A 107553-nucleotide genomic window follows, 5' to 3' on the forward strand; every position below is an offset into this window, starting at 1 on the left:
TCCAATAACAGCACCTTATCGTCAAAACACAAAGCGTCTTCGGTTAAAACGTGGGGCCACAAACCATAGTGTAACGTTAGGCCCAATTAATGAAGGGAGTAAGTTCGATTTTAGTAAGACAACTGCGCTATTAAGTTGGGATACACAAGCATTCTCCCCGAAGGATGCAAGTAATACCAAGATAACTTATATTTTCTCTAAAACAAGAACAAATCAGAAGGATCCTCGAAACCTTCTTCAAGTAATTGATAATCCAATGAATGTAAAAGATCGAGCGATTAAGTTCTCCCCTCAACCATATTTCTTAACTGTAGAAATGACACGTTCTTCAGCAAGGGGAACACCTGTAGTTGATCTTATAGATGTTTACCAAAATATTTTATACAAAGAGGTAGTCAATATAATTAATAAAGATGTATCTGCTGTAGATGGTTTAAGTACAGGTAGAAAATCACTTCAGAAAATTAGTGACTATCCATTCAAATATCCTAGTATCTCAAATCAAATTCCATTTAATCAGCAACAAATTACTGCTGCTCAGCAAAAATATGAGCTTACAGACCAAACAAGAAGACCTTCGGATGTTATGCTGTACCTTAAATCAGAGGAGAATAAAGGGGCTAGAACTGGTAAATCTACATCTGCATCTGATGAAGTAATCGCAAAAGCTATACAAAGGAAATTGGAATTTGGAGATAAAACAGGAGTCCTTATGCATTATCAATATGGTGCAGGGAAGGTTCAATATCTAAGACCTTACGAAAGAGAGTTAGATTCTACATTTACACCATTTTTATTGCCGAATCTCAAGTACCGTTATTACATTAAAAATGGATGGCCAAACGAAGTACACAAAGTCGTTAATGGACAAACATTAAATGATGTAGCTGAAATGTATAACACGACGGTAAATGCAATTAAAGGAAGCAATAAGGACATTCTGCTGAATGAAGATACAACATTGGTGAAGGATCAGCTTATCACAATTCCGAACACATCCAAGAACGACGATGTTTCTTTATTATTTAAGAACGGTACAGTTTATACACAGAAATCTAGTCATAACTCAGTTTATGATAAAGATCATGGCTTAAACGTTACAGACCTTTCAAGTGAACCAATAAGTATCAAGGTTCCGAACACTCCTCCAAAAGGGTATGTAGATTGGGCATCAGAAGAAAAGATTTATACAGGTGTAATTAATGCGAATGATATCCGCGGGGAGTTTGTTCGTACACAATTTAATCTTTCAACTCTTTCAGATTTTGATCGTGAATATGTAGTAGCAAATGGTGACACATGGGAAAGTATTGCTTCTAAATATGATATCTACGTACAGGATTTAAGGGCAACTAATAATTCAATTGAGGAATTAAAAGTAGGTAATACAATTATTATACCTCCAAATATTATTCTTCCAGCATTAGCTCCTGAAGCAGAATTTGAAGATGCGATGCCTTATAAGATTTCTATTATTGAAGATTCTGTTCATAAGAAGGATGGAGTTAGAATTGATGAATCCTTTGTTCCTATCGATTGGAATGGAAAACATCTTCCCCTTGAAGTTACATACAGAACATCTGAACTTCTTACAGCTGAAATGGTAAGAGGTTCAGATGCTAATGGAATGGATCCACTGCCTTTAAGTGATGTTATCGAGATTGTCTCTTGTAAGAAAAAAACGGAAGTGTGACATATCACATTTGGAACGACACTTTAAAAACAGGTGACTTCAAATTAAAGAGTAATTATATTGATTGGTCTCCATCTCAGGCAGGAGTATTAGAGCCTGCACCAGGGGAAGAGTATGTTGTTGTATATAAACGTCGTGAAGTAGATAGTGTGAAAGTTCATCTAGATACAACTTATTTTGAAAAGGTGGGGACAGACATTGTATGGCGTTCACCTGAAGTGAAAGTATTTGATGGGGTCTGTACACCAACGGAAGACTTTAAGCTAGAGCTTCCTACACCTCAAACTTTTGAAGGATATGATGGGATTTATAAGAATATTAGTTACATTATAGAGGATAATGACTTGTGGGTAGAAACAAGTGTCCAAGATATTGACGGTAAGAAGTTCTTGGTAGGTACTTTGAATGGAAAAGATCCAAGCAAAAATTGGCATCCAGAAATTCAGAAAGGTTACTACTATCTAAAAGAACAAGAGCATTACCTATATTCTGAGCCATTAAAAACAGTATTAGCTGAAAAAGAATTGCCGACAGCTGATGGTATTGAATATGTTAAGGGTCCAACTGGAATGGGGGCAATGTTATTACCTGCTAGTAGCAACATAGTTAGAGATTCTGTATTTGAGAACGATGATTGGCAAAGGTCTAAAGTCTTTAATGCCACATCATTCTAAATGAGTTAGGGAGAGGAGAGATTCCTCTCCTTTTCTTATGGACATTAATAAGAAGTAAAGGTTAGATTGTCAAAAGAAATCAATAAAAAGGTGGTGCAGAAATGTTCACTAATCCGGGAACAATTATTAAACACGCTACAATTCCAAACGCGATTACGTTCCAAAGTGCAGGGTATGTTTCTATTTCAAATGAACTCTATGAAGATAGTAAAGTAATATTCTCGTTTTCCAAGCCGACGGAAAAGGTAGCATTAATCCCTAAATATTTAAGTGATGGAAACTATTTATTTACTTCTTTAGATAAAGAAAACAAGTTACATATAGGCGGAATTGTAAAAGATTCTGAGAAGATTTATGGAGTCGTAGATGTAAAGGATAATATTTTGAATTCTAACATTTTAACAATCTCTTCTAATGGATCTCATTTTACAGTTGACCTAAACAATAAAACGGTATTTAAATTTGAATCTGCTTTATTTGTAAATGGCCAAGTTCGTGTATGTGGTGAAGTAGGAGAAATCTTTTATTCTTGTGAAATACAAGAACTACAATCTACTGCATGGAAAAGTAATGCAGACAGTGGGGGAGTAGAGGTTAAAACGATTAAAATAGGAGATCACGAGTACATAAAGCTCTTAGGCTCTACTACTAAGAAAGCCACGTTCTCTCAATCTATTTCTTTACTTGCAAAAGACCATACACTTTCATTCAATGCTCAAGGAAATGGTGAGTGCTTAATTAAATCCGGGGAGACAATTTTAAAACAGATTGACATCTCACAAGGAGATTTGTCTTATATCTCGCAATCTTTTAATTTATTAACCCCGCAAGCAATTACCCTAGTATTCCAAACAGACGAAATTCTTATTGTAGGAAAACATCAATTAGAAGACCGAGTTGATTCTACACCGTATATACCGAATTCTAGTATTACTGATTCAGTAGTTCGTAAGGGGTCATCATTAAAGTTCCCAGTAAAGAGCTTGTTTGATAAAAAAGCAGGGAGTATCTATTTAAAATTAACTACAAAAAACCGTATCGATAGAGACCAAACTCTTTTCCGCTCAGATACAAATGAACTATCTCTTGCAGTGCGTGGAACTAATTTATCCTATACTGTTGGTGCAAGTTCAATTACTATCCCTAAAACACTCGAAAGAAGTACGTCATATGAATTCCTTTGTAGTTGGAATGATGAAGGTATTGAGTTAACTATTAATGGTGAAAATGCGAAAGCTTTAAATACAGGGCTTTTACTTACAACTCCTCAAGAATTGATTTTTGCAAATGAAGAAACACCTATTCAGGAAGAAGTTATCTTAGAAGAGTGGGCACTGTTCAATAACAAATTACCAGATGCTTCTAATATTAAAACGCAGCTACCTTTTGCAGTTATGCAATCTTTATTTGATGGAGGAATTAGTGGCCAGAATATTACTTGGTCTGAAATCCCTGTAGCACCAATTGATCATTCACCGATTCTGGTTCAAAAAGAAAATGGAGACACGTTGCAAAAAGTTTCATTCTTTAATCATGAAACAGGAGCATATCAAACGTGGAATCAAGAACCATTCAAGTATGACGGCAAAAGTGATTACGTTGAGGTTGCGTACAATAACCTTGATGAGAAATTTAGAGATATTGCTATCCGTACAGAGGATGGAGAAAAAATAGGTGAGCCTTACAGAATAGATGGTAAGAGGTTTTATTTCTCCTTCCACACAAATAGAAAGGCAGTATTAAAAAACAAAACCCTCTATGCAACGTATCAAGTAAACGATACCTACACAGTTGATTACAATATCAAAGCTGTTGATGGTTATCGAATTGATTTCGCTAAACACGATGGTGGGAAAAGAATTGTGTATCAAGAAGGAAACCGTTATGGTGAACCGAGGAAACTAGCAACAATGATTGATATGAATCCAATTCAAAATCAAAATCATGAAGGGTTCTTATATATTACGAACACAATAAATAAGACAGATAGCTTTAGAATCACAGCTACACCAGATCGATTACATGCAGATGGAGCAAGTTTCTCAACACTTATTATTGAACCGCTTGATTATGAAGGAAACTTTTTATCTCACTCTAATCTAGAAATTATTGCTTCTAAAGGATTCATTTCTAGACATATCTCAAGGGATGCAGTTGAGGCACAAAAACGTTCGGGACAGTATCTATATCAATACCATGCTCCATATATCCAAGCAAAGCGTATAGGTGAGATTATAGAGGATTATATTTGGATTACAGACAAAGATAACAATATTGGTGTTTGCTATAAGATGCTGTTGAGTCCTGTTTCAAAGCCAGATAAAGTTCAATTAACTCAAGATGAAAAGAACTTATTAACTACAAAAACAAAAATCATTAACTACCTCCTTATGTATGAAGGAGTAGAGAGATATGAAGATGAGGAGCTTTTCACTATTTTAGATTTTAACCAAGACGGTCGCGTTACAATGGACGAGATTTTAGTCCTAGAAACGAATCAGAAAGATAATGAATTGATTGTTATCTTAAACAAGTTAAAAGAATGGGAGGATACAAAACATGCAGATGCAACCTCATAAAGATCTTGTTCGCAGTGGTCATAGAAACCGAGGGTACGCTATTCGTATTGGTAATAAGGTTCCTAAGAATAGTGCAAACCTTGCATATGTACAATCAAAATCTGTATCACCCGAGGAGAACATCTTATTAGAGGATGTTTCTTCTCAAATTCAAGAAAACGGATTATCTAATTTCATAGAAAGAGATTATATGGTTTATCCAAATCATAATTTCTTATTAGAAACTGAATCCGGACAAGCTATTTTTCCTACTGATGCAGTCTATGTAACGGATGAATTTACTATTCGTAAAAATCGTCAAGATACTCCAAAACCGGTATTCTATCAAATGGAGTTGAAAGGACGTTTTGATGCAAGAACTGCTCAAGTTATTCCTTATCTAGGCGGCTTCTCTTCTGAGACTGAACAAGAGGCTATACCCTTAGAAGAAGTTGTGACAGACAAAAGAAATGACTTAATTTATGTAGGTAATAGTATACGCATAGAAGCAAACGGTGGACCGTTACAGGACAGTGATGTGTTTAAGGTTCAATTAATTCGTGAAGACAACTTTGTATACCGTATTGTTGTATTTACAAATTTCCGTAACAACAAAGATGTTACATACAAAGTAGTCTATCCTAATTACAAAAATGACGGTAAAGAGAGCGAATTAAAGGAAGAAGTCCTAAACGCATATCCATTCTTCGAACAAGTAACAATGGACAAATTTAAAGATACTGTTTCTGAAATGGAATCAAATCCGGATAAATACAAACATTTGAAAGTCTATGCAATTGAGGAGAAGGGGAATGATTTTTCTTTCTATGCAACATCTGATGTTATGATTGCAAACTATCAAACTCGAACACCTCAACTATTTAAACATCGCGTCGAAGCAAAATTGAAAACCAAATTAAGTGAAACAAACCCAGGTAAGATGAACATTGGATTTAGTTTTGTTCAATCGGTAGTTAATGTTGAAAATTTATCTTCTATTGGTAAAACAATCAATGAGCACCTGTCGCTTCCAAAATATATAGAATTACAAAATCCGCATCCAACAGAAGTAGATCTTTTGAAAAAAGATGTTCGATATTGGGCAGTTAACCTTGATATGCCAGATCACCATTATGAGGATTATGATCTACTCGTTATAACTGGTTACGGTAAAGCCGACTTATCTATGTTTAAAGACAAGTTTGAGCATTACTTAAAAAATGGCGGTACGATTTGGATAGATAATGCTGGCAGTGGAATTAATATTCTTGATTTCAAAACGAGCAAAGGGAATACATTTATTTCTGATATCGGGTTTTCGTCAAGTAGCAATGAATTTGGAGTTAAGGAAATTAAAAAAGACTCTCCATACATTAGTCGCTTGCTACCAATTCAAAACGTTGGAGCTTTAGGCTATGCGGACATTTCTCCGGCTATCCTATTTGGACAAGATGAGGAAAGTACCCAGTGGGATACAATTGTAAAACATTTAAATGGTGGCCCTTCAATTATTAAGAAAACACTGTTTGATAAAGGTACTGTTCTTGTTTCTAACTGTGGAATATTCAGAGCATTTTACCACAACCAAAAAGAAAGTGTAAACCTTGTTTTAAACTCGATCCTTTATCATTCAGAAGAACAATGGGTGTTTACTCCTTGGAGAAATGACTTCGTATATCACCGAGATAATTTATTTGCTCAGGAATACAAAGTGAACAATACGGATGTTTATATTAATGACAGAAGTGATTACAATGCAAATCAAATTGTCGCAAAAAAAATCCTTTATAAGAACTGTAAAGAATACGTGAAAATCTACTGCAAACCTTGGTTCTATAATGCTACAGGAGTGTATGAACATGCTGTAGATGGTGATAAATCAATTCCAATTAACAACAGTGGATTTGAAAGTGGTCAAGTAGATTCAGGTGGACAGCCTATTACTTCTTGGACAACTGATACAGTAAATGCAATCCCTTCATGGAATACAAAGAAGTTAGCTGGTCAAACAGTTACATTCACACATGATTCCACAAAAAGCTTATTCGGTGTTCGTCAGGTATCCTTAGACTCATCAAACGGAACAACAGGAGCTCATGTCTTTTGGGAAAGTGAAGATATCTATTTATCTATTGATGATTACAAGGTGAATGCATGGGCAAAAATTGATCAAGTACGAGGGATTACAACAGATGGTGTGAAAATCGGTATTTATAACTTACAGGGTGAAAAAATTTCTTCTTCTATTTCTATTACAGGGAAAAAAGATTGGGTTAAGTTAGAAACGAATTTCCACATCGATAAACCCCAAAAAATTAAGATTCGTTTAGGCTTTGTAGATGGAAATGGTTTTGGTAAAGCAAGCTTTGATGATGTTACATTAGATACAATCGGAGCAGTTAGAGGTGTTGCACAGAATGAAGGAGAGAAAACTCTCTATGCATTCAGTATTAAACCGAATGCTACAACGATTGATATTGAAGCAGAAGGCTTTGAAAATGCAGACATCACTAGAGCTACACCGGAAATTCCATTCACATATACGATTATGCCATTTATTCATCAGTGGATTTCCTTCGGAGTAGACCCAGGAACAGGACTAGAGTTTGGTCGTTATGAGCGAATGTATGGACCACCAGTTGCTTATTCTAAATCAATTCGTAAAACAGAAGGATTAAAGAATCTAGGCTACTTACATACGCTACTTCCTCCAGTACCAAGTGGGAAAGAGTGGTATGACAAGAACAAAATTTTCTACAAGATTTCACTTGGTTCAGAAAACTTAGAGGAAAACAATTTAGTTAACCTAAAACTGTTTGATCGTAAAACAGGCGTGGAATGGTTCTACAGTGGAGATCTTGTTATTGGCCATAAAGATATTTTTTGGGCAACAGACAAACCAAGTTTTGTTCTTCATGCTGAAACTGGATTTGAAACAATAAGAGCTTCTAAGCGAAACTTTGGATTGAAGTTAATTGATGACCGTCGTATCTATAGTGAACTTCCCCAAACAAAGGATGCTAAAGAGAACTGGTATTTAAGAATTCATAACGGACAATTCATTAAGGATGACCTTGGATATAAAGAGTGGTCAGAGATGCATGCTAGTAATAATTTTGCTGTAATGAATCAATACAAAGAACGAGTTATGAAAAAAGAGAAGTATCAAGTCAACGAATACGCTTCTCAAATTTTTAATCCTTCTATCGGAATTATGACAGTAGAGAACGAGATGGAGTACATTACTCCTTCTACAGTAAAAGTACCTCACAATAATCTGTATGTAAGCCAAGGCTCTGTAAAAAAAGAACAGCTTTTAGTTGAGGGCTTAGCGAATTCTGCAGGAACATTGTTCCGAGCTAAACAAAAAAACTGGATTCGTAACGATAAGGTTCACATCTTTATAGATGCTGCAAACAATGGAAACATCGTGGAGATTTTCGAAGAGTATCCATTCGAGATTAATCATGACGAGGGTACTGTTTTCTTCCCAGGTAGAAATATAACTGGTAAAGTGTACGCTACTTATGAACATCGTAACTTCCGCCTTTATAAGCGAATCTACAAAAATACAAAAATGTCTAACGACTTATTGGAAAATAAACGTATCGATCCGGTTACGAAAGAAGTAATCATGTATGGTTCAAAAGAAAATTGGTTAATCCAACCAGTGCCAGTTCTAAAAACTACTAAAGGTAAGGCAACATCAGCTAATACAATTCCTGCTACAAATTATCGAATCGATTATGAAAAAGGGAAAGTGGTCTTTAAATTTGAACCAGTTGGGCCTGTTTATGCAGACTATGGTTATTTTGAAAACAAAGAGCTAGCAGCAAATGATTATGATATCCAAAACGGAATCTTCTTCTTAAGGGAAAACATTTCGTTTAAAGATAATTTGTTTGCTAAGTATTCTTATTTTGATAACTTCTACGAATACAAGGGCTTCTATAGTGAAACACTTCGAACATTCCTTCATTTAGACCTCAACCCATCAGTAGGACATTACTCAACTCTTCCGATGACTACTTATGTGAATGGTGTTCAAAAGGTAGAGTACAAGAAAGTTCCATCTTCAAAGCTTCTCAATAAGCTTATCCATATTTACATTGTTCCTGATTCTGAAAACGGAGACTCAATTCGTCACTGTTTCAGTAGGGAAGAGTGGAGAAGCATTCAGCAGTCAAACCCTATGTATCTTCTACTTGCTAAAGTCCAAGTAAGAGAGCATACGAGTGTTAAAGATGTAGTTGTTATGGATGCACGTACTCGTGGTGGTGGCATTTCTGAATCGCTATCAACTAAGACAATTGATGAGAGAGTGCAAGGAAGACAGCGTTATTGGGACATTGGTAATTGGGATGGAAAAGCCTTCTACCGAAATGGCGTCCTAATTGTCACCCTTCCTAAATCCATATTAACCGAATACGGTGGTAACTTATCAGAAGAATATGCCAAAGAAGTTATTGATAAGTATGTTGCTTTTGGAACGCACTGCATTATTGAATGGGAGTGATTGGTTTGAATTATCCATTAGGAGTATTCCAGTATTACGACAAGGATACTAATACAACCCACGTACAGTGGAGTTATGTTGATGATCCAAATCTTATCCATTTCGAAGTTGAAATCTATGATCAAAACTTACGCAAATGGGTGAAGTGTGATGGGCGAAATGGAATTATAGAAAAGCAACCGAAAATAGGAAGTAATTATTAATCAATGGGGCGGATAATTCCGTCCCGTTTTTATGGCAAAAGTAATTTGTAATGGTTATAAAAGAAACATACTAAAGACAAAGTAGGTGAATGTATGAAAAAGGAATTAATTTTCCCAGTGCCTTATTCTGAGTTTGTCCGTAAGAAGGATGCACAGTATGACGGAGATCCCAATGGAGATTACGTCATGTCTGAAGATGTTAATGAACTTCAGGAATCTATTGAACGAATAGAACGTGTCATTAACTTTAAGGAACTAGGAAGCACAGTTTCAAATGAGCTTAATAAAAAAGTAGATAAGGCAACCATATCTGATTTTGGTAGCCCGTTATTCGTTGGTTATAGAGGTGCATCTATTAACACGTATGATTCTATCGAAAAACGAATCAATGCCTTTAGTTACATTCCCCATGTCATGATTAATAAAGAAGAATCTACTAACTTTAATTTCTTTGTAGATGAAATTAAGAAGAGTGGAACGATGCTATATGGTATTATCAACTATCCTAATGTTGTTTTAAATAACATTGAGGCTGATATAACATGGTTCGAATCTAAAGGTTTTCATGGAGTGTTACTATCTAGTTTTGGATTTGAAAGTGGATGGAACAGATCGCAACAAAACCAAATTCTTCAATATATTCATGAAAGAGGAATGGCAGCAGTTATCACTGGTGAAATAGAAACCACATTATTTAATAAGCCTCATAAAAACAACCCTCAACAAGTAGACCTTAAAACATTAAAAGACGACATCTATCTGGCGCAGGATGTTTTTGTTTTAAATGGTGCTAAAAATAATTCCACGGTAATTCCTTCCGTTGTTTTCAATTTAAACAAAGCTCAAAAAGAAAGAGGAATTCAGATTTTCGTTGAAGATACAGCAGATGCAAGTAACGATAACAACAAGCTTTATCTATACGGGAAAATGTTATCTACACTGTACAACTTAGATGGATACAGTCTCGTTCCTCAGAGTCGATATGCTTTAAATGAAAAGGTAGAAAGATATCTTCATGGATTTGAGTTAGGGAAATGGAAAGCGCAGAATCCAGTCTACGTAGAAGAAGCAACTGCTACATCACGTTCTTTCTCTAAAGGAAGTCTTGTATTCGATAAAGTAAAAAACGAATGCTACATAAAAGGGGTAGGGTTAAATCCTTCAATCTACACATGGCAAGATAAACAAATCCCTGGTAGTGCAATTGATTTCGCAAGTGCCATTTATGGTTCTGAAGGTATTGAAACTCTTGTTGATGCAATTAATGACAATAATCATCTAATTCACTATTCTAAAATTGCTGGATTAACTGGAAGCGGTGCAACTCCGGATTCAATCAAGGATACTGTTATTAGGGCAATCAACAACTCACCTGCTGCTGTATCTAAGGATGGTCCTGGTGGTTATGATGCAATAGCAGGAAACAACTTTTTACATGGTGGCGTTATTGACTACATTGACGCAGGATCTATTAAATCAGGGGTACTGAACATTGAAGCAATCAAGACCAATATCATTGAAGCAATTAATGCTTATATTGGTACAGCTAAAATCAATACAGCTGTTATTGGTGAGTTATCTGCAGAGCACATTGCAGCAAATGTTATCGATGCAATCAATATTTATGCTTCAAACATTTCTGCTGGACAAGCAAAAATTAATAATGCAGTTATTGGTGAACTATCAGCAGATAAAATCAAGGGGGCAGTTATTGAAGCTGTTAACTTGTATGCAGGGGAAGCTGTAATTGATTCAGCAAAGATCGGACAACTTGATGCAGACCATATTAAGGCAGCTGTAATTGAAGCAATTAACGCGTCCATTGAAACTGCTGTAATTGACTCTGCAAAGATTGGTACGTTAACTGCAAGTCATATTAAAGGTATGGTTGTTGAAGCTATTAACCTTTATGCAGGACAAGCTAAAATCGATGCTGCACAAATTGGTGCTTTAAAAGCTGAAAACATTTCAGCCGGATTAATTGAAGCTTTAGAAATCTCAGCAGGTAGTGCGGACTTCGATAGATTACAAGCTTCTGTAATTGAAGCAATTAACGCAAGTATCAAACATGCTTTTATTGATGGGGCGATTATTGGTGAAGGTACAGTTGACTCTGCTCAAATTGCTGACGGTAGTATCACAGATGCAAAGATTGTTAGCTTAGTAGCTAATAAGATTGTTGCAGGTACTATTGATACTGGGCAAGTTACCCTACAAGGAACAAATGGTCATTTAAGAATTACAGGTAATAGATTACAAGTTTTTGATAATCAAGAAACACCTGTTGAGCGTGTATCTATTGGTGATGTTAATGCTGATGGATCCCTTTATGGGTTACGTGTTCGTGGTGCTGATGGAGTAACTGTTCTGTACGATGAAAAGGGTGTTTACTCAGAAGGTATTACAGACGGGGCCATTACGAATCCGAAAATCCAAAAAGGAGCAGTTGATGGTGGAAAACACATTGCAGCCAATACAGTAACCGCTGATAAGTTGGTAGCGGAATCTATTACAGCAAGAGAGTTAGCAGCGAAATCTGTTAATGCTAATCACTTACAAGCAAACTCTATTGTTGCAGGTAGTGGAGTTATTGGGAAAGGTGCTATTGGTGAAGCTGAAATCGCACAAGCTAGTATCACAGATGCTCATATCAAAACATTAAGTGCCAACAAAGTAACTGCTGGTTCTATTCAGATGACGAGTAGAAACTTAGTATCCAATGCAACATTTAGAAAAGGAAAAATAGATTGGACTCTCGATTCAAACTTTAGCACTTCTGAAGTAAGTGAAATTGTTCGTTTAAATACCACAAATAGCCTTCACTTATTTACCACTGGAAAACCTCTGCAAAATTCAAGTGCATATTCTAAGTTTATTCCCGCAAGTGTAGGAGAAAACTACTCTGCTTCTGTATATGTCCTCACAAAAAACCTCTCCGCTTATGATGGTGGACATCCTAGAGTCGAAATCGAATACTACAATGAATCCGCTCGTATCACATCAAAAATAACCACTTCTATATTAACAGGAAATAATATATGGCAACGTATTAGTGTTACAGAAACTGCTCCTGCAGGAACGACAAGAGTTCGTTTACGAATCTATCATCCTAAAAACGGAGATTCTTATTTCTGTAGACCAATGCTCCAAAAAGGAAACATCGTAACTGAGTGGACTGGTGACGGTTCATTTATGACTGAAGATGGTTTCTATACAGGAGAATTACATGCGGAACAGATAACTACTGGAAGGATTAAAGCTGGTATGGTTCAGATTGGACCAGGTACACAGTTTGAACCAGGTTATAGCCCTGGTGAGCTTCTTCAAGAAATAGAAAAACGAACTCCTTATCGTGTAGAAATAATAAGTACAAATGGAATGTTCTTTAAACAAGGTGTTGTTTCAACGACATTAAAGGCTCAGGTGTACAAAGGTTCTACTGACGTAACAAGCCAATTACAAAACAATCAGTTTCTATGGAGAAGAGTAGATAAAGATGGTAATGAGGATATTCCTTGGAATCAAGCACATGCAGGATTAAAAGAAGTGCCAATTACCAGACAGGATTTAAAACAAAGAGCAACATTTCTATGTGAGATTATTAATAATTAGGTGTTGCGATTCCATAAAGTAATAGATTACTTTGATTGGGTAAAACAAAGTAGTCTATTACTTTTTTTAATAAAACATAAAACAGAAAGAAGGGAAGAATATGGAAGTATTAGCAACTGGGCACATATCACTGGTTGATATTAACGATGCGATTGTATCAGATGTACCGCCCGCTGACCCTTCATTAGGAGCACTTTGGATTGACACAACTAAAGATCCTAATACATTAAGTAGTTGGGACGGGACTAATTGGGTTGAACAATCATTATCTATTTCCTCATTAGATCCATCATTTTATCAAGACGTAGAAAAACTAAAAGATTTTGCTGATAAAGCAGGAAGTGACGGTATCATTTCTTCAGGCGAAAAAGCAAATATTAAATTAATTCTAATGGAAATCACAGGTGATGTTCTTTCTGGACAAACTCTTCCTACTCTTGAAACGATTGATAAGGCAAAAGGCGGACAAGTTTATTTAGCAAGAGCAGAAGCTAGAGCTTCAGGTATTCCAATAACTCATGTGGATTATACAGCTTTTGAAACAGCCTACAGTGATTTAAAAACATATTTAGAGTCATTAACTCCGAGACCTTGGTTAACAGGGGATACAACAATTGATCCTGTTACATGGACAGCTAAATGGGACGCTTATTATGAAAAGCTTTCAAGATTAGCAGTTGCAACATCTACATATCTAGCAAATAGTATTAGACCAGGAGAAGACTACAACGGTGTTACTATCAATACTGATAAAGGTATTGTCGTTGTAAGAGGTGATGGTCTTTTTAGAACAATCCTGAATGCAACTGAAGGTATTTCTATTGAGAAGAACAATGCAGGTACATGGAACAAGATGTTCTATACAAACCTAGACGGTAAAATCTATGCAAACGGATTAGTTATTAGTTCTGATTCTAAAATAGCCGGAACAGATGCAAGCACAATCAAAGATAATGCTGCAGCTGGTAAAGCAGGTATTGATGATCTAACAAATGACTTAAAGGTTACTCCGTCAGAGAAAACAACACTAAGTAGAGAATGGGAAGCCATTAAAGCAGAATACGCACAAGTTTTAGCACAAGCAACTGCTCTTGGTGTTACAACTTCTACTTATACGACATCTTATACAAACCTAGATGGCGTTACTCCGAAAATAGCAGCCGAAGTATTAGCTACTATGACAACCACTTATACATTCGCTTCCGCATCTGCGAGAGATGCATTTAGAACAAAGATAAGCTCTTATTTTGCCGAGTCTGAAAAGATTAAGAAAGCAATCAATGACTCAATCAATAAATCAGCAAGCGATGCAAATAGCAAGTTTACTAATCTTCAAATTGGTGGTCGAAATTTAATTATCGAAAATAGTGATATAAGAACGTTGCCTCCAAGAAATAATGGAGATGCAGCCGACAACTACAACTACGAAAGATTTTATGTTGATATGGAATTAAATAAAGAGTACACAGTATCAGCTAAAGTTGAATTTACTACTCAAGAACCGGATACTGATACTCATATTTCCATATACCCTTATCCTGAAGGTAGCGACACGTTCGTTCCAATTATTGATGGTAAAGTTGTCTTTACATTCACTAAGAAATCTGCAAATACAAATAGTGTATTAATGTATGCAGGTAAGGCAGGGAGTACAAGAAGTAAGGGAGTTATCTTTAGGGAGATCCAAATCGAACAGGGAAATAAAGCTACGGCTTATCGATTGGCTCCAGAAGCTGTAGACAAAATGATTAACAGTATTTCATTCGGCGTCAGAAATCTAATAGACAACAGTCAGCTTTTTGGCATGCAATCAAACCATGCTACGAATTACCCAATAGATGTGACAGAGACATTAGAAGGAAATACTAAGTTTTTAAGAGTAAAAAATTCTAAAAAAGGAACAGATACTGTCACGTTTAGTGTATACAATTCAATTCTATTCACAGATATTCCAGAAAATCTTGCAGGTAAAGAGATTACGGTATCTCATAAAGTAAGGGCATCTAAGAATGTCGATATGACTTTGATGGCACTAGTCTTTAAAACTACTGGAACGCCTGACTTCAAATTCCTAGACTATGGGAAAATATATAATATCACAACTGAATGGCAAACAGTTTACTCAACTGTAACTCTACCAAGTGATTTATCTCAGTATGGTGGAATTAGATATATTATTTCCAGTCCAACAACACCACAACCTGATTTATATGTTGATTATAGAGAGTGGAAATTAGAATATGGAAATAGAGCTACCGACTGGACTCCAAGTACAGGAGATATTGACAAGTTAATTACTGATGTTGACAAGAAAGCCGAAGCGAGTAAGAGTGCTATTGCTGATATGACAAGTGATATGAAGATCACTCCTCTAGAAAAAAGTCAATTAAGTCGTGATTGGGAAGCTATCAAGGCAGAATACCCTCAAGTTTTAGCCTTAGCTCAATCCGCTGGTGTTTCTACATCTGCATATACAACCGCTTATACAAATTTAGATGGGACATCTCCAAAAATTGCTTCAGAAATTTTAGCAAAAATGAGCACAACATATTCATTTGCTTCAGCTGCTGCTAGGGACTTATTCAAAACACAGATGAACGTTTACTTTAGTGAATCTGAAAAAATCAAGAAAGCGATTAGTGATGTAATTAATAACTCAGCAAATACAGCTAATGATAAAATCGACAATTTAAAAGTCGGTGGACAAAACATCGTTAGAAAAAAACAAATAGTTCCTATTAATGCAGCATCTTCATCATTTGATGATTCTACAAATACATGGACTCTTACAATTAATGATGGTGCTGGTGGAACATGGGGAGCAGGCGTGCGAATCACTGAAAAATTTTCTGTTATCCCTATTGGGAGTTGGTACACAGTTAGCTTCGACGTGTATTCACCTGTTGATATCACATGGAATAATGACACTAACAACTTCCCTGTTGGTACAACATCTGGAACGAATGACAACGATGAAGTTGCATTAAGAAAGAATTCAGGTAGAAACATAAAAGCAAATACATGGACAAAATGTTGGTTCTCTTATAAAAACAAAGATAGTTCAACTACAGAGTTATATGACCAATCTAATATTGGGATAGTTAATAACACTGGTGCTCCCCTTACATTTAAAATCAGAAATGTAAAAGGGGAGTTGGGTAGTGTCGCTACTGATTTCTCTATATCCCAAGCTGACATTGATGATTCAATTGCTAAGGTACAGGATAATCTTGATAAGCTTTCTGTAGGTGGTAAAAACCTGCTATTAGAATCTAATACGGATTACTCAACAACAGATTATCTTATTAAGATGTATAACTTATCAGAGGATTGGATTGTGGGACAAGAGTACACATTTGTTATTAAAGGTACTGTTCCGGCTGGTCAAAAGTTCGGTATTTGGATGAATGGTGGTTCCGATATTATTGGACATATCACAACAACATATGTAAGTGGCGTAACTTACCTAACATTTAAAGCAATAGCCCCCAAAACCGGACACGTAAGAACATTGAGTTTATATAATTATCCTCAAAACACAACACTATCTACTGTAGATTGGGTTGCTCTATACAAAGGGAATAAACCAATGGACTGGTCTCCTGCTCCGGAAGATATTGAAAATACAATTCTCGGACAACTTAACAGTGGTAATAATTTACTTAGAAACTCTGGAGACTTTAGAAATCTAAATGGTTGGGTATTAAATGGTGGTACATCCCTAAACATTGTCCAAAAGGATGGTTTCTCTGTATTAGAAGCAGTCGGTTCTATTGCTTCTACTAATACAGTTAATGTCCCTGTAATTAAAGCAGGAACAGAGTATGTATACACTACAGAAATTATGTTTAGTGAAGATACAACAATAGCTAGTACAACTCCAATGCACTTTTGGTTCTTTGATACAGGCGGAAATAACAATGCAATAGAAAGAAATGCATTGATTTCTAGTGAGACTGTTGCTAAGGCAAACACTTGGACACGAATCTCGATACTCTTCAAGACGAAACCTACTATCAGTTCAGCAGCTTATTTCAAAGTCTTTATCTATGGTGCTCAATTAACAGCTACTAACAAGTACTGGGTTAAAAATGTTATGTTTTCTGAGGCTAACCGAATTGTTAACTGGTCTCCATCGACTCTTGATGTTTCAGATATGATCACAGACATACAAGTTGGTGGAAACAATATAATTCCAAACTCTTTATTCAAAACAATGGGTAAATGGAGAGGCTTCGGTACTGCTGGTGGAACAAAAACGGCAGGTGTAGATGTTGACCTAGCAGGATTCGGAACTGGTTTTCAATTTGAATCAGTCGTAAATGGTGAATATGGTCTTGCATTAGACAGTGTTAAAGTAACTATAGGAGAAACCTACACACTTTCAGCTTGGTTTAAATTAACTAAAACTGGTGTCATTAAGATGCAAGAAGGTAACTCGAATGTAAAATGGACATATACAAAATCCCAACCGGAAGTAGGTAAGTGGGTTCGTGTAGTTCATACATTCGTTGCAAAAGACAGTACATTAAGTGTCTATGCTGGGGCAGATTCATCATCAGTAGCAACTGCAGGATTCGTTACTGGATTCCAATTAGAAAGAGGGAATAAGGTAACAGACTGGAGCTTAGCTACTCAAGACATTAATGATTTAATCGATGCAGCAAATAAAAGATACGATGATATGAAGATCGGCGGCACTCAAATGCTGACTGGAACAGACTTTAAAGATGCTTCTGGTTGGAGCCGTTGGGGAAGTATTGGATCTGTTGGTCATTATGTGCAAACGCAATTGCCGACAGGAAAAGCATTATTTATGGAAACGAGAAACGGAACTACTCAGTTACCTGTTCCTTTAGATACTAAAATCGGGATGGCAAGTGATGGAAGAAAGTTTGCAGTTAAAAGCGGACGAGAGTATACACTTTCTATGAACGTTGCAACAAGCGAATTGGGTGACTTACTAGATTACATGTATTTAATGTATACGGTAGAAGGAGGTAACCGTCGTTTAGGTGATATCAAAACAACTGATTTCCCTAAGTTTGCTCCAATCGCAACAGGAAGTGCCACAAATTATTATAGTGTTAAGCTAACATTTAAAGCCGATCGTGACGACGACAATGCGTATATCTTAATTGGTGGTAGTACAAAACGAGAAATGACAGGTTCTAATGGTTATGCATGGATTCGTGTTAACTCATTAAAAATCGAAGAGGGGAACGTTGCTACATCTTGGGAGTTAGCTCCAGCAGATATCGATAAAGCTATTTCTGATACGGATAAAAAAGCTCAAGACGCAGCAAATAATGCAAACAATGCATTGAAACAGGGACAAGTAGTTGTAAACTCAACATTCTCCAACTGGACTCAGGCCTTCCCTGCTGGACTTGGTTCATGGACTAGTTCAAGCGTTTCAAAGGAGACAACTCTAACAAGAACTGGAAGCGCAATGAGATTTGATGTTCCAACAGATACTGCACAAATAGGAGCACAAATTACAACAGGATACTTTATCCCAAACCTTCCAAATAACAAGTACTATGTAGTTGAGTTAGACTTTATGTTAGTTAGTGGTTCAATAACAGGAGCGTGTGTCTTATTAGATTGGAATGGAATGAGTCCTTCTAGGGCATCAATTCATCTTTCAGATGTAGTATCTGCTCCAACATTAGGTAAGTGGTATACGGTTCGAGCAGTTATGAAAAGACCAACAGACAATCTATCTGGCTATTCAGCTATGGCTGGTTATTTACTTGCTAACTACTCTGGTTCTACAACAAACAAAGTTAAGAACATTGTCTTTGACAGACTTGTGTTTAGAGAACCTACACAACAAGAAATAGATGCTTATGAAATCACTACTATTGAAAACGGAGTAACTGTTATTGATGGTGGCAAACTTAAAACTAACTCTGTAAAAGCGGAATCAGTCGATGCAAGACGTTTAAGAGTAACAAACAATAGTGGTACTGTTACTTTAGAAATTACCAACACAGGGGAAGTAACTGTTAATGGTACAGTTTATATTAATAGTAGCTCAATGTTTGCCGATGGTTATGACCCATCAAAAACAGATGGTGGACGTAATATTGTTTTAAACTCTCGCTTCTCTACTGCAGATGCAACAAGTTGGACAACCTGGGGATCTCCTTCTGTAAAACAGGTAGAAGATATTACAGACTTGCCTGGTTTTGATAAAGCAGTTAAATTTACAACAACAGGAGCAAACCAAGGATTATACCAAACGCTTTCTGTTGAAAGTGGTAAAAAATATACTGCTTCTTGCTATGTGAAATCTTCATCTGGGCAAGGAATTATCCAAGTGAATGATGGTGCATCAGGTTATCCAGGCGCAACTATGGATCCAGGTGATGCGGGTAAAAATAAATGGGTCAAGTTGTACTTTACCTTTACCGCAAAAGGAAACACCGCACAGGTATACATCGGTAGAAGTGGTGGAGGTACAAATGGAACCTATTGGTTTACTGGTGTTAAGTTAGAAGAAGGATCAAAGTTGACAGCTTGGAATCCTGCTAATGAAGATACTGATGGATTAATAGGAAAAGTAGTAACTCCAAATGGAGACATTAAAGCACTTGATATTGCTTCTTCTATGTCTGTCACACCAGGAGCTATTGATGTAGTAAGTAAAAATATCAACTTAAAAGGTAAAGTAACCTTCTCTGATTTTGCTTCTGGATGGGCACTTGATTCAAAAGGAAACAAGATTAGTAACTCTGACCAACCGGGTTATGACCCTGCAAAGCCGCTTTATCTAGATATGGATGGGAACTACAGACCTTTATCAGATGAAAAGAATTTTATGTCGAACCTATTTACTAAAGACGACACAAATGGAGTTACGGTTATTGACGGTAACTACATTAAAACAGGAACAATTCAAGCAAAATACGCCAACTTTAGAGATGTCCAAGTATACAATGATTCAGGTCAACAGACCTTCCATATTGATACAAATGGTAACCTATCTACATCTGGTACCTCTCAATCTATTGGATATGAAAGACAGAAAAAAGGTTGGAAGATTGATGCCGATGGTTCTGCTGAATTCAATGCTGCTACTTTCCGTGGAGATATTGAATTAGGGTACTACAATGCACCAACAGATTCTTTTATTGTTACTGGTGGATTATTAAGTAGTATTGGCGGAACTGGTAAAGATTTAAGGTTCTGGGCAGGCCCCAATAAATCTACTGCTCCATTCAAAGTATTCTCAGATGGTACTTTAGAAGCGACTAAAGGATACTTCACAGGAACATTCTCTGGTGAAGTAGTGGTAGGAAATATCTCAATTCAAGATAGTAATTTAATAAAAGGTGATGCAAAAATCATCCTTACTGATGATTCAAAGATTCAGAAAGTTGTTCTTGGAGAATCAGCAGTAGAATTAAATACAAAAACGACTTTCGGTAACTTCTTAACGATAGATATCACTAATCAAAAACTCGATTTCGGAGCGAACGATTTCGGAATTGATTACAAAAACAATACAATCAGAATGAAAAGCTTCTCATTAAAGGGAACGACAGCTTTAGAATTTGTATCAGATGGTTCATCTGGTGATGATTTCATATTTAAAAACGTAACTGGTGATACATCGGTTAGAGTAGATGGTAGTTTTATTGCTAGGGACGATATTGAGATTACGAACGTCTTACGTATGAAAAAGTCTACAGATTCCGGCAATAAGGGTATAGACTATGTATTCATTTAGTAGATAAATAAATTAAGAGAGGAGTAAAACATATGGAGTTATTTTCAGCATTGGCGTCGGGTTCATACCCGACCATGCTTTATACAGTTTATGCAGAACAGACAAGTCGTTCTGCAAATTCAGTTACATATAGCGTTACATGTTGGGCTAGGTTAGATAACCAAACTTACGATTATTTTAACGCACTTGTTTATCCTAAGATTAATATAGGTGGTACTACTGCTTCTTTTGCTGCTTTAGGTAAATTCCCAAAAGGGGCAGGAGCTAAATTTAGCACAATCAGCGTAACTGTATCTGGAATATCAGCGGCAACATCTAGCTTGTCATACACATTCTCAGCAACGTCACAACTTGGTGGAACATCAAGTAGTACAACAGGTTATGTCGGAGGTAAATCAGGAACCGTACCTGTTTCCGTTTATGCTACGACTCCCTCATTAGGTGGCTCTGTTACCATTAGGGATGGTTCAACAGTGGTTTCTTCTTATTATAGAGAAAATCTTGGGACAGGCTCCTTTAATATTAGCTGGCCAAGCGCATCAGGTGCAAACGGAACTCTTGTTTATGAGCTACAAAGAAGTATTAATGGTCAAAACTGGACCATCGTAAATAGTGCTATAAGTGGTACGTCTATTAATGATGCTCCAGGAGCAGGTGCAAACTCGGTTCGATATGCTGTGCTGGCAAAGAACCGTGTAGGAACAGACGAAATGATGTCTGGGTTTATTTACTCTCCAACAGTAAATAAAAATGAATTAAAATCACCGTCATTAACTTCTAGTGCTAATGTTACTTACAATACAAGAACTTTTGTTGTAACACTTGGAGCTGCTTCTGACAATTTGGGTTCTTCAATAAGTTACACCATTAGTGGGATATCAAGTAAATACACAACTATTAATGGAACAACTAGTGTTTCTCCAGGGAACATTACAATCAATGCAAACAATGGTACGGGCGGTACTTATATGACGCTAGACAATCTAAAGGCTGCAGCACTAAATGGGGCTGCCCATTCAGATACAAACCCCTACAAAGGAACCATTGATTTACAGGTAACTGCTACAAATGGTAAAGGCTCATCGAGAACTGAAACAGTAGCTATTCCACTCAATTTAGGAATAGACGCTCCTGTAAATGGAACTCCTAGTGTATCTATAGCAGCCACTTCTTACTACTCAATAAATTCAGTAAACTATATCTTCCCTGAATATAAACCACTTTCACTTTCGATTGCCGGCTCAATCAAGGACATGCTTGGCCGAAATTGTAGCTATGACATAATAATGGAAGAAGGAGAAGCATTATGGGTTCTTAAAAATACAGGTATTGTTACTGCCGCAACTACAGCAACTCTCAACCACACTGAAGTCGGTTTATTAACTAGTAAGAAAAATGTTTCCTTCTTTATAGAAGCTAAAACAATAGGTAACGCATCGAAACTTTCTGCAAAAACCCAAAAAGTAGATCTTCACTACTACAAAAAGCCAAGTGTTACTTCAAGTGAACTATCTCGTATAGTTGGTAAAGCAACCTTCAAAGTTAGTATTACTCCTAATACTTCATTAGCAGGAGCTACAAATACCTCAACAATGCCATCAGGATATACAAAAGGAACTTCAACTATAACTTCCGGAACAGAGTCTTACACAGTAACAAGTAGTACAACTCTTGCTGATTCGTATACTGCGACAATTTCTGTTGTAGTTCGTGATTCAATAGGTTACATATTAAATGGTTCAAATGATGTTACCCTAAAAGTTACTATTCCTACATTTACACCTGCATTATCTATCCGTCAAAGAGGGGTAGGTATTAATGGTTTTGCAGGAACTACGGAAAAACTTTATGTTGGTGGTAATGTAAAAATTACTGGAAACTTAATTGTTGGTGGAATAATTGACATGGGTAATACGAACATCGAAAACGTAAACCATATTACAATCACTGATCCAGGTGGTGGAGAAGGGCTAGAATGGAAAGACCCTACAAACAATTGGAAGATTGTAGTTTCACCAGATAATCTTTCAAACGCTACAGGGGATTTACAGTTCGCTCGAAATGGTGCAAGAAGAGCTACGGTAAGAGCAAACGGTGAAGTTGCTGCAACAGGTGGTTTTGCTGCAACTAACCCTGGTAATACCGCAGCATCAATCTCATTAAACTTCCTTAATAATATCGCAAGACTTCGTACTGGTGGAACAGGTGCTGGCGCAGATAATGGATTGGAAATTCACGGGACTGGTGATGTTGTTAGGTGGAAAGTAGACGGTGCTGGTAACGTAACAAACTATGGAAACCTTAATATTGCTGGAGGTAGAGGAATTTACTTCTTAAACGCATCAGGAATGATGATGGATTCATTTGGGAACATCAAGGTTAGAGATGCAGCTACACATTCAACCGATGCTTCCTGGAGTGTGAGCGATAAAAATGGTTCTATTCCTTTAATAGTTTGGACTGGTGCGAATGGTGGTGGATACACGGAAGCAACAAGTAGGCCATTTACACAAGTTACAGCATTCACGAATGGTTGGCAGGATTACGGTGCCTTTGGTCCGGTTGCTTATACAAAAGACGCTGCAGGATTTGTTGTGTTACAGGGATTGTTAAGAGGTAATAGCGGTACTACTGGGTCTGCATTTCAATTGCCTGCTGGATTTAGACCAAAAACAACACTTATCTTTAATGCTATTAATGGTGTTAATGGTAACTCCCGTCTTGATATAAATGCAGATGGAACTGTTGTAATGCAGGGTGGCGCTCATGAGTTCTGTTCTCTAAATGGAGTTAGGTTTCTAGCTCGACAATAAAAGGGGGGTTGTTTATGGGAAGTTTAGAAAATATTGAAGTCGTAGGTGAAGTAGGAATTATAGGGGAGCCTATTATAGAAGAACCTGTTAATGATTTTCCACTTACCTCTATAGATATGGGATTACCATGTTGGGAAGTAGATGAGGAAGGTTATGTGATTGAGCACTACTTAATGTCAGAGGACAAAATAGAAAAAGCTTTATCTGCAGGACGAAGAATTATTAAGTTTTGCTGGAAAGAAAGTTATTACAAACCCCGATTTGATGAAACTTTAAATGAGTGGGTTGAGGGTGCAGATATGGAAGTTGTTTTAAAAGATGTTAAGGCAGTTAAATTCAATCAACTAAATGATGCATGCAATAAAGATATTTTAGGCTACTTTGATGCTTCTGTTGGTTCAGAGACATATACATTCTCTTTTGATACAGAAGCACAGTCTAATTTCATTGGTAGTTTAGCATTATTTAATGAAGGTCTTATGACAGAAGTTGAGTGGACTGCATGGAAAGGTGATACACCCCATAGAGTTACTTTAAATAGAGAGCAGTTTATGAGTGTTGCATTTGTAGCGTACCAAGAAAAGGATGCGAAAATATCTAAACTAAGAAATGTACTTCAGCCACGAATAGAGGCATGTACAACTATTGAAGAAGTAAATGCTATTCAGTGGGACGAAAAACCAACACAACTAGCTTGATATTTTAATAAGTAGTCCTTATGATTTGTTCAGAAAATAATATGTTCCAAATATTCAATAGGAGGAAAGACAAAATGAATCAACAAGGGAATACAACAAATTTAGATGTAAATCTACTAATCAAAGAATATGAAGCAACAATTACTACGTTAATCAGTGAAAATGTTAAATACAAAACACTTCTAAAACAAAAAGCTATCGAAGAGCAGCAGCTTCAGGAAGAAATGATGCGACATGCAGCACCCCCTGCGCCACCTGCGGTTCCGACAAAAGAAATAGTAGAAGCTGAAGTCGTAGCATAACAATAACTTATATATTGACTGGTCATATACGAATGGTTACGTTCATGAGGGAGCAATAGCTCCCTCTTATTATATTTTGGAGGTGTTTCTGAATGACACAGGTACGAATCCGAATTCGTTCAATTACAACAGACGAAAAATCCCCTTGGGTTTATATTCAAGAAGAGACCAGACAGGAAACTCCAAAAGCAAATGCATTCCAAGTGAAAGCGGAACCTGTTATGAAACGAAACACTAAGACAAATCAATATGGCCATTTTCATTACAGCGAAATGCAATATGGAAGAATTGAAGAAATCTTAGCTTCTGCTTTAGAGATAGGTAAATCTCCTATGAGAATAAGAAACGAAAAAGGAGAATGGATTTATATTCAACAAACAACCATCGATAGTGCTTGTCCTGCTATTCGGATACGAAATCGATATAGTGAACAGGCAGGTCCTTGGGTTTATATCCAACATAAGGAGGTGTAGGTATGGAATATTTGAATAATTATTTATCTGTTCTACCTAATTATGATCGTAAAGAAGTAGAGCAGCTATTACAAGAAAATATGGATTTGTTTGATGTAAAAGTCATAACAAAAGAAGAGTTCGAAGCACTTATTCAACAACTTGCAAATAGAAAAGAAAAGGTTACGATTCTTACGACAACGGGTGAAAAAGTAGATGCCGAACATTTTAACCAAATTCACTCGAATGTAGCTCTGGATTTAAAGAGACTTTATAACTCACATCTTATTATTGAGAAAGTAATTGCGAATTACGACAGAATTCTTCGAGGAACATTAGATGATGTAAAAAGAGAAGTAGACTCACTTTCTACTCGTGTTGAGGAATTAAACCTAAAAGCAAAAGGAGAAGATGGTTTAGTCGTAAAGACATACGGTTTTGAAGAAAAAGAAAAGAGTTTGTACATGGAAACAGATCATGATCAATATGCACATTTATTCTTAGACCGCGACGGTAAATCTTTACAAAGCGCATCATTGAATCGTAGTTTTCATCAACACTATTTATCACTACCTATCAGAGAAGTGGAGAACACAATGCAAAATTCAAATGGGGCGACAACTGCAAAGATTGAAGTTATGTATCAAGCACCAAATAGCATTTCAGATAAAAACCATCCATTGGAACATGCAATAGATGATTCACTTGAAACGTATTGGGCGCAAGCAGTTAAAACGAATGCACCTGCTTATACGGAAATAAAAAAACTATAGAAAGGAGGAAAGAGAATGCCTACTCCCATTTATATTGAACAACATTATTCATTATCCATATCTGAATTTGAAGGACTATGGGAAATGACATTTATGCACCCATACAATCGACAAGAGCATTTTAGTATCTATCTAGTTGCTCCTAATAGTGATTATGAACATGCTGAGCTTGATGATCGCCCGATTGTAGAAGCTGGACCAAGATTAACGGAAGTATTAAAACGATTACTTTATAAAATCGAATACTATCCTTATTCTTGGGAATTCGCGGGAAAGAAAATTGTTTCATATGGGTATGATTTTGAAACAGACTTTACAGGTACTAGTTTGACCTATATTGATTTAACGGAAATCGCCCTTAAAGAAGTAAATGAGTTTTATAATTTCTTCTCCGCGTTAGAAACAGATGTAGTAGATGAAACAGAAAAGGTCAGCGGAAAAGGTGTTATGGCCAAGCTAAAAATCACGTTAGACAAGCCTAAAACCGTAAATCATTTGTTAATTGATTTCTTTACAGAGTATCCAATCGAGTTACTTTCATTGATGTATCAAGTTGACCAGAATGAAGAATCGACTACTTACGAAATTCCTCTTTCAAGAGCAGTTCAAACAAATGGATCGATCTATCTCCATTTCTCTCCTGTATTTGCAAAGACATTCTATTTAATCATTAAGCAAGAGTCTTACACATTACTAGACCAAACAATGAAGGAAGAAGAAGTAATGAAAGCAGAGCTATGGGATCAAGCTTCAACAAGAAGCCAATCTATTTATGAGTCTGCAGTTGGAGAATATGTAGACCAATTATTCTCTTCTAAATCTGGTATTCAGCTGCATCAAGAAATCTTAGATAGTTACCAAAACATTAATGTAAGTCACTCATCTATTTCATCGGACCCTATGAATTTATACCGTAGTGATTTTGAACAAGCAAAAAAATCTTTAGATAGCCAGCAACGATAGAAAGGAGGATTTAGATGGTTAACAGTTTTGAAAGTGCAAGTAAACCAAAAACAACTTTACTACAAAGTCAAAGTACTACAAGTAGCACAACACCTGGACCGCTTCCTCCAATCGTAGAAGGAATTGGTTCAAGTAATCGTACAAATAGTTCAACAGAATATGTTTACCAGTATGGAATAAAGAACATTCAATTAAATCATTCTCTGTATGAACAAGCTGGAATTTTTGTTACAAAACCAATTGAAGTAGAGGGGAATATTGTAGAGGTTTCATTATCTACCTTTGAAGACCATCCGCTGTTTAATGAGCTAAATGGGATGGCAACAGATCGAGTCACTTCTATTGAATACTACATCTCATTAGAAGAAAATCCTTCACTTAATGATTGGGTTTCAATCCTTCCTGAAGGTACAAGGAATGTGAAGTGTGAAAAGCTATTCTTCCGTGGCTCAAGTGCGGGACTTCGATTCCATGCAGACATTAGTGATGAAGATAATACAAGAGTATACCGCAATAATATTTTAATGAATAGGAGTGACTGGTACTTTACAGAAAGAGGAGCTGCTATTCAGTTGGCTGTGCCTCATGATAATAGTTCAATTTACACTATTGATTATGTACCAAACGCAAACTTATTTGACCCTTGGACAGTTAAGGTAGGAGATCGATTTTCTAAAAGGGTTCGTAAAGTGGAGTCTTTCCCAAATGGAACTGATTATAACAATACAATTAAGCTGTCTAAGTATCCATATGTTGATTATCAACAAGTGAACAGTGAAGAGAATTATGATCCGAATACAAGTGATTACAGACCAATTGATGTATTTCTAACGAATGGTTCAATTGTAGTAGAAGGGGGAAAGACACAAAAAGAGTTCTTCCCAATCTCTTATTCAAGCAAAAATGAATTTACAACAAAAAACCGTACAGATTATAAAACTAACAAAGATGTGTTTTTAAATAAGTACAGCATTGTTCCGGATTCTGTTTACAATACATTTGAGTATAAGCAAGAGAAGAATAAACTTATTTTCACAGAAAGCTTTAATCGATCGGACCTTTATTATAATGAAGCAACAAATCATGGTAATGCTACAGTGGTTGTACACTACGATTACTTAGTGACAAACTTTCGATTAAAAGTTATTTTGCGTAAAAACGTTGGTGATGAACTAGTAGTAACGCCAATGGTCGATAGTTACCAATTAAAATTTAAAGTCATGAAGTAGGGAGGTGCAAGAATGAATGCCCCTGTTATTGAATCTAAAATATTAGAGAAACAAAGAGAATATCTTTTGGAGCAAGCGAAAATACGATTAAGTAGTTCTGCTACAAAAGAAGAAGTATCTCAATTAGCAGATGAAATCTTTTACAGGTATCAATCTTGTATAGGTAAGCCTTTATTCCAGGCACGTAAAGTTGTGTATGGAGAACTACCTTTTCTTGAGGATTACTATGATAACAACAAGGAAATGGAGAAAGACTTAGGTATCTTATTCTCAGAACTAAATACCATTGCTACATACCTGGTAGATTATTTTAATTATTCTCAGAGTGAGAAAGATAGAATCTTATCTATCGTGCGCAGTATTAATGGAGTCGTATCAGACCTTCAAATGTTAACTGAAGAAACAACCCCTAACACGGTTTATTTAAAAGAATCGTTTACGAATTACGATAATGTGGATTCTGCTTTAACTCCAGTAGAGAACAGAAGCATGATTCATACACAAGAAGGCGTATTAACACTGCGTCGTACAAATGCTTTAAATAGAAGCATAGGAAGTAAAGTTCGAGCTATTCAAGGTAATGGAATTGCAGGAACTTATTTTCTATCTCGTAAAGTTCAATCAGATTCAGATTTCGAAAATTACCAGTATGTTTCTTCTCAAATTAAGAATGATGATCCAAAAGCATTAATCGACGGAAACCCGGATACTGTATTTGAATATGAAATGGTAAATATCCCAGAAAGTTATAAGAAACAATCATTCTATTACGACGTTGAATGGGCAAAGGGAAAGGAACATGGTGACTTACTACGTGTAAAGATTGTTGTTCAATTACCTAAGAACGAGACAATCAACTGGATTAATTTAAATCCTTATCATGCTGCAGGTAGCCCAGGTACAGTTAATGTATATTCTATTCGAACGTCTAATGACGGTATTGAATACCAAGGTCTTTTCGAAAAAGACCAATTTGTATTAAACCAAGAAATCAATAAAACACCTCAAAGCTATCGAGCTGAGGATTTATTCGATGGTAGTGAAAACTTTGCTAAAACAAAATTTTCTGGCCAAGGTGTTTGGAGCTTCCCATCAAGAGAAGCAAAATATATTGAATTCGTACTAGAACAACCAAATTCTTATAAAGAATTATTAGGACAAGAAGCATTCTATAGAAGAAAAAAAGATTCTACTTCATTTACACGTATTCGCAAACAGGAGGTGCCTAGTAATATTGTTGATGAAAAATACGGCATCCATACTATTAATAGCGACTATGAGATTAAAAAGGTATTAGAAGCTGTTGAAGGTTGGCGTTACGCTATAGGAGTTCGAGACATCGACATTATGAGTTTCGAATTCGCTGAAACGAGTGAATATATTAGCAAACCATTTCTATTTGAAGATGGTATTAAGAAAGTACTTCTATATGCAAATGAAAAAGTTCCTGCTATATACAAAGAGAAGGTAAGTGAATCCAATGATTGGATTCAATACTTTGTTTCTTTCGATGATATAGACTGGCATAGAATCTCCCCACAACATCAGCAACCAGTAAACGATAAGTTCCCTGCAAAGGTGCTTTCAGTTAATGATAACGAATCTGATATTGAAAATGCGTTTGCTCTTTACAAACAAAACCTTCAATTAAAAGAACTTCCAAAGCAAGTAAGGTTAAAAATCATTATGAAGAGACCGGAGAAAACAACAGAAGATGAAATACCTCTTCTTCATACAACACCACTCGTTGAAGACTTCGCTTTAAAAATTCTTACCGAACAGAAAGGGGTGTAGGGGATGTCTATCAATATTCGTCAAAAACGTTTTACTGTAGCGGTAAACCAAATCCTTCAAGAAGAACTGAGAAAGGGAAATCTTCCTACATCCAAGGAATTCGCTTCTCGTTTAAATAAACTATTAAGAGATCAAGAATTAAGTGCTCCTGAGTATACATTTAAGCGTATTCGTAATGGTGAATTAGCTGAGTCTGATTTTTTTAATGAAGTTGTTGAAAAAATTCAAAAAGATTTGATGATTCTTTACGAAAATACAATTGCTGTTCATAACCAGCTAAAGGGAAAGTTTCATTGGTTTGAAGTAGAAAAGAATCGATTAGAGTATGAAGCTAGAAGATTAGAATCGGAATTAAAAGAGAAAATTTTGCTATATGGAAAGACAGGTTACTTAGCTAGTATCTTTGATACATTGGATGACCTATCTAAAATTGATTCAGAAGACAATGTATCTATCGATATAAAAAATCATCAAATAACACTTAAAAAACAGGAGAATACCTCATTTTTAATTAATCCTGCTAGTGAAATTAAGTTCGTTATGCCAAAGAGTTCTGTAAGTACATTTAAGAAGATTCCCATTTCAGGGAAGATTGAACAAGCATTAAATGTAAATACAAATGAAACATTCCAAGAAGTATGGTTGTCTAAAACGGAAGGGCCAGCTGATGGATATATAGATATCAAATTTAATGATAAACAGGTATTGAATCGAATTGATTTAAGCCTACATACAATTAAAAGTGCTACTGTGTATATTGAATTCACGCTAGATGAACTGAATTATTTCCACTTACCATATTATCCAGATGGTAAGCAGACGGGGAATAATGTATCTTTTTATTTCCCGACAACAGAAATGAAGAATATGCGAATTTGGATTCGCAAACAGGAAAGTGATAAAGAAATTGTCCATCCTGAAGGTTATTCATATCAGTACTTGTTTGGAGTTAAAAAAATTCAATTTTTCCAATTAAGTTATCCAGAAAGAGGAGAGGTTGTTACAAAATTTCTTACGCCAAAAACAGATGAGACATTCTCTATTGGGAAAGTATCATTGGTTACAGAAGAAGAGATTCCGGACGGTACGGATATCGAGTACTTTGTACGAGTAGATGATAGGGAAGAGAGCTGGAAACAGATTTCTCCTGTTAACAGGGATACTGCACAAGCACCTAACCTAATTGATTTTAAATATGTTGTTCATGCTAGTCCAACAAACTTGGGCATTAGAAAGAATATCGGTGGCCAAGAATCTGAGATTATTGAACTGCAAGCAAATGGAGTTGCATTCTACTCATTAGGTTCTATTGAGAAGCGTAAAATCGTTCCGCGAACAGAGCGTTTATATATGGGTAAAGATGCTTGGAGTGTTCAGAAGACAGTCGAGAATTTTGGTGAAACCCATATCCCTTCTCTCGATGATTGGAAGAAGCCATCAAATGATATCGTTCGAAATGTAATACCAATCAAGGAAGGGAATCGAGGACTGATTTTACAAGATGAACAATTCACACAACATACGCAACTGTATTATGGAATGGGTATTTTCTATGAAGGAAAAGAACAAGTGCTTTCTACAATCCCATCATCTACAGAACCGATTGCCATCTTCTTAAATGGAGAAAAGTTATTTGAAGGAATCCCTTCTTCTCAAACTAATGTAAACTACAAATTTAAACAGGGATGGAATGATCTAACTGTGTTGGTGTATGTACAGAATTTGAATAAGGACTGTACGATTGATTTAGGATTTGATCCGATTCGTGTAAGTACTCATTGTTATTCTTCAAGTCAGTTCCTGGAAAAGGTATCTGTATTCGACTTACGATATAACACAAAGAACAACGATTGGTCTAAGTACGCCCTTTATGAGAAAGATGGAAAGGTTTATATTGTGGTTAATCATTCACTACCGGGTGTAACATATGATTTTTACTATGACTATGTGGATGAAGTAGATCACCGAAATATTCAATTAAAAATCGTTATGAAACAATTCTCAGTAGGGCAGTATACAACACCTGTATTACGTCGATATACATTACAATTTAGTTAGTGAAGAGTTATCAATGGGTAAAGAAATGGTAAGACATACTTGTTACAAGTCTTAGAATAAAATAGGTAAGTACTGTCCCAATTAGAAATGACAAAACGTATGTGTTGGTAATTTACACAACTGTATTAAAGAGAAATACCTATCTAAAGCTTAAATAAATGAAAGGGATGGCAAAGAGATGAAAATAGAAAAGAAATATAAACCTTCTTTCCATAAAGCCAATGCTCGTTACCGTGGTGTTACTGAGCTTTCCCAATATACGAATTTTGTTCTTGAATCTGCCCACGACCTTTTATTATTAGGAAACATTACAGAAGGAAATGAAGCAACACATAAAGATGGACACAAAAAAGAAATGTACAATAATTTCATTTCTATCATGACAGGTGATCGGGAAGTAGGGAAGTCGAGTTTATTTACGGCTTCCACACTTCAAAAAATTGATTACTCACGAACAGTTCCTATTCCTGAATTAGATAGTTGGAGCCCTTTAAATGGCTGTACAAAAACAGCAGTGAGTGACGCAATTAAGCTCTCTTCAAATGGATTGCTAGATCCAGTAGGAATGTTTAGTACTCTTTATGTAGAACCAGGAGACAAGCTTTATATTCGAATGAAGGTAAGAAGTACAGGTGGTGCTTCAGACTTTTCCTTTGGTTCGAACAATATGCGTATGGGACCAGATAAGAATGGTGACACAAGGAAGGTTCCTTTAGCGAAAAGTAATGAATTTATCACTATCGATTACGTGTTACGTTTCCAATATGCTGAATCGGTATCAATTAATATAAACGTTCATGAAAAACCGAAAGAGTTAAAGGCGGAAAATGTTGAAATAAAAGATCTTGAGATATATTACTTTAATGAAACACCAATTCAAGCTTCATCTATCGACATGGTTATTAAACCAAATGTTGATGAACTAGAAGAAAAAATTAATTCGATACGATAGGGAAGGTGAGTACATGCGCCCGATTACATTAAGAAATCCGAATCTAAACAAGGGGCCTAGCTCTTCTGAAGAGTTTAATAAACTACGTAATGACATCCAGACTGATATTACAAATTTGTTTGATATTGTTAATAGTCATGATGGCACAATCTCTGAAAATATGGATCATATTTTACGTGAAAATTACTTCTTACAAAACCGTCTAAAGAAGTTAGAAGGACGGGTATATGAGCTAGAAAAGGATTACCAAAATAACAGTGTAGACGGGGAGAGTATCCTAACTCGGTCCTTCTATCATGCAAGCAATATTATTTCCTCAAATGCAAATAATCCCATTAATATAGATACACTTCACGGGATTGTTACCCCAGTTGTTGTTAGATCTCATGATAAGATTGCTTATAAGAACGACTTAGGGGAATACATATTACCTAGGAACCTAGAAGTAAGTGTATTTGAGTCCTCAGATGTAGAGCCAATTGATGAAGAAACAAAACAACGCAAGTTCTATGCAGTAGATTCTAGTGGTATTACTAAAGCATTTGATGGAGACAAGAACTCATTTTGGGTTCGTCAATCTGAATTAAACGAAAACAAATGCGTAACAGAAGTGTATGGATTAATTCATGTGAAAATTCCACAAAATATTTCTAATAACATTTATACAAACACAATTACTATCCATCCATCTCCGGAGTACTCTATGAGTATTCTTGATATTCAATATAAGAATCAAAATGGAGAGTGGAGGCGTATTGAAACCTACCCAATTAAAAAGGTAAACAATACAGAAATTCCAGAAGAGATTGTTGAATCTGGTAAGTTAGTATTCTCATTCCCAAGAAGACAAGTAACAGAATTACAAATTAAAGTAAAACAACCTTACTGGTTTAAGCATGATAACAAACGGATTTTTATGTATGGATTCCAAGATATCGTTGTTGAATACCGTGAATATTCCCAAGATACTGCGGAATTCACAACAAAGTTCTCTTTAGAAGGGACAGATCGTCGTTTTACAAATGTAAACACGCCAAAGGTAACAGTACCCGTTGGATGTCCATCATTTAATGATTACACTGTAAAACATGAATTGTACTTTGATGAAGGACTAACGGAGAAGTTTGATTTTTCAACAGATATTTTCCAACCAATTCAAACTGTATATGTAAAAACGCTTTTAAAAACAGCAGGGAATCAGGTACCAATCTTACGTGAGATTGAATTACCCTACCGACATGAAGAATTAGAAGTGCTTTAAAAAGAGAAGGGAGCATAACCAAAATGGTGTGCTCCCTTCTCTTTTAATTTATCAAATGGTTCAACGTTTTTATCAACAAAAACAAATTTGTGATTTTTCCAGACATCATCATAATACTTACATTCCCCAGTGATAAAAGGAGGGATATAATTACTGTATTCTTAATTTTATGTAATGGAATACTATTTATTTAGTAAGTAATATACTAAAAATAATATTCCTATAACTAATAGGGTTCCAAAAAAGCCTACCAACATTTTCCCTTCAGGACCATTAATAATTTCTTTTAGAACTTCTTTTGCTACTTGCTGAGCTTTGCCGCTTAAAACTAATGAAAGAAATAAAAAAATTATAAATAGGAATAATGATGAAATTATAAGTTCCATTACTCTTGTACCTCCTTACTTTAAGTCATTCTATAAATTATACCAGTTAAGATACTTTATAGTAAGAGAATTTTATTTTTATAGTAAAATGTTCTTAAATTAAGATTTAAAATTTTACGAGAGTTAGTATCTTTTCTATTGTATTTTTATTTACGATAGTTGCATAATTATAATAATTAAACCATACGACTGTTCGTTATTTCACCAAAATTTTTGGCGTTATTTTGTTTTTTTACGAATTCCCTCTTCTGTTATATTTTATAAAAGAAAAAGACAGCCTGGGGTGGCTGCCTTTTTCTTTTAGGGAGGAATTTAAATAATTAGGTAAGATAGATAGGATGAAACAAGTTCAAATTCACGGGAGATGTGAAAATACAAACTTGCGAGGTAACTTACATTTTTAATAAAACCTTTTCACCGTGAAAATGCAAACTTATATTGTAAAAAAAATAGGAAGAAAGGGATTAAAGTTAATTCCTATGTATTTTAATGTAATGTGAATTTAGTTGAAAGATTGCCGGGAAAATAAAACTATGAGAAAACTCATAAGTAAAAAATAATAACTTTATTTAGTAATCTTTCCGAAATCGTTAATATATAGTTGCAAATTTCTTATATGTTGTAGTTGGTGAATGGGCACCAAAAATACTTGCGATTCAAAAGGATGAGAAGGTTCCATTATTGCTTTCGGCTCTGCTTATCTGGTCTTGTAAAATCTTATATTCTTTATATAATGATAATGAACTATCTGAAGAATTCGAGAAAGCAAATAATATAATTATAGACGTACTGAGTACATGGAAACCAATTTTTGATGAAATAGACAAAGATTTCCCTGATGCGAAACGTAAAGCAGAGAAGAAAGTAGAAAGGAATTTAAGTGATGATGCAGAAGGTAGATTTCGTATTCATAAATTAAATCCTAAAAAGGTAAGTAGAGAAGAAAATAAAAACGATTATTAAAGGGGGACGACGTATGAAGTCAAAGAAACTAATCACATTAGCGATTCCGGTTATATTATTAGGTGGTTGTGCTACGACTCAAGGTTCACCAAAGATAGAAGCAAAGCGAAAGCTACTGAACAAGATAAAAAGTCTACTAGTTTAAAAGATAACGAGAAAGATATTCAAAGGATTCGAGTTTTAGAAGAGGATTACCCACAATATATGTTAGACATGGAGAAAGATTTAGTGAAGCGGTTAATTTTTTATAAAGATTCAATAAAATACTACCAAAAAGGTAATAAATCAAGGGAAGAAGTCTTAGTTTCCATTAAAGACTATATGAAAGTACTGGATAAGATAGAGTCTATAGATGCCCCTTCTAAATACAAGGTAGATTACAAAGAAGTCCTTAAAGCAGTCAGTAAGTATAGGGAATCTTTTGAAGAAGTAGAAAAGGTATTCAAAAAACCAGACTTCTCAAGGGAAGCTGATAAGGAAGTACTTGAAAAGGCAGACAGTAAGCTATCAGAAGGTAATCGTATTTGGATACCAGTGTTTGAAAAACTAAAGAATGAAACAAAAAAAGTAGAAAGTTCTTCTGATTCGTCTAGTGAAGACGTTTCATCAAATATTGTTCCAAAATCATCTTCACCTAACTCAAGTCAATCAGACAAGAGCCAAGCCCAAACAGGTATGTTCAAAGGTATAGTTGGTACTTAATGAAGAGTTAGAAATAAACGATTCTAATACATCTAGGTATATTAAGAATGAAAGGTCTATTGTAGGTAAGCATGGTATTGATTTAGGAGAAGGAGTCAAAACAATAATCGATTTAAAAGGTGATATGACATTTGTTTTTTATAAGTATGGGGATTTCCCAAGTAGAGATAGTCTAATGAAAGGAACATACGAGTTAGACGTACCTTCTTTACAATTAACATTAAAATTAACAAGCGTAACTGAGAATGGTCATAAGACTCAAAGAACTGAGAGTTTTAGATATCAGGTATAAAATTATGATTTAAATATGTTACAACTCTATAGTGCAGACGAAGATGTACGTATGAGATTGGTTAAACACGGGTAAATATATTAGTAGGGTTAGGTGAAAAAAACTAGCCCTTATTTTAGGGGGATATTGCATAAATGGAGCAGGTTATACAAGAGTTTTTTTCTCCAAGTAAAAACTATAAGGTTCAAATCATTAAAAGAAAGGATGGCCTATACACAACAGAAGCGTATAGATGGATGGAAGATTGTGGATATGAATTTTGGAGTTATATATCACAAGGATTGACTTTGATAGATAGTGAGGAACATGCGCAAAAGATTGCTATGGAACAACTAAAGGAATATTCAAGGGATGAGTATTAAAAATATGCTATTTTATCTGTAAAATTATAAGGAATTATGATGTTTTATGAAAATATAGAAGTGAATTTCAATTAATCTTATTTATCTTATGTGAATTATAGGTTATAATAAAATTGGGTGCAAAGATGCACTATTTGAAAAAGAGTGCAAGGCAAAAAGGAATCCGTAAAGGATTCCTTTTTTGTTTATTAGACAATGAAACAACTTTGTAATTATCTCCCTCTATTTTAGTATAAATAAATTTCTACTTTATAAACATAAAAGTTTTTTTGGGGGAATTGCCATATTCCTGTAACAAAACAAAGGTATGCTATGTGTGTAAAATATAAAGAGAAAGAAGGAAAAGTTGTGAAGAAAATTTTGCTAATTGTCGCGTTATTAGGCATGATGAGTTTTGGAGTACAGGAAATGAATGTAAGAGCTGATACCTATCATAAGAGCGATTCAAAAATTAGTTTTTGGGATTCGAAAAGAAAGGGTACTAATTTCATGAATAGTACGTCATTACCTGAAAACTATAAAAGTACAAAAGAAGCTAATATTGAATATGTTCGTTTAGCGCCTGATAAATGGGCGAAAGATAAAGATTTTCTATTTGAAGATAAACCAGATACTTCTGGAAAGGATTTTCTGATAGGTAATGCAGATAACTACCAGGGATTAGTAAAGGAAGATCTAGAAAAATTAAAGACGGATTTAGATGCCGCACAATCACAAGGAATGAAAGTTGTTCTTACAATGTTATCCTTACCTGGTGATCGATGGCGCCAATTTAATAATAATAAGAATGACGACAGAATATGGGAAGAAGAGAAGTATCAAGAACAAGCAAGTCAATTTTGGAAGGACCTCGCTCTGGAACTAAAAGATCACCCCGCGGTGGTTGGTTATAATATTATAAATGAACCACATCCAGAAACAGCTAAAAATAATAGATATAATGATTTTTGGACGGAAGATTACGAGAAATGGTATGCAAAAGTGGAGGGAACCACAGCGGATTTAAACAGATTTTATCAAAAGGTAATCAATTCCATTCGTGAAGTAGATCAAGAAACACCGGTTATTTTAGATTCAGGTTTATATGCTACTCCATGGGCCTTTAAATACTTAAAGCCAGTAAAAGATAAAAAAACGCTTTACGCATTTCATATGTATGAACCATATGAATTAACGAGTCAAGGTGAAAAGAAAAATAAAGAATATCAATATCCAGGATTAGTAAAAGTAGGAGACTTAGAGAAACCTGTAATGTGGAATAAGCAGGGATTAGAGAAGTTTTTGAAGCCAATCCAACAATGGTCTAAGAAAAATCATGTACCATCTAATCGAATTATTGCAGAGGAGTTTGGAATTAACCGTACTGTTCCAGGTGCTACCCAATACATGCAAGATCTTATTTCTATCTTTAACCAAAAAGGGTGGCATAAATCATTCTATGCATTCCGTGAAGACACATGGACAGGGATGAATTATGAATTGGGAACAGGAAAAATAAAATGGGATGAAGAGGGTAAACCGATGCGTCAAGATAATTCACTCTGGGATGTAATAAAAAAAGATTTACAAACGCGTAAATAGTTTAGAATATTAGGCCTAAGGACTAAATGTAAGCATCTAATTCAAATAGAATTAGATGCTTTTTATTTCGAAAAAAGGTGGAGTTGAATAGAAGATTCCATCTTTTCTTTTGCATAAAGAGTACCAATCAGGTTTATTTACAACGAAAAATAAGATTTTTAGAGAATAGCTTAGAAAAAAATGTGGAGGTTCAAACAAATGTGGTCACAATTGTTTAAACCTTTAAAGTAAAATGGAAGTTGGACAGTTGCTATACAGGCAGCAAATTTACAATATGTTTCGGCTGAGCCTTCGGGAAATATAATAGCAAATCGTAATGCAGTTAATGAATGGGAGAAATTCGAATTAATTCCGACTGGGGAATTATATACGTACGCTTTAAAAGCTAAAAGTAATGGGAAGTATGTTTCGTTTGAGCCAAATGGTAGAGTAGTAGCAGATCGTACATCAATTGGTGCATGGGAAAAGTTTATTTTATATAATGGTGGAGACAATAGGATATATGTATTACAAGCACTAAGTAATGGTAGATATATATCAGCAAATGGTGGTAGAGAATTAACAGCTACTAGTTATGTAGCTGGAAGCTGGGAAAGATTTGTTATTGTATACTTCTAAACTTTGAAGTGTTATATATCTAAATGATAATGGCATGTTTAGTTGGTATAAATACCTAATACAATAAAGTTTTAAGCATGTAATACAAGTGTATATTAACGTGTAAAAGGGCTGCAAATAATTAGCAGTCCTTTTTGCATGTTAAATAAGGACTTACTGAGGTTATAATGAGAAGAAAAAGAACCCTATAGGGTTCTTTTTCAAGGCATATTAACAGTAAGGAGAATCATGAAATGCTACTTCAAATCTTTATTAGGGGAAAGATTTTGAAAAAGCTTAACATGTATTTATTTTTACATAAATGTAAGATGTAGTAAATTGATAATATTTATACTTACTATTACTAATATTCAATTAAGATAGTTAATACTATTTATATAGTGTTAACTGGTGTATAGTACAGTATAGATTTAGAAATTTAATATTAGATTACATTTGTTAAAAAAGTTAATAGATATATTTTTTCAAATCCTAACTAACATTTAAACGGTTTTAATTGAAATTGGTTGTGTATTAACCCTTATAAGCCAATAAAAGTAAATAAAATAAACAAAGACCCTGTAATAAATACAGGGCCGGATACAGGGTTAAGGGAACGCATAGTTTCTTAATATCATAGTAGCATATATTCTTTGTATAGCTACATGAGGATTTTGACAGAATTAAGAACAAGACAGAAAATCTGTAGGAAAGCAAATATAGTGCTGGAAATGTGATTTTAAATTAAGCTATAGGTATATTGAAATGGATGAAAACTCTTGAGTACCATGATTAAATTGCCTTTAATTATGAGGTTTAGGTTAGAGGGATAATTGGATCTTACTGAAAAGAAAAAATGTTTTTTAGATTAAAAGAAGAAAAGACACCTTTTGGGTGTCTTTTCTTTAGGTAAACAGTTCACATATTGCTGAATTAGATACGAAACCATAATTCGACTACGAAGTAAATCCTAACATAATCTGAACAGAAAAAATATGTAATATTACATTTTTAGTTTTTAATTATTTTATTCAATATAGAGAAGCAACGTAAATAAAAGGGCATGCAGTCGTATCTGCAGCCCTTTTTAGGAGGAATTCAAGATACCATTAGGACACGTATTGGTAAACAGGTTCAAAAATAGTATGTGTGAAAAGAAAAAGTCCTATACCAAAAGTAGACAGGACCTTATCTTTTTTACATTTTAAAAAATGAAATTCTGTCCTTTTGAAATCAGTACAGCACACACTTGGTTTGAAATGAAATTAGAAAAAGTATACATGAAAATGGCAGACAACTATTTTGTTGCCTGCCGGTGCCAGTGGGTTGAATGAGTTAGTCAATTCAATAAATTGTGCTATCCCATTACCAGAAGAGTGAAGCCGTTAGTCCAAACGGCTTAGACATAGTTTGTCTAATAAAGAAAAAATTATGAGTAGAAATTTTGTTTGCTCTATATGAAAAGATAAATAGATATTCATCAGACAAGGATAATTTAGCATATCTTGAATAGGGTGTAGGAACGAATTAAAGAAAGGGATATTTGTTTAGGAAGGGACTGACTCAGGAGTGGGACTTTTGGACAGGGTTTGGGGAGCGGTGATTGCCTTTGGCATTGCGACTAATATCGTTGCTTGTATAATGGCAGTATACATTCAAAAATATGAGCTAATGATAAATCATCTTACAAATATTTTATTTTTAATAATTATCTCTTTAACGTTTATAAAGATGAAAATTAACAGATGGGTGGCTTTAGGATTTACATTAGTTGTAATAGAGAAAGGTATTAAAGCGGGCTATGACTTCTACACACATAATTATTATAGTGTCAGTTGGAGTTTAGCTATCATTGTCTATTGCATATACGAGATGGAAAAGTATCATATTGAAATAAACGAATAGGCGCAACAAAAAGGTGTTAGTAGGTGGAATTCTTTTTAAAATACTATAAAAAAGACACTACAAGAGTGTCTTTTTTTTGAAAATACTCTATAATTAACTTTGGGGAAGGTAATGTTAGAGTATTCGTTTAGCATTATCTTTATATTTGATAAACCATGAAATCGAAAGATTTTGTGGTTTATTTTATGAACAATAGATATTACAGTATTGGCAGTGAGTTATTAATCATTTTAAGCATTAGGGGAGAATGGATTAAAAGTCTAACATCGAATAACGGTTCCGGAATATAGTGTTGCGAAATGATCTCCCATATCCCAAACGGTACTTGCCTGTATATAGCCCTTAAAGCCTTCTGAAGAATAATAAATCTCTTTTGGTATACTTTCTTTAGTTTGGAAATGTGCTTTAGAGTACTTTACATAATGGTTTTTAACAACTTTTGCTTCTGGAACAATAGTGTTTTTTTGTTCCAATTTTGGCCTAGCACTAGAAGGTGGTATGAATTTTACATTGTCTTGGTAATTAGGATCTAAGGTGTCAGCTTGTACACTGTGTGACGAAACAAAGGTGCTTAGACTACTTCCCGCAATTAAAGTTGCAAATACTAACTTTGAGAATTTTGTTAATCTACTCATTCTATAATCTCCTTTTTATTATTTTGTAAGGTATCTCCTTACACCTCACAGTCTATATCCACTACAAAAGGGTGTACATACATATTGATAGACAAAATTCTACAAAATACCGCATGTTTTTGGGATTTATGTATAATAATCCAATGTCTAATAATCTATTAAAAGTAAAAAGGTAGGTCTTATATAAAAGAAAATGAATAATTTATACAGGTAATGTATATGGAATTATTGTTTAAATATTCTAAAATGAGTTGATAAAGATGTTGGTAGGTTTTTTGGAAAACAAATAATTCCCTAGGTGAAATTTGGAAGGAAGATTCTCTGTTAGAGTTTTTATAAGGGAATTCATTTTCGTAGATTCAAAATGTAAAAATAACTAAAAGAGCAAGTGTTTCAATGGGTAAAAAGCTATGTTGAGTCTTTTTTCTCTGTCGGTGGTCGTCTAATCAATGAAATGACGGATGCTTATGATAGTTTGTGTCTAGCAACATTCGTGTATAAACGAATGAATTAAGAAAAGGGTGAAATATTGGATAACTCGAAATGGATGCCTTTAAGTAATGTTGATGATGATGAGGAAATTTGGGTAGGAGCAAGAGTTAGGTTGTACAATGTTGGTATGAATAGAGAAGATAAAGAAAATAATTTCTATGAATATATTATTTCTTATATCTACGACAACACTAACTACTTACAACTAACTAATTTAACAACAGGAAAAGCAGGTTATATTATTTGTGTCATTGAAAAAGAATTACCAAATAATTATGCTTTGGGCAGAACATTAAAGCAAAGAATAGGTTTAGAAAATACCTATTTTAGATTTGAATAATCAACAAATAAGGGAAGCACCAACTCTAAGGTGTCTTCCCTTATTTAATACTTTTTATCAATAATCAATATTAACAGAGCCTAAATAAAAAAGTGAGAAAAATGATAAACACTCTTCTCACTTTCATCAATTAGGGTGGCATATATATAAATATGCGTTTGGGTGGATTTTGGATGAAAAATCCACATGCATAGTATAACAAAAAAATTATGGCTTTTCGCATGTAATATTGCATATGAAAAATAGTAAAGTTTTAAATTTTAATATTAACAACTTATATATATGTGTTACAATGTAATTCTCTAATTTATTTTATTCTCCTATTTAGAATTTATAGTTTAGTGATTCAATAATACAAAAGTGGTTTTAATAAATAGATAAAACGATGAAATAATACAGTTAGAATGGTTAAAAGGCAGCTAAATATAAGTATTAAAAAAAAAATTACTTATTTATGTTTAGTGAATGTATTATGGTAAGAATTTCATCCGATTGGATTAGCGCTAAACTAGATTTTTATCCAAACAAATCCAATAATTATTTTTTAAATGAAGTATATGTTGCATCAAGTTTATTTGGAATAATTCGTAGTCTAATAATTGCTGAATCTAGAAAAATAACATATTCGAAAGGAGGACAGATAAAACTCTGTCTGTGAAAATTAAATCTCTAAATTATAAAGTATGGATAATAGGATGTGATTGTGGTTTCATTTCGAATGGTACCATAAATGAATGTGGAAAAGTAAAGGAGAAAAATTTAAATAAACTATATAAGTAGTAAAAATGAAAAGGAGAAGTAGCTAGTGTTTAATATAAAAGAAAGATTGGGGCAAATAAAGCTTAAAACGAAGTTGTCTATGGCATTTATAGCAATATTAATTATACCAAGCCTTATCGTAGGAGTATCATCTTATAATAAAGCAAAAACAGATCTTAATGAAACAATTCTACAATCAGCAAAAGATAATATAAGTATTTTAGATAAGATTGTTGATGATGAATTAGAAAATAAGCATACAGATATCACTCATTTTGCAAAGGTACTCACACAAGGGGATTATAATCCTGAACAATCGCAAAATGTACAGAATAAATTTGATCAATATATACAGTTACATCCAGAGATAGAAACAATTTATACGGCATCCAGTAACAATCAATTTATTCATGCACCTGTTGGAAAAATACCAGAAGGGTTTAATCCGCTAGAAAGCAGTTGGTATAAGGATGCAGTAAAAGCAGATGGAGAGATTATTGTTTCATCTCCATATAAATCAAAGTCTACAGGAAATATGGTAATTGCAATTGCAAAGCAGAATGCAGATAAAAGTGGTGTCATTGGCGTAGATTTGAATATTAAAGATATCGTAAAAACATCCAAAATGATAAAAATTGGGAAGCAAGGATTTGTATCTATAGTTAGTCAAGATAAAACTATAGTTGTTCATCCATCACTAAAACCTGGAGAGAAATTAGATAAAACTTTAGTGGATGAATTGTACAAGACAGAAGATGGAGTAATTACTTATAGCCTCAATGGTGAAGATCGAAATATAAGCTTTAAGACAAATAAAAAAACAGGTTGGAAAATAGCTGGCGTAATGCCTACGAAAGAAATTGAAGAAGCTACCAATCCTATTTTTTATAAAACGCTCACTATAATAGGTGCTTCATTATTGTTAGGTGGAATTGTAATTCTATTCATACTCAAATCTATAATTACTCCACTAAGACAATTAGTCATTTCAGCTCAAAGAATTAGTCAAGGAGATTTAACCGAGAAAATAGATATTCGTTCAAAGGATGAACTTGGTCAATTAGGTGGTAGTTTCAATACAATGGCAGAGTCGTTACGTAATATTATTTCTCAAATTAACACATCTGCAGGACATGTAGCTGCGTCTTCTGAGGAACTAACTGCTAGTGTAGAGCAAGCAAGTGTTGCGACAGAACAAATTACAAAAGAGATGGAAGAAATCTCGAACAGTGCAGAGGTTCAAAATAATGAAGTTGAGTCTGGAGCTGAATTAATTGGTGAGGTAACACGAAATATTCAATACGTAGCTGAGAATGCTTCTGAAGTATCGGCTTCATCCATATACACTAAACAAAAAGCAAATGAAGGTGAACAATTAGTAGAACAAACTGTAACACAAATGCAGTCTATCCATCACTCTGTTTCTCAATCCGATAATGTCATAAAATTATTAGATAAGAAATCACAGCAAATTGGCAGTATATTAGAAGCGATTCAAAATATTGCGGAACAAACAAATTTATTAGCATTAAATGCAGCGATTGAAGCAGCTAGAGCTGGGGAACAGGGGAGAGGATTTGCAATTGTTGCCGATGAAGTTAGAAAGTTGGCGGAGCAATCATCCGGATCTTCAATGGAAATTGGAAGTTTAATTAAAGAAATACAAGCAGACGTACATGAGACTGTAAAAGCTATGAATGAAGTAGGCGTAGAAGTACAGTCGGGAATTAAGGTTGCGAATGATACAAAACAAAGTTTTTATGAGATTTCAAAATCTGCAAATGATATTGTGTCAAAAGTGCATGATATGGTGGAACTATCTAATACAATGACTACTGATGCAATGAAAGTCGATACATCGATTGATCAAATAGCTATGGCTGTAAAAGAAAATTCTTCAAGTATGCAAACGATAGCTGGTTCATCTGAGGAACAACATGCTTCTATGGAAGAGATAAATTCTTCAGCAATACAATTAGCACAGATGGCGGAAGAACTTCAAGAGTTAATTGGTGGATTTAAGATTTAAGTTGAGATTCTAGGAGAGAATGCTAGAATCTTGTTACAGAGTGGAAATGAAAAATCTTATAACATAGTAAATAAGTATAATATGTACTCTCTATGCGTATTGAACAGGCAGATAAGCCATTTAAAAACCCTCCAAATGGAGGGTTTTTAAATACATTTACATTAAATTTGTGGTGGTGCACCACCATAATCGCCAACACTATATGAAGGAGCAGGATAATGCCCATGAGTAGCAAGCTGATCTGTTTTAGAAAACTGAAAAATTCCCACCGTTAATACCCCAATAAAAGCAATGCTTGATAATAATAAGCTAATTTTTTTCATTATTTTAACACTCCTTTTGCGATTGATTTTTGTCTTGCTTGATAACAAATATGGAAATAGTCACTTACTTTTTGGTGGTTCTCTAATTGTCTACATTTTGTGGCAAATAATTCGGCGTATTCGACAACATATTCCCATAATTCTTCTTCCTCAAAGTATAAGATTCCTTCTTGAATGATTTTTTCTAATTCTTCCAATGGAATATTTTCATTTAATTTTTTTAAAATAGAGAAGTGGTGTGTATATTCTTCGTTATGAATCTCTCTGCAAATCTGTAGTCCCTTATCAATGAGTTGGCTGGCCGTTGATTGTTCTCCTAACTTATAATGTTCCTTAGCTTGTAGGAAGATGGCCTTGAAGTGTGTAGGGATTTTCTCTGTTACTTCTGAAAGGTGACGAATAGCTAAAGTAGACATACTTTGATCAGAATACAGCCACCCCATAGTATTTTTTACGTATAACAAGGAATCTTCTTCCCTATTTTTTTGTAGTAAATCAATTGCACAATGTAGATATTCTTCTGCTTGTTCGTACTGTTTTAAATAGATGCAGCAACCACCTAGCAAACTATTACAAAAGGCTGTTTTTACTTCATAACCTTCGTACTTTGAAAAGATTGCTCTCGATTTATTTGCGTATTCGATAGAAGCGAGATTGTTATAGGTATGGTGATAGAAAGTAGCAATTCTATAGTAAAATTCGGCGTGTTCAATTTCATCTGGTATAGCTACCAATATTTTTTCTGCTAGTTTATAATGTTCCTCTGCCTCAGTATAATTTGATATAAAAGTGGAATGAATGGATTTGAAAAAATGATAATAGAATTGTAGAAATTGATCTGTAGGCATATCATAATCGCTAATAGTATCAAAACTATTTTGTTGAATACCAAGGCTATCTGTTAAGACCTTGTAACGAAATTCGAGTAGTGAATAGTATAGTAACAAATTTTGATCCTGATGCTCTTGATTCGGTTCAATGCTTAACTTACTAATTTTTTCATCAATTTTCTTTTTTAGATTAGTAGCTTTTATAACTTGCTGAGATAGCATAGATCGATACCAGTCGTTCAATAGAGAGGTTAATTGCTCATTTCCTTTTACTGAGACACTCATAATATACGCCCCCATTTTCTAAAAAAATCCTAATCCAATTTAATTATAAACATCATAACAAAATAGAAGAAAAAATGGAGTGATATTACAATATTTTTCAAGAAAATTCATAAAAAACAATCAATTCGTGTCGAATATACGTAGAATAAAACATCCAAAAATAATCAAAAGATGATATGAGTCTTTATACGTTCTATTAGGTGAACTAAGAAACTGTGTTTGAAGATTTATGAAATTTCTTTTTCCTAAAACGATCAATTATGTGTTAATTTTTAGATTATTTTATCGGATAAATATAGTATGTATCCCACCAAATGTATAAATCTTGCGTATGTAAATAAGAAGAGAATAAAGGAAATAAAAAAGAACTTGTAAGAATTCCTACAGGTTCTTTTTTAGATAATGTAAAAGGTGAAACAGACTATGTCATTATTTGTAATGGTAAAATTATCTTACGTATGGTTTTGTTTTATTTTATCATTTTAGCCAAGAAGACTCCCTCCATAAGGAACTCACAGCAAGTATGGGTAAGTGGGAGTAGTTCAAAGCATGCAATATTGTTTGATTTGGCTAATACATAGATTTCTCATCTCAGAACTGGTGTAAGAATTATAATGTTTATACCATTCTATTGTATTTTCTAAAGTCTGTTGTAGGGACCATTTTGGCTGCCAATTAAGATTGAATTTTGCTTTGCTAATGTCAAGGTTTAGTAAATTTGCTTCATGAAAATTTATTGGACCTATATTTTCTGCTGTCCAATCCCCGCAGCCCCAAATATCTAGTAAACTGGTCACTAATTTTTCTACTGAAACAATATTGCTTAGGGATGGCCCGAAGTTCCATGCTCCTGAAAAAAGGATACCATTATTTATAATTTTTTCTGTAAGGAGTAAATACCCGCTTAAAGGTTCTAGTACATGTTGCCAGGGTCTAATAGCAGTAGGATTTCTAATAATAATCTTTTTGTTTGATTCTAATGCTCGTATACAATCGGGAATAATTCTATCTATTGACCAATCACCACCACCAATTACATTACCAGCTCGAACACTTGCAATTATTTTCTTGTGTTGAGAAAATTTTTCTTCTGAAAAGTAAGAATTACGATAGGAAGAAATTAAAAGTTCGCAGCATCCTTTGCTTGAGCTATATATGTCATGGCCGCCCATAGGGTCAATTTCACGATAACCCCAAGGCCATTCTTTATTTTCATAGCACTTGTCACTTGTCACCATAATTCCTATTTTAGCTGATTCATGTAATCGAATTGCCTCTAGTACATTTATAGTTCCTACAACGTTTACCTCGTATGTTTCTCTAGGATATTCATATGAATACTTAACTAGAGGTTGGGCAGCTAAATGGAATACAATTTCAGGTTTATAATCTGTAAAAACCTTATTTAATTTATTAAAATCTCTAATGTCTCCACGAATATCAATTATATTATTTTGAAGGTTAGTAATGTTAAAGTTATCATTTTTATTTTTAGGATCTAATGAATATCCGATTACAGCAGCACCTAATTCATTCAACCATAGGGATAACCAAGAACCTTTAAAACCAGTATGTCCAGTAATTAAAATTCTTTTTCCGTAAAAAGCATTATTAAAGTTTTGGTTTAACAATTAGTCCACCTCCTTTAGTACCCTATTTTTAGGGAGTTAGGTATAAATGTTTATTATTTTTATACCAATTAACAGTTTTTATAATTCCTTCTTCAATATTAATTCTAGGTTCCCAGGAAAGAGAGTTTTTTATTTTTTGCACATCCGCTTCAGGAACCCATCTTTCATTTGTTCTAGAGGAAATTGCACCGTAATTTGGTCTGGAATTGGTTTTCAAATGTTTGAATAATAATTCTACATAATGTTTCAAGGGGTGAATAGTGCCGCTCCCAATATTAAAGATTTCATTTTGTACAGTAGTATTTTCTACTGCTAGGATACAGGCATCTATTACATTTTCTATATAACAATAATCTCTTAATTGATTACATAAAGTTAAATTTACATCTTTGTTTTGTAATACTCGCAAGATTATATAGCTAAAAATTTTATGCGGCTCTTCGCCTTCTCCGAATATGCCAAAAGGTCTTAATGTTATAAGATTAGTATTGTTTTCGCTAGCAATTTGATGGGCGAGTATAGTAGCAGCAGCTTTGGTACTTCCATAGATGTCCACAGGAGTTAGTAACATATTTTCATGAATAGGTTCCATCTTGTTACCGTATTCAGAACTACTCCCAAAATTGATGATTTTTTTACAATTCACCAATTTTGCTGCTTGAATAATGTTACAAGTCCCTATAACATTTGTTTCTATAGCATGGATGTAATCTGTATGGGCAGAATTTACACCATAGGCTGCCAGGTGAAAGATATAATCGGGATTAATTTTCTTTATTGCATCTTGTACTTGTTTTTTATCTCGTATATCTATTTCATAGGTTTCAATATATTTTAGAATATCCTCTAGTCTCCAAGAGTTTGATGGTGTTCTTATGAAAAGAACAATTTTTGCTTGTAAATTTAAAAGTCTTCGTGCCAAGTGAGAACCAATAAAACCGTATCCACCAGTAATAAGGAAAGTTTTATTTTTAAATGAAGCAATCATAGTGATAATCTATCCTTTATTAAGATGTATTTTTAGTTGCTGAAATAAATAGATTTATTTTTAAATAAGGAAAGTATCAGTCTTAATTGTGATGAGGGGAGGGGTATTTAAAATAATTTTTTATTGTTGTTGTATCAATTTGGTCAGCAAATAAAGAGGAGGGAGATTTTTGAAAAGTATTATGAAGGGTATGACATGTCTTGTTCAATTGTTCAATATAAGGAATGTATATATAATTTAAAACTGCTGGAGGTAATTCTAAAGTTTCTTGTTTCCATAAATCAAACTCATTTGGATTAATAATTTGCATACTTCCAAAATGAAAAGCTATTAATTCATCTTGATCAATAAAAACTTTATTATCTGTTTTGGATATAGAACTGCTATTTAAAATGACATTCCAAGGTGCTGCATCAATACCTTTATGAGTCATGATTTTTATATTAGAAAAGATGTTAGGAATGTGATTTAAATATTTTTGGTCACCCCATCTATTCATTTCAACATCATATTGATTATTGCAATATTCTAGGCATTTATCTTTCCACCATGTTAAAATTTCTTTACTATTTTGATCATTTTTGAAGCCTACTAAACCAGCTTGGTATATACCGTGTATGCTTTCAATTTCAGTAGAGCTTCTTTGAGGGCAAAGGAATACAGAGTACTTCCACCATTCATCAAGAATGATATTCGGTGCTGTAAAGAAATACATATCAGCATCACAATATATAATGTGATCAACTTCCGGATAAAGACTAAGGACATGTAGACATAGGGGCGCTTTTAATGTCCAACAATATTCTTGTAAACTTCTATCATTTTTTATACTGAGGAGCTCATGATTTTCAATTTCTTTTACCGGAATTAGTATGGCGTGCTTTAATTTTAATTTCTCTAATATTTGATAAGTTAAATCATCCATACAACAAATCCATACAGTAAATTTAGCGTTGAAATTTTCTAAGGAATAATAAGAGGTCAATCCTTGAATTAATCGTTCTTTACTTATAATCATGGAAAAGTTCATAAAATGATTGGATTGATTCATTTTTCTTCTTAATTGTGAATCTTTATATAAAGTTTGAGCTTTATTTATATCTTTTTTACTTAAAAATTGTTTAGTATCTTTATTGAATTTATCCTTTAATTGCTTTAAAACAAATTGAATTCTCTCTAAATACGGAGTGTAAATATGGTTTAATATATTATTGGGTATTGAAATTTCTCCCAAAGACCAAAGATCAAAATCATTTTCAGTAAAGATAGTAATACATGCAAAATGGTAAACAACTAGTTTGTCGTTTTCAATAAATATATCGTTTTTAGTCTTGTCAATTTTATAATCGTTATTATATATACAGTTCCAAGGCGCAGCATTTATACCTAAGTTATTTGAAATTTTTACTTTTGGAAAATATATAGGGATATAATCTAAATACTTTTGGTCTCCAAATTTCCCTTCCTCAGCCTCGGCACTGCACCAATCTATACATTTATTTTTCCACCATCTTACACTTTTTAGTCCATAGAGATCATTCTTAAATCCAATTAGACCAGCCTGATATTTTCCATACATTTTTTCTACCCAATCACGATCTCTTTGGGGGGTTAGGAAAATAGAATGGTCACCCCATTCCTCAAAAATAATATTAGGGTCAGAGAAAAAGCATAAATCACCATCACAATATAGAATAGATGGTAAATCATAATTGACCAATAAATATTCTATCAAGACAGATTTTAAAGTCCAACAATATTCATTTACTTTTCTTTTTCTCTTAATTGCTTTTAGTTCACGATCTTCCAATTCTTCAACTTGTAAAAGGTTTACATTAATTAAACTCATTTCTTTTAATAGTGAATATGCAAAAGGATCTATACAACAAATCCACAATGTGAATTTTTCTGAGTACTGCATTAATGATTGCTGTAAAGCAATAATTTTCAAGACATACTCACTACCTACAATGACGCAGAAATGATTATTTAGATCATGTTGTTGATTATAGAATTGGGGATCAATTCTTTTTTGAGTATTTTTTTTGGAGAGATTTGAAGCTTTAATTCCTGTTGAAAGTGGGTTAACTATTTTCTCATTAGAGGGGATATACAATCGAGGTAAACTTATTTTTTTATCATTAGAGTTCAATGCTTATTCAGTCCTCTCCACTAAAATTTATTTGGATTCCAACTTTCATTTACAGTTTTTAAATCTTTAGGTGTATCGACACTAGCCCAAAAGTCATTGTGTTCATAGACTGCGAGCTCATTGTCTTTTATTAAATTTCGAAGAGGATCTTCTTCTAGAACACAATCATCATTATTACTTAAATAATCGAATATTTCTTTGTTAAATACAAAAAAACCGCCATTAATTACTTCATCAAGTAATGGTTTTTCTTTAAAATCAATAGCAATTCCATCTTCGACCGCCAATAGGCCGTATTGACTATTTTTTTTAATTCCAGTTAATGTAGCAATTTTTCCTTTTTCTTTATGGAATGCTATTAGTTGATCAATATCTATATTGGCTAATCCGTCACCATAAGTTAATAAAAAGGTTTCACCCTGTACAAAGGATTCAAGTTTTTTTAGTCTTGCCCCGGTCATTGTATCAATTCCTGTATCTATAAAGTGTATATTCCAATTTTCTAATTTCTGAAGTAGCGTATATTGACTGGTTTTAAAATTCAAACTAAAGTCATTCTCTTTCCAGCTAAAGTCCATAAAATATTCCTTAATTTTCTCACCTTTATATCCTAAGGGCAAAATGAAATCAGAATGTCCATATTTTCTATACCAATTCATTATATGCAAGAGGAGAGGCTTTCCTTGAACTCGAACTAATGGTTTGGGAATGTCCTCTAAAATTCCTTGCATCCGAAGCCCTTTTCCGCCACACAAAATTATGACTTTCATAGATTTATTTCCTTCCTCTCAATATATTTTACTAATTTAAACTATGTAGTTTGTTTGGTAAATGTATACACGGTTGTACCATAATGACAATCAACTAAAAAAAATATGTTAGATTTATAATTCAGATGTTGATTAAACGTGGAGAATACACATTGTAGTTTATCATTAATTATATGTAAATTAGGTTCTTTTAAAATCTATGCTTTAGTTTATTTAATATTAATGAAAGAAATTGCTTGTTCTTAAGATAAAAGAAGGGGAAGGAAATCAAGGGAATTGAAGAAGCTTATAATGAAATATCCAAGAAGACAAAATATAAGATAAAGTATGGAAGTAAGTAGTCGTGAATGCACTACATAAGCAGAATATGCTGATCGCATAAATGATTATACAGAAATCAACAGAAGAATAACAAAGAGAATTAGCCATTTGAAGGAAAATGGAACAACTATTTTTACATTTTATAAATTCAAAAAAGAGCACCACATAAAGGTGCTCTAGTGATAGAACTAATTTTGTAAAGAACTATTTATTCAATAAAGAAGGACTTACGAATTATTATATGAACGTTTTGTTAATTAAGTGTGTATCAATTAGACAGGAATTTTATTTCTCTACACCTATTTGATTTTACGGGCCAAATCATGTTAAAAGTAAGAAGAAAATTATTAAGTTAATGTTATTTTGTTTAAAATAACATCCCAATCGGAATCATCACCTTCCCATCTATCCTGATAACGTGGGAGTTCAATTGAACAAACCCGCGATATTCCCCAATTTTGTTCAACAATATTAGATATACCCTCCTTGAAATTAACAATAAGGATATTAAAATTCTTATTTGTAATTTTAGATAATACGTTTTGTAATTCAACCGCTTCATCTCGATTTCCCCAAATTCTAATGAATAAAATGGATTCACTACTATTTATTTTTTCAAGGAATTGATTAATTCTAGTGTCTAATTTAGCTTTAAAAGAAGGATAGGTTGATTTCAAATCATTTTCTGAATTAATAGGAAAATCATGCATTGAAAAACAATTATAATAAGTGTCCTTTATACAGTAGGTAATTCGTTCTGCCCATTTAATTTGATTATCAAATTCTGATTCAATAAGACCGTAACTTTCTGAACCTTCTATAATCATATTTTCCAACTTCATAAATTTTTTAAATCGATTTTGAAGTAATCTGTTTACATCTGAAAGTGATGGATAATAAAACCAATCTAAAGGTCCAGAAAATGTTCTTAAATTGTGTCTTTTGATTTGGTTGGTGACTTGACACAATCCTCCTAAACTTACAATTACGCCATAGGATTTTTGTATATCTTCTAGGTTCATCCTCATCATCCTTTATAAAAGTAATTTAAATTATCTGTTCAGTATATGATGCAATAACATATTGATGTGGACCTATATATCACAGTACATAGAGCTAAGACATTTGTATAAATTTAAAAAGTCAAATACCTAAGTTGAGGGATTTCATCTTTGATGTTATATCATGGAGTTACTATTGGAATGAAAGCTGGTAGGGATATTGCGCCAGAGTTATATTTTCTGCAGTAACTTAATTTAGAAACCTGTGCTTGTTTACTATAGGAAAATTGTAATCCTAAAAAAATACTTAGATAAAAAGAAAGATCTAGTAGTTAGCATTTAACCATTAGATCTTTCTTTGAATTAGTATCTTTTACATAATAATTATTGAAGAGGGAAAATTCTATTAAGAAATGCTATTAAATATTAGACTAATTTCTAATGGTCCCAGTATCTTTTATTTTGACGTGTGTCTTTACATTTATTTTAGCCTCTGCTAACGCTTGCAACCAATCTCCTTTTACTTTTTTCCACTCTTTATATTGAAATGCTCTAGCATATAGGGATAATCCGATTGGATCAATTTTATTCTGCTGTATTTCATACAACATATTTTGTAAATTATTATTAATTTCTTTTTGAATGGCACTTTTTAAATTATTTATATTTTTTTTATTATCATAGTGCCCCTTAATTAAATTCGCATTGGTTTTTTCTATTAAAGCTACATTAGCATATATATCGAGATTAAATACAAACTTTCCGTTTTGAAAATTAACAAATACCTTCCTTGTCGCGTTCTGTACGAAGATAGAAGTGTTTATTTTTTTGTTGGACTTTTTAGGAGGAAGCGCAAGGTGTAGTATCATTCGCCCGCTACTTTTTTGCTTATTTATAAGATTGAAAAATTTAACATCTTTTTTAGGGATATGAGTTAAATATTTCCCTTTTCGATTTAAAAATGCAATTCCTACTGTGTCGATTTCATTCTTTGTTTTTTTGATAATTGGAACAGCTTGCGTCATTCCTTCTTCATTTTGTTCTCTCATTAATTGTTGAATTGTAGAAGAGACGGATTGGTTATTTTGAATTGACGATTCAATTACACCATTTATATAAGATGAAAGTGATGGTTTACTAGGCTTATGAATTTTAAAAATTTCTTCTGCAGGTCCATCTACAAGTACTACTTTAGCATTAATGGTAGCGTAAGGATCACGGTAAGAAGAATCAAGCTCCTGCAACCAATTTGCTTCTTGCGCTAATTTTTTCCCAATTAAAATGATTTCAGCTTTGGAAGCTGTCATAAAGCCTGTTAACTTTGTATCTATCTTACTGAATCCAGTATATACAGTTGATGCTTGTGTCCAATGTTCTATAGTACTTTTTGGTTGTTTATGATGAAAGAGTGGTATGCTTGTTCCAACTTTTATGTCTCCATTAGGGGTTCTATCCAAGCCAATTAACAGGATTAATGAAACCTTCTCAAGAGGAATTCTCTGACTACAACCAATTATATATACACAACAAATTACAATCCATATCCATTTTCGAATCAAAGTTGTTTCCTCCTAGTAATCCAAGTAAAAAGAATACTGTAAGCGAAAAATAAGATTGGTAATAGAATAAAGAAAACGACATTTAAGATATCCATAAGAGAATATATAAACAAATATTGATCCACATCGGGATTTAGGAAAATAAATAGGCCAACTATAAGTAACATAAAAGCAAGTAGCGCCCAATTGCGGGCGTTTTTTTGAAGTGAAATGGTCACAGATTCAAAACTGAAAAATAAATACGGATATATTGTAGTGGAAAATACAATTAAATAGTAAGCGATATATATAATTTCTAATCGTTCCATGAAAGAAAAACGAACCCCTTTTAACAGATGAAATACTGGCCAGATTACATCTTTTATCCCTTCTGGACTAAAGTATATATAAGAAAGGATAGTAACATATAGATAGAAAAACATGGTTCCAGTATTCGCTATTAGTAGTCCTTTTATGGCTTTTTGTTTTTTTTGTAAGAATGGGTATATATAATATGCAATTTCTAGGCCAGCATAAGGAGTAATGGTTTCTTTTGTTGCCTTTACAATAGGGTATAATCCTTCTTTAAATATAGGTAGTAGGTGTAAAGGATTGTAGTTAGTCTTTAGTGAAAAAAGAAGAAATAGCGGCATCCAAGTAGTGAAGAAGAAAACAAGCATAGAATAACTAGTAAGAGCCCTTAACCCACTCAGGGCTAAAATAATAAAAGGTAATAGTAATAATATGGTGATTTGATAAGCAGGAGTGGAAGGGAATATCCACACTTTTACAATATCAGTTGCCTTTAATAAAGTATTAAATCCAGCAAAAAATAGATAAAAGGCATATGCAAGAAAAAGAATTGTCCCTATCCATTTACCAAAGTATGTTTTTAAGATTTGTGAGAAATTTTTGTTAGGATTTTTTTGTAACATTAATATAATAAATACACCGATTATAGAAGTAACTATCCATCCGAGAATGATCGAAATCCAGCCATCTGTACCAGCAGTAGTAGCAAGTGGGCTTGGCATAATTAACATACCAGATGCGAGTTGCAGCGAATGAATGAAAATAATAAATTCGAATAAAGTTACTTTTTGGAACTTAAGATTCCCCATGTTAACCACCTTCTTTTTTCTTTCTTTGTTTCGGCTGTCCTGTACTCGAGCGGGTGGTAATCATCGAAATAGGAAATCTTACAAAAGAATCTTTTAACTCTTGGAGACGAAATGGTGCGATTGGCATTCCGTATGGTGAACCATAGGAAGTTAGTGAAACAAAATGAGCAAATAAGAGCATTAATCCACTAACAATACCTACAATCCCATAAAAGTAAGCCAATAACATCATTGGAAAACGGATAAGGCGTATAGAACTTGATAAATCATAATTAGAAACAATAAATGAAGCAATGGCTGTAATAGATACGATAATAACCATAACGTTACTAACAAGACCAGCTTGAACAGCTGCCTGTCCAATTACAATCCCTCCAACGATTCCAATAGTTTGTCCAATTGGTTGTGGTAAGCGAATGCCAGCTTCACGTAGCATTTCTAGTGTAATTTCCATTATAAAAGCTTCCAATAAGGGGGAGAAAGGGACTTTGACTCTTGATGTTGCAATAGAAGTGTATAAGTCTATAGGAATAATTTCAAAGTGAAAAGAGACTATAGCAATATAAAATGCGGGTAAAAAAATAGCTATAATAAATCCTGCAAATCGTAATAAGCGAAAAAATGATGCGATGAGCCAATGAATATTATAGTCATCTGGGGTTTGAAAAAATCCAATCAAATTCATCGGAACAACCATTGCACCAGGGGATCTATCCATTAATACTGCTACTTTCCCATCAAGTATATGATTTGAAATGGCGTCTGGGCGCTCGCTTAAATACGCCTGTGGAAAAGGAGTCCAATTTTGATCTTTTGTATAATTAGATAGCTCTCCAATACTTAATACCGCATCTGTTTTGATTTTACAGATTCTGGTTTCAATTTCTTGGACTACATCTGCGTTTGCTACATCACCTAAGTAAATTAAATAGACTAAAGAAGTGGCTCTTTCTCCAATCGTCAGCTTTTTGATTTTTAACTCTGTAGAAGGAATATATCGACGGATAAGACCTATATTTTTTGTGGCATTTTCAATAAATCCATCATGGGATCCTTTTATAGTAACTTCTGAAATTGGCTCTTGAATTGCTCTCTCTGCCCAGCCTTTTGTATTTATTAGAAGTGAACGCTTTTCTCCCTCCATAAACAGTACACATTGCCCCTCAAGTAATCCTTCTTTAATTTCATTCCATGTATATACTATTTTGGTATGAGTAGCAATAATATTAGAATTAAATATTTGACTGTCTTCATTTACTTCTTGTAATAATGGTGTAACAACATTGGTTTTTAATGCAACACCATCTGTAAGGCCTTCGAAATAATATAGTAAAATATTCGTGTTTGTTTTTAATTGCAAAGGATGTTCAATTAAATCTGCACTAATATCAAAGATGTTATCTAATGTATTTTTAAGTTCTTTTAAGTTACTTGTTTGGATCTTTTCAATGGTTTTATCTGTCTTAGTTTCTAAGGTCTCTTCATTTAAGGACAAAATTGACACCTCTTTAATATATAACGATTAGTTGTATTTATTATTTTTATATGATTGAATTTTATTCACTAATTTAAACTAATTGGAGATAAGAATTAATAAATTTGATGTGCTATATTATTAATTCAATAATTGGGAGCAAAAAGCAGATGTAATTTGTGTGGAAATTTCAGTATTAAGATAGAATTGAAATTTGAATGATTATAATAAAAAGAGCCCTTGATAGGTTCTTTTTTTAGTTGGTAAATATGATGTCAACAATAGATGGCGATAAAGGTAGTAATTTAGATGTCTTTATGTTAATCTGCTAAATTTTGTAAGGAGAATTCTTTTTTTCATACCTTCATACTCAATGAAAAAGGATATTTCATTTATTTGGGTGTTATAGTGTATTTTAATTTTGCGCACCAACAAATTTTGTTTAGGGACAAAATGCGTTTTCTTAATTATCAGAAAAAACAGTGCGACAAAATTCCTATTAATTATTTTGGTAGGTATCAAATATTTCTTTGACCTTATTTTCTTGATATTACCGTACGTTTATATGTTTCTAAGGGAAAGAAATACTTTCATTTTTATTACCATCTATTGTTTGATTAAGATGGTAACATGAAAGTGAAACGTTTACAACCAGAAAATAAAGAAAAAATATTAAAATACGACTTTTTTCGACAATCATTCTATGTTTATATTTCATTTTATTATAGGAAAAGGCGGGGGAAAGCGGACCTTTTCCTATAAAATGTTTTGTTGGAATTAGAAATAACTAAAAAAGTAATATTATCTTAAAATTAAAATGAAATTCAATGATAAGGTTATAATTGAATTTTTAAACCTCATGTGTATTGAAAGTATGGTCAAATCTTAATCCACGTTGCGTTTCTTCCTTTTGTAACTAGCTTAATATGGCCAAACACTTGCAAGGAATTTAAAGCCTTACTGATTGTACTTTCTGCAATGTCTGGATAAGTGTTACGAATACTTTCCTTAGTAAAGGGTTGTTTTTGTTTAAGTATAAAATCCTGAATTCTCTCAATTTTAGTATGTTTACATATAGAATCTAGAACTGTGTTATGTAGATCTTTGTAAGCCTCTAATATAATGGTTAAAAACGTTTTTAACCAAAAGCTATTATTATGTTCCTCGCAGTACCAATTCACCGAAGATTTATAAATCGAATTGTAATAATCAGATTCGTTTTTCTTAATATATTTATCCAAACATACATATTTTACAAATGTATGTCCACTCTTAATTAACAGCAATTGCATTAACATAAATGCCAGCCTGTTATTACCTTGATTGAAAGGGACTATGCAATAAAAATTTAATATAAAACGAGCTATTAATAAAAGTGAATGTAGCCCCTTACTAGTATTTAATGAGTTGTATTGATCACATAATTGCTCCATAAACCGTGGGATAAGTTCATGCGGAAGAATGCGGTAACTATTCAAGTGCATTCCATGTTCTGGAACTCCTGGAATAATAAAAGGTTTTTCACGCCATTTGGCACTGTCAGAGGTAATATAATGTATTAGTTGAAAATGTAATTCCTGTATAGTTGCTGGATTAATTAATAAAGTACAGGAGTTTTTATGTACAAAAGAAAGTGTTTGATAATAGCAGAAAATAGCATCTTCAGAAATATTTTGAGGTACTATATCATCTAAAATAAGTTCTTTTAATCTTTTATTAGGAACTTTTATATCCTCATAAATAGTTGTGAAATTTTTTATGTAATGTAGTGGTATAGTTTTTTCTAAACTATTAAATATGTCAGGGTTTTGTTCCTGATAAGCAGCTAATTTTCCTTTGAATTCGCTAATTTCACTTATTAAATTGATTAACCTCCTTTTTAATTCAATATTTTTGTACTTATCATCAAAAAAGTCTCTCATTTTTGTTCCTCCTGTAACCCCTTAACACGTTGTTGCATATATCTTTCCATTCTAAAGGTATGCCACGAAATCATTGTAAAATAAAGATATTGTAGGTCTGATTTTGAATATATATATCAGAATCTATATTTTTATTTAACAATTAAAATGTGGAAATTATAAAGAAGAATCGTTACGATTCAATTTTAATAGGCATAATCCTAACATCAAATGCAAAAATGTACAATAAAAAAATATAAAATATAAAACTATCAAATCTTTTGAAAGATTATCTAAAAGAGTTTTAAGAAGTTGTAGGTATAGATGTTCTTTGGTTTAGGAGTAAATAATAAAGCGATAATAAAGTTTTCATAGGTAATTAAAAAGTAGATAGACTATTAATTTGTGACAATTACGTGCCTAATCTATCATATGCTTTTATGAGAATTCTAAAATTAAATCCTAACGAGCTGAATTTTCTATATTTAGCATAAATATTAGGGAGGCGTGCTGATGAAATGTATCATTTTATATAGAAATATGTAACGTTTAACACTCGTATTGTAAAATATTTTGACATACGTTAATTTAAATATTAGGTACAGGAACATTTAATAAAAACTCAGTACTAAAATACCCTTTAAACGTTTCACCCTAAGAACTTTTCTCAAGCACACTGAAGTTCATCCTTTGTTTCTGTGCCTTATTAGATAAAAATAACACAATAAATTATTAGAATGTGATAGTTAAAATTGTATTTTTAAATCTTTTCTATTTTTAAACCTTTTCTCTTTTCTTAAACATTAACAATTTCTTGATAATCTGTTTAAAGTAAGGAAATACAGGATAGAAAATAGCTATTAATAAAGAAAATACAGTTAAGCTAGATACCTTAAGTTATTTTATAAGTAATTAAGCGTTAGTTTGAATTAGTAGGGGTATTATATGTGTTTTAACCTCAAGTGTATATGTTTAAGGTTAAAGAATTTGTGAGTGGTATAAAAGTAGCGGAAGTCTGGAAGAAACGGATATAATCGGTTTCTTCTAGACTTTTTTGCTTTTTGTAATATAAAAAATTTATTTTTCCTACATGAGGTAATTTTTTTGTTTTAATATTTGAATTTTTTGTGAAATTAAATGAAGTTTTTATTCTTCTTTTAATACATAATGTTACAAAATTGCTTAATTGTATTTACTTTATTTTTATAGGAGATTAAAAATAATAATAAATGTACCAATTTATGAGAGATATTAATATATTAATTGACGATTTGTTCGTTTATCCCTATATTGCTATTATATTAGCGAAAGCAATATATTGGGGGGACAAAAATGAAATTGAAATTAACATCTAAATTGGAAAGATTAAGAACAAGTAAAAAGGGGATTGGTGCTTGTGTTTTGGCTGCAGGCATGACAGCAATCACAATGACTCCTCAAAGTGCGTATGCACACGGGTTTGTTGAAAAGCCGAGTAGTCGTGCTGCTTTATGTAGTCAGAATTATGGGGCATTAAATTTAAATTGTGGAAATGTAATGTATGAACCTCAAAGTCTAGAAGCACCTAAAGGGTTTCCCGATGGTGGACCGATTGATGGTAAAATCGCTTCGGCAGGAGGACTATTTGGAGGAACTCTTGACCAACAAACAACAAATCGTTGGTTCAAAAACACAATTAAGGGTGGAGAAAATACATTTACATGGAAATATACAGCAGCACATTCTACAAGTAAATGGCATTATTACATTACAAAAAAAGGATGGGATCCTAATAAACCATTAACACGTGCGGAATTAGAACCAATTGGAACTGTAAAACATGACGGTTCGGCCGCATCAAATAATTTAACACATACAATTAATGTACCAACTGATCGTAATGGTTATCATGTTATTTTAGCTGTATGGGATGTAGCAGATACGTCAAATGCCTTTTATAATGTAATTGATGTAAATTTAGTAAATAATGAAACACCTGATACAGTAGCTCCAAGTCAACCAACTGAATTAAATGCCTCTAAAGTTTCTGCCAATAGTGTTGAAATAACATGGAAGGCCTCTACTGATAATATAGGTGTAAAAGAATATCAAGTGTTACGTAATGGAGAAGTAATTAATACGGTACCAGGTACAACTTTTATTGATAAAAAACTAAAAGCAGATACGGAATATACTTATACAATAAAGGCATTAGACTCTGCTGGAAACATATCAAAAGAAAGTGAAAAACTAAAGGTTAAGACAACACATGCAATCCCAGATATAGAGGCTCCAGCTCAACCAAAAGGATTACATAGTATGGGTACAACGGCGACAACTGTTGATTTGATGTGGAGTCCGTCAGAAGATAATGTAGGTGTTGACCATTATATTGTATATAGAGAAAGCGCTGGGGTTATGAATAAAATTGGGACGGCGACTAATACATCCTTTATGGATAAAGATTTGAAGGCTAATACATCGTATAAATATGTAGTGACGGCGGTTGATTTAGCTGGAAATGAATCTAGTAGAAGTGATGTTTTGAATGTAACAACAAAGTTAGAGGATTCCGCATATGAAAAATGGGATGCAAGAAAAGCATATACTAAAGGTGATAGAGTAATACATGAGGGGAAAGTGTACGAAGCGGTTCAAAATCATCAAGGAAATGGCGACTCAAATTGGATTTTTGCTTTATCGCTTTGGAAGCCAGTTTTGAATAAATGATAAGCTGAAAAAGGTAGTTAACAAATTTGGATTGCTCTTTAAAAATTAAGGGCTGTTTCAAATATAATTATCTAATGGATTAAATAATATGTTAATAAAGTGAAATTTTAATCAGTGAAGGTTTTGTTCATCCCCCACTGATTATCATCCCTCACCAATCGGGCTTTTACGGGCGCCCGTTAATGCGGGATAAAATTTAAACGCCATCCTAATGTTTACGAAATGAAATTAAAAAAGAATCCCAATGGAATTCCATTGGGATTCTTTTTTTTTAATTTGTAATAGCGTATATTTTCACTGTGAATTTTCTAGTGGCACCAATTGGACTTGCAATATAATATTTAGTATTTGTGTAAGCTTCAGTCCTAGATTCATGTGAAATATTTTTCCAACGAGTAGAATCTATTCCTAGGGAAACATCAATCATTACATTGAAAGAAATAGTAGAAGGATAATCTTTTTCTGAAGGCTCAATAACCCATTTTAATTCTTTGGTACCTACAGGTAAACTATCAATTTTAAAGTTTTGGCTGGATCGATTTTGTTGCCCTGATAAAGGACTAGATTCAGATGATATTTGTGAAATTAATATTTCTTTTTCATTTGAATGTATACCATTTAATTTAATGATACTATCAATTAAACCTGGACCGGGAAAATCAGCTGCGATGATACCAGAATGTTTAATTGCGCCTTGTTGTAAGAGTTCGGTCCCAAGTGTATTCATCCCCCCATAGTATACTTGTCCGTTTCTATCACGAGGGAAATCACTCCACGCATTAGTGGAATTCGTTTGAATCAATTTAGGACTACTGTCAGTATTCCTGCTCTCTTTTCCGCTTGCAACAAACCAAGGATATACATTATTTAAAAATGCGGCTGCGCCTCCCGTACCACTAAAATGGTTGAGGTAAATTTTTCTAGTATTAAAATTAATATTTGTATTTTGTAGATGGTTTTTTATCGCAATCCATTTTGTATATATTTCGTCTGGTCCGCTTCCAATTTCAAATTTATCTTGTATATTTAAACCTTCGTAATCAATCCCGTACAATTGAGCGGATGTAAAGTTTTGTAAGATTACAATTTTTCCGCGGGTATCTCCTAAAGTAGGGTTATTTCTATCTGAAGTTGGTACGGAATTAGGATCCCAAAAATATGAAGCATTAACGTTTTTATATTTTAAAAATATCTCCTCAAATGATAGAGATCCACTTTCAGGATTAGTTTCTTCTTTTAAGCGCATTAATATTGTTTCTGTTGGATGATCTTTTAAAAATTGAATGGTCTCTTTTAATACATCTTCAAACACAGCTTTTTGATTTACAACGCCATGATACATTGCAAAAGAATCTTTTACACGTTTAACACGCATATCTACATATCGAATTCCAGAATTTAATTGTTGGGATAAACTCATAGTTTGATTTCTTGTCAAATTTTCATCAAGAAAACTCGCTCCATGTAAAGCCATCGTACCGTGAGTCCCTGGAATAGATATTTCACTTATTTTTGTTGAACCTTCTATTTTCGACATCCACGATGGATTTTGATACCCTATATTGGATTCATAGGAGTAACCTGGATGACTATCAGCTAAAATAGTAGATGGTGTACTTAAACTTGCTAGTGTAATACAAGTAAGGATGCTAATTTTAAAGAAATTTCTCATTTTTATTTTGTTCATTTTTTCTCTCCTGACCTTTAAACAATTGTTAGATGATTTTTTACTATATTTATTGTTTTTCATTCTTAAGATAATAAATTTTTGTATTTAAAAATAATTAACAATAGGAGGAGTAAGTTATTTGAGACTTTAATAATTTTTTATTATAAATTGTCCCTAATAGCCAAGCGGATTCTTGAAAACTCGAAGTATAGCCTCCAAAAAATAACTGTTTATCGTATTGAATACAAACAAAACAGAAGTCCTAAAAAAGACTTCTATTTTGTGACATATAATGAATGATAAGGTGGTAAACAAATCAAGATAATGTGATTGAGTGGTAAAAATTTATTAATAGCTGTTTTAGAATCTCTTATAACAAGGCTGATTACAAAAAGCGGATCTCTACACTGCTAATAAAAATTGAAAAATTCTACTCATTAAAACTTAGACTAACTACAGTTGCAATTGATTGGGCTGCATGTTCCCAGCTTCCATCTATAACTTTACCAATCTGCTGACCAAGTGCATTTAAATCATTTGGATTAACTGGAATTCCATTATACGCAGCAAGAATTGATAAAAGTGGAGCAGCAAATGGTGTCCAACCACCTCTATCAATATTAAATACAGGTTTATCTAGTACCTTTCCATCTTGTACTGTAAACTCATAATAAAATTGATCATCTGGACGAAAACTTAAATGATGAGAGATTTGCCCCTTAACATATTTTTTTCCTGCACCTAGATTTACTACTTCTATTTCCTTTACATTAAATTCATGTTCAAATACTTTGATTTTTTTGACTTCTGGACCATTTAAGGCAGCTTGAACGGCTGTTTCCAAATTGTTTTGTGCAAAAGGTTGAATACTTAATTGTGCCTCTTTTAGTTGAATAGGAGCCTCCTTTTCTGCAGCAAACACCGAGGTAGTAGGTAGTGCACCTGTAGCTAACGTAGCTGCAAGTGCCGTTGTCATCATGATTTTTCGTTTCATCTTCATAGTTTTCCTTCCTCTCTTAAAGTTATGATATATAATTTTTTAAGATTGACACGGTACAATTTTTTTCATAATGCACGCAAAAAACTGGTTTAAGAACTATGTGAAAAACGTGTCGGAAAATTAAAATTAATTATATATGTATTTTAAATGATATATATCTACACATATTTTTTCAATTTTTAGATAAATTAAACAGTCATTACTGCATAAGAGTCAATTTAGCACTTTATTTATCTATACACTTCCTATAAACACATTTAGTTCATAGTAAAAGTAATATATTTGATATTAAATGTCTTGCATAATGCGATAAAATTTCACAATTTTTTATCAATATATACAGAAAAAAAGTAACGAAACTTAAGTGATATTTAATACTTTTCATATTTGTGAAGTATGTGAATTTGCTTATTGTAACATCTAAGATGTTAGATGTTGTTTTTTAAACATTACTTATCCGGATTCATGAAAAGTATTTTAATATATTATATTTATTTTATATAACAACATATAGTTTTAGTGTTAAAACTAAAATATGGAAGTAACATAGGGGATTTACGCATATAGTAATGTTGATGGTAAAATTAACAAAATTTTCATTTGAATCAGATAAATCTATGATGTTTTTAACTTATAATAATGTTACTACGATGAAAAAATAGCTACTAATTAGTTAATTTAAAAATCAATTTTAGATAGGAAGAGGATAATGAAGACCAGAGATACTTATAAAATTATTGTAATTGGTGCTGGGACTGCAGGAATATCTTCTACTGCACATTTATTAAGAAATATCCCCCTATTGAAAGAAAGTATAGCGATTATTGATCCGTCAAAAAAACATTATTTTCAGCCACTATGGAGTTTAGTGGGGGGAGGAATTGTTTCAAAGGAAAGTACAATGCGTGATCAAGAATCGCTTATTCCAAAAGGGGCAACGTGGATCCCTAAAAGTGTTGTTAAGTTATTTCCGGATGAAAATAAGATACTGTTAGATGACGGACTGCTGCTTGAGTATGAAATTCTTATTGTAGCAGCTGGTATACAAATAAATTGGGAAGGTATTAAAGGCTTAAAAGAATCTATTGGGACTAATGGGGTATGTAGCAATTATTCTTATACATATGTTGATTCTACTTGGAGAGAAATCGAAAAATTTAAAGGAGGAAATGCGCTTTTTACCCACCCTAATACTCCTATTAAATGCGGTGGTGCTCCACAAAAAATTATGTATTTAGCAGAGGAGTATTTTTGTAATAGTGGTGTAAGAAACAGAAGTGAAGTAATGTTTTATTCTGCAAACAGTAACATCTTTCAGGTTCCGCGATATGCAAATACTTTAGAACAAGTACTAGAAAGAAAGCAAATTATAACGAACTATAATAAAAACTTAGTAGAGATTATCGCTGAAAAAAGAGAAGCAATTTTTGAAGATATGCAAACAATGAAAAGAGAAACAGTACCATATAGTATGATACATGTTGTTCCACCAATGGGACCACCTAACTTTATCAAAGAAAGTGAGATAAGTGATCATCAGGGCTGGGTAGATATAAGTCCTTATACTTTGCAGCATGTACAGTATAAGAATATTTTCGGACTTGGAGATTGTACCAATTTACCTACCTCTAAAACTGGAGCAGCAATTCGAAAGCAAATACCTGTCTTAAAACAAAATATTATGGACGTACTTAACGGAAGAGATTTACAGGCTAAATATGATGGATATACATCATGTCCGATTGTTACAGGATATAAAAGTCTTATACTTGCTGAATTTAACTATGAACATGAGCCTCAAGAAACGTTTCCATTTAATCAAGCGAAAGAACGGTATAGTATGTTTTTACTTAAAAGATATATGTTGCCATATATGTATTGGAATTTAATGTTGAAAGGGATTCTATAGGAGAAGATAAAAAGTGGTTACAAAAATTGAAAATTAATTTGAAATAACTAATTGGAGGGAATAGCTATGCTTTTAAAATATTTTTATGATGAAAAATTAGCACATGCTTCCTATTTAGTAGGTTGTCAGAAAGAAGGCGTAGCAATCGTTATTGATCCTAGTCGCTATATAGAACAATATATAGAATTTGCTAAGAAAGAGGGGATGGAAGTAATTGCTGCGGCTGAGACTCATATTCATGCTGATTTTCTTTCTGGGTCTAGAGAACTTTCTAATCTTTACCATGCAAATTTATATGTATCTGATGAAGGAGATTGTGATTGGAAATATCAATATCTTAACGAAGGTCGATACAAATTGGTTAGAGAGGGCACAGAGTTTAAAGTAGGTCATATAAAATTTAATGTAATTCACACCCCAGGGCATACGCCTGAAAGTATTTCTTTTTTAGTAACTGATACAAGTCAAAATAATTATACGAATGATAAACCGATAGGAATATTCACAGGTGATTTTATATTTGTAGGAGATATAGGAAGACCGGATTTATTAGAAACTGCAGTCGGTATTAAAGATACTGCAAAAATAGGAGCGAAACAATTATTTGATTCTATACAAAAAATAAAAATACTTCCTGATTATTTGCAAATATGGCCATCACATGGTGCGGGAAGCGCATGTGGAAAAGCATTAGGAGCAATTCCAACTTCTACATTAGGTTATGAAAAGATGTTCAATTGGGCATTTCGGTGTAATGAAGAAAGTGATTTTATATCGACTTTATTGACGGGACAGCCAGAGCCTCCAAAGTATTTTTCATTAATGAAGAATTTAAATAAGTATGGTCCGCCAATTCGTAAGAAGAGAAAAAGTACTGCTATTAATACAGTAGAAGAACTTCAAGAAATTTTGAAGAGCGTTTATCAAATAGTTGATATAAGGGATGTAGAGAGTTTTGCTGCAGGTCATATCGAGAAGTCAATTAACATACCTTATAACAATTCTTTCACAACTTGGTGTGGATGGTTATTAGATTATAAAAAAGAAACTTTAATAATTCTAGATGAGGAAAAAGTTAAAGTAGAGGCAGTTATTAGAGAATTTGAATCTATTGGGTTAGATAATATTATTGCTTTTGCACCCTTAAAAGTAATACAAAGACTTGATAGATTTGAAAGTTACAAAGAAAAAACATCGATTGAATTATATCCGCATATAAAAGGTGGAAGCGTTAAGGTTATCGATGTGCGTAGTAAAAAAGAGTGGGAGGAAGGACACCTTCATGATGCAATACATATCACTTTAGGTAATCTATTTGAACAACTAGATTATATACCGAAAGATTTTCCAATAGTTTTGCAATGTCGAACCGGATTACGTTCCGCTATAGCAGCTAGTATTTTACAAAGAGCTGGTATAAAGGAAGTAGTGAATTTAAAGGGAGGATTTCTTGCATGGAAAGAAGAAGGGCTTCCTTATACAACATGCAATCTCAATGTGTAGGAAAATATTATATGCTAGGTAAGAATAATTAAAAGAAGTTATAGATGACGTGTTAGAAAAGGGAATCATAATTGTCGCAGATTCAGGAAATACATTAGGATTATTAATTGATTATCCAGTTAAATATGAAAATGTAATATTTGTTTTAGCATTAAATAATTTAACATTGGATCCATCTTTTATGGAATGGCAGTGTTGGAAGTACTTAGGTATTATCAATAAGAACCCAATTTAAAATTCTCTTGGATGCAAGAGAATTTTTTTATTGGGAATAGTAAGGGGGAGGGGAGGTGCATTACATATGGGAAAAGGTAGAAGTAATAATGCTGGTAAAAAGCAACCGAATTTTGATGATTCATCTAATTTTGCTAAACAAAGCCAACCGACAGAAAAGAAGAAGAAATAAGAACAGGAGCTCTCTTGATAAAGGGAGCTCCTGTTAAAAGTGGACTGACGTTTCAGAATAACATATCGATGGATTAACCCAATAGCCATAAATACAAGGTTTTAATTTTTCGAAGGGCACCTAATTTAATATTATTGTCCCGCTTTTTTATACTTATTGACGCGTTAAATCCATTTAAAATGCTCCTTAATGGCGTTGGGCGTGACCTTCATTAAAATTTTTTAAACCTAATGGGACTTACCATTAAGAGGGCGAGGATTAAAGTAATCCATGCATTACTATATGAAAACAATGCCATACCAGCCAATGATAATCCTGCAGCTGGAATAGGTAATCCCTTAAAATATCCAATAGTTGGTTTAATACTAAATTTAGCTAATCTTAAAGCACCCATTGTTGGGAATAGGATAAATGCCAAAGAAGTTAAAATAGAAGGTGTTGCTATCGTATGAAATAAAAGCGCAGGAGCGACGCCGAAACTAACAATATCAGCTAAGGAATCCAATTCTACGCCAAACTCACTGTTCACTTTTAATTTTCTTGCAATTCTTCCATCAAGAAAATCTAAAACAGCTGAAAAGAAAATGAGAATGGAGGCTGCTCCTAAATATTCACTCATATTCAAGGTGATTGAGAAAACACCGCACAATAAATTTCCAATCGTAAATAAATTCGGTATAACTTTTACAAGCTGATTAAACAAGTTTGTTCCTCCTAAATTAATTAAACTTCACATTTCTGTAGCAATTTCTATATATTCTTCCGTTATTCTTAAAAATATATGACCACTGTATTACTGTAAGCTAATTAAATTTCGATAAGAGAAAAATTGATTTCTTAAATGCTCCACTGGTTTATAAAAATGTTTAATCATTTTCAGTACGCGTTATTGAATATTAGCACTTGATAGTTGATCTTTCGAGTAGTCAGGGATTTTCCAGTTCTGGTGCAAAAAATTCAAGGTAATTAAAAATAATCTCTAAAAAGGAGACATAATGATACTATTATTTTAAAAAGGTTCGTGGTTGGTATCGAATATAAAAAAATAGAATTTTTATACAAAAATCACCCGAAAGGGTGCCTTTTGTACCTCTTAAAATGACTGAAGATGTGTTTACTTGAGTTCATTAGGTAGTTAGAGGTTGATAGACTATCTTTAACGAAAATGTTGAGTAGTTCATCTTCATTATATATCAATTTAATAATGATTGGGGATTTAGAAAGTTCCATGGAAAGTACATATCAACCTGATTGGAAGATTGGAAATTTAATAACTGGTGATACATTTTACTTAACGCAACATTTTGGTGCGCAAATGAAAATTTTTAAAGTCCACACAAATGGTACCCTAGAACGATTCCAAACAATAGAACCAGAATTAAAATAAAGTTTTTGTAGCATCAATTAAATTCATTTCTTTTTATGCAAACACACTTTCAGCGGAACTAACTTCTTCACTATTTTGCGCTGGAAAGACTTTATAAAAAATGGTTACGTTTTCTGATCTTGAAATAACCCTCTCAAATTGCAATCCTGCTTTTTCTAAAAGCTTTACTGCATCAACAATAGAAGTAATTGCTACAAAAGTTTTTCAAATAAAATTTATAAAAGCTTGATAGGTAATACCAAGGGAAAAGACCGTAGCTACTATATGTGCAGTCCATTTAGGCATATTTAAATTTAATACGGTATTGTACAACATTCCATATACGATACAAATGATTAATATGAATGCAATGAATTGAAGAACTAATAAAAATAGCGGTTGTTCCATTTATTCTCACTTCCTTTATTTGATATATTAATATAATTTATTTAAATGTGAAAGTTTTATTTCTATGAATTTCCAAAAAAATGTGATATGAAAGGCATAGTAGTAATCACAAGAATTACTGCAAAACTATACATGGAACTAAAAGTATTATGACGAGATCAGTAAAATAGTAAAGAAGGTCACCATTCACGGCGACCTTCTTTACTATGCGTTATACCCAAATAATTTTAAATCTTCTCCTGAATCTGAAATGATTTTCTCAAATCGTAATCCTACTTTTTCTAAAAGATTTCCTGAGGCGATGTTATCTACAGAAGTAATTGCTACAATTCGTTTCATGCCGAGCTTTTGTACACCGTATTCGATTATCGCATAAGCTGACTCGTAGCCATATCCTTTTGAACGGAATGTCTCTAAAAAGGCAAACCCGATATCAACGTCTTCTAATGAATCTCTTTTAATAAGGCCACACATACCAAGTGGAGTGAGATCTTTTTTTCGTTCTACTAAGTAAAGGCCGAATCCAAGTTTGTTATACATATCGATGGGACCGTTTACAATATATTTTTTTGCATCTTCTAAGTTACTAACTCCTTTGTCACCGATAAACTGAATCCATGCAGGATCGTTTACTAACTCAAGAATAAAAGGAGCGTCTTTTATATCAAACCAGCGAAGATTAAGACGTTCAGTTTCAAGAACTATCAATAATTACACCACCTTTAAAAAGTTATAACAATTAGTATGGATTGTGTAAAACAAAAGTGCAACATATTTTAATGGGGGTGTTTGTTCACATAAAGTTCGTTTGTTTTGTATAGAGAGATATCTTATAATTAGGATTGATTGTAAAGAGTGAGATGCTTATACAATGACTCCTAGGTGACTAGGAGTTTTTACTATATAACTATCATTATTACTAAATATGACACACTATACATTCTACTCAAGGAGGTACATAATGAAGAAATTATATAATGCATCGTTTACGTATTTGATTATCGGTTTATTATCAGGGATTTTCGCTAGGGAGTATGGTAAGTATAAAGGGATTTTAGGGTCTACTTTGTTAAATCTTTTGCATACGCATACACTTGTACTTGGCTTTTTCTTCTTTTTAATTGCTTTAGGATTAGCAAAAGTATTCGCGTTTCATGAAGTGCAAGGGTTTAATAAGTGGTTTGTTTTACATAATATTGCATTAACATTAATGTTAGGTTCGCTAGCAGCGAGAGGGCTTCTTCAGTTAAATGGAGCTGACTTTAAAGGGTTAACTTATATTGTAGGATTTTCTCATTCGTTGATGGCAGTTACTTTAATTTGGTTTATGTTGTTAATAAAGAAATCGTTTAAAATGTAGTGAAAAAGAACTTGTAGCGTGTGCTGCAGGTTCTTTTTTGTATGTTCAGGTTTAATAATCTTATTTTTCTAATTATTTTGTATAAAGATGGTATACTTGTTTTAAAATTAAAAAGGAGAGTTGATTATGGAAATAACAATTGAACATGTAGTAAACGAATTAAAAGGCATACTTCCTGAAGATCGAGTAGTAATAAATATGACAGTACGAGAGTTACATAGTAAAGATGAATCTTACCATAGTAGTAGTTTACCTGATGTAGTTGTTTTTCCAAAAACGACCGAAGAAGTTAGCGCGATAATGAAAATAGCGATTCAGCACGGAACAGCTGTCGTTCCATTTGGAGTAGGGTCCAGTTTAGAGGGACATGTAATTCCTTACGAAAAAGGAATTACAATGGACTTTTCTCTTATGAACAAAATACTTGAAATAAGAGAAAAGGATTTTCTTGTGAGAGTACAGCCAGGGGTGACGCGCTCTCAGCTTAATAAAGAATTGAAAAAGTATGGATTATTTTTTAGTGTAGACCCAGGAGCTGATGCAACGTTAGGAGGAATGGCTGCTACAAATGCGAGCGGAACGACAGCGGTAAAGTATGGGGTAATGCGTGATCAAGTTCGAGATTTAGAAGTCGTTCTTGCTGATGGAGGAGTAATACATACCGGGAATTTAGCGGCGAAGTCATCATCAGGTTATCATTTAAATGGTATTTTCGTAGGCTCAGAAGGAACACTTGGATGTTTCACGGAGTTAACTTTAAAAGTATACGGTATACCAGAACATGTTATGGCTGCGAGGGCATCGTTTCCAACTATAAATGATGCAGTAGAAGCTGTAATTAACATATTACAAGCAGGTATTCCAATCGCGAGAATCGAACTCGTTGATGAATTATCTATGAAACAAGTAAATTATTACAATGAAACAAGTTACAGAGAAGAACCGACACTGTTTTTAGAGTTTCACGGCAATGAAGCAGGGTTAAAGCAAGATATTGAATTTACGAAAGAAATCGTTCTTGATCATAAATGTATAGAAATTGCGTTTGAGACGGAAACAGCAGCGAGAAATAAGCTGTGGGATGCAAGACATAACTTAGCGTACTCTTACGTGCATAGTTATCCTGGTAAAAAGCTAATGAGTACAGACGTATGTGTACCAATTTCGGAATTAGCTGGAGCGATTCAACATGCGAAAGAGGTATTACATAAAGTAGGGCTTATTGGCGGTATTCTCGGTCATGTTGGGGATGGGAATTTCCATGTACTCTTAATGATTGACACAAATGATAAGGAGGAAGTGAAGAAGGCAGACGAAATAAATGAAAGTATCGTTCAGTATGCTCTTAAACGAGGAGGAACGTGTACAGGAGAACATGGCGTTGGAATCGGGAAACGAAAGTATCAAGAAGAAGAACATGGGGCGGCATTATTTGTAATGGAGAAAATAAAGAAAGTTCTTGATCCGCAAAATATTTTGAATCCGAAAAAGGTGTTTCAATTAAAAGATAGGGGCTGAGTGGATGAAAGTACTAGAAGCGATAAGTAATATAGCTGGAAAGTATTTTGCATTTTGGGTTATTTGTATTGCAGCTATTGCATATTTCATTCCCGCGCCATTTCTCGGGTTAACTAGTTACATAACGATTTTACTTGGGGTTGTCATGTTTGGGATGGGATTAACATTGAAGGCTGTTGATTTCAAAATCATAGCCACAAAACCATTACCAGTTATTATCGGTGTATGTGCTCAGTTTATTATTATGCCACTTGTCGCATACGTACTAGCCTACGTTATGAATCTGCCAGCGGAATTAGCAGCTGGGTTAGTGTTGCTCGGTTCAGTACCGGGTGGCACTGCATCAAATGTTATGGTTTATTTAGCAAAAGGGAACTTAGCGTTGTCTATTGCAATGACTTCAGTATCAACGTTACTAGCACCAATTGCTACACCGCTCATTCTACTATTACTTGCAGGGCAATGGATGCCAGTAAATGCTATGTCCATGTTTCTTTCTATCGTACAAGTCATTATTGTGCCTATTATTTTAGGACTAGTAGTGAAAAAGTTTTTCCCTCATATCGTTAATAAAGGAATGACTGTTATTCCTTTAATATCAGTTGTAGCAATTATCATAATTGTTTCTGCAGTTGTTTCAGCAAATGTAAGTAGCATTACTTCTTCAGGACTTCTTATCTTTATTGCGGTGATGCTCCATAATGCTTTCGGTTTTTTGCTCGGATATATAACTGCGTTCGTACTTGGACTAGACGAAGGGACAAGAAGGGCTATTTCAATAGAAGTAGGAATGCAAAATTCAGGTTTAGGTGTTGCGCTGGCGACAGCACATTTTGGACCGGTTGCTGCACTCCCAAGTGTATTAGCGGCAGTATGGCATAACATTGCAGGGCCAATATTAGCAACCATCTGGTCAAAAAAATACAAAGAATACTTTCAGCGATGAAAATGTATCAATAAATATAGAAAAATAGGAATGATAAATAATGCAAAAACGTATTGTACATTTTGAAGGAATGGTTGTATTTTTAGCCACGATTTATATGTATTCGATATATGAGTTTAGTTGGATTATATTTTTTGTATTCCTTTTAGCGCCGGATCTATCAATGTTAGCATATGGGATTAATAATCACGTTGGTGCGAAAATATATAATGTATGTCACACATATATCATATCCATATTAATTGTTCTAATAGGTGTCTATTTTAAGATGGATATCGTTATAATGATTGGCTTAATATGGACAGCACATATTGGAATGGATCGAATGTTTGGATATGGATTGAAATATGAGACGGATTTTAAGGATACTCATATTCAGAGGTTATAAGAAAAAGTATTCATATTTACAGCGGGTCTATTAAAATATTGAACAAAATTCAGTGAATGAATTTCGTTCAATTGTTGAGAAATATATATATAGATAGATATAAATAATCGAATTATGTTATTTTTATGATAATTAAAAGAAGGAGAGTGGATTTGATGAATATACAAATCACTGGCAATGAATTAATTAATAAGATGCTGAATGATTGGTATCGAGATATTAGAGCTCAACGTATAAGTGAAGCAAAAAAATTAAAAGAAGAGATCGATAAAAAGCTTTATATTATCGAATCAGATATAAAGGTTTCATTTCACTATTATCTGTTAGAATTTCGATATAAAGTGCTAATAGATGGTTTAGGTAATTTGAAAAAAGCTTTTGATAAAATAGATGCATTGCCTAAACCAAATGATGAATATTCTAATTATTATTATTATTATTTATTCAAAGCCATTCATTATACAATTCTTACTAATTATAGTGAAGCTAGCAACTATTTTGAAAAAGCTGAAGGGTTATTAGAGCATATTTCAGATGAAATTGAATATGCAGAGTTTAATTATAGAGTTGCTATATTAAAATACCACTTGCATTACGCATATTCAGCTATTGAATACGCTTCAAAGGCAAGAGATATCTTTGTTAAACAAGCAGGGTATGAAGTGAACATAGCGCTGTGCGAAAATATATTAGGATTATCTTTTTCGGAATTAAAGCAGCATGATAAAGGTGAGGAATATATTGCGTCAGCAATAAACATTTTACAAAAAAATGATGCAGAAATGTTAGTATTAAGAATCAGACATAATTTAGGTTTATTGTATGCGAGTCAAAATCTTTCAGTTTTAGCAATTAGACACTTATCTGAGGTTTCTAAAAAAATGCCTACTCATTATAAGGCAATCTTTTTAGAGGCAAGAGAATATTATAAATTAGGTGAAATAGAAAAAGCGAAGGAATTAATTGAAAGTGGATTGAAGGTTTGTGAGGAATTAAAAAATGATGAATATAGATATCACTTTTTAATTCTAAAGGGATTTTGTCAGCATTTAGAGGTAGAAAAAATAGAAAAAATTATTCTTGAAGGTTTTTCTTACTTTGAAAGAAAAAATTTATCGGAGTATATTCACGAATATACTGAAAGTCTGGCATTAGAGTTTCATAAAGTAGGTAATATAGAAAAAGCAGAAAAGTATTTTTTTATGAGTTATGAAATAAAAAAGAGAATATTTGAAAAAGAAGCATTAAAATAAAGAAAAAACTTGGATTATCTATAATGGGAATAGCAGCTGGAGTTATGGGATTTTATGGTAGAAGGTCTTTGCAATAAATTAGCTCACAGTGGATATGGTGGAACGTTTATAATTATAAAACCTAATGAAAATCCATATGCTGTCTCTGAAGATACAACGATGCCTGCAAAACAAACCTTCTATTGAACGTGGGTAATTAAACAAGTCACAAATTATAATTTGTGACTTGTTTAAGGTTGGATACTAAATGTGTTGCTTTCAATATTGAAAGCAACTTTTAAGTTTGTGATTAATAGTTAACTTAATAAATTTTGGGTTAAAATAAAAACAAATTTTTAATCAAGTCCCACAAAAAGTACGATAAGGGCGATTCGTCGGTGCAGGCGGAATGCAGTATTCTTCTTGATCTGTAGAATACGCATAAGGATTTGATAAAGCTTCAAGAAGTTTCTCCATTACGCTATAGTCGTCATTTGTAACAGCTGCTTCTAGTGCTTCTTCTACACGGTGGTTCCTCGGGATGATTGATGGGTTATTATTTTTCATCATCTCGTAGGCGTTTTCTTTCGATTGTTCTTGTCTGTCTAATCGAGATTGCCACAGTTTGTACCATTCTTTAAATTCAGGACTTTCAAATAGAGCTGTATTTTCGATAGCATCAAGAGTTAATGAACGGAATGTATTTGTATAATCTGCTTTATATTTCTCCATCATTTTTAAAAGTTGCTCAATAAGTGAGTGATCTTGTTCTTCGTTGCTAAATAGTCCTAATTTCTTTTTCATTCCAAGGAACCACTGTTTTTCATACTGTACGCTAAATTTCGAAATTTCGTCTTGAGCGATTTTTAATGCTTCTTCTTCATCTTCGTGCAGAATTGGTATTAAAGATTCAGCTAGTCGTGCTAGATCCCATGCGGCCATATATGGTTGATTTCCATATGCATAACGACCTTGTGTGTCAATAGAGCTAAATACAGTTCCTTGGTCGTAATTGTCCATAAATGCACAAGGACCGTAATCAATTGTTTCGCCACTGATCGTTATATTGTCAGTGTTCATTACGCCGTGAATAAATCCAACAAGTTGCCATTTTGCGATAAGACTGGCTTGTCTTTTAATGACTTCTTGTAGTAATGCAGTATATCGGTTTTCATGAGATTCAATTTCTGGGTAATGCCTTTTTATCGTATAGTCAGCTAGTGATTTCAGGTCCTCTATTGAACCACGAGCTGCAGCATATTGAAATGTACCGACGCGAATATGGCTACTAGCTACTCTAGTTAAAATTGCTCCAGGTAACTTTGTTTCACGATAGGTTGGTTCACCGGTTGTGACAACTGCTAAACTGCGAGTAGTCGGAATATCGAGTGCATACATTGCTTCGCTAATAATATATTCACGTAGCATCGGACCGAGTGCAGCACGGCCATCTCCTCGGCGTGAATAGGGAGTAGGGCCAGAACCTTTCAGTTGAATATCGAAACGCTCACCTGAAGGAGTAATTTGTTCGCCAATTAAAAGAGCACGACCGTCGCCTAACATATTAAAATGTCCGAATTGATGACCAGCATATGCTTGAGCTAATGGATGAGCTCCTTCTGGGAGTGCATTACCAGCGAAAATAGCAATTTCAGCTTCCTTTTTCAGTTCTTCAGGGGTCAAGCCAAGAGATATCGCTAATGAATGGTTTAGTTTAACTAACTCCGGTGAACTTACGGGAGTAGGGGGGATTTCTGTATAAAATGATTGTGGTAAAGTCGTATAACTATTATCTAAATTCCAACCTGTTTCATTATTTTTAGTCATTGTATCTCCTCCTTTTTGTATTTTAAGTTATGTATTTGTACGTATGTATTCTTTGTAAAGTTAACTAAAAGTATAATATAATATTTCCCCTTGCAATCTATTGTAAGGACTTCATTGCACTATGTCTATTTAACAGCAAATTTAAAACCTCCATTTTAAGAAAATGGAGGTTTTATTATTATTTAATTTTTACAATTATTTTTCCTTTTGCTCTTCCAGACTCTGAATATTCCATTGCTTTTTGCGCATCTTCAAAAGGGAAAACTCGATCGATTACCGGTTTGATTTTTCCGGCTTCAATATAGTTTGCAATAGTACGTAATTGATCCCCGCTTGGCTTCATAAATAAAAATGAATATTGAGCATTATGCTTTTTTTCAAGTGCAGTAAGTTTTTTGCTGGCTAATGAAAATAAGAGAGTTTTAAAGAAGCCTGAACCAAATTCTTTACCGAAGCGAGCATTCGGCATACCTGAAACGGAAACAATGTTTCCTCCGCTTTTTATAATATTGAATGATTTCTCAAGTGTTGCACCGCCGATTGTATCAAATACCGCATCATAATTTTTTAGTATATCTTCAAATTTTTCTGTTTTGTAATTAATAATTTCATCTGCGCCAAGAGACGTTACTAAATTTGTACCAGCTTCACTAGCAGTCGTTGTAACAGTAGCACCCATTATTTTTGCTAACTGAATTGCGAAAGTACCAACACCACCCGATCCAGCGTGAATTAAAATCTTTTGTCCTTTTTGTAATTGCATGATGTCATGTAAAGCTTGATAGGAAGTTAAGCCAACGAGTGGAATCGAAGCCGCTTCCTCAAAACTTAGATTTTTTGGTTTTAAAGCAATATCATCTTCATGAATGGCTATATACTCCGCGAAAGTACCAATCTTATTTTTTCTTGGACGAGCATATATTTCATCACCGACTTTAAAATGAGTCACTTTTGATCCAACCTTCGTGATGACACCGGAAAAGTCATTCCCAAGGATTAGAGGCATTTCATATTTCAGTAACATTTTAACTTTTCCATCACGTATTTTAAAATCAATTGGGTTAATACTAGCTGCATGAATTTCTGCGAGCACTTCATACTCATTAATTTCAGGAGTAGGTACCTCTGCCATACGCATTGGGACTTTTCCATATCTATCAATTATCATTGCTTTCATATCTTATACCTCCAAGTTTTAATAAAAGTTTTGCAATAGCTTCTCAATATCTAATACAAGATTTTTTAATAAACCTAATTTTGTACGTATATCAATATAATAAAAATTCTTTGTACCTTCTTTTCTCATTAAAATAATGCCAGCTTCTCGTAAAATCTTAAGGTGATGTGATACTGCTGGACGGGAAAGGTGTGTTTGCTTCGTGATTTCTCCTACACGTAATCCTGTTTGACATTCCGTTTCCATTAGCACTAATAAAATAGCTTGACGTGTTTCATCACCAATTGCCAATAATACTTTTTGAGAATCAATAAAATCTTTTTTTATAATATTTAATTGTTTTTGTTTATTCATTTCAATCACTTTGCCTCCAGGTAATTAGTCGAAAGGTTTAAGATGATGAACCATTACTTCGATACGGTAATGCTACATGATTGTTGCATGAGGTGCAATATTGAGAAAGAAAATCGAGACGAATGAATTTTTTATTGTTGAAAATTATAGGGAGATAGAAAAGGGATTGGAAGGATTACATAACACAATAGATGAAGTTTTAAAAACAAAAAATGATGTAACAATAAAATAAGCGGTCGTAACCTTGTATAATCCATAAGGTTACGACCGCTTATAATGTTTGTATTATTTTTGATTTTTACGATAGAACATGGTTCAACGTAAAGTACATTCTTTTGTTTTACACTTTCATACAGACACAATTCAGGTGGATTATAGATGTATGAAAAGGTAAAAGGAATTTTGGGGCGCAATCTATCTATATGATAATTCAAAATGAAATATAAGTCTATATTTTAATGTTTTTTTGATTATATTTATGTCACTGAGCTCAGAACAATGATGTGGAGGGTAAATATATGAAATCGAATTATGTACCAGTTTTAATTGTTGGAGGGGGATTATCTGGGTTAGCGTCTGCGTTATTTCTTGCAAAACATAACATTGAGTACTTACTTATTGAAAGGCATCCGTCTACTGCCATTCATCCGAAAGCAGGTGGTCTTACTTTACGTACAATGGAGTTATTTCGAGAATTAGGTTTGGAACAAAGAATTAAATTGGCAGGTAAAGCATTAGAGAACTGCCGAGGAAGAATAGCGGTTCATACAATAGCTGAAGCGAATAAAGAAGAATTGGAACAAATGAGAGCGACGCAATACAGAAACGATGAAGAGTTACTTCAAAAAATAGAAAAGATTAGTCCATCAAAACAAACTGCGTGTTATCAAATTATTTTAGAAGAGATGATGTTACAAGAAGCAAAAACGCTAGGCGGGCAACTATCTTTTTATCATGAATTAGTTTCATTTGAACAAAGTGAAAACGGGGTAAAAGCAAAGCTTCGAAATCGTGAAACAGACAAAGAAAGTGTCATACATTGTGACTATGTAATTGCAGCGGATGGAGCGAAAAGTAAAATACGTGAGCAGTTAGGGATTAAAACTGAGGGTCGTGGAACCATTGGTGGCTATTATATGAATATTTATTTTGAAGCAGATTTAAGAGAGTTTATACAAGGAGACGCATTCGGTTTTTCGATGGTACTTCATCCGGAGGTTCTTGGTGCACTTATCCCGGTTGATAACGTAAAAAAATGGATTTATCATGTAGCCTACGATCCATTAAAAGGAGAGGGGCTAGAGGACTTCACTATAGAACGTTGTAAACAAATTATTCAAATAGCAATTGGAAGTACAAATGTTGAATCAAAAATATTAAGTTTTTTACCGTGGGAAGCGGCCGAAAGTACAGCGGTGAAATTTCAAGGGAATCGAACCTTTTTAGTTGGAGATTCAGCACATATTATGCCGCCAACAGGAGGATTTGGTTCAAATACAGGAATACAAGATGCGCATAACTTAGCTTGGAAATTAGCGGCTGTTATAAAAGGGAAGGCAAAACCAAAATTGTTAGAAACATATCATGAGGAGAGACACTCTGTTGCAAAATTAACGACAGCTTATGCAAGTAGTTTACTGTTTCGTGCTGCGAATAGAGAGGAAGGCAGTTTGAATAATATGGATGGTTTAGCTGTTACAGTTGGATATCAGTATTGTTCAGAGGCGATTATAGATGATTCAGTCACTCCACATAGAATGGATAGCATAGAGTTGAACGGAAGACCTGGAACGCGAGCGCCACATTTATGGGGAACGTATGAAGAGAAGAAAGTTTCTACATTAGACTTATTCGGTAACAGTTTTGTATTACTTACAGGAGTAGAAAATAGTTCTTGGGCTGAGGCAGCACATGCTGTTTCAGCTAAATTAGGAATACATCTAAAAGGGTATCGTGTTGGCTTAAGTGGGGACTTTGTTGCTCCAGAAGATATTTTTAGCAAATTATATGGTATAGAGAATGGAGGTGCTGTATTAATTAGACCAGATGGCTTTATCGGATGGCGTTCGGAAAAAACGGTAGTAAATCCAGATATAGTATTGGAAGAGGTAATGAGAAATTTATTATGTGATTTTTGAGTAACTACAGAAATATTGTTTTATGTGCTTCACTGTACTGAAAAAAATATTCACAAATTTCAATAGGTTTGATATGATTAAATTCGACAAGTTAATAGAGGCCGGAGATATTTGAGAAAAGCCATAAATTTATTTAGGGACACAGGAGTGTATTCTAAATAATTTATGGCTTTTTTTATTGAATGAACCGTACAAAATAGAGAGTTACATGTGAAAAGGAGGGCTATAGAAATTAAATAGGATAATACTAGTTTTCTATATTAATAATATAGAAAACATTTGTAAGATTGGAATTTTAATATAGGTTTATAAAAATAATGAAAGTGTGTCTTCTATTTCGTGTAAATCTCATTAGCTTGTTGAAATTTGCAACGTAGGAAGGATTAGAAGGATGAGAAAGATTATTAGCATTTTAGTTATTTTCTTTATGACGGGAAGTATCTTTGTTGGGGGAGCTGTTCATGCGAAAGCAGAAGGGAAGCATGAATGGAATACGAATAAGCTTTTAAATATTGCACATCGCGGAGCAAGTGGACATGCACCTGAGCATACTTTTGCTTCTTATGATTTAGTTAAAAAAATGAAAGCGGATTATTTAGAGTTAGATATTCAATTAACAAAGGATGGCCAATTAATTGCAATGCATGATACAGCAGTTGATCGCACTACAAATGGAACAGGCGAAGTACGCGATAAAACGTTAAGCGAAATAAAGAGTTTAGATGCTGGATCATGGTTTAATAAAGCGTATCCAGAAAAGGCTAAGCAAGAGTATGTTGGGCAAAAGGTTCCAACTCTTGAAGAAATCTTCCAAAAGTATGGAAGAAGTATGAAGTATTATATTGAAACAAAATCACCAGATGTGTATCCAGGAATGGAAGAGAAATTGTTGGCGCTGTTACAAAAATATAATTTAGTAGGCCAAAACATGTCTTCTAGCCGTGTTATGATTCAATCATTTAGTAAAGATAGTTTGAAAAAGATTCATAGTATGAATGAAAATATTCCGTTAGTTCAATTGCTTTGGTATTATCCAAATGAAAACAATGAAATTGTTGAATGGTCTGGCATTACACATGAACCGAAAAGTGTAACAAATGATGATTTTCAAGAAATTAAAAAGTATGCAGCTGGTATTGGACCAAACTTACGTAATGATAACGGGGAACTAATTATTGATGAGTCCTATATGAAAATGGCTAGGAAAAATGGACTGTTAATTCACCCTTATACAATTAATGAGAAACCAGATATGAGACTGTTAATCAAATGGGGTGCTACAGGAATGTTTACAAATTATCCGGATCGATTACATAGTGTATTAAAGGAAAAATAAGTGGAACAGGGTATACCAGTGTTTTAGGTATACCCTTTTTAATCTAACTCTCCGATAAACAGAATCTCTTTTTCATAGCATTCATCTGCATCATAAATAATTTCTTGAAAGTGAAGCGTTTTGAAGGAATGACAAACTGACATTTCCCATGTCTCCCAAAAATCAATTTCATTTGAAAGAAGAATCCATTTTTGAAATTCACTATCTCTATTAAAGAAATTATGAAAGTAGTCCTCATTTTTAAATATAATGATTTGCGAATCCCACAAATTATTTATAGAAATCAAAACAACAACTCGATATGTATGTGTATCGCTCGGTTTCATATTTATTAAATGATTTGCTTGATTTAATAAGGTTTGAATACATAACCGTTTTACTTTTCTAGGTGTTTTACGAGAGTCAATAAAAGCTTGCGAAACTGGCAATAGCATATTCCAATATTCATCGTTATAGAAAGTAGAAGGGAACGTTTTTGTATGTTCCTCAATTCGCTTTATCATAGTGTTTGTTTTTCGGTTCATACCACGTATTTTCTTTTCACGCATTGTGAGTCATCTCCATAAATTTTTGTAATGCAGCAGAGTGATATATATCTTTTCTAGTAATAAAAGTAGTAGGAACTTTTTTGAAGCTATTTGGTAAAGGGTTGAATGATACGTCATGTTTATGACCACTTAAAATAGACTTCATCATAATTGCTATGCCCATACCTGATTTTACACATGCGAGTATCGCTTCAATTGTTCCAAACTCAAATACTCGCTTAGGTGAAATTCCTTCTTCTTGAAGCCAACCTTCTAATAAATTTCTATAATAGCACCCGTGACTAAATGCAAGTAAATTCATGTCTCCTATGTCTTTAAAGGAAGATAAAGGCTTTTTGCTAATGAGAACTAATTCTTCTTCACGAAATATATTTGTATGAAGTTCAGCATGCTGAGTAGAGCCAGCTATAAACGCTCCGTCCAGTTTTCGTTCTAGTACAAGCCTAATCAATTGTTCCGTCGTATTTGATTCTAAAATCAATTCGACTTTTGAGTATTTCTCATAATAGGCCGTTAATATAGATGGAAGTCTTACAGCGGTTGTAGATTCTGTACATCCAATTTTTAAAGTGCCTCTTGGTTCGATCCCATTACTTTGAACTGCTTTAACAGATTGATCCATTAAGTAGATAATTTGTTTGGCGTATGTTAATAAAATCTCACCGTTAGAAGTTAAAGTTACACCTTTTCCGTTTCGGTAAAATAAAGGCACACCTAATTCGTTTTCTAGTTGTTTCATACGCATTGTTACGCCAGACTGTACATAGTTTAAATTTTTAGCTGCGTGAGATATGTTTTTTTCTTTCGCAACTTCGTAAAATACAGTTAAATCTTTTATATCCAAGTATCATCCCTCCAGAAAAGGTATCATTTTTTTTGATGAATTACATGATAAATCTTTATTTTATATGATATCAGAACTTTCATACAATGGAAGGGGATGGAGGGATTATTGTGTTAATGGAAGAAAGGGTGAATAGTACTTATAAGTGGGTTATGTTAATTTTTGCGACGGTTGCTCAAACAACAGCGACACTTATAACGTATGGTGTTGGAGCGTTTGCTTTATTTTGGAAAGAAGAATATGCACTTACGAATACGGAGATTGGATTGTTAGTAAGTGTTGTAAATATAGGACCGCTATTTTGTATGCTTTTTGTCGGGCGGCTACTTGATCAATACAATGAAAAGTTGTTAATTTCGATAAGTTCATTTTTACTAGGAGGTTCGTTTTTACTGACTAATATGGTCAATGGATTTAATGGGTTACTCTTTGTACTTTTATTAGTAGGAACGTTTTATAGTGTTTCGCAGCCAGGAGGAAGTAAGGTGATAATGAAGTGGTTCTCAAAAGAAAATCGCGGGTTAGCGATGGGGATTAGACAAGCCGGTATACCGATTGGTGGTACATTAGCGGGAGTATTGATCCCGTTTCTTACAATAAAATATAATATGGCCTATGCGGTAAATAGTATTGCATGTATTTGTATAATTGGAGGGTTTTTATTTTTTATATTTTATAAGGAACCATATATTCAAGAGAAAGTTAAACAAGAACGTAGTAAACTTTCTTTTTGGATGCAGTTAAAAGAAGTGATGTGTAAAAAAGAGTTATATGCAATTTATATAACTGGCATTTGTATGATTTCATTGCAAATGGTGTTAGTTGCGCACTTTATAAAATTTTTAGTATTGGAACAATCAATCACGCCAATTTTAGCTGGAAAAGTATTTTCCGTTATGTTCTTTTCTGGAATGGTTGGTAGGGTTATATTAGCAGCTACTAGTGATTTATTTTATAAGGGGAATAGGCGTACCCTCTTATTTATAACTGTTTGTATTTCTATTTTCTTCATTCTAATATTAGTAATGAGCATACATACAATAACGAATGTATTGTATGGTGTAAGTGCATTGTTAGGGTTCTTTGCAATTGGATGGTTTAGCCTTTTCATAACTGAAGTTGCCGAATCAGCAAGTGAAGAATCGGTAGGGATGACAGTGAGTTTTGCACTTACATTAAATCAAATTGCCATTATTGCTGCGCCTGCTTTATTTGGTTATATTGTAGATAAGAAGGGATATACGTATGCGTGGTTATGCATAGTTGTATTACTAACTATTTCAGCGGTTAGCTTATATAGGAAGTATAGAAAATGAAGGAATGTTAGCAATGTAAATTTTTTATGAAGAAAGTCTAAAGAAATGTTGAATGAGCGACATTTCTTTTTTTATTTGTTGTATAATCAAAATGTAAATGAGATTCGTTTTCAATTTCGTTCATTACCTCTTTTGAAATTACCTGTAATTTTAGCCATAATTAGCTGTTTTTCTTTATCGTTATTTGCATGATTTATTTTATTTAAAAATTTTTCAGCATCATTTCCTTTTAATGTTGTTATTTGTTTTCCGTAATATTCAATTAATACCATGTTATTTTTTGTTATCCGATAATGAAACATCTTATCATCTAAACGATTGCGTTTATCGGTGTTTTTCATATTACATCTCCATTCTTTTTAGTATGTAACAAATGTTACAAAAGAATTTGAAATTATAGTGTAATGCATCCGATTGTATGTTGGAAATTTTGCAAGAAAGAAATACAATAGAGAGTAGTCAAAATTGAAAATGAGAAAAAGGAATCTAGTTTTAACAGAGTGAATATTAAATAATATTATAATATACTTGATAATTAAAAGATATAAAATAGAATGGGTATACGTTAAGTGAAACTAGATAAAAGAGGGTTCCTAGTATGTTAAAGAAATGGTTAATCGTTTTCTTTATTTTTGCAGTTTTTTGTGGAAGTATTGTTACACTAATACATGCAAATAAAGGAAAAAAATATGATGCAAAGGCATTTTCTAATGTAAATAGTAAGCAAAAAGATGTTAAGCAGGAAATTGATGCGAATGAGAAAAAGCGTTATGAAATTGCAGCTGGAAAACTAGATCAGTACTTAAAAGATAAAGGATTTAATGGGAGTGTTCTTGTAGCAAGTAAAGGTCATGTAATTTTACGAAAAGGCTACGGTTATGCGAATGTGAAAGATCAAGTATTAACAACGCCAAGAACGAAATATCGCATTGGTTCTATTACGAAAACAGTTGTTGCAATATCTATTATGCAACTAAAAGAAAAAGGGAAGTTGAACATTGAAGACAATGTAAATAAATATATCCCATCGTTTCCAGCAGATAAAAATATTACGTTACGAAACTTGTTAACACATACGTCTGGATTACCAGAACAGGGACAAGGTAGTGTTGACGCAGCATCACGGTTAAAGTTAGTAACGTGGATTGGGGCACAAACGTTACAATTTCCAGCAGGGACAGGATGGAAATATACAGATTATAATTATATGGTGCTTGCATATATTGTAGAAAAAATATCAAATAAACCACTTGCTGAATATGTGAAAGAAAATATTTTGACTCCTGTTGGAATGAATGAATCTGGAATGGGCGCAACATTCCCAGAAGATATTTTCTTAGCAGAAGGGTATACGAAAAAAGATAATAAGTTAATAGCCACGCCTCGCTTAAAAATGAACTGGCTGTATGGTTGTGGTGAAATGTATACGACTGTTGAAGATATGAAAAAGTTAGATGAAGCTATTATGGATGGTAAACTACTTTCTAAACAAAGTGTATCAGATATGTTTTCTGCATCACCTGCAAGAAAATATGGATTTAGTTTCTATATTTACCCAGATTATTATCATAACCACGGTGTATTAGCTGGCTGGAACACATTTAATAATTTTAACTGGGATAAACGAACGTTTGTCATATTATTTTCTAACGTCCAAAATGGTATGAATGATGCATTTAATCAAGAATTCAGGAAAATGGCGAATGATTTAATAGAAGGAAAATAATTAATAAAAATCGGTATTGATATGTAATTATCAATACCGATTTTTTTATTTTGTAAAGTTTTACTTACTGAATAAAGTGAAACTTTAATCAGTGGAGAGGCTTTGTTCATCCCCCACTGAGTAGAAGCCCTCATCAATCTGGCTTTTACGGGCAGCAGGGCCCTCACCTAACTTCTTTGCTTCCGCTGAATTTTGAGGTGGGGGGTCTTACTGCCCATAAATAGCGGGATAAATAGGTAAGAAAGGTGATTTGTATATGAATAAATCTAAATAGGTAGTTAAATGTTAAGTAATGCAAAGAAAAATTGGTAATTTTTACATTGATAAAAAAGCTTGAGCTTCACACTATGTGAAGCTTTACATTATTGAAGACAAGAACAGGAGGTTGAAAAAATGAAAAAAGCAATAAAGTTTTGTTTAATAGCTACATTATCTACAACGATTATTAGTGGATGCTCTTTTGAGGGTAACAATGAAAATGTTAAAGGGAAAGAAGGGGAAAAAGTAGAGGTACAGAAAAATGCTGGGAAATATACGATGCCAGATGAAAAAGATAAACATGAAGGTACATGGCTGCAATGGCCACATGAATACACATATGGTGAAGAGTATAAGAAGGAAGTTGAACCTATTTGGGTTAAGATGGCAAGTGCTTTAACTGAGGGTGAGAAAGTCCACATTGTTGCATATGACCAGGAAGAAAAAGAAAGAATCAATAACCTTTTAACAGATGAAGGGCTAAATATGGAGAAGATTGATTTCTTTATCGCGCCTACTGATGATGTATGGGCAAGGGACAGTGGACCAATTTTTGTTTATGACAGCAATAAAAATCTCAAAATATTAGATCCAGCATTTAATGGTTGGGGGAAGAAAACACCGTATAAAAATGATGCTCAAATACGTAAGAATGTTAGTAAACAATCAGGAATTGAAAGAGTTGATTGGGGGGGATTTGTCCTTGAAGGCGGTGCAATTGAATTAGACAGCAATGGGACTGCTTTATTAACTCGAAGTGCAGTAACGAATAAAAATAGAAATCCTGATTTATCAGAAAAGGAAATTGAAAAATATATAAGTGACCTTGGGGTATCAAACTTTATTTGGTTAGACGGAGTACCTAATTTAGATATTACGGACTTTCATATTGATGGATTTGCTAAATTCCATAATAAATCTACCATTGTAACGATGAAAGAAGATGACCTAGCCGAATGGGGTTTATCTAATAAAGATATGGATACATTGTTAGATGCAAAAAATGCTTCAGGACAGAAATATAAGTATGAATACTTGCCGCTTAGTAAAGAAAAGGTTGCTTTAGAAAATGGAAAAACTCTCGATTATAAGGGGTCGTATATCAATTATTATATCGGAAATACAGTTGTATTAGTGCCTAATTATAATGATCCGAATGATAAAATCGCAAACGATACGATTCAGAAGTTATACCCAGATCGTAAAGTAGTCGGTATTGATGTGAGAGAGTTGTATAAAAACGGCGGTATGATTCATTGTGTGACACAACAACAACCCATTGCATTGAAGTAATTAATTGTAATTTCGTTGTTCTGCTATATAGACAAAATAGGTGGAATCTTATTACCTATTTTGTCGTTCCTTATTATTTATAATAATAAAATCTTAATATAATGATAAATTAATTATAGTGTATATTCGCTTTTCGTTTTATATGGTAAAGGAGAAAAATGTTGGTGTTAAAGAATTTTAAAATAGTGTTTTCGTATTTCCCTATCGTTTTACAGTACATTTTAAATGTAGCTTTAATTTGCTTAGGGGTTATTCTAAGTGTGTTTCTTATGAAAGAAGTCATTCAGTTTATACAAGAACTGAAATTGGATAGTAATGAATCTAGTTATCATTTAATCATTTATTGTTGTTTTAAAATATGGTATTAAAAAAACTTGTCAAGAGTCAATATAAGGCTTAACGTCAGCCTTATATTTTTTATATAAATATATAATATTTCTCCATGCTATAATCCATTCATAAAATGTACATGTTGCATGAGTTGTAACGAAAAAAGACATAAATTTAGGAATAGTTGGCTTTTTAAAATCAGTTATGTAACTACTATTAAAAAGCGAGGTGAATAATATGGAACAAAAACATAATGGCATTATTTTTACTGCAATACCAGACGAATTAAATGAATATTATCAACCCTTTTATGAAGATTTGATTTACTTTAATGAATGTTTAAATGAAAAGAAATCAATTGCGGATCAACTTATATCTTTATCTGTTGAAGAACAAGACTTTCATACGAGCTGTTTTGAGTATGATGATATTTGGCTAAGAGATGTTGCACCGGTTGTCACAAATCATCTAGTTAAATTTAAATATCGACCAAATTATTTGCCAAATGATCAAGGGCGATATTTAGATCAACAATTTAATAAATGGTTGAAAAAGAATGACTTTGAATATGTAAAATCCCCATTAATATTAGATGGTGGTAATCTTATTTGGAATAAAAAAGATACTGTAATATTAACAGAACGAATATTTGATGATAACGATGATTGGACAGAAGAGGAAATTATTGAGCAGTTAGAATGGGATTTAGATGTGAACCGAGTTATTATTATTCCTGCTGAGGAAGGGGATGTACTAGCACACGCAGACGGAATGGTTAAATTTATTGATGAACATAAAATGTTTATTAGTGATTTTTTAGGGGATCATGAATTTAGATATAGTGTTCAAGAGATTATTAAAGAACAAATGCCAGAAGCTGAATTTATAGTTGTTCCTTCATCATATACAGAGAAAGGACAATATGATCAAGAGATAGCATCGGCAAAAGGGTTGTATATAAATATGTTAGAATCATGTGATGCTCTTTATGTTCCTAAGTTTGGACTAGCTAAAGATGAGGAAGTTTTACGATATATTCAACAGTATACGGAGAAACAAGTTATTCAAATTCATGTAGGGGAAATATCAACAATGGGAGGCGCGATGAATTGTTTAACGTGGTATTGTCCAAGTCATTTGTTACCTTCGAAAATGAGAAGATTGAAAAATCAGAATGAAATTTTTTCAATGAAGAAGATTTTTGATTGGTTTTAATAAATAAGTAATGAAAAGAAAATATATTCAAGGAGTATTGATATGTATACCATCGCTGAGTTTTCTCGGATTTGTAAAATGAGTACGCGGATGTTAAGACATTATGACAAAGAGGAGATATTAAAACCGGCATATGTGAATCCGGTTAATGGGTATAGGTATTATGAACAAGAGCAGCTGGAAGTAGCATTGAAAATAAAAAAGCTAAGGGAGTATAAATTTCCTCTTCCAAAAATTAAAATTGTTTTGCAGTCATCGGATCAAGATTCGTTTGTTCAACATATACAATCACAAATTATCGAGTTGTCTCAGGAAGTGAAGCAAAATTTACAGGTTATTTCAGAAATGAATGAAATGGTAATGGTGAATAGTAGTCTAAATATTGCTCGCCATAGAAGTTATGATATATTAATGGGAATGAGGAACGAAGTAACGTTAATTACTCAAAGAGTAAAAATAGATATAGATGATATGGATGATTATTTTTATGACTTATATGAAGAGGTACAAAAAAATAACTTTCAAATAGTTGGTTCTCCATCTGCAGTCTTTTATGATGAAGAATATATTCCAAGTAACAGTGATATTGAGTTAAGAATTCCGGTGATGCAGGGGAATGATGAAGACGTAGCACAAGAGTATGAAATGAAACAACTAAGTCCACATCATATCGTTACTACTATGCATTATGGAAGTTACGACTATATAGGTTACGCTTATATAGCGTTAGAAGAATGGATTGAAAGAAATGGGTATGTAATAATTAATTCGCCATATGAGGTTTATATAAAGGGACCTGAATGTGATTGTTTAGCAGAAGAGTATGTGACACAAATTTGTTTTCTAGTTACGAAAATAGATTGAAATGGAGTTAACGAAATATTTAGGAGTAACAAATTTTATATGGATAACTGGTATACGCGGAGAAGATAATTATGATGAAGATACGGATTATCATATTGATGGCGCGGCACGGTTTGTAAATGAAAATACGATACTGTATGAATATGATCCTTTCGATGAAGGAGAGCCATACCTTTTGGAGGCGTACGAAAAGCATTATCAAGAATTACGGCAAGCGAAAAATATAGATGGAAAACCATTTCAGCTCATTCCAGTACCAGTAACAAGAAAAGTGGTAAAAGAAGCAGATTGTAAAGGATCGTACTTAAATTTTTACATTGGTAATGAAGTTGTATTGGTACCTATATACGGTGATGAACATGATAAATTAGGGCTTCAAATCATTGAAGGTCAATTTCCAGGGAGAAGAATTGTTGGTATATATGTTAACGAATTGTATGCATACGGTGGTATGATTCATTGTGTGACGCAGCAGCATATAGAATAGAGTAATTCAAATAAAAAGCATGCAGAGCATATACTCTGCATGCTTTTTATAATGTTGAAAACTCCTCAACAAGTTGAGTGAATTGTTTCAATGCACTCTCAATTGGTTCTGGCGTTGTTAAATCGACGCCAGCTTTTTTCAATAAGTTTAATGGGTAGTCTGAACTTCCGCCTTTAAGGAATTCAATATAATTTTTCTGAGCATTCGGATCACCGCTTAATAGTTTATCAGCGATTTGAATGGCAGATGCGAATCCAGTTGCATATTTGTATACGTAAAACGGGCGATAGAAATGAGGGATTCTAGCCCATCCGTATTTTACTTCTTCATCAAATACAAGTGAATCACCGTTATATTCTTTAAATAGTTTTTCATAAATTTCACTGAAGACTTGTGCATTTAATGGTTTACCTTGTTCCGCCATTTCATGTGTGATTTTTTCAAATTCTGCAAACATAATTTGTGTAAAGAAAGTACCTTTGAATTTTTCAATAAAATGGTTAACTAAATGGTTACGCACGTTCGTTTCTTTTGCTTCTTTTAATAAATAGTGAATTAATAACACTTCATTTACTGTAGAAGCGACTTCTGCCACAAAGATAGAATAATGTGCAGAAATTCTTGGTTGGTATCCATGTGAATAGTGCGTATGCATACCGTGCCCGCATTCATGAGTAAGAGTGAACAGGCTATTTAAATCATCGTGATGATTTAAAAGAATGAAAGGATGAACACCATATACACCAAAGTTATAAGCACCAGAACGTTTTCCTGGTGTTTCTCTTACGTCTATATATCGTTTATCTTTAAAACTTTTTAATGTCTCAATATATTCTTCTCCTAAAGGAGCTAGTGATGCAATCATAATGTCAAATGCTTCACTATATGGGATGTCTTGTTTTGCACCTTCTACTAAATCGACGCCTAAGTCGTATTGTCTTAGTTCATCTACGTTTAATTTTTCTTTTCGAATTTCATTGTATGTATGTAATGTTTGAATGTTTTTTTTCGTTGTATCAATAAGGTTTTCATATACTTCTTTCGGAACCATATCGCCAAATAATGATTTCTCTAGCGCTGATGGATAGTTTCTTAGCTTCGAAACGGTAACATTATTTTTAATAGCAGCGGATAAAGTAGATGCGATGGAATTCTTTAACTGAACATATGGTTTGTAATATGCTTTATAAGCTTCTTTACGCTTTTCACGATTCGTATCTTCTATTAACTTTGCATACATTCCGCGTGTTAAGTTCACTTTTTCTCCATCGTCAGTCGTCACTTCACCAAATAATATATCTGCATTGTTTAACATACCAAATGTGTGCTGTGGAGAAGAAAGAGCTTCACCCATCTGTGATAAAATTGCTTCTTGGTCCTTATTCAATACGTGTTTTTTATAACGATATAATTCAAATAAGTCTTCTTTATAATATTGTAAGCCTTCTGTTTCTTCTATGTAAGAATGTAATGTGCTTTCGTCTATGCTAAGTAAGAAGGGGGAAAAGAAAGATTTAGCTGCACTTACTTTCACGTGTAATTGTGATACTTTATCGACAAGAGATTGCGCGTCAGTATCGCGTGTATCAAGGTCAGATTGTAATCGTGCATAAGCGAACATTAAAGATATTATGCTAGAAATTTCTTCACTCTTCGTTAAATAAGCTAATAAACTATTGCCATCGTGAATATTGCCATTAAACTCGTGTAATTCCTTCGTTAATACTTCAATTTTATGAAAATCACTTTCCCAATCTTCAATTGTATGGTAAATGTCTGTTAAATCCCATTTTTCTATATCAGCTACTTGTAATCGATCTTTAAGTTCTGTCATAATCATTTCCTTTCTAAACATGTAGTTATATTTCTATATAACTATGAAATACAACAAATTGCAAAAAATCCCTGCTGAAAATTGAAAAGCCTTGCTAAAATAACAAGGCTTACATACTTATAGTGTAATTCCAAATTTTGAATGTAAAAGGTTTGTAAATTGCATGTCTGTAACGGTTTCTTTCGTTTTTTTACCATTTTTCGCTACTGTAAGGCTATCTTTCGTTAAAGAGGCATGCCCATCTTCAGTTAGTTTTACAATAAGAGGTAGTTTATTAAAGGGTGACCCTTCATGTTCAACGATAATTTTTTGTGCTGTATTTGCTTTTTCTTCATCCACTTCTTCTATATAAAATGCATAGCCTAACGTCCAATCATCAGCAGAAGATTGATCCAAGAACTCATTGTTTTTCCGCATCTCTAAAATGTAGTTTCCCTTTTCGGTCATTTCTTTACGAATACGATAATCTCCTGTAACAGAGTGAATGACTTCACCTGAGAAAGGGACAGGGGCAAGAGGTAAGTATGATCCGAATCCTACTTCAATTAAATAAAGTTCAGTATGATGTGTTAAAACGGTTGCAATATGGCCAGAATCAACAGCCCATATGGAGTTTGTAGCGTTATAAACTGTTCCTGAAACGAGATGAACATCGAATCCAGAATCTTTCAGGAAGTAATACATAGTAGGATTGAGTTCATAACAAAGACCGCCACGGTTATTTACTAAAATTTTCTCTTTCAAATTTTCTTTTGATATTTCTTTAAAATTCTTTTCGAGAATATTTAAGTTTTCAAAAGGAACAGTTTGTGCCATTGCGTACATAATGTTAGATAAATCTTCAAATGAAACTGTGTCTTTTTCTTCTATATATAATCGTGCGAAAAATTGTTTTTGAAAGTCTGTCATAGAAATCCCTCCGTTATGTTTTTATAGGTAAATTGTAAACAATCTTGAATAGGATGTGAAATTAAAACTACGTTGAATATTTGAAGTGAGATTAAAAATAATGTGGGAGAGTGAGAGATTGCTACTTTACTAACGGTGGAACGAATATTATAATAATTCTGATAAACTATGCAAACGCTTTCTTAGAAAGGGATGGTGTACAGATGTTTAAAAGAGTAACAATAGTCGGATTGTCAGTTGTTATGTTTTTACCTAGTATATATGAGGGGAGTAAAGCATATGCAGATACAGTTAACAATGGAACGTTAATGCAGTATTTTGAGTGGTATGCTCCGAATGATGGGGATCATTGGAATCGTTTGCGTACTGATGCTGAAAATTTAGCGCAAAAAGGAATTACATCTGTTTGGATACCACCTGCATATAAAGGAACTACGCAAAATGACGTAGGATATGGAGCATATGATTTATATGATTTGGGGGAATTTAATCAAAAGGGAACAGTGCGGACGAAATATGGGACGAAAGCACAATTGAAGTCTGCAATTGACGCTTTACATAAGAAAAACATCGATGTATACGGTGATGTAGTTATGAATCATAAAGGTGGGGCTGATTATACAGAAACTGTCACAGCAGTTGAGGTAGACCCAAGCAATCGAAATGTTGAAGTATCAGGTGATTATGAAATTAGTGCTTGGACAGGATTTAACTTTCCAGGGCGTGGAGATTCTTATTCTAATTTCAAATGGAAATGGTATCATTTTGACGGAACAGATTGGGATGAAGGAAAGAAATTAAACCGAATTTATAAATTTAGGGGCATAGGTAAAGCGTGGGACTGGGAAGTGTCTAGCGAGAATGGGAATTATGATTATTTGATGTACGCGGATCTTGATTTTGATCATCCAGATGTTGCGAATGAAATGAAAAAATGGGGAACGTGGTATGCGAAGGAATTAAATTTAGATGGCTTTCGTTTAGATGCTGTTAAACATATTGATCATGAATATTTGCGCGATTGGGTAAATCATGTTAGACAGCAAACGGGGAAAGAAATGTTTACAGTAGCTGAATATTGGCAAAATGATATCCAGACTTTAAATAATTATTTAGCGAAGGTCAATTATAATCAATCTGTGTTCGATGCACCACTTCATTATAATTTTCACTATGCTTCAACAGGAAATGGGAATTATGATATGAGAAATATTTTAAAAGGAACGGTAGTTGCGAATCATCCTACACTTGCGGTTACTCTAGTTGAAAATCATGATTCACAGCCTGGTCAGTCATTGGAATCTGTAGTGAGCCCTTGGTTCAAACCGTTGGCATATGCATTTATTTTAACGCGTGCAGAGGGATATCCTTCTGTTTTCTATGGTGATTACTATGGTACAAAAGGAAATAGTAACTATGAAATTCCAGCGTTAAAGGACAAAATTGATCCGATTTTGACGGCACGAAAAAACTTTGCATATGGTACGCAGCGGGATTATTTTGATCATCCAGATGTAATTGGCTGGACAAGAGAAGGTGATAGTGTACATGCTAATTCTGGTTTAGCAACATTAATCTCTGATGGACCAGGAGGGTCAAAGTGGATGGATGTTGGGAAGAATAACGCAGGGGAAGTATGGTACGATATTACGGGTAATCAAACAAATACTGTAACAATTAATAAGGATGGTTGGGGACAATTCCAAGTAAGTGGAGGATCAGTTTCCATATATGTTCAGCAGTAATTTGGTGATGAAATAGGAGAGGGAAATATAAGTTTTCCTCTTCTTTTTATATTGTTATCCTTCCTAAATCTTTATGTTTATAAATGAACTAGTCGGCTTTTGAAACACCAAGAGATGCATTGGAATAAATAATGTCATCTTATTCGTACTCGAGGAACATCTCCTTACTGTGATTGCTATAGAACTAAATATTAGTATGTTTTTAATGTGATTTTAATAGATATTATATTTGCTTTACGATAAAATTATTATAATGCAAAATTACACTATTATTATAAAATGATATTTAATGGGTATTTTTATACTTGTGGTTATTAGTGTTTTCTAAAGCAAGATGATGAGTTTTTATTATTCAAGTTAGCGAAGATAGTTTGATGTAGCGCTTTTTAGAAGAAGTTCTTTATATAAATCGTAATTTAAAATCCATAGGCACATTTCTGTATAGGTGGTAGTAGCAAAAGGAGAGGCAATATGAAAAGAACAATAATGAAATATAGTATAATGTTTAGTTTATTACTATTAACATCATGTGATATATCGAATGAAGAAATTGAACAAAAAGCACAAAGTTATACAAAATCGGAGTATGGTATGGTTGTTAAATTAAACGGAGTTGAAACTCTGGATAACGGAAAGGACTTCCTTGGTCCAAAGGGGCGGATAGTTACTGTGCAGCAAGTCGATGAACCACACTTGCAATTTCAACTGTACTTCGAGGGGCAAATCTCTCCAGAAGTAAATAATGATAACTATGAAAAGAAAAAGGAAGCAAATAATTTACAAGGAAGATTTAATACATATTATGGAGAGAAAAACACTATATTTACTTTTGATCAAATGCAGACTGGGGATAATGTTTCCGATAAGAATACTGAGGAACAAATAGCGAAGAAAAATTTGCAACAGTATTATACGGCAGTTTTTAAAAGTAATACTGTTTTAGATGTAAACAATTCTATACATATGGAAACATTAGCGGGGGTTGCAAGAAGTATTCAGGAATTTAATAAAACGATTGAAAATAGTAAAAGTAATGTAGAAGATATAACGATTCAGTTGCCAAATATTAATAAGGATGTACTACAAAATATTCCTGTAGATTATATAGTAACGGCTGAAGATGCGAAAAAGACCCTTGAGAAAAAGGTTGATTATATGAACATTTTACAGTCTGCAAGGAAATAGTTTGACACCTTTACTTCTTACAAAACATATAGTATGATGATTTCAGTAAATTAGATTTCAATGACTATAATATAAATTAATGAGAGGTGCTTTTTGTGAGTGCGGTAGGTACTAAATAGGAAAAATTTAATGAAATAAATCGGATAAGACCAGGGGATTTTTATGTACATCATACCCCTAATTTTGTCATGCATTTATTTCAAAACCTATGAAGATACCTACAATACTTTATAAAGCGTGTAATAAGGGACTGCCATCTATTTTTTTATGGCTTATTTCCTCATATGTTATTACAAATGCCTTGTAAATGTAAAAGCTGCGGTATCCCCGCAGCTTTTTTGTATATGTTTTTATTGTATAATTATGGGATTTTATATATGACTCATTGGAATCTAATGAGTAGGTATCTTCATTTATGATAAAAATCAATCATAGTGAGGAGAAACAAAATGAATACGATGACTTTTGAAAAGCTACAATATAACGAATTAAAGGATATAGTGAAATCTTATTGTGTAAGTGGATTAGGTAAGGAATTATTAAACAAATTAGAGCCGAGTACGAGTATAAAAGTAGTGAGAAATCGGTTGAATGAAACGACAGAAGCACGAGCTATATTAGATGCAGAAGGGCATGTTCCTTTCTTCGGCATTTCTAATATTGCTAGTACAATTCAAAAATTAGAAAAAGGGATGATTTTAGATCCAGAAGAATTAGTCAGTGTTTCAGACTTTTTACGCGGATGTAGAAAGATTAAAAAGTTTATGTTAGATAAAGAATTTTTTGCACCAGTATTAGCTTCTTATGCAAATTCAATGACTGAATATAAAAGTATTGAAGAGGAAATTAACTTTTCAATTAAAGGAAATAGTATTGATGCAGCTGCAAGTAAAGAGTTAAAACGAATTCGAAATAATATCGATTCTGTAGATGGGAAAATAAAAGAACGTTTAACGAAGTTTTTAAATAGTAGTGCAAATAAGAAATTCATTCAGGAATTCTTTATTAGTAAAAAGGATGACCGTTATACGATTCCAATTAAATCTTCCTATAAAAATCAAGTTGCTGGAAGTATTATTGAAGCCTCGGCAAAAGGTTCTACTGTATTTATAGAACCGCATACGGTTACGAAATTGAATGCAGAATTAGCAGGTTTGAAAGCAGAAGAAGCGGTTGAAGAGTATCAGATTTTAGCGACTTTATCAGGAATGGTCTTAGAAAACATATATAGTATAAAGATTAACATGGAGCTAATTAGTCAGTATGATATGGTATTTGCGAAAGCGAAGTTTAGTAAATCGATTGATGGAATAGAACCGAAGTTAAACGATCATGGCTACATTCATTTAGTGAATTGTAAGCATCCGCTTTTAACAGGGCAAGTTGTACCGTTACATTTTAAAATTGGTCAAGAGTATCGTAGTTTAATTATTACAGGGCCGAATGCGGGCGGAAAGACAATTGTGTTAAAAACGATTGGATTGTTAACATTAGCTACAATGTCAGGTCTTCATATTGCAGGAGATAAAGGTACAGAAATCGCTATTTTCGAAAATGTATTCGTAGATATTGGTGATAATCAAAGTATTGAAAATGCACTAAGTACATTTTCGTCTCATATGAAAAATCTTTCTGAGATTATGAGGATGTCAAATAATAATACGTTACTTTTATTTGATGAAATAGGGAGCGGTACAGAACCAAATGAAGGTGCAGCACTTGCAATTTCTATTTTAGAAGAGTTGTACTTTGCGGGATGTATTACCGTTGCGAGTACGCATTACGGAGAAATTAAACGATTCTCAGAAATGCATGATGACTTTATGAATGCAGCGATGCAGTTTAATAGTGAAACGCTAGAGCCGCTTTATAAATTAGTTATCGGAAAATCAGGAGAAAGTAATGCACTTTGGATTGCGAATAAAATGAGCGTAAAAGAACATGTACTGAAAAGAGCGAAAGAGTATATGGGAAATAAAGAGTACGCTTTAGAAAAAGTGAATGAAAGTAAAATTAGAAAACCGAAATTTGTACAAGAAAAAAGAGAATCTCATTATGAGTACAAAATCGGCGATCGTGTTAATTTATTGGATCATGATGATTTTGGTATCATCTATAAGGAAAAAGATAATTTTTATAACGTTGTTGTATATTATAACGGTGAATTCGTTGAAGTAAATGTAAAACGTATTACTTTAGAGGTAGCAGCGAAAGAATTATACCCAGAAGGATACGATTTAAATACACTATTTGTTGATTATAAAGAAAGAAAAATGCAACACGATATTGAGCGCGGATCGAAAAAAGCACTGCGTAAAATTCAAAAAGAAATAAGAAAGAATAGAGGATAAGTTAAAATGGTAACGATTAGACAAGAACAAAAAAATGATTATAGAAAAACAGAAGAAGTCGTAAAAGAAGTATTTTCACTTGAAGAATTTAGTGATAAAACAGAACATGAACTTGTAAAACGTATTAGAGAATGTGACGCGTTTGTTCCGGAGTTATCAATCGTTGCAGTAGATGAGGAAATAGTCGGTCACATTATGTTATCTAAAATTGCGATAGAACAAGATGGAACTTCTGTAGAATCGCTAGCACTTGCACCAGTGTCAGTTGCTAGGGGCCATCAGAAGAAAGGAATTGGCGGAAAACTGATCACGGCTGCTTTAGAAAAAGCGAAAGAACTTGGATACGGATCAGTTGTAGTATTAGGACATCCAGAGTACTACCCGAAATTTGGTTTTAAGAAAGCAAGTGAGTGGAATGTAAAAGCACCGTTTGAAGTGCCTGAAGAGGTATTTATGATAATGGAATTAACAGAAAATGCTCTTCGAGGTGTAGAAGGAATTGTACAATATTCGAGTGCTTTTGCTGAGTAGGAGTACCGGTTAAGAAATGTAATCATAAAAGATGCTATCTTTTTGTATGGATATACAGAAAGATAGCTTTTTTTATTAAGCGGATCTACTGACGTATATTTTGCTCAATGAATAATTGAGGTGTTAAAATTGATATAGAAACGTAAAGGGAGAGAATGAAATGAATAAGCGAGAAACAGATAGCAATGAGAATGTAGTGACGTTATATGTTACAAGACACGGTAAAACAATATTAAATACGAATCATCGCGCGCAAGGTTGGGCAGATTCTCCTTTAGTAGAAAAAGGTGTTGAAGTTGCCACAAATTTAGGAACAGGATTAAAAGATATTCATTTTATGAATGCATATAGTAGTGATAGCGGCCGCGCAATTGAAACTGCTAATTTAGTATTAAAATATAGTGAGCAATCAAAATTAAAACTTGAGCAAAGAAAAGATTTGCGAGAATTAAATTTCGGTATTTTTGAAGGTGAAAAACTTGAGAATATGTGGGATGTGGTTGGAAAAGCTGCAGGCGTTGCATCACCAGAAGAACTCTTGAAGCTTTCTATTCAAGAAGTGATTAATCTTATTAGAGTAGCAGATCCGACAAAACAGGCGGAAGATTGGGAATTGTTTTCTACTCGTATAAAAACAGAGATAGATAAAATTAGTGAAGAATCTGCTGCAAATGGTGGCGGTAACGTTTTAGTTGTCGTTCATGGGCTTTTGATTACTACCTTAATAGAAATGTTAGACAGTAGCAAAACAAAACTTGGAGTGGAAAATGCTAGCGTGACGAAGATTGTATATCAAGATGGAACATACACAGTTGAGTCTGTTGGAGATATGAGTTACGTTGCAAAAGGGAAAGAAAGTGTGGAAATATAAAAATAAGAAAAGGAAGGTAGAGAACTCTAGCTTCCTTTTTATTTTTTAATATATCATTTATTAATTCGAATCGGAATATTCCGTTAAAAATGAACTATGAAAATTATTGTAATGGTATAATTAGAGAGTAGGAACAACAAATTAGTTTGCAGTGTATTGGAGGGACATTAGCCTTACATTTCATCTCGGAATCTAAAGTAAGTATACGAGAAATAAAGTGAAACTTTAATCAGTGGGGTTTTCTTCATCCCCCACTGATTATCATCCCTCACCAATCGGACTTTAATGGGCAGCCCGCCCCCCACCTAACTTCTTTGCTTTCGCTGCATTTTGAGGTGGGGGTCTTACTGCCCATTAAAGCGGGATAAAACAAAGTAAGGAATGTGTGAATATGGGTGGTACATGGTATGTGATTTATGTTCAATTCTAAGAAGAAAAGAATATTAACAATTATATGGAGAAGTGATTATGTTGATTAAATTCGTTCATTTGTTATTTGGGAAACCGTGTGAAAAAGGTGATTCGTTCCAAACTAAGTTTCCACGTTTTATTTATTGGAGTGCAGTTGTATTTTATTTTTTTGGAATGCTATTATTTGGGATTCTTTCTTTTATTGATACTGTATTTATTGGATCGTTGATATCAGGAGGTTTGTTCTTTCCTTTAATATTTAGATTCATTTATTATATAAACTTAAAAATGAGGGGCCTAGAAAGAGAAGCGTAGAGAAAAAATATAAATAACAGGGTTATTGAAAAGAAGCGAGATTGATGTTAAGAGATAATAAAGTTGTTTAATTTACAATAAAGTCCTTTGAAAATAATAAAGTCCTTTGAAAATAATAAAGTTGTTTAATTCTTATTGAATTAACGGTGCAGGATAGTTGAATAAGGATGATGATATACTTAAGGGGGAATTTACTTTATTTTATAATTTATGAGGTGGAAAATGGACTCTTTAGAATTAAACAAATCTAAATATATTGTCTCTAATATCAAAGAAATTTTGCATAAAAAGCTTATTCTTGATAAACCGTTAACTAAAGATGAGGTAAAAAAATTAAAACTAGTTAATCCCCCTGTATACGAAAAAGAGAAGTATCTCATTCAAAAACGGTGGTTTTATAGTATTAATATCGGAGAATGGGAAGATGTGGAGATTATTATTCAGGGGAATAATGAAAATCCCGATATGGAGATTATCGAAATGGCAGAAAAACATTCGATGAACTCCATCTACATATAAGCTGTGCATTAAAATATTTACAGAAATTCTTCCCTAATCAAGAAATGAAGAACTACTATCTATCCACAATATTTTTTGGAAAGATGGTTAATTTTGACGATTATATATTTTCTGGGTTTAGTTTAGCTTTTATTTATGATGGTCACTTTGAGTTTCAGTATAAAGTAAAATTTAAAAACGATGGATGGCCTATTGGTTTTGAAGGTGGGCCACTTTAATAATAATAGATAATTTTTTCTTATTGAACTAACGGGTGCTTTAGTTGAACAAGATTTAAACAACTTTATTATTAATTTTTGTCTACAAGCACATTTAAATGGTTAGAAATTAAACAACTTTAAAGGGCTTTACTACAATATGATTTGTAGCCAGGCTCTTATATTTTTAGATCAGAATTAAATAACTTTATTATCACTTTACAATTGAACATAAATAACGTTAAAAAAGGAAGCAAAGAAATACATTCTAGCTTCCTTTTTTATTGGAACGATTATGGGATCAATAAAATCTTCCCTGTGCTTTTTCGGCTCTCTAATAATTCATGAGCACGGGCACCATCTTGTAAAGAGAATGTAGTAGAACTTGCGATCTTTAATTTTTCGGTCGCAATCCATTCGAATAATTGAGAGGAGCGTTCTATTCTCTCTTCATAAGATGTAAGCACGTTCCAAAGGTCTCCGCCAGTTAAAGTTTTCGAAGTATCCATAAGCATACGTGGATCAACTGGCGCAGGATTACCGCCGGCCATTCCGTAAAATACGACAGTACCGCCAGTTTTAGTAGCATTAAAACTCTCCTCTAATGTAGAACCTACTGATTCATATACAACATTTACTCCATCACCATTTGTTATTTCAACTACTTTTGTATGCCATGCTTCCGTATATAAAAAAACGTGATCAGCACCAGCTAATGTAGCTATCTTTGCTTTTTCTTTTGATGACGTTAGGCCGATTACTTTTCCGCCTAGTAGTTTAATCATTTGAATAAGAAGTTGCCCAACACCACCAGCTGCAGCGTGTACTAAAGCTATATCACCTTGTTTTATTTCATAGCTATCTTTCGTTAAATAATGTGCGGTTAGACCTTGCAATAAGACAGAAGCGGCTGTTTCAAAAGAGATAGAATCTAAAAGCTTAATTGCTTTCTCAGACGGAACAGCAACTAGCTCTGCATTTGCAAATGGGACATCAGCAAATGCAATACGATCTCCAGGATTAATATTCGTAACGTCAGCTCCTACTTTTTCAACAATGCCAGCCCCTTCATAACCTAATATAAAAGGCGGGGTACCAGCGAGATGATAATCACCGCGGCGTCTATAAATGTCGGCGAAATTTAAACCGATTGCTTTCGTGCGGACAATAATTTCATTTGGATTTATGATTGGATCATTTAGTTCTTTATATTGTAGTACATCCGGATTTCCGAACTGTTCGAAACAAAGTGCTTTCATATGGAATACCTCCATTTTTATTGTTTGTAGATGCTCTTTATCATACAATACAAATATCAATAGACAAAGAGGATTATTTCGATGAAATCAATCGGGAATATCGATTGAAAAGAGGGACGATAAATGGAGATAAAACAATTAATTACATTTAAAGTAGCGGCGGATACTTTGAATTTTACACAAACTGCGAAGAAATTAAACTTTGCTCAATCGAGTGTGACAGCGCAAATTAAAACGTTAGAAGCTGAGTTAGGTACACCACTATTTGAGAGATTAGGGAAACGTCTTTTCTTAACTGAAGCAGGTAGGAAGTTTCAACTATATGCCGACAAGATGATTGCGCTCAGCAACGAAGCAAAAATGGCTGTGAAAGATGATGAAGAAATAGCAGGTACGTTAATAATCGGTGCGCAAGAGAGTCAATGTACATATAGACTTCCTTCTATATTAAAGAAGTTTAAAGCACAATTTCCTCAAATAAAACTTATATTTAAACCGGCACATTCCAATAAAGATGCGAAGGAACAATTGATGGAGGGAAAAGTCGATCTTGCATTTATTTTGGACGAATGTAAAACAGAAGATACTTTACATGTGGAGCCGCTTATGAAAGAAGAATTAAAAATAGTAGCTGCTTCAGGGCATCATTTACTCGAGAAAGCTTCCATTTCTACAAAAGATTTAGAAAGTGAGACGTTGTTGCTAACAGAGCTAGGGTGCTCGTACCGGACTTTATTTGAAGAGCTACTTCGTACAGAAGATGTGTATCCAGCAAATAAAATTGAGTTCGTTAGTGTCGAAGCAATTAAACAATGTGTTATTGCAGATTTAGGAATAGCTGTGTTACCAGCAATAGTAGTAGAAAAAGATATACGAGAAGGGATGATAAAAGAGTTACATTTAGAAAATGAAATCTCACCGATTTATACACAAATTGCTTGGCATAAAGATAAATGGATGACAGCGCCACTGCAGCAATTTATTGATGTAACGAGGGAGTTTTTTACAACAGATTAAGTGGAGAAATATTTATTTTATATAAAAGAAAAAATGGCAATTTTGTATAAAGAACCGATGCTTGCATGTAACAAGTATCGGTTCTTTTATGTTTTAAATAAAGGATGCTATAAAATGTGTATTTCTCAACTTTTTTTCTTAGACGGTTACGTAAATTTCTTCGTATATTCCAATAATCATAAGGAAATTTACAACGTTTAGTCGTTTCCGTAAGATGCCTCTAGGAAGCATGAAAGGAGGGGCGTACATAGGGGATAGATTGTCTTTATTATACGTACTTATTTTGAGGGAGGAAATTGAAAATGTTTAAAAAGTTAATGAAAGTATGTGTATTAAGTGTAGCGAGTGTAGGGCTATTATTTAGTTTCCAAGGAAGTACATTTGCTGCTACTGATTTAAGTAGTTACTATGACGGGAAAAATCCAGCAACAACGAAAGTATACGGAGGTAGTACAACGTGTGATGCAGATGGATTTAATGCAAAGTCTACAGCTGTGTATGAAGGGAGTAAAAAAGTAGGGACAGTGTATTTACGTTACAGCAATAAATGTCATGCAGCTTGGGCTAAGTTTGTTTTAGATCAACCAGCACCAGCTGTGTCTGGAGGAGTGTATGCGTACGCTGTTGTGAATAAATACAAAAATGGTGTATTTCAAAAATCAGTCACTTCTAATCAGGGAAACGGTACAATAAAAACAGGTCAAACGAGCACGTATACAGGAATGGTATTTGATTTAACTGCTGATTTCGGATACACAGCAGATGCTGAGGCGGTTACGTTTAATAACGGTTATGGAAAAACAGGACGCTATTAAAAAGGAGTGGAATACTTTGAAACTTTTAAAAAAGCTAAGCGCATGTTTTTGTCTATCATTGCTCGTTTTAACTAGTGTGTTTAGTACGACTGGTAATGATAAAGCATATGCAGAAGATCATTCGTATGATGGAAAAAGTCCGTATTACAATAGCTGTGACCAATCAGCAGTAACGAAAGAAAAGAAATGGATTGATTCCAATTCTTATGTGGAATTAAAATTTAGCACGACGTGTAAGACAGCGTGGGCAAAAGTTACTGTAACCCGCCCAGCAGTATATAATAATGAAGCTGATGCAAGAATTGTAAGAAAAACAGATGGAAAGGCATACACTTGCGGCAGTGCTGGAGGAAATGGTGTTGTAAATAAAGGGCAAACATCATGCTATACGCCAATGGTATATGATTTAGATCCAAGAAAGGCACAGGCGCAGGGGAAACATGCCATTCCGAATAGTGATGCATATAATTATGCGGAGACTATTTGGTATTGATGAGGAAATGGAGAATGTAAGATAGAATATTTTAAGAGCATGTTTTGAGTGGTTTTCAAAGCATGCTCGAATTGTATTCATTCTAATTTTTTTAGTAATCATGGACCATTGAATTAACTAAGGTCTGTATCAGGAGGAGTATATCCAAGATGCCTAGCCATTGATACAATTTGTCCTTTATGATGAAATTCATGTGTTTCTGTATGAGTTAAAAGCCATAGTGGTGTTGTACTCCAAGGTTCTTTTTGCCACTTTACTTCATTTGCTATATTTTCGAGCCAACGGTCATTGTATTCATCTAAAAAACGTTGTACAGTCTCATCTACTAACTTAAATCTAGCACGGACTTTTTCCACATCTGCATGCTCAATTTTATAATCACTAGCGAATGAAAAATCTGCTCGTTTTTGTTTGAATGCGAATGATCCAAGCCAGTATCGATAGCAATCGGCTACATGAATATGTGTCTTTATAATGCCACCGCTCCCGAAATTCGGAACAGTGCTATGTAATTTTTCTAGTGGGATTTCTTCCAAAAATGAAAATAGAGTTTCTCTTGTAGAGCTAATAAGATTATATTGTTGTTTTAAAATATGTAACATGTAAGTACACTCCTCTTTTATTTACATAGTAAGTAATTCTATATTTACGAGGAGGGAACCTTTTTATTATTTTTAATAAGCATATTAGATGTATTTCTTATTTATTTCTGATAGATTAAACAAGGTAAAACTTTAATGAATTGAACATTCTTAGTTCATAATAAATTGTACATCAAGAAGGGGAACGATAACATGAATAGACTAGTGGGTTTAAAACAATTTGAAATAACGCGCGGGGCATTACTTAAATTTATGGAGACGCTAGATGATAAAATTGCAGATACGCAGCCAGAGGGTTTTAACAATACAATTCGTTGGCATATTGGTCACGTGTTAACAGCAGCAGAAGTTTTCATGTTTGGAAAAGAATTCAAACAATTACCAACTGAATATCCAGGTATGTTTGGATATGGATCAAGACCATCTAAATGGAAAACAGAAGGACCATCATTAGAAGTGTTAACGACTCAATTAAAAGAACAAGCAAAGCGTATTAACGAAATGCCAGCAGAAGCATTTGAAAATAAACTACCAGAGCCGTTTTTAGGATTGGAAACTGTTGGTGAGCTTTACGGTATGATGCTTTATCATGAAGCTGATCATATTGGGCAAATGAAGGCGATGGAACGTATTATTAAAGCTCTTTAGTCTTAATTGCATATAACAAGCAATACAGTTGTAATGTTAAATAATATATACAAAAAA

Annotated in this window: 85 protein-coding genes and 3 pseudogenes (1 of these 88 only partly in view); 60 read left to right on the forward strand and 28 right to left on the reverse strand. The window is 33.4% G+C overall.

Translation table 11 applies throughout. The features are described from left to right. From HMPREF1014_RS07145 to HMPREF1014_RS07225, 18 genes are all read left to right on the forward strand, one after another. On the forward strand, window positions 1-1693 hold the 3' portion of the coding sequence (locus HMPREF1014_RS07145) for a LysM peptidoglycan-binding domain-containing protein (protein ID WP_000090030.1). The gene continues 932 nt to the left of window position 1, outside the view; 1693 of the gene's 2625 nt are visible here — the last part of the coding sequence; the start codon falls outside the window, past its left edge; it ends in the stop codon at window positions 1691-1693. Beyond that, on the forward strand, window positions 1690-2367 hold the full coding sequence (locus HMPREF1014_RS32025; protein ID WP_000220973.1) for a hypothetical protein: 678 nt from the start codon (window positions 1690-1692) through the stop codon (window positions 2365-2367). The genes HMPREF1014_RS07145 and HMPREF1014_RS32025 overlap by 4 nt, the downstream gene beginning before the upstream one ends. Window positions 2368-2468: 101 nt before the next feature. Beyond that, window positions 2469-4946 (forward strand): hypothetical protein, encoded by a 2478-nt coding sequence (locus HMPREF1014_RS07150; RefSeq protein ID WP_000494912.1) that lies wholly within the window; start codon window positions 2469-2471, stop codon window positions 4944-4946. Then, entirely contained in the window at window positions 4927-9441 is a 4515-nt protein-coding gene (locus HMPREF1014_RS07155; protein ID WP_001178396.1) for a hypothetical protein, read from the forward strand. The genes HMPREF1014_RS07150 and HMPREF1014_RS07155 overlap by 20 nt, the downstream gene beginning before the upstream one ends. Next, window positions 9438-9644 carry a hypothetical protein gene (locus tag HMPREF1014_RS07160; RefSeq protein WP_232291855.1) on the forward strand — a complete coding sequence of 69 codons (207 nt, stop codon included), beginning with the start codon at window positions 9438-9440 and terminating at the stop codon, window positions 9642-9644. The genes HMPREF1014_RS07155 and HMPREF1014_RS07160 overlap by 4 nt, the downstream gene beginning before the upstream one ends. A 93-nt stretch (window positions 9645-9737) precedes the next feature. Next, window positions 9738-13256, forward strand: a complete 3519-nt coding sequence (locus tag HMPREF1014_RS07165) for an autotransporter outer membrane beta-barrel domain-containing protein (protein ID WP_000711889.1) — start codon at window positions 9738-9740, stop codon at window positions 13254-13256. A 100-nt stretch (window positions 13257-13356) separates the two neighbouring features. Then, window positions 13357-20994: a phage head spike fiber domain-containing protein gene (locus HMPREF1014_RS07170; RefSeq protein ID WP_000453383.1), complete on the forward strand. Its 7638-nt coding sequence runs from the start codon at window positions 13357-13359 to the stop codon at window positions 20992-20994. Between the two features lie 32 nt (window positions 20995-21026). Beyond that, window positions 21027-23807 (forward strand): beta strand repeat-containing protein, encoded by a 2781-nt coding sequence (locus HMPREF1014_RS07175; protein ID WP_009326652.1) that lies wholly within the window; start codon window positions 21027-21029, stop codon window positions 23805-23807. Between the two features lie 14 nt (window positions 23808-23821). Then, complete coding sequence (locus HMPREF1014_RS07180; RefSeq protein ID WP_000535028.1) at window positions 23822-24505, forward strand: DUF4376 domain-containing protein; 684 nt, start codon at window positions 23822-23824, stop codon at window positions 24503-24505. Between the two features lie 74 nt (window positions 24506-24579). Beyond that, on the forward strand, window positions 24580-24807 hold the full coding sequence (locus tag HMPREF1014_RS07185) for a hypothetical protein (protein ID WP_001075732.1): 228 nt from the start codon (window positions 24580-24582) through the stop codon (window positions 24805-24807). A 92-nt stretch (window positions 24808-24899) separates the two neighbouring features. Continuing rightward, window positions 24900-25280, forward strand: a complete 381-nt coding sequence (locus HMPREF1014_RS07190; protein ID WP_000195546.1) for a hypothetical protein — start codon at window positions 24900-24902, stop codon at window positions 25278-25280. A gap of 2 nt (window positions 25281-25282) precedes the next feature. Next, complete coding sequence (locus tag HMPREF1014_RS07195; RefSeq protein ID WP_000456147.1) at window positions 25283-26032, forward strand: hypothetical protein; 750 nt, start codon at window positions 25283-25285, stop codon at window positions 26030-26032. A gap of 15 nt (window positions 26033-26047) precedes the next feature. Beyond that, window positions 26048-26995 (forward strand): hypothetical protein, encoded by a 948-nt coding sequence (locus HMPREF1014_RS07200; protein ID WP_001142991.1) that lies wholly within the window; start codon window positions 26048-26050, stop codon window positions 26993-26995. A gap of 14 nt (window positions 26996-27009) precedes the next feature. Beyond that, window positions 27010-28224 (forward strand): hypothetical protein, encoded by a 1215-nt coding sequence (locus HMPREF1014_RS07205; protein ID WP_000248229.1) that lies wholly within the window; start codon window positions 27010-27012, stop codon window positions 28222-28224. A gap of 12 nt (window positions 28225-28236) precedes the next feature. Continuing rightward, window positions 28237-30018 carry a hypothetical protein gene (locus HMPREF1014_RS07210; protein ID WP_000993511.1) on the forward strand — a complete coding sequence of 594 codons (1782 nt, stop codon included), beginning with the start codon at window positions 28237-28239 and terminating at the stop codon, window positions 30016-30018. A 3-nt stretch (window positions 30019-30021) separates the two neighbouring features. Beyond that, window positions 30022-32076 (forward strand): hypothetical protein, encoded by a 2055-nt coding sequence (locus tag HMPREF1014_RS07215; protein ID WP_000026336.1) that lies wholly within the window; start codon window positions 30022-30024, stop codon window positions 32074-32076. 178 nt (window positions 32077-32254) lie between these two features. Then, window positions 32255-33028 (forward strand): hypothetical protein, encoded by a 774-nt coding sequence (locus HMPREF1014_RS07220; protein ID WP_000687646.1) that lies wholly within the window; start codon window positions 32255-32257, stop codon window positions 33026-33028. A gap of 13 nt (window positions 33029-33041) precedes the next feature. Then, window positions 33042-34289 (forward strand): hypothetical protein, encoded by a 1248-nt coding sequence (locus HMPREF1014_RS07225; protein WP_001247501.1) that lies wholly within the window; start codon window positions 33042-33044, stop codon window positions 34287-34289. Between the two features lie 182 nt (window positions 34290-34471). Here the strand turns inward: HMPREF1014_RS07225 and HMPREF1014_RS07230 are convergent, their stop codons facing one another. After that, window positions 34472-34675, reverse strand: coding sequence for a hypothetical protein (locus tag HMPREF1014_RS07230; RefSeq protein WP_000420170.1), 204 nt, complete (start codon window positions 34673-34675; stop codon window positions 34472-34474). A gap of 681 nt (window positions 34676-35356) precedes the next feature. On the opposite strand from HMPREF1014_RS07230, the gene HMPREF1014_RS07235 reads away from it, so the two are divergent. The 8 genes and pseudogenes from HMPREF1014_RS07235 to HMPREF1014_RS07260 all read left to right on the forward strand — a co-directional run bounded on the left by HMPREF1014_RS07235 (window position 35357) and on the right by HMPREF1014_RS07260 (window position 41077). Then, on the forward strand, window positions 35357-35638 hold the full coding sequence (locus tag HMPREF1014_RS07235; protein ID WP_000947384.1) for a hypothetical protein: 282 nt from the start codon (window positions 35357-35359) through the stop codon (window positions 35636-35638). Window positions 35639-35651: 13 nt separating this feature from the next. Continuing rightward, window positions 35652-35783, forward strand: coding sequence for a hypothetical protein (locus tag HMPREF1014_RS32030; RefSeq protein ID WP_002204726.1), 132 nt, complete (start codon window positions 35652-35654; stop codon window positions 35781-35783). A 68-nt stretch (window positions 35784-35851) separates the two neighbouring features. Next, window positions 35852-36340, forward strand: a complete 489-nt coding sequence (locus tag HMPREF1014_RS29235) for a DUF7018 domain-containing (lipo)protein (protein ID WP_255344388.1) — start codon at window positions 35852-35854, stop codon at window positions 36338-36340. After that, window positions 36330-36632 carry a DUF3994 domain-containing protein gene (locus HMPREF1014_RS31840; RefSeq protein ID WP_009326654.1) on the forward strand — a complete coding sequence of 101 codons (303 nt, stop codon included), beginning with the start codon at window positions 36330-36332 and terminating at the stop codon, window positions 36630-36632. Before HMPREF1014_RS29235 ends, HMPREF1014_RS31840 begins: the two co-directional genes overlap by 11 nt. A 134-nt stretch (window positions 36633-36766) precedes the next feature. Next, the gene (locus tag HMPREF1014_RS07245) at window positions 36767-36994 is read left to right on the forward strand and encodes a hypothetical protein (protein ID WP_000438638.1); all 228 of its coding nucleotides are present in this window, start codon (window positions 36767-36769) and stop codon (window positions 36992-36994) included. Between the two features lie 312 nt (window positions 36995-37306). Beyond that, entirely contained in the window at window positions 37307-38575 is a 1269-nt protein-coding gene (locus HMPREF1014_RS07250) for a glycoside hydrolase family 5 protein (protein ID WP_000337842.1), read from the forward strand. A 231-nt stretch (window positions 38576-38806) separates the two neighbouring features. Then, a pseudogene (locus HMPREF1014_RS07255) lies at window positions 38807-39193 on the forward strand (fascin domain-containing protein); the annotation flags it as partial. Window positions 39194-40741: 1548 nt separating this feature from the next. Next, window positions 40742-41077, forward strand: a complete 336-nt coding sequence (locus HMPREF1014_RS07260; RefSeq protein ID WP_025708929.1) for a hypothetical protein — start codon at window positions 40742-40744, stop codon at window positions 41075-41077. A 260-nt stretch (window positions 41078-41337) separates the two neighbouring features. On the opposite strand, the gene HMPREF1014_RS07265 is transcribed toward HMPREF1014_RS07260, so the two are convergent. After that, window positions 41338-41712: a hypothetical protein gene (locus HMPREF1014_RS07265; protein WP_000088960.1), complete on the reverse strand. Its 375-nt coding sequence runs from the start codon at window positions 41710-41712 to the stop codon at window positions 41338-41340. 547 nt (window positions 41713-42259) lie between these two features. On the opposite strand from HMPREF1014_RS07265, the gene HMPREF1014_RS07270 reads away from it, so the two are divergent. Beyond that, the gene (locus HMPREF1014_RS07270; protein ID WP_002024558.1) at window positions 42260-42544 is read left to right on the forward strand and encodes a hypothetical protein; all 285 of its coding nucleotides are present in this window, start codon (window positions 42260-42262) and stop codon (window positions 42542-42544) included. Between the two features lie 805 nt (window positions 42545-43349). Continuing rightward, window positions 43350-45332: a methyl-accepting chemotaxis protein gene (locus HMPREF1014_RS07275; RefSeq protein WP_000481856.1), complete on the forward strand. Its 1983-nt coding sequence runs from the start codon at window positions 43350-43352 to the stop codon at window positions 45330-45332. Between the two features lie 161 nt (window positions 45333-45493). Here the strand turns inward: HMPREF1014_RS07275 and HMPREF1014_RS31500 are convergent, their stop codons facing one another. The 11 genes from HMPREF1014_RS31500 to HMPREF1014_RS07330 all read right to left on the reverse strand — a co-directional run bounded on the left by HMPREF1014_RS31500 (window position 45494) and on the right by HMPREF1014_RS07330 (window position 59688). Beyond that, the gene (locus HMPREF1014_RS31500; RefSeq protein WP_000724116.1) at window positions 45494-45655 is read right to left on the reverse strand and encodes a hypothetical protein; all 162 of its coding nucleotides are present in this window, start codon (window positions 45653-45655) and stop codon (window positions 45494-45496) included. Next, window positions 45655-46770, reverse strand: coding sequence for a Rap family tetratricopeptide repeat protein (locus HMPREF1014_RS07285; RefSeq protein ID WP_000116963.1), 1116 nt, complete (start codon window positions 46768-46770; stop codon window positions 45655-45657). Before HMPREF1014_RS07285 ends, HMPREF1014_RS31500 begins: the two co-directional genes overlap by 1 nt. Before the next feature lie 542 nt (window positions 46771-47312). After that, the gene (gene rfbG / locus HMPREF1014_RS07290; RefSeq protein WP_000934336.1) at window positions 47313-48401 is read right to left on the reverse strand and encodes a CDP-glucose 4,6-dehydratase; all 1089 of its coding nucleotides are present in this window, start codon (window positions 48399-48401) and stop codon (window positions 47313-47315) included. Window positions 48402-48429: 28 nt separating this feature from the next. Further along, window positions 48430-49389 (reverse strand): NAD-dependent epimerase/dehydratase family protein, encoded by a 960-nt coding sequence (locus HMPREF1014_RS07295; protein WP_000561950.1) that lies wholly within the window; start codon window positions 49387-49389, stop codon window positions 48430-48432. An 82-nt stretch (window positions 49390-49471) separates the two neighbouring features. Beyond that, entirely contained in the window at window positions 49472-51541 is a 2070-nt protein-coding gene (locus HMPREF1014_RS07300; RefSeq protein ID WP_001087522.1) for a hypothetical protein, read from the reverse strand. 20 nt (window positions 51542-51561) lie between these two features. After that, window positions 51562-52311 carry a sugar phosphate nucleotidyltransferase gene (locus HMPREF1014_RS07305; RefSeq protein WP_000864432.1) on the reverse strand — a complete coding sequence of 250 codons (750 nt, stop codon included), beginning with the start codon at window positions 52309-52311 and terminating at the stop codon, window positions 51562-51564. Window positions 52312-52979: 668 nt separating this feature from the next. Beyond that, window positions 52980-53654 carry a papain-like cysteine peptidase gene (locus tag HMPREF1014_RS07310; RefSeq protein ID WP_001047150.1) on the reverse strand — a complete coding sequence of 225 codons (675 nt, stop codon included), beginning with the start codon at window positions 53652-53654 and terminating at the stop codon, window positions 52980-52982. 410 nt (window positions 53655-54064) lie between these two features. Continuing rightward, window positions 54065-55192, reverse strand: a complete 1128-nt coding sequence (locus HMPREF1014_RS07315) for a Ger(x)C family spore germination protein (protein ID WP_000619978.1) — start codon at window positions 55190-55192, stop codon at window positions 54065-54067. Next, the gene (locus HMPREF1014_RS07320) at window positions 55189-56292 is read right to left on the reverse strand and encodes a GerAB/ArcD/ProY family transporter (protein WP_000527368.1); all 1104 of its coding nucleotides are present in this window, start codon (window positions 56290-56292) and stop codon (window positions 55189-55191) included. Before HMPREF1014_RS07320 ends, HMPREF1014_RS07315 begins: the two co-directional genes overlap by 4 nt. Window position 56293: 1 nt before the next feature. Continuing rightward, window positions 56294-57787: a spore germination protein gene (locus HMPREF1014_RS07325; protein WP_000055701.1), complete on the reverse strand. Its 1494-nt coding sequence runs from the start codon at window positions 57785-57787 to the stop codon at window positions 56294-56296. Window positions 57788-58644: 857 nt separating this feature from the next. Beyond that, a complete protein-coding gene (locus HMPREF1014_RS07330; RefSeq protein WP_001204216.1) occupies window positions 58645-59688 on the reverse strand; it encodes a Fic family protein in 1044 nt (347 codons plus the stop codon). A gap of 1311 nt (window positions 59689-60999) precedes the next feature. Here HMPREF1014_RS07330 and HMPREF1014_RS07335 point away from each other — a divergent pair. Continuing rightward, window positions 61000-62376, forward strand: a complete 1377-nt coding sequence (locus HMPREF1014_RS07335; protein WP_000769025.1) for a lytic polysaccharide monooxygenase — start codon at window positions 61000-61002, stop codon at window positions 62374-62376. A 271-nt stretch (window positions 62377-62647) separates the two neighbouring features. On the opposite strand, the gene HMPREF1014_RS07340 is transcribed toward HMPREF1014_RS07335, so the two are convergent. Together HMPREF1014_RS07340 and HMPREF1014_RS07345 are read right to left on the reverse strand one after the other, a co-directional pair. Beyond that, entirely contained in the window at window positions 62648-64063 is a 1416-nt protein-coding gene (locus HMPREF1014_RS07340; protein WP_001033594.1) for a phosphatidylinositol-specific phospholipase C, read from the reverse strand. A 412-nt stretch (window positions 64064-64475) separates the two neighbouring features. Continuing rightward, window positions 64476-65045 carry a hypothetical protein gene (locus HMPREF1014_RS07345; RefSeq protein ID WP_000782798.1) on the reverse strand — a complete coding sequence of 190 codons (570 nt, stop codon included), beginning with the start codon at window positions 65043-65045 and terminating at the stop codon, window positions 64476-64478. A 709-nt stretch (window positions 65046-65754) separates the two neighbouring features. Between HMPREF1014_RS07345 and HMPREF1014_RS07350 the strand changes: the two genes are divergently transcribed. The 3 genes from HMPREF1014_RS07350 (at window position 65755) to HMPREF1014_RS31845 (ending at window position 68692) form a co-directional block, all read left to right on the forward strand. Continuing rightward, window positions 65755-66954: an FAD/NAD(P)-binding oxidoreductase gene (locus tag HMPREF1014_RS07350; protein ID WP_000857342.1), complete on the forward strand. Its 1200-nt coding sequence runs from the start codon at window positions 65755-65757 to the stop codon at window positions 66952-66954. 66 nt (window positions 66955-67020) lie between these two features. Then, a complete protein-coding gene (locus HMPREF1014_RS07355; protein ID WP_000925322.1) occupies window positions 67021-68457 on the forward strand; it encodes an MBL fold metallo-hydrolase in 1437 nt (478 codons plus the stop codon). A gap of 49 nt (window positions 68458-68506) precedes the next feature. Then, on the forward strand, window positions 68507-68692 hold the full coding sequence (locus tag HMPREF1014_RS31845; protein ID WP_000890300.1) for a hypothetical protein: 186 nt from the start codon (window positions 68507-68509) through the stop codon (window positions 68690-68692). A 382-nt stretch (window positions 68693-69074) separates the two neighbouring features. Here the strand turns inward: HMPREF1014_RS31845 and pssA are convergent, their stop codons facing one another. Further along, entirely contained in the window at window positions 69075-69566 is a 492-nt protein-coding gene (pssA, locus tag HMPREF1014_RS07365; RefSeq protein ID WP_000483080.1) for a CDP-diacylglycerol--serine O-phosphatidyltransferase, read from the reverse strand. A 501-nt stretch (window positions 69567-70067) separates the two neighbouring features. Between pssA and HMPREF1014_RS07370 the strand changes: the two genes are divergently transcribed. Next, entirely contained in the window at window positions 70068-70250 is a 183-nt protein-coding gene (locus HMPREF1014_RS07370; RefSeq protein WP_002000399.1) for a DUF5065 family protein, read from the forward strand. 204 nt (window positions 70251-70454) lie between these two features. Here the strand turns inward: HMPREF1014_RS07370 and HMPREF1014_RS07375 are convergent, their stop codons facing one another. Together HMPREF1014_RS07375 and HMPREF1014_RS07380 are read right to left on the reverse strand one after the other, a co-directional pair. Further along, window positions 70455-70637: a hypothetical protein gene (locus tag HMPREF1014_RS07375; RefSeq protein WP_000437513.1), complete on the reverse strand. Its 183-nt coding sequence runs from the start codon at window positions 70635-70637 to the stop codon at window positions 70455-70457. 204 nt (window positions 70638-70841) lie between these two features. Further along, the gene (locus tag HMPREF1014_RS07380; RefSeq protein ID WP_000636206.1) at window positions 70842-71345 is read right to left on the reverse strand and encodes a GNAT family N-acetyltransferase; all 504 of its coding nucleotides are present in this window, start codon (window positions 71343-71345) and stop codon (window positions 70842-70844) included. Between the two features lie 253 nt (window positions 71346-71598). On the opposite strand from HMPREF1014_RS07380, the gene HMPREF1014_RS07385 reads away from it, so the two are divergent. From HMPREF1014_RS07385 to HMPREF1014_RS32035, 6 genes are all read left to right on the forward strand, one after another. Then, a complete protein-coding gene (locus HMPREF1014_RS07385) occupies window positions 71599-71997 on the forward strand; it encodes a DUF2871 family protein (RefSeq protein ID WP_000737896.1) in 399 nt (132 codons plus the stop codon). Between the two features lie 126 nt (window positions 71998-72123). After that, window positions 72124-73515, forward strand: a complete 1392-nt coding sequence (locus HMPREF1014_RS07390; RefSeq protein WP_000406571.1) for an FAD-binding oxidoreductase — start codon at window positions 72124-72126, stop codon at window positions 73513-73515. A 4-nt stretch (window positions 73516-73519) separates the two neighbouring features. Continuing rightward, window positions 73520-74461, forward strand: a complete 942-nt coding sequence (locus HMPREF1014_RS07395; protein ID WP_000865825.1) for a bile acid:sodium symporter family protein — start codon at window positions 73520-73522, stop codon at window positions 74459-74461. Between the two features lie 40 nt (window positions 74462-74501). Beyond that, window positions 74502-74849 carry a DUF4260 domain-containing protein gene (locus HMPREF1014_RS07400; protein ID WP_001172065.1) on the forward strand — a complete coding sequence of 116 codons (348 nt, stop codon included), beginning with the start codon at window positions 74502-74504 and terminating at the stop codon, window positions 74847-74849. Window positions 74850-75004: 155 nt separating this feature from the next. After that, complete coding sequence (locus tag HMPREF1014_RS07405; RefSeq protein WP_001025500.1) at window positions 75005-76102, forward strand: response regulator aspartate phosphatase; 1098 nt, start codon at window positions 75005-75007, stop codon at window positions 76100-76102. A 54-nt stretch (window positions 76103-76156) separates the two neighbouring features. Then, window positions 76157-76288, forward strand: a complete 132-nt coding sequence (locus HMPREF1014_RS32035) for a hypothetical protein (protein WP_000229164.1) — start codon at window positions 76157-76159, stop codon at window positions 76286-76288. Window positions 76289-76441: 153 nt separating this feature from the next. Here the strand turns inward: HMPREF1014_RS32035 and HMPREF1014_RS07415 are convergent, their stop codons facing one another. From HMPREF1014_RS07415 to HMPREF1014_RS07425, 3 genes are all read right to left on the reverse strand, one after another. Continuing rightward, on the reverse strand, window positions 76442-77908 hold the full coding sequence (locus HMPREF1014_RS07415) for a protein adenylyltransferase SelO (RefSeq protein ID WP_000164918.1): 1467 nt from the start codon (window positions 77906-77908) through the stop codon (window positions 76442-76444). 178 nt (window positions 77909-78086) lie between these two features. Continuing rightward, on the reverse strand, window positions 78087-79085 hold the full coding sequence (locus HMPREF1014_RS07420; protein WP_000646440.1) for an NADP-dependent oxidoreductase: 999 nt from the start codon (window positions 79083-79085) through the stop codon (window positions 78087-78089). A gap of 18 nt (window positions 79086-79103) precedes the next feature. Continuing rightward, window positions 79104-79448, reverse strand: a complete 345-nt coding sequence (locus tag HMPREF1014_RS07425; RefSeq protein WP_000571893.1) for an ArsR/SmtB family transcription factor — start codon at window positions 79446-79448, stop codon at window positions 79104-79106. Between the two features lie 91 nt (window positions 79449-79539). Between HMPREF1014_RS07425 and HMPREF1014_RS32040 the strand changes: the two genes are divergently transcribed. The 3 genes from HMPREF1014_RS32040 to HMPREF1014_RS07440 all read left to right on the forward strand — a co-directional run bounded on the left by HMPREF1014_RS32040 (window position 79540) and on the right by HMPREF1014_RS07440 (window position 82913). Further along, window positions 79540-79671, forward strand: coding sequence for a hypothetical protein (locus HMPREF1014_RS32040; RefSeq protein ID WP_001227549.1), 132 nt, complete (start codon window positions 79540-79542; stop codon window positions 79669-79671). 286 nt (window positions 79672-79957) lie between these two features. After that, entirely contained in the window at window positions 79958-81577 is a 1620-nt protein-coding gene (locus HMPREF1014_RS07435) for an FAD-dependent oxidoreductase (protein WP_000841687.1), read from the forward strand. A 391-nt stretch (window positions 81578-81968) separates the two neighbouring features. After that, window positions 81969-82913 carry a glycerophosphodiester phosphodiesterase gene (locus HMPREF1014_RS07440; RefSeq protein WP_001226315.1) on the forward strand — a complete coding sequence of 315 codons (945 nt, stop codon included), beginning with the start codon at window positions 81969-81971 and terminating at the stop codon, window positions 82911-82913. Between the two features lie 38 nt (window positions 82914-82951). Here the strand turns inward: HMPREF1014_RS07440 and HMPREF1014_RS07445 are convergent, their stop codons facing one another. Next, window positions 82952-83461 (reverse strand): DUF3916 domain-containing protein, encoded by a 510-nt coding sequence (locus HMPREF1014_RS07445; protein WP_001208348.1) that lies wholly within the window; start codon window positions 83459-83461, stop codon window positions 82952-82954. Beyond that, window positions 83454-84305 carry a LysR family transcriptional regulator gene (locus tag HMPREF1014_RS07450; protein WP_000351695.1) on the reverse strand — a complete coding sequence of 284 codons (852 nt, stop codon included), beginning with the start codon at window positions 84303-84305 and terminating at the stop codon, window positions 83454-83456. Before HMPREF1014_RS07450 ends, HMPREF1014_RS07445 begins: the two co-directional genes overlap by 8 nt. An 86-nt stretch (window positions 84306-84391) precedes the next feature. Between HMPREF1014_RS07450 and HMPREF1014_RS07455 the strand changes: the two genes are divergently transcribed. Continuing rightward, window positions 84392-85621 (forward strand): MFS transporter, encoded by a 1230-nt coding sequence (locus HMPREF1014_RS07455; protein WP_002198050.1) that lies wholly within the window; start codon window positions 84392-84394, stop codon window positions 85619-85621. Between the two features lie 110 nt (window positions 85622-85731). Here HMPREF1014_RS07455 and HMPREF1014_RS07460 read toward each other — a convergent pair whose 3' ends face one another. Beyond that, the gene (locus HMPREF1014_RS07460) at window positions 85732-85962 is read right to left on the reverse strand and encodes a hypothetical protein (protein ID WP_000798797.1); all 231 of its coding nucleotides are present in this window, start codon (window positions 85960-85962) and stop codon (window positions 85732-85734) included. Window positions 85963-86219: 257 nt separating this feature from the next. On the opposite strand from HMPREF1014_RS07460, the gene HMPREF1014_RS07465 reads away from it, so the two are divergent. The 6 genes and pseudogenes from HMPREF1014_RS07465 to HMPREF1014_RS07490 form a co-directional block, all read left to right on the forward strand. After that, window positions 86220-87347: a serine hydrolase domain-containing protein gene (locus HMPREF1014_RS07465; protein WP_000915194.1), complete on the forward strand. Its 1128-nt coding sequence runs from the start codon at window positions 86220-86222 to the stop codon at window positions 87345-87347. A gap of 393 nt (window positions 87348-87740) precedes the next feature. After that, window positions 87741-88898, forward strand: coding sequence for an agmatine deiminase family protein (locus tag HMPREF1014_RS07470; RefSeq protein WP_000709180.1), 1158 nt, complete (start codon window positions 87741-87743; stop codon window positions 88896-88898). 164 nt (window positions 88899-89062) lie between these two features. Continuing rightward, the gene (locus HMPREF1014_RS07475) at window positions 89063-89266 is read left to right on the forward strand and encodes a hypothetical protein (protein WP_000916569.1); all 204 of its coding nucleotides are present in this window, start codon (window positions 89063-89065) and stop codon (window positions 89264-89266) included. Between the two features lie 199 nt (window positions 89267-89465). Further along, complete coding sequence (locus HMPREF1014_RS07480; RefSeq protein WP_000435516.1) at window positions 89466-90443, forward strand: agmatine deiminase family protein; 978 nt, start codon at window positions 89466-89468, stop codon at window positions 90441-90443. 42 nt (window positions 90444-90485) lie between these two features. Beyond that, window positions 90486-91307: a MerR family transcriptional regulator gene (locus HMPREF1014_RS07485; protein ID WP_000287983.1), complete on the forward strand. Its 822-nt coding sequence runs from the start codon at window positions 90486-90488 to the stop codon at window positions 91305-91307. Continuing rightward, a pseudogene (locus HMPREF1014_RS07490) lies at window positions 91303-91794 on the forward strand (agmatine deiminase family protein); the annotation flags it as partial. The gene HMPREF1014_RS07485 and the pseudogene HMPREF1014_RS07490, both read left to right, overlap by 5 nt. A gap of 46 nt (window positions 91795-91840) precedes the next feature. Here HMPREF1014_RS07490 and pepF read toward each other — a convergent pair. Continuing rightward, complete coding sequence (gene pepF, locus HMPREF1014_RS07495) at window positions 91841-93628, reverse strand: oligoendopeptidase F (protein WP_000137535.1); 1788 nt, start codon at window positions 93626-93628, stop codon at window positions 91841-91843. A gap of 117 nt (window positions 93629-93745) precedes the next feature. Then, complete coding sequence (locus HMPREF1014_RS07500; RefSeq protein WP_000129221.1) at window positions 93746-94537, reverse strand: arylamine N-acetyltransferase family protein; 792 nt, start codon at window positions 94535-94537, stop codon at window positions 93746-93748. 203 nt (window positions 94538-94740) lie between these two features. On the opposite strand from HMPREF1014_RS07500, the gene amyS reads away from it, so the two are divergent. From amyS to HMPREF1014_RS07535, 7 genes and pseudogenes are all read left to right on the forward strand, one after another. Then, window positions 94741-96282 (forward strand): alpha-amylase, encoded by a 1542-nt coding sequence (gene amyS / locus HMPREF1014_RS07505; RefSeq protein WP_000476899.1) that lies wholly within the window; start codon window positions 94741-94743, stop codon window positions 96280-96282. A 471-nt stretch (window positions 96283-96753) separates the two neighbouring features. Continuing rightward, window positions 96754-97467 (forward strand): hypothetical protein, encoded by a 714-nt coding sequence (locus tag HMPREF1014_RS07510; RefSeq protein WP_000831440.1) that lies wholly within the window; start codon window positions 96754-96756, stop codon window positions 97465-97467. A 449-nt stretch (window positions 97468-97916) separates the two neighbouring features. Next, window positions 97917-99818 (forward strand): endonuclease MutS2, encoded by a 1902-nt coding sequence (locus HMPREF1014_RS07515; RefSeq protein WP_001095185.1) that lies wholly within the window; start codon window positions 97917-97919, stop codon window positions 99816-99818. A gap of 6 nt (window positions 99819-99824) precedes the next feature. Next, entirely contained in the window at window positions 99825-100349 is a 525-nt protein-coding gene (locus HMPREF1014_RS07520) for a GNAT family N-acetyltransferase (RefSeq protein ID WP_000256478.1), read from the forward strand. 160 nt (window positions 100350-100509) lie between these two features. Continuing rightward, on the forward strand, window positions 100510-101220 hold the full coding sequence (locus HMPREF1014_RS07525; RefSeq protein WP_001042050.1) for a histidine phosphatase family protein: 711 nt from the start codon (window positions 100510-100512) through the stop codon (window positions 101218-101220). Window positions 101221-101688: 468 nt separating this feature from the next. Beyond that, window positions 101689-101946, forward strand: coding sequence for a hypothetical protein (locus HMPREF1014_RS32045; protein ID WP_000905655.1), 258 nt, complete (start codon window positions 101689-101691; stop codon window positions 101944-101946). A gap of 222 nt (window positions 101947-102168) precedes the next feature. Further along, window positions 102169-102683 (forward strand): annotated as a pseudogene (locus HMPREF1014_RS07535) (hypothetical protein). Between the two features lie 272 nt (window positions 102684-102955). On the opposite strand, the gene HMPREF1014_RS07540 reads toward HMPREF1014_RS07535, so the two are convergent. Further along, complete coding sequence (locus HMPREF1014_RS07540; protein WP_000645242.1) at window positions 102956-103921, reverse strand: quinone oxidoreductase family protein; 966 nt, start codon at window positions 103919-103921, stop codon at window positions 102956-102958. A gap of 123 nt (window positions 103922-104044) precedes the next feature. On the opposite strand from HMPREF1014_RS07540, the gene HMPREF1014_RS07545 reads away from it, so the two are divergent. The 3 genes from HMPREF1014_RS07545 to HMPREF1014_RS07555 all read left to right on the forward strand — a co-directional run bounded on the left by HMPREF1014_RS07545 (window position 104045) and on the right by HMPREF1014_RS07555 (window position 106246). Continuing rightward, entirely contained in the window at window positions 104045-104938 is an 894-nt protein-coding gene (locus HMPREF1014_RS07545; RefSeq protein ID WP_000403877.1) for a LysR family transcriptional regulator, read from the forward strand. 302 nt (window positions 104939-105240) lie between these two features. Further along, window positions 105241-105753 carry a YjfA family protein gene (locus tag HMPREF1014_RS07550; RefSeq protein ID WP_000473746.1) on the forward strand — a complete coding sequence of 171 codons (513 nt, stop codon included), beginning with the start codon at window positions 105241-105243 and terminating at the stop codon, window positions 105751-105753. 16 nt (window positions 105754-105769) lie between these two features. Next, complete coding sequence (locus HMPREF1014_RS07555) at window positions 105770-106246, forward strand: DUF2690 domain-containing protein (protein WP_000771044.1); 477 nt, start codon at window positions 105770-105772, stop codon at window positions 106244-106246. Window positions 106247-106359: 113 nt separating this feature from the next. Here the strand turns inward: HMPREF1014_RS07555 and HMPREF1014_RS07560 are convergent, their stop codons facing one another. Further along, on the reverse strand, window positions 106360-106848 hold the full coding sequence (locus tag HMPREF1014_RS07560; protein WP_000902395.1) for a DinB family protein: 489 nt from the start codon (window positions 106846-106848) through the stop codon (window positions 106360-106362). 192 nt (window positions 106849-107040) lie between these two features. On the opposite strand from HMPREF1014_RS07560, the gene HMPREF1014_RS07565 reads away from it, so the two are divergent. Continuing rightward, window positions 107041-107496, forward strand: coding sequence for a DinB family protein (locus tag HMPREF1014_RS07565; protein WP_001081117.1), 456 nt, complete (start codon window positions 107041-107043; stop codon window positions 107494-107496). Window positions 107497-107553: the final 57 nt, after the last annotated feature.

The sequence above is a fragment of the Bacillus sp. 7_6_55CFAA_CT2 genome (genome assembly GCF_000238655.1).
Lineage (GTDB): Bacteria > Bacillota > Bacilli > Bacillales > Bacillaceae_G > Bacillus_A > Bacillus_A cereus.

Excerpts from the sequence above, each read along its gene's own strand:
- HMPREF1014_RS07150 (WP_000494912.1), top strand. The coding sequence starts at position 2,469 with ATGTTCACTAATCCGGGAACAATTATTAAACACGCTACAATTCCAAAC.
- HMPREF1014_RS07155 (WP_001178396.1), top strand. The coding sequence starts at position 4,927 with ATGCAGATGCAACCTCATAAAGATCTTGTTCGCAGTGGTCATAGAAAC.
- HMPREF1014_RS07165 (WP_000711889.1), top strand. The coding sequence starts at position 9,738 with ATGAAAAAGGAATTAATTTTCCCAGTGCCTTATTCTGAGTTTGTCCGT.
- HMPREF1014_RS07170 (WP_000453383.1), top strand. The coding sequence starts at position 13,357 with ATGGAAGTATTAGCAACTGGGCACATATCACTGGTTGATATTAACGAT.
- HMPREF1014_RS07175 (WP_009326652.1), top strand. The coding sequence starts at position 21,027 with ATGGAGTTATTTTCAGCATTGGCGTCGGGTTCATACCCGACCATGCTT.
- HMPREF1014_RS07180 (WP_000535028.1), top strand. The coding sequence starts at position 23,822 with ATGGGAAGTTTAGAAAATATTGAAGTCGTAGGTGAAGTAGGAATTATA.
- HMPREF1014_RS07185 (WP_001075732.1), top strand. The coding sequence starts at position 24,580 with ATGAATCAACAAGGGAATACAACAAATTTAGATGTAAATCTACTAATC.
- HMPREF1014_RS07190 (WP_000195546.1), top strand. The coding sequence starts at position 24,900 with ATGACACAGGTACGAATCCGAATTCGTTCAATTACAACAGACGAAAAA.
- HMPREF1014_RS07195 (WP_000456147.1), top strand. The coding sequence starts at position 25,283 with ATGGAATATTTGAATAATTATTTATCTGTTCTACCTAATTATGATCGT.
- HMPREF1014_RS07200 (WP_001142991.1), top strand. The coding sequence starts at position 26,048 with ATGCCTACTCCCATTTATATTGAACAACATTATTCATTATCCATATCT.
- HMPREF1014_RS07205 (WP_000248229.1), top strand. The coding sequence starts at position 27,010 with ATGGTTAACAGTTTTGAAAGTGCAAGTAAACCAAAAACAACTTTACTA.
- HMPREF1014_RS07210 (WP_000993511.1), top strand. The coding sequence starts at position 28,237 with ATGAATGCCCCTGTTATTGAATCTAAAATATTAGAGAAACAAAGAGAA.
- HMPREF1014_RS07215 (WP_000026336.1), top strand. The coding sequence starts at position 30,022 with ATGTCTATCAATATTCGTCAAAAACGTTTTACTGTAGCGGTAAACCAA.
- HMPREF1014_RS07220 (WP_000687646.1), top strand. The coding sequence starts at position 32,255 with ATGAAAATAGAAAAGAAATATAAACCTTCTTTCCATAAAGCCAATGCT.
- HMPREF1014_RS07225 (WP_001247501.1), top strand. The coding sequence starts at position 33,042 with ATGCGCCCGATTACATTAAGAAATCCGAATCTAAACAAGGGGCCTAGC.
- HMPREF1014_RS07230 (WP_000420170.1), bottom strand. The coding sequence starts at position 34,675 with ATGGAACTTATAATTTCATCATTATTCCTATTTATAATTTTTTTATTT.
- HMPREF1014_RS32030 (WP_002204726.1), top strand. The coding sequence starts at position 35,652 with ATGAAGTCAAAGAAACTAATCACATTAGCGATTCCGGTTATATTATTA.
- HMPREF1014_RS29235 (WP_255344388.1), top strand. The coding sequence starts at position 35,852 with ATGGAGAAAGATTTAGTGAAGCGGTTAATTTTTTATAAAGATTCAATA.
- HMPREF1014_RS07245 (WP_000438638.1), top strand. The coding sequence starts at position 36,767 with ATGGAGCAGGTTATACAAGAGTTTTTTTCTCCAAGTAAAAACTATAAG.
- HMPREF1014_RS07250 (WP_000337842.1), top strand. The coding sequence starts at position 37,307 with ATGTGTGTAAAATATAAAGAGAAAGAAGGAAAAGTTGTGAAGAAAATT.
- HMPREF1014_RS07265 (WP_000088960.1), bottom strand. The coding sequence starts at position 41,712 with ATGAGTAGATTAACAAAATTCTCAAAGTTAGTATTTGCAACTTTAATT.
- HMPREF1014_RS07270 (WP_002024558.1), top strand. The coding sequence starts at position 42,260 with ATGCCTTTAAGTAATGTTGATGATGATGAGGAAATTTGGGTAGGAGCA.
- HMPREF1014_RS31500 (WP_000724116.1), bottom strand. The coding sequence starts at position 45,655 with ATGAAAAAAATTAGCTTATTATTATCAAGCATTGCTTTTATTGGGGTA.
- HMPREF1014_RS07285 (WP_000116963.1), bottom strand. The coding sequence starts at position 46,770 with ATGAGTGTCTCAGTAAAAGGAAATGAGCAATTAACCTCTCTATTGAAC.
- HMPREF1014_RS07295 (WP_000561950.1), bottom strand. The coding sequence starts at position 49,389 with ATGATTGCTTCATTTAAAAATAAAACTTTCCTTATTACTGGTGGATAC.
- HMPREF1014_RS07305 (WP_000864432.1), bottom strand. The coding sequence starts at position 52,311 with ATGAAAGTCATAATTTTGTGTGGCGGAAAAGGGCTTCGGATGCAAGGA.
- HMPREF1014_RS07310 (WP_001047150.1), bottom strand. The coding sequence starts at position 53,654 with ATGAACCTAGAAGATATACAAAAATCCTATGGCGTAATTGTAAGTTTA.
- HMPREF1014_RS07320 (WP_000527368.1), bottom strand. The coding sequence starts at position 56,292 with ATGGGGAATCTTAAGTTCCAAAAAGTAACTTTATTCGAATTTATTATT.
- HMPREF1014_RS07330 (WP_001204216.1), bottom strand. The coding sequence starts at position 59,688 with ATGAGAGACTTTTTTGATGATAAGTACAAAAATATTGAATTAAAAAGG.
- HMPREF1014_RS07335 (WP_000769025.1), top strand. The coding sequence starts at position 61,000 with ATGAAATTGAAATTAACATCTAAATTGGAAAGATTAAGAACAAGTAAA.
- HMPREF1014_RS07340 (WP_001033594.1), bottom strand. The coding sequence starts at position 64,063 with ATGAACAAAATAAAAATGAGAAATTTCTTTAAAATTAGCATCCTTACT.
- HMPREF1014_RS07345 (WP_000782798.1), bottom strand. The coding sequence starts at position 65,045 with ATGAAGATGAAACGAAAAATCATGATGACAACGGCACTTGCAGCTACG.
- HMPREF1014_RS07350 (WP_000857342.1), top strand. The coding sequence starts at position 65,755 with ATGAAGACCAGAGATACTTATAAAATTATTGTAATTGGTGCTGGGACT.
- HMPREF1014_RS07355 (WP_000925322.1), top strand. The coding sequence starts at position 67,021 with ATGCTTTTAAAATATTTTTATGATGAAAAATTAGCACATGCTTCCTAT.
- HMPREF1014_RS07370 (WP_002000399.1), top strand. The coding sequence starts at position 70,068 with ATGATTGGGGATTTAGAAAGTTCCATGGAAAGTACATATCAACCTGAT.
- HMPREF1014_RS07375 (WP_000437513.1), bottom strand. The coding sequence starts at position 70,637 with ATGGAACAACCGCTATTTTTATTAGTTCTTCAATTCATTGCATTCATA.
- HMPREF1014_RS07385 (WP_000737896.1), top strand. The coding sequence starts at position 71,599 with ATGAAGAAATTATATAATGCATCGTTTACGTATTTGATTATCGGTTTA.
- HMPREF1014_RS07390 (WP_000406571.1), top strand. The coding sequence starts at position 72,124 with ATGGAAATAACAATTGAACATGTAGTAAACGAATTAAAAGGCATACTT.
- HMPREF1014_RS07395 (WP_000865825.1), top strand. The coding sequence starts at position 73,520 with ATGAAAGTACTAGAAGCGATAAGTAATATAGCTGGAAAGTATTTTGCA.
- HMPREF1014_RS07400 (WP_001172065.1), top strand. The coding sequence starts at position 74,502 with ATGCAAAAACGTATTGTACATTTTGAAGGAATGGTTGTATTTTTAGCC.
- HMPREF1014_RS07405 (WP_001025500.1), top strand. The coding sequence starts at position 75,005 with ATGAATATACAAATCACTGGCAATGAATTAATTAATAAGATGCTGAAT.
- HMPREF1014_RS32035 (WP_000229164.1), top strand. The coding sequence starts at position 76,157 with ATGGTAGAAGGTCTTTGCAATAAATTAGCTCACAGTGGATATGGTGGA.
- HMPREF1014_RS07415 (WP_000164918.1), bottom strand. The coding sequence starts at position 77,908 with ATGACTAAAAATAATGAAACAGGTTGGAATTTAGATAATAGTTATACG.
- HMPREF1014_RS07420 (WP_000646440.1), bottom strand. The coding sequence starts at position 79,085 with ATGAAAGCAATGATAATTGATAGATATGGAAAAGTCCCAATGCGTATG.
- HMPREF1014_RS07435 (WP_000841687.1), top strand. The coding sequence starts at position 79,958 with ATGAAATCGAATTATGTACCAGTTTTAATTGTTGGAGGGGGATTATCT.
- HMPREF1014_RS07440 (WP_001226315.1), top strand. The coding sequence starts at position 81,969 with ATGAGAAAGATTATTAGCATTTTAGTTATTTTCTTTATGACGGGAAGT.
- HMPREF1014_RS07445 (WP_001208348.1), bottom strand. The coding sequence starts at position 83,461 with ATGCGTGAAAAGAAAATACGTGGTATGAACCGAAAAACAAACACTATG.
- HMPREF1014_RS07455 (WP_002198050.1), top strand. The coding sequence starts at position 84,392 with ATGGAAGGGGATGGAGGGATTATTGTGTTAATGGAAGAAAGGGTGAAT.
- HMPREF1014_RS07460 (WP_000798797.1), bottom strand. The coding sequence starts at position 85,962 with ATGAAAAACACCGATAAACGCAATCGTTTAGATGATAAGATGTTTCAT.
- HMPREF1014_RS07465 (WP_000915194.1), top strand. The coding sequence starts at position 86,220 with ATGTTAAAGAAATGGTTAATCGTTTTCTTTATTTTTGCAGTTTTTTGT.
- HMPREF1014_RS07470 (WP_000709180.1), top strand. The coding sequence starts at position 87,741 with ATGAAAAAAGCAATAAAGTTTTGTTTAATAGCTACATTATCTACAACG.
- HMPREF1014_RS07480 (WP_000435516.1), top strand. The coding sequence starts at position 89,466 with ATGGAACAAAAACATAATGGCATTATTTTTACTGCAATACCAGACGAA.
- HMPREF1014_RS07485 (WP_000287983.1), top strand. The coding sequence starts at position 90,486 with ATGTATACCATCGCTGAGTTTTCTCGGATTTGTAAAATGAGTACGCGG.
- pepF (WP_000137535.1), bottom strand. The coding sequence starts at position 93,628 with ATGACAGAACTTAAAGATCGATTACAAGTAGCTGATATAGAAAAATGG.
- HMPREF1014_RS07500 (WP_000129221.1), bottom strand. The coding sequence starts at position 94,537 with ATGACAGACTTTCAAAAACAATTTTTCGCACGATTATATATAGAAGAA.
- amyS (WP_000476899.1), top strand. The coding sequence starts at position 94,741 with ATGTTTAAAAGAGTAACAATAGTCGGATTGTCAGTTGTTATGTTTTTA.
- HMPREF1014_RS07510 (WP_000831440.1), top strand. The coding sequence starts at position 96,754 with ATGAAAAGAACAATAATGAAATATAGTATAATGTTTAGTTTATTACTA.
- HMPREF1014_RS07515 (WP_001095185.1), top strand. The coding sequence starts at position 97,917 with ATGAATACGATGACTTTTGAAAAGCTACAATATAACGAATTAAAGGAT.
- HMPREF1014_RS07520 (WP_000256478.1), top strand. The coding sequence starts at position 99,825 with ATGGTAACGATTAGACAAGAACAAAAAAATGATTATAGAAAAACAGAA.
- HMPREF1014_RS07525 (WP_001042050.1), top strand. The coding sequence starts at position 100,510 with ATGAATAAGCGAGAAACAGATAGCAATGAGAATGTAGTGACGTTATAT.
- HMPREF1014_RS32045 (WP_000905655.1), top strand. The coding sequence starts at position 101,689 with ATGTTGATTAAATTCGTTCATTTGTTATTTGGGAAACCGTGTGAAAAA.
- HMPREF1014_RS07540 (WP_000645242.1), bottom strand. The coding sequence starts at position 103,921 with ATGAAAGCACTTTGTTTCGAACAGTTCGGAAATCCGGATGTACTACAA.
- HMPREF1014_RS07545 (WP_000403877.1), top strand. The coding sequence starts at position 104,045 with ATGGAGATAAAACAATTAATTACATTTAAAGTAGCGGCGGATACTTTG.
- HMPREF1014_RS07550 (WP_000473746.1), top strand. The coding sequence starts at position 105,241 with ATGTTTAAAAAGTTAATGAAAGTATGTGTATTAAGTGTAGCGAGTGTA.
- HMPREF1014_RS07560 (WP_000902395.1), bottom strand. The coding sequence starts at position 106,848 with ATGTTACATATTTTAAAACAACAATATAATCTTATTAGCTCTACAAGA.
- HMPREF1014_RS07565 (WP_001081117.1), top strand. The coding sequence starts at position 107,041 with ATGAATAGACTAGTGGGTTTAAAACAATTTGAAATAACGCGCGGGGCA.